Annotated in this window: 106 protein-coding genes and 1 tRNA gene (2 of these 107 running past the window's edge); 39 read left to right on the top strand and 68 right to left on the bottom strand. The window is 68.9% G+C overall.

Going from position 1 to position 114,175, the window contains the following annotated elements; genetic code table 11:
* Positions 1–997, top strand: the 3' portion of a protein-coding gene (locus tag LOK44_RS06325; RefSeq protein WP_237569171.1) for a pyridoxal phosphate-dependent aminotransferase. The gene continues 173 nt to the left of window position 1, outside the view; only the last 997 of its 1,170 coding nucleotides appear in the window; its start codon lies off the left edge, out of view; its stop codon occupies positions 995–997.
* Here the strand turns inward: LOK44_RS06325 and LOK44_RS06320 are convergent.
* The 3 genes from LOK44_RS06320 to LOK44_RS06310 all read right to left on the bottom strand — a co-directional run bounded on the left by LOK44_RS06320 (position 994) and on the right by LOK44_RS06310 (position 5,617).
* Positions 994–3,306: a putative bifunctional diguanylate cyclase/phosphodiesterase gene (locus tag LOK44_RS06320; RefSeq protein ID WP_237569170.1), complete on the bottom strand. Its 2,313-nt coding sequence runs from the start codon at positions 3,304–3,306 to the stop codon at positions 994–996. The genes LOK44_RS06325 and LOK44_RS06320 overlap by 4 nt on opposite strands.
* Positions 3,307–3,521: 215 nt before the next feature.
* Positions 3,522–4,268, bottom strand: coding sequence for a 3-hydroxybutyrate dehydrogenase (locus LOK44_RS06315; protein ID WP_237569169.1), 747 nt, complete (start codon positions 4,266–4,268; stop codon positions 3,522–3,524).
* On the bottom strand, positions 4,268–5,617 hold the full coding sequence (locus LOK44_RS06310) for an MFS transporter (protein ID WP_249783076.1): 1,350 nt from the start codon (positions 5,615–5,617) through the stop codon (positions 4,268–4,270). The genes LOK44_RS06315 and LOK44_RS06310 overlap by 1 nt, the downstream gene beginning before the upstream one ends.
* 108 nt (positions 5,618–5,725) lie before the next feature.
* Between LOK44_RS06310 and LOK44_RS06305 the strand changes: the two genes are divergently transcribed.
* Genes LOK44_RS06305 through LOK44_RS06295 form a run of 3 tightly spaced genes read left to right on the top strand, consistent with a single transcriptional unit; the run spans position 5,726 to position 8,251 of the window.
* Positions 5,726–6,631, top strand: coding sequence for a LysR family transcriptional regulator (locus LOK44_RS06305; protein WP_237569168.1), 906 nt, complete (start codon positions 5,726–5,728; stop codon positions 6,629–6,631).
* Between the two features lie 31 nt (positions 6,632–6,662).
* Positions 6,663–7,436 (top strand): alpha/beta fold hydrolase, encoded by a 774-nt coding sequence (locus LOK44_RS06300; RefSeq protein ID WP_237569167.1) that lies wholly within the window; start codon positions 6,663–6,665, stop codon positions 7,434–7,436.
* A gap of 41 nt (positions 7,437–7,477) precedes the next feature.
* Entirely contained in the window at positions 7,478–8,251 is a 774-nt protein-coding gene (locus LOK44_RS06295; RefSeq protein ID WP_237569166.1) for an alpha/beta hydrolase, read from the top strand.
* Positions 8,252–8,258: 7 nt separating this feature from the next.
* Here LOK44_RS06295 and hsaB read toward each other — a convergent pair whose 3' ends face one another.
* The 4 genes from hsaB to hsaA are packed head-to-tail and all read right to left on the bottom strand — an operon-like array spanning position 8,259 to position 11,902.
* A complete protein-coding gene (hsaB, locus tag LOK44_RS06290) occupies positions 8,259–8,825 on the bottom strand; it encodes a 3-hydroxy-9,10-secoandrosta-1,3,5(10)-triene-9,17-dione monooxygenase reductase subunit (protein WP_237569165.1) in 567 nt (188 codons plus the stop codon).
* 35 nt (positions 8,826–8,860) lie between these two features.
* Positions 8,861–9,763, bottom strand: a complete 903-nt coding sequence (hsaC, locus tag LOK44_RS06285) for an iron-dependent extradiol dioxygenase HsaC (RefSeq protein ID WP_237569164.1) — start codon at positions 9,761–9,763, stop codon at positions 8,861–8,863.
* Positions 9,760–10,701 carry a 4,5:9,10-diseco-3-hydroxy-5,9,17-trioxoandrosta-1(10),2-diene-4-oate hydrolase gene (gene hsaD, locus LOK44_RS06280; protein ID WP_237569163.1) on the bottom strand — a complete coding sequence of 314 codons (942 nt, stop codon included), beginning with the start codon at positions 10,699–10,701 and terminating at the stop codon, positions 9,760–9,762. The genes hsaC and hsaD overlap by 4 nt, the downstream gene beginning before the upstream one ends.
* A 16-nt stretch (positions 10,702–10,717) precedes the next feature.
* Entirely contained in the window at positions 10,718–11,902 is a 1,185-nt protein-coding gene (gene hsaA / locus LOK44_RS06275) for a 3-hydroxy-9,10-secoandrosta-1,3,5(10)-triene-9,17-dione monooxygenase oxygenase subunit (RefSeq protein WP_237569162.1), read from the bottom strand.
* Between the two features lie 179 nt (positions 11,903–12,081).
* Between hsaA and LOK44_RS06270 the strand changes: the two genes are divergently transcribed.
* Both LOK44_RS06270 and LOK44_RS06265 read left to right on the top strand, forming a co-directional pair.
* The gene (locus tag LOK44_RS06270) at positions 12,082–13,143 is read left to right on the top strand and encodes a 2Fe-2S iron-sulfur cluster-binding protein (RefSeq protein WP_308192717.1); all 1,062 of its coding nucleotides are present in this window, start codon (positions 12,082–12,084) and stop codon (positions 13,141–13,143) included.
* Between the two features lie 58 nt (positions 13,144–13,201).
* Positions 13,202–13,744, top strand: a complete 543-nt coding sequence (locus LOK44_RS06265; RefSeq protein WP_237569160.1) for a hypothetical protein — start codon at positions 13,202–13,204, stop codon at positions 13,742–13,744.
* 92 nt (positions 13,745–13,836) lie between these two features.
* Here the strand turns inward: LOK44_RS06265 and LOK44_RS06260 are convergent, their stop codons facing one another.
* Positions 13,837–15,963 carry an acyl-CoA dehydrogenase family protein gene (locus LOK44_RS06260; RefSeq protein ID WP_237569159.1) on the bottom strand — a complete coding sequence of 709 codons (2,127 nt, stop codon included), beginning with the start codon at positions 15,961–15,963 and terminating at the stop codon, positions 13,837–13,839.
* Between the two features lie 197 nt (positions 15,964–16,160).
* Here LOK44_RS06260 and kstR point away from each other — a divergent pair, with 197 nt between their 5' ends.
* The 3 genes from kstR to LOK44_RS06245 are packed head-to-tail and all read left to right on the top strand — an operon-like array spanning position 16,161 to position 18,576.
* On the top strand, positions 16,161–16,859 hold the full coding sequence (gene kstR / locus LOK44_RS06255; protein ID WP_163921636.1) for a cholesterol catabolism transcriptional regulator KstR: 699 nt from the start codon (positions 16,161–16,163) through the stop codon (positions 16,857–16,859).
* Between the two features lie 20 nt (positions 16,860–16,879).
* A complete protein-coding gene (otsB, locus tag LOK44_RS06250; protein WP_237569158.1) occupies positions 16,880–17,629 on the top strand; it encodes a trehalose-phosphatase in 750 nt (249 codons plus the stop codon).
* Positions 17,626–18,576: an aminoglycoside phosphotransferase/kinase family protein gene (locus LOK44_RS06245; protein ID WP_237569157.1), complete on the top strand. Its 951-nt coding sequence runs from the start codon at positions 17,626–17,628 to the stop codon at positions 18,574–18,576. The genes otsB and LOK44_RS06245 overlap by 4 nt, the downstream gene beginning before the upstream one ends.
* Here LOK44_RS06245 and LOK44_RS06240 read toward each other — a convergent pair.
* The 7 genes from LOK44_RS06240 to LOK44_RS06210 all read right to left on the bottom strand — a co-directional run bounded on the left by LOK44_RS06240 (position 18,573) and on the right by LOK44_RS06210 (position 25,195).
* Entirely contained in the window at positions 18,573–19,811 is a 1,239-nt protein-coding gene (locus LOK44_RS06240) for a globin domain-containing protein (RefSeq protein WP_237569156.1), read from the bottom strand. The two genes, LOK44_RS06245 and LOK44_RS06240, sit on opposite strands and share 4 nt — an antisense overlap.
* Positions 19,808–20,257 (bottom strand): Rrf2 family transcriptional regulator, encoded by a 450-nt coding sequence (locus LOK44_RS06235; RefSeq protein WP_237569155.1) that lies wholly within the window; start codon positions 20,255–20,257, stop codon positions 19,808–19,810. The genes LOK44_RS06240 and LOK44_RS06235 overlap by 4 nt, the downstream gene beginning before the upstream one ends.
* A 106-nt stretch (positions 20,258–20,363) precedes the next feature.
* Positions 20,364–21,461, bottom strand: coding sequence for an Rv3575c family transcriptional regulator (locus LOK44_RS06230; RefSeq protein ID WP_237569154.1), 1,098 nt, complete (start codon positions 21,459–21,461; stop codon positions 20,364–20,366).
* 233 nt (positions 21,462–21,694) lie between these two features.
* A complete protein-coding gene (locus LOK44_RS06225) occupies positions 21,695–22,570 on the bottom strand; it encodes a metal ABC transporter permease (RefSeq protein ID WP_237569153.1) in 876 nt (291 codons plus the stop codon).
* Entirely contained in the window at positions 22,570–23,349 is a 780-nt protein-coding gene (locus tag LOK44_RS06220) for a metal ABC transporter ATP-binding protein (RefSeq protein WP_237569152.1), read from the bottom strand. The genes LOK44_RS06225 and LOK44_RS06220 overlap by 1 nt, the downstream gene beginning before the upstream one ends.
* Entirely contained in the window at positions 23,336–24,319 is a 984-nt protein-coding gene (locus tag LOK44_RS06215; RefSeq protein WP_237569151.1) for a metal ABC transporter solute-binding protein, Zn/Mn family, read from the bottom strand. Before LOK44_RS06215 ends, LOK44_RS06220 begins: the two co-directional genes overlap by 14 nt.
* A 45-nt stretch (positions 24,320–24,364) precedes the next feature.
* Positions 24,365–25,195: a sulfurtransferase gene (locus tag LOK44_RS06210; protein WP_237569150.1), complete on the bottom strand. Its 831-nt coding sequence runs from the start codon at positions 25,193–25,195 to the stop codon at positions 24,365–24,367.
* A 41-nt stretch (positions 25,196–25,236) separates the two neighbouring features.
* Between LOK44_RS06210 and bluB the strand changes: the two genes are divergently transcribed.
* From bluB to LOK44_RS06190, 4 genes are read left to right on the top strand one after another with little or no spacing between them, the layout of a single operon-like run.
* Entirely contained in the window at positions 25,237–25,905 is a 669-nt protein-coding gene (bluB, locus tag LOK44_RS06205; RefSeq protein ID WP_237569149.1) for a 5,6-dimethylbenzimidazole synthase, read from the top strand.
* Positions 25,906–25,924: 19 nt separating this feature from the next.
* Positions 25,925–26,674 carry a LamB/YcsF family protein gene (locus tag LOK44_RS06200; protein ID WP_237569762.1) on the top strand — a complete coding sequence of 250 codons (750 nt, stop codon included), beginning with the start codon at positions 25,925–25,927 and terminating at the stop codon, positions 26,672–26,674.
* Positions 26,674–27,594, top strand: coding sequence for an MBL fold metallo-hydrolase (locus LOK44_RS06195; RefSeq protein WP_237569148.1), 921 nt, complete (start codon positions 26,674–26,676; stop codon positions 27,592–27,594). Before LOK44_RS06200 ends, LOK44_RS06195 begins: the two co-directional genes overlap by 1 nt.
* A complete protein-coding gene (locus LOK44_RS06190; protein ID WP_237569761.1) occupies positions 27,591–28,829 on the top strand; it encodes an SLC13 family permease in 1,239 nt (412 codons plus the stop codon). Before LOK44_RS06195 ends, LOK44_RS06190 begins: the two co-directional genes overlap by 4 nt.
* 9 nt (positions 28,830–28,838) lie before the next feature.
* Here LOK44_RS06190 and aztD read toward each other — a convergent pair whose 3' ends face one another.
* On the bottom strand, positions 28,839–29,882 hold the full coding sequence (gene aztD / locus LOK44_RS06185) for a zinc metallochaperone AztD (RefSeq protein WP_504928323.1): 1,044 nt from the start codon (positions 29,880–29,882) through the stop codon (positions 28,839–28,841).
* Here aztD and LOK44_RS30190 point away from each other — a divergent pair.
* Positions 29,875–30,036, top strand: coding sequence for a hypothetical protein (locus LOK44_RS30190; RefSeq protein WP_504928322.1), 162 nt, complete (start codon positions 29,875–29,877; stop codon positions 30,034–30,036). The genes aztD and LOK44_RS30190 overlap by 8 nt on opposite strands.
* 33 nt (positions 30,037–30,069) lie before the next feature.
* Here LOK44_RS30190 and aztC read toward each other — a convergent pair whose 3' ends face one another.
* The gene (aztC, locus tag LOK44_RS06180; RefSeq protein WP_237569146.1) at positions 30,070–30,981 is read right to left on the bottom strand and encodes a zinc ABC transporter substrate-binding protein AztC; all 912 of its coding nucleotides are present in this window, start codon (positions 30,979–30,981) and stop codon (positions 30,070–30,072) included.
* On the bottom strand, positions 30,978–32,969 hold the full coding sequence (gene aztB / locus LOK44_RS06175) for a zinc ABC transporter permease AztB (protein ID WP_237569145.1): 1,992 nt from the start codon (positions 32,967–32,969) through the stop codon (positions 30,978–30,980). The genes aztC and aztB overlap by 4 nt, the downstream gene beginning before the upstream one ends.
* A 20-nt stretch (positions 32,970–32,989) precedes the next feature.
* Between aztB and aztA the strand changes: the two genes are divergently transcribed.
* Positions 32,990–33,706 (top strand): zinc ABC transporter ATP-binding protein AztA, encoded by a 717-nt coding sequence (gene aztA / locus LOK44_RS06170; protein WP_237569144.1) that lies wholly within the window; start codon positions 32,990–32,992, stop codon positions 33,704–33,706.
* Positions 33,707–33,738: 32 nt separating this feature from the next.
* On the opposite strand, the gene rlmB is transcribed toward aztA, so the two are convergent.
* From rlmB to LOK44_RS06150, 4 genes are read right to left on the bottom strand one after another with little or no spacing between them, the layout of a single operon-like run.
* Positions 33,739–34,683 carry a 23S rRNA (guanosine(2251)-2'-O)-methyltransferase RlmB gene (rlmB, locus tag LOK44_RS06165; RefSeq protein WP_237569143.1) on the bottom strand — a complete coding sequence of 315 codons (945 nt, stop codon included), beginning with the start codon at positions 34,681–34,683 and terminating at the stop codon, positions 33,739–33,741.
* Between the two features lie 20 nt (positions 34,684–34,703).
* Entirely contained in the window at positions 34,704–36,110 is a 1,407-nt protein-coding gene (cysS, locus tag LOK44_RS06160; RefSeq protein WP_308192716.1) for a cysteine--tRNA ligase, read from the bottom strand.
* A 29-nt stretch (positions 36,111–36,139) separates the two neighbouring features.
* Positions 36,140–36,622, bottom strand: a complete 483-nt coding sequence (gene ispF / locus LOK44_RS06155) for a 2-C-methyl-D-erythritol 2,4-cyclodiphosphate synthase (RefSeq protein ID WP_237569142.1) — start codon at positions 36,620–36,622, stop codon at positions 36,140–36,142.
* Positions 36,623–36,629: 7 nt separating this feature from the next.
* On the bottom strand, positions 36,630–37,118 hold the full coding sequence (locus LOK44_RS06150) for a CarD family transcriptional regulator (protein ID WP_163921553.1): 489 nt from the start codon (positions 37,116–37,118) through the stop codon (positions 36,630–36,632).
* Between the two features lie 359 nt (positions 37,119–37,477).
* Here LOK44_RS06150 and LOK44_RS06145 point away from each other — a divergent pair, with 359 nt between their 5' ends.
* The 3 genes from LOK44_RS06145 to disA are packed head-to-tail and all read left to right on the top strand — an operon-like array spanning position 37,478 to position 40,707.
* Complete coding sequence (locus LOK44_RS06145) at positions 37,478–38,116, top strand: copper chaperone PCu(A)C domain-containing protein (protein ID WP_237569141.1); 639 nt, start codon at positions 37,478–37,480, stop codon at positions 38,114–38,116.
* 50 nt (positions 38,117–38,166) lie between these two features.
* Positions 38,167–39,555, top strand: coding sequence for a DNA repair protein RadA (radA, locus tag LOK44_RS06140; RefSeq protein WP_237569140.1), 1,389 nt, complete (start codon positions 38,167–38,169; stop codon positions 39,553–39,555).
* A 15-nt stretch (positions 39,556–39,570) separates the two neighbouring features.
* Positions 39,571–40,707: a DNA integrity scanning diadenylate cyclase DisA gene (gene disA, locus LOK44_RS06135; protein ID WP_237569139.1), complete on the top strand. Its 1,137-nt coding sequence runs from the start codon at positions 39,571–39,573 to the stop codon at positions 40,705–40,707.
* Between the two features lie 85 nt (positions 40,708–40,792).
* Here the strand turns inward: disA and LOK44_RS06130 are convergent, their stop codons facing one another.
* Both LOK44_RS06130 and LOK44_RS06125 read right to left on the bottom strand, forming a co-directional pair.
* Positions 40,793–41,578, bottom strand: a complete 786-nt coding sequence (locus LOK44_RS06130; protein WP_237569138.1) for a hypothetical protein — start codon at positions 41,576–41,578, stop codon at positions 40,793–40,795.
* Between the two features lie 82 nt (positions 41,579–41,660).
* Entirely contained in the window at positions 41,661–42,281 is a 621-nt protein-coding gene (locus LOK44_RS06125) for a carbonic anhydrase (RefSeq protein WP_237569137.1), read from the bottom strand.
* Here LOK44_RS06125 and LOK44_RS06120 point away from each other — a divergent pair.
* Both LOK44_RS06120 and lipJ read left to right on the top strand, forming a co-directional pair.
* A complete protein-coding gene (locus LOK44_RS06120; RefSeq protein WP_237569136.1) occupies positions 42,280–43,188 on the top strand; it encodes an iron-sulfur binding domain-containing protein in 909 nt (302 codons plus the stop codon). The genes LOK44_RS06125 and LOK44_RS06120 overlap by 2 nt on opposite strands.
* Positions 43,189–43,228: 40 nt before the next feature.
* Positions 43,229–44,581, top strand: coding sequence for a bifunctional lipase/adenylate cyclase LipJ (gene lipJ / locus LOK44_RS06115; protein ID WP_237569135.1), 1,353 nt, complete (start codon positions 43,229–43,231; stop codon positions 44,579–44,581).
* A gap of 13 nt (positions 44,582–44,594) precedes the next feature.
* Here the strand turns inward: lipJ and LOK44_RS06110 are convergent, their stop codons facing one another.
* Entirely contained in the window at positions 44,595–45,560 is a 966-nt protein-coding gene (locus tag LOK44_RS06110) for a helix-turn-helix domain-containing protein (protein ID WP_237569134.1), read from the bottom strand.
* 71 nt (positions 45,561–45,631) lie between these two features.
* On the opposite strand from LOK44_RS06110, the gene LOK44_RS06105 reads away from it, so the two are divergent.
* The gene (locus LOK44_RS06105; RefSeq protein WP_237569133.1) at positions 45,632–45,853 is read left to right on the top strand and encodes a hypothetical protein; all 222 of its coding nucleotides are present in this window, start codon (positions 45,632–45,634) and stop codon (positions 45,851–45,853) included.
* Here LOK44_RS06105 and LOK44_RS06100 read toward each other — a convergent pair.
* Positions 45,827–46,597, bottom strand: a complete 771-nt coding sequence (locus LOK44_RS06100; protein WP_237569132.1) for an alpha/beta fold hydrolase — start codon at positions 46,595–46,597, stop codon at positions 45,827–45,829. The genes LOK44_RS06105 and LOK44_RS06100 overlap by 27 nt on opposite strands.
* A gap of 43 nt (positions 46,598–46,640) precedes the next feature.
* On the opposite strand from LOK44_RS06100, the gene mhuD reads away from it, so the two are divergent.
* Together mhuD and LOK44_RS06090 are read left to right on the top strand one after the other, a co-directional pair.
* Entirely contained in the window at positions 46,641–46,952 is a 312-nt protein-coding gene (mhuD, locus tag LOK44_RS06095; protein ID WP_237569131.1) for a mycobilin-forming heme oxygenase MhuD, read from the top strand.
* Between the two features lie 53 nt (positions 46,953–47,005).
* A complete protein-coding gene (locus LOK44_RS06090; RefSeq protein ID WP_372481195.1) occupies positions 47,006–48,346 on the top strand; it encodes a serine hydrolase in 1,341 nt (446 codons plus the stop codon).
* On the opposite strand, the gene LOK44_RS06085 is transcribed toward LOK44_RS06090, so the two are convergent.
* The 6 genes from LOK44_RS06085 to lysS form a co-directional block, all read right to left on the bottom strand.
* Positions 48,336–48,887 carry a histidine phosphatase family protein gene (locus LOK44_RS06085; RefSeq protein WP_237569129.1) on the bottom strand — a complete coding sequence of 184 codons (552 nt, stop codon included), beginning with the start codon at positions 48,885–48,887 and terminating at the stop codon, positions 48,336–48,338. The genes LOK44_RS06090 and LOK44_RS06085 overlap by 11 nt on opposite strands.
* A gap of 8 nt (positions 48,888–48,895) precedes the next feature.
* Positions 48,896–49,699 carry a CbtA family protein gene (locus LOK44_RS06080; RefSeq protein ID WP_237569128.1) on the bottom strand — a complete coding sequence of 268 codons (804 nt, stop codon included), beginning with the start codon at positions 49,697–49,699 and terminating at the stop codon, positions 48,896–48,898.
* A 31-nt stretch (positions 49,700–49,730) separates the two neighbouring features.
* Complete coding sequence (locus tag LOK44_RS06075; RefSeq protein WP_163921516.1) at positions 49,731–49,946, bottom strand: CbtB domain-containing protein; 216 nt, start codon at positions 49,944–49,946, stop codon at positions 49,731–49,733.
* A gap of 236 nt (positions 49,947–50,182) precedes the next feature.
* On the bottom strand, positions 50,183–52,720 hold the full coding sequence (gene clpC1 / locus LOK44_RS06070) for an ATP-dependent protease ATP-binding subunit ClpC (RefSeq protein WP_237569127.1): 2,538 nt from the start codon (positions 52,718–52,720) through the stop codon (positions 50,183–50,185).
* Between the two features lie 251 nt (positions 52,721–52,971).
* Positions 52,972–53,313: a histone-like nucleoid-structuring protein Lsr2 gene (lsr2, locus tag LOK44_RS06065; RefSeq protein ID WP_163921495.1), complete on the bottom strand. Its 342-nt coding sequence runs from the start codon at positions 53,311–53,313 to the stop codon at positions 52,972–52,974.
* 103 nt (positions 53,314–53,416) lie between these two features.
* The gene (gene lysS / locus LOK44_RS06060; protein WP_237569126.1) at positions 53,417–54,946 is read right to left on the bottom strand and encodes a lysine--tRNA ligase; all 1,530 of its coding nucleotides are present in this window, start codon (positions 54,944–54,946) and stop codon (positions 53,417–53,419) included.
* 23 nt (positions 54,947–54,969) lie between these two features.
* On the opposite strand from lysS, the gene LOK44_RS06055 reads away from it, so the two are divergent.
* Entirely contained in the window at positions 54,970–56,223 is a 1,254-nt protein-coding gene (locus LOK44_RS06055) for an alanine racemase (protein ID WP_237569125.1), read from the top strand.
* Here the strand turns inward: LOK44_RS06055 and LOK44_RS06050 are convergent.
* The 11 genes from LOK44_RS06050 to ftsH all read right to left on the bottom strand — a co-directional run bounded on the left by LOK44_RS06050 (position 56,220) and on the right by ftsH (position 66,249).
* Positions 56,220–57,023, bottom strand: a complete 804-nt coding sequence (locus LOK44_RS06050; RefSeq protein ID WP_237569124.1) for a type III pantothenate kinase — start codon at positions 57,021–57,023, stop codon at positions 56,220–56,222. The two genes, LOK44_RS06055 and LOK44_RS06050, sit on opposite strands and share 4 nt — an antisense overlap.
* A 5-nt stretch (positions 57,024–57,028) precedes the next feature.
* Complete coding sequence (gene panD, locus LOK44_RS06045) at positions 57,029–57,436, bottom strand: aspartate 1-decarboxylase (protein ID WP_237569123.1); 408 nt, start codon at positions 57,434–57,436, stop codon at positions 57,029–57,031.
* Positions 57,436–58,380 carry a pantoate--beta-alanine ligase gene (gene panC, locus LOK44_RS06040; protein WP_237569122.1) on the bottom strand — a complete coding sequence of 315 codons (945 nt, stop codon included), beginning with the start codon at positions 58,378–58,380 and terminating at the stop codon, positions 57,436–57,438. Before panC ends, panD begins: the two co-directional genes overlap by 1 nt.
* A complete protein-coding gene (locus tag LOK44_RS06035) occupies positions 58,377–59,306 on the bottom strand; it encodes a Rossmann-like and DUF2520 domain-containing protein (RefSeq protein ID WP_237569121.1) in 930 nt (309 codons plus the stop codon). Before LOK44_RS06035 ends, panC begins: the two co-directional genes overlap by 4 nt.
* Before the next feature lie 106 nt (positions 59,307–59,412).
* Positions 59,413–60,921, bottom strand: a complete 1,509-nt coding sequence (locus tag LOK44_RS06030; protein WP_237569120.1) for a DUF6779 domain-containing protein — start codon at positions 60,919–60,921, stop codon at positions 59,413–59,415.
* Positions 60,922–60,997: 76 nt separating this feature from the next.
* Positions 60,998–61,474, bottom strand: coding sequence for a DUF3180 domain-containing protein (locus LOK44_RS06025; RefSeq protein ID WP_237569119.1), 477 nt, complete (start codon positions 61,472–61,474; stop codon positions 60,998–61,000).
* A complete protein-coding gene (gene folK, locus LOK44_RS06020; protein ID WP_237569118.1) occupies positions 61,474–61,989 on the bottom strand; it encodes a 2-amino-4-hydroxy-6-hydroxymethyldihydropteridine diphosphokinase in 516 nt (171 codons plus the stop codon). Before folK ends, LOK44_RS06025 begins: the two co-directional genes overlap by 1 nt.
* Positions 61,986–62,366: a dihydroneopterin aldolase gene (gene folB / locus LOK44_RS06015; protein ID WP_163921473.1), complete on the bottom strand. Its 381-nt coding sequence runs from the start codon at positions 62,364–62,366 to the stop codon at positions 61,986–61,988. The genes folK and folB overlap by 4 nt, the downstream gene beginning before the upstream one ends.
* Positions 62,359–63,180, bottom strand: a complete 822-nt coding sequence (folP, locus tag LOK44_RS06010) for a dihydropteroate synthase (RefSeq protein WP_237569759.1) — start codon at positions 63,178–63,180, stop codon at positions 62,359–62,361. Before folP ends, folB begins: the two co-directional genes overlap by 8 nt.
* A gap of 44 nt (positions 63,181–63,224) precedes the next feature.
* A complete protein-coding gene (folE, locus tag LOK44_RS06005) occupies positions 63,225–63,836 on the bottom strand; it encodes a GTP cyclohydrolase I FolE (RefSeq protein ID WP_237569117.1) in 612 nt (203 codons plus the stop codon).
* A 16-nt stretch (positions 63,837–63,852) separates the two neighbouring features.
* A complete protein-coding gene (gene ftsH, locus LOK44_RS06000) occupies positions 63,853–66,249 on the bottom strand; it encodes an ATP-dependent zinc metalloprotease FtsH (RefSeq protein ID WP_237569116.1) in 2,397 nt (798 codons plus the stop codon).
* 232 nt (positions 66,250–66,481) lie between these two features.
* Here ftsH and LOK44_RS05995 point away from each other — a divergent pair, with 232 nt between their 5' ends.
* Positions 66,482–67,225 carry an SIMPL domain-containing protein gene (locus LOK44_RS05995; RefSeq protein ID WP_237569115.1) on the top strand — a complete coding sequence of 248 codons (744 nt, stop codon included), beginning with the start codon at positions 66,482–66,484 and terminating at the stop codon, positions 67,223–67,225.
* 6 nt (positions 67,226–67,231) lie between these two features.
* Here LOK44_RS05995 and LOK44_RS05990 read toward each other — a convergent pair whose 3' ends face one another.
* The 5 genes from LOK44_RS05990 to dacB form a co-directional block, all read right to left on the bottom strand.
* The gene (locus LOK44_RS05990; RefSeq protein ID WP_237569114.1) at positions 67,232–69,475 is read right to left on the bottom strand and encodes a molybdopterin-dependent oxidoreductase; all 2,244 of its coding nucleotides are present in this window, start codon (positions 69,473–69,475) and stop codon (positions 67,232–67,234) included.
* A gap of 16 nt (positions 69,476–69,491) precedes the next feature.
* Positions 69,492–70,109: a hypoxanthine phosphoribosyltransferase gene (gene hpt / locus LOK44_RS05985; protein ID WP_237569113.1), complete on the bottom strand. Its 618-nt coding sequence runs from the start codon at positions 70,107–70,109 to the stop codon at positions 69,492–69,494.
* A 70-nt stretch (positions 70,110–70,179) separates the two neighbouring features.
* On the bottom strand, positions 70,180–71,142 hold the full coding sequence (gene tilS, locus LOK44_RS05980) for a tRNA lysidine(34) synthetase TilS (protein ID WP_237569112.1): 963 nt from the start codon (positions 71,140–71,142) through the stop codon (positions 70,180–70,182).
* Positions 71,121–72,224, bottom strand: coding sequence for an Rv3626c family coenzyme F420 biosynthesis-associated protein (locus tag LOK44_RS05975; RefSeq protein ID WP_237569111.1), 1,104 nt, complete (start codon positions 72,222–72,224; stop codon positions 71,121–71,123). Before LOK44_RS05975 ends, tilS begins: the two co-directional genes overlap by 22 nt.
* Positions 72,221–73,609 carry a D-alanyl-D-alanine carboxypeptidase/D-alanyl-D-alanine endopeptidase gene (gene dacB / locus LOK44_RS05970; protein ID WP_237569110.1) on the bottom strand — a complete coding sequence of 463 codons (1,389 nt, stop codon included), beginning with the start codon at positions 73,607–73,609 and terminating at the stop codon, positions 72,221–72,223. The genes LOK44_RS05975 and dacB overlap by 4 nt, the downstream gene beginning before the upstream one ends.
* A 145-nt stretch (positions 73,610–73,754) precedes the next feature.
* Here dacB and LOK44_RS05965 point away from each other — a divergent pair, with 145 nt between their 5' ends.
* Positions 73,755–74,243, top strand: a complete 489-nt coding sequence (locus tag LOK44_RS05965; protein ID WP_237569109.1) for an inorganic diphosphatase — start codon at positions 73,755–73,757, stop codon at positions 74,241–74,243.
* Between the two features lie 186 nt (positions 74,244–74,429).
* Positions 74,430–74,948 carry a 2-oxo-4-hydroxy-4-carboxy-5-ureidoimidazoline decarboxylase gene (locus tag LOK44_RS05960; RefSeq protein ID WP_237569758.1) on the top strand — a complete coding sequence of 173 codons (519 nt, stop codon included), beginning with the start codon at positions 74,430–74,432 and terminating at the stop codon, positions 74,946–74,948.
* A gap of 27 nt (positions 74,949–74,975) precedes the next feature.
* Here LOK44_RS05960 and LOK44_RS05955 read toward each other — a convergent pair whose 3' ends face one another.
* The 11 genes from LOK44_RS05955 to LOK44_RS05905 form a co-directional block, all read right to left on the bottom strand.
* Positions 74,976–75,698, bottom strand: a complete 723-nt coding sequence (locus LOK44_RS05955) for a hypothetical protein (protein ID WP_372481194.1) — start codon at positions 75,696–75,698, stop codon at positions 74,976–74,978.
* Between the two features lie 79 nt (positions 75,699–75,777).
* Positions 75,778–77,100, bottom strand: coding sequence for an acyltransferase family protein (locus LOK44_RS05950; protein ID WP_237569107.1), 1,323 nt, complete (start codon positions 77,098–77,100; stop codon positions 75,778–75,780).
* A gap of 410 nt (positions 77,101–77,510) precedes the next feature.
* Complete coding sequence (locus LOK44_RS05945; RefSeq protein ID WP_237569106.1) at positions 77,511–78,494, bottom strand: 2-hydroxyacid dehydrogenase; 984 nt, start codon at positions 78,492–78,494, stop codon at positions 77,511–77,513.
* Positions 78,495–78,498: 4 nt separating this feature from the next.
* On the bottom strand, positions 78,499–79,878 hold the full coding sequence (gene gudD, locus LOK44_RS05940) for a glucarate dehydratase (RefSeq protein WP_237569105.1): 1,380 nt from the start codon (positions 79,876–79,878) through the stop codon (positions 78,499–78,501).
* An 85-nt stretch (positions 79,879–79,963) separates the two neighbouring features.
* The gene (locus LOK44_RS05935) at positions 79,964–80,806 is read right to left on the bottom strand and encodes an IclR family transcriptional regulator (protein ID WP_237569104.1); all 843 of its coding nucleotides are present in this window, start codon (positions 80,804–80,806) and stop codon (positions 79,964–79,966) included.
* A 37-nt stretch (positions 80,807–80,843) separates the two neighbouring features.
* Positions 80,844–81,566 carry a sulfite exporter TauE/SafE family protein gene (locus LOK44_RS05930; protein WP_237569103.1) on the bottom strand — a complete coding sequence of 241 codons (723 nt, stop codon included), beginning with the start codon at positions 81,564–81,566 and terminating at the stop codon, positions 80,844–80,846.
* Between the two features lie 22 nt (positions 81,567–81,588).
* On the bottom strand, positions 81,589–82,596 hold the full coding sequence (locus tag LOK44_RS05925) for an ABC transporter ATP-binding protein (protein WP_237569102.1): 1,008 nt from the start codon (positions 82,594–82,596) through the stop codon (positions 81,589–81,591).
* A complete protein-coding gene (locus LOK44_RS05920; protein ID WP_237569101.1) occupies positions 82,589–83,623 on the bottom strand; it encodes an ABC transporter ATP-binding protein in 1,035 nt (344 codons plus the stop codon). Before LOK44_RS05920 ends, LOK44_RS05925 begins: the two co-directional genes overlap by 8 nt.
* 23 nt (positions 83,624–83,646) lie before the next feature.
* Positions 83,647–84,636 (bottom strand): ABC transporter permease, encoded by a 990-nt coding sequence (locus LOK44_RS05915; RefSeq protein ID WP_237569100.1) that lies wholly within the window; start codon positions 84,634–84,636, stop codon positions 83,647–83,649.
* A 13-nt stretch (positions 84,637–84,649) separates the two neighbouring features.
* A complete protein-coding gene (locus tag LOK44_RS05910; protein WP_163921402.1) occupies positions 84,650–85,579 on the bottom strand; it encodes an ABC transporter permease in 930 nt (309 codons plus the stop codon).
* 38 nt (positions 85,580–85,617) lie between these two features.
* Positions 85,618–87,222, bottom strand: a complete 1,605-nt coding sequence (locus LOK44_RS05905; RefSeq protein WP_237569099.1) for an ABC transporter substrate-binding protein — start codon at positions 87,220–87,222, stop codon at positions 85,618–85,620.
* A gap of 333 nt (positions 87,223–87,555) precedes the next feature.
* On the opposite strand from LOK44_RS05905, the gene LOK44_RS05900 reads away from it, so the two are divergent.
* Positions 87,556–88,548 carry a 2-hydroxyacid dehydrogenase gene (locus tag LOK44_RS05900; RefSeq protein WP_237569098.1) on the top strand — a complete coding sequence of 331 codons (993 nt, stop codon included), beginning with the start codon at positions 87,556–87,558 and terminating at the stop codon, positions 88,546–88,548.
* An 88-nt stretch (positions 88,549–88,636) separates the two neighbouring features.
* On the opposite strand, the gene LOK44_RS05895 is transcribed toward LOK44_RS05900, so the two are convergent.
* From LOK44_RS05895 to LOK44_RS05875, 5 genes are all read right to left on the bottom strand, one after another.
* Positions 88,637–89,557, bottom strand: a complete 921-nt coding sequence (locus tag LOK44_RS05895; protein ID WP_237569097.1) for a LysR family transcriptional regulator — start codon at positions 89,555–89,557, stop codon at positions 88,637–88,639.
* Between the two features lie 68 nt (positions 89,558–89,625).
* Complete coding sequence (locus LOK44_RS05890) at positions 89,626–90,909, bottom strand: glucarate dehydratase family protein (protein WP_237569757.1); 1,284 nt, start codon at positions 90,907–90,909, stop codon at positions 89,626–89,628.
* Entirely contained in the window at positions 90,906–91,847 is a 942-nt protein-coding gene (locus LOK44_RS05885) for a 5-dehydro-4-deoxyglucarate dehydratase (protein ID WP_237569096.1), read from the bottom strand. Before LOK44_RS05885 ends, LOK44_RS05890 begins: the two co-directional genes overlap by 4 nt.
* A gap of 74 nt (positions 91,848–91,921) precedes the next feature.
* Positions 91,922–93,478: an aldehyde dehydrogenase (NADP(+)) gene (locus tag LOK44_RS05880; RefSeq protein ID WP_249783144.1), complete on the bottom strand. Its 1,557-nt coding sequence runs from the start codon at positions 93,476–93,478 to the stop codon at positions 91,922–91,924.
* Between the two features lie 121 nt (positions 93,479–93,599).
* Complete coding sequence (locus LOK44_RS05875; protein ID WP_237569094.1) at positions 93,600–93,983, bottom strand: hypothetical protein; 384 nt, start codon at positions 93,981–93,983, stop codon at positions 93,600–93,602.
* A gap of 221 nt (positions 93,984–94,204) precedes the next feature.
* Here LOK44_RS05875 and LOK44_RS05870 point away from each other — a divergent pair, with 221 nt between their 5' ends.
* Genes LOK44_RS05870 through LOK44_RS05850 form a run of 5 tightly spaced genes read left to right on the top strand, consistent with a single transcriptional unit; the run spans position 94,205 to position 101,734 of the window.
* Complete coding sequence (locus tag LOK44_RS05870; RefSeq protein WP_237569756.1) at positions 94,205–98,098, top strand: Pls/PosA family non-ribosomal peptide synthetase; 3,894 nt, start codon at positions 94,205–94,207, stop codon at positions 98,096–98,098.
* On the top strand, positions 98,095–99,417 hold the full coding sequence (locus tag LOK44_RS05865; RefSeq protein WP_237569093.1) for a M1 family metallopeptidase: 1,323 nt from the start codon (positions 98,095–98,097) through the stop codon (positions 99,415–99,417). Before LOK44_RS05870 ends, LOK44_RS05865 begins: the two co-directional genes overlap by 4 nt.
* Positions 99,414–100,673, top strand: coding sequence for a polysaccharide biosynthesis protein (locus LOK44_RS05860; protein ID WP_237569092.1), 1,260 nt, complete (start codon positions 99,414–99,416; stop codon positions 100,671–100,673). The genes LOK44_RS05865 and LOK44_RS05860 overlap by 4 nt, the downstream gene beginning before the upstream one ends.
* A 9-nt stretch (positions 100,674–100,682) precedes the next feature.
* Entirely contained in the window at positions 100,683–101,396 is a 714-nt protein-coding gene (gene ppgS, locus LOK44_RS05855) for a polyprenyl-phospho-N-acetylgalactosaminyl synthase PpgS (RefSeq protein ID WP_249783072.1), read from the top strand.
* Entirely contained in the window at positions 101,393–101,734 is a 342-nt protein-coding gene (locus tag LOK44_RS05850) for a DUF2304 domain-containing protein (RefSeq protein WP_237569091.1), read from the top strand. Before ppgS ends, LOK44_RS05850 begins: the two co-directional genes overlap by 4 nt.
* Here the strand turns inward: LOK44_RS05850 and LOK44_RS05845 are convergent.
* Positions 101,731–102,669, bottom strand: a complete 939-nt coding sequence (locus tag LOK44_RS05845) for an NAD-dependent epimerase/dehydratase family protein (RefSeq protein ID WP_237569090.1) — start codon at positions 102,667–102,669, stop codon at positions 101,731–101,733. The two genes, LOK44_RS05850 and LOK44_RS05845, sit on opposite strands and share 4 nt — an antisense overlap.
* Before the next feature lie 90 nt (positions 102,670–102,759).
* Between LOK44_RS05845 and LOK44_RS05840 the strand changes: the two genes are divergently transcribed.
* From LOK44_RS05840 to LOK44_RS05820, 5 genes are all read left to right on the top strand, one after another.
* Positions 102,760–104,541: a hypothetical protein gene (locus LOK44_RS05840; protein WP_237569754.1), complete on the top strand. Its 1,782-nt coding sequence runs from the start codon at positions 102,760–102,762 to the stop codon at positions 104,539–104,541.
* Positions 104,542–104,691: 150 nt separating this feature from the next.
* On the top strand, positions 104,692–107,097 hold the full coding sequence (locus tag LOK44_RS05835; protein ID WP_237569089.1) for a TPR repeat domain-containing protein: 2,406 nt from the start codon (positions 104,692–104,694) through the stop codon (positions 107,095–107,097).
* A 1,081-nt stretch (positions 107,098–108,178) separates the two neighbouring features.
* Positions 108,179–108,865, top strand: a complete 687-nt coding sequence (locus tag LOK44_RS05830) for a hypothetical protein (RefSeq protein ID WP_237569088.1) — start codon at positions 108,179–108,181, stop codon at positions 108,863–108,865.
* A gap of 22 nt (positions 108,866–108,887) precedes the next feature.
* Entirely contained in the window at positions 108,888–109,265 is a 378-nt protein-coding gene (locus tag LOK44_RS05825; RefSeq protein WP_237569087.1) for a carboxymuconolactone decarboxylase family protein, read from the top strand.
* Between the two features lie 23 nt (positions 109,266–109,288).
* Positions 109,289–110,182, top strand: a complete 894-nt coding sequence (locus LOK44_RS05820) for an alpha/beta fold hydrolase (protein ID WP_237569086.1) — start codon at positions 109,289–109,291, stop codon at positions 110,180–110,182.
* Positions 110,183–110,200: 18 nt separating this feature from the next.
* On the opposite strand, the gene LOK44_RS05815 is transcribed toward LOK44_RS05820, so the two are convergent.
* Both LOK44_RS05815 and LOK44_RS05810 read right to left on the bottom strand, forming a co-directional pair.
* Positions 110,201–110,273: transfer RNA gene (locus LOK44_RS05815), tRNA-Thr, on the bottom strand.
* Between the two features lie 109 nt (positions 110,274–110,382).
* Positions 110,383–111,600: a DNA polymerase III subunit delta' gene (locus LOK44_RS05810; protein WP_237569085.1), complete on the bottom strand. Its 1,218-nt coding sequence runs from the start codon at positions 111,598–111,600 to the stop codon at positions 110,383–110,385.
* 83 nt (positions 111,601–111,683) lie between these two features.
* On the opposite strand from LOK44_RS05810, the gene LOK44_RS05805 reads away from it, so the two are divergent.
* A complete protein-coding gene (locus LOK44_RS05805) occupies positions 111,684–113,285 on the top strand; it encodes an adenylate/guanylate cyclase domain-containing protein (protein ID WP_237569084.1) in 1,602 nt (533 codons plus the stop codon).
* On the opposite strand, the gene topA is transcribed toward LOK44_RS05805, so the two are convergent.
* On the bottom strand, positions 113,282–114,175 hold the final stretch of the coding sequence (gene topA / locus LOK44_RS05800; RefSeq protein WP_237569083.1) for a type I DNA topoisomerase. The gene runs 1,926 nt beyond the window's last position; the window shows 894 of its 2,820 coding nt (coding positions 1,927–2,820); its start codon lies beyond the right edge, outside the window; the stop codon is at positions 113,282–113,284. The genes LOK44_RS05805 and topA overlap by 4 nt on opposite strands.

Here is a 114,175-nt window from a genome sequence, read left to right as displayed (position 1 = left end):
CGAGGACAACCTCGGCTACACGGTGGCGATGGGCATACCCGAACTGCGCGAAGGCATCGCCGCGTCGTACGCCACCCGCTACGGCGTCGACGTCGGGCCCGACGAGGTCGTCGTCACGACCGGTTCGACGGGCGGCTTCCTGCTGGCGTTCCTGGCCTGCTTCGACGTCGGCGACCGGGTGGCGGTGACCAGTCCGGGCTACCCGTGCTACCGCAACATCCTCTCCGCGCTGGGCTGCGAAGTCGTCGAGGTGCCGTGCGGCCCGGACACCCGCTTCCAGCCGACCGTCGAGATGCTCGACGCGATCACCCCGCCGATCAAGGGGGTGATCATCGCCAGCCCGGCGAATCCCACCGGCACCGTGCTCCCCCCGGAGGAATTGGCCGCGATCGCCTCGTGGTGCGAGCAGTCCGGAGTGCGGCTGGTCAGCGACGAGATCTACCACGGTCTGGTGTATCCCGGTGCGCCGCAGACGAGTTGCGCGTGGGAGACCTCCCGCGACGCGATCGTGGTGAACAGCTTCTCGAAGTACTTCGCGATGACCGGATGGCGGCTCGGCTGGCTCCTGGTGCCGCGGCCCCTGCTGCGGGCGGTCGACCGCCTCACCGGCAACTTCTCGATCTGTCCGCCGACGCTGCCGCAGCAGGCAGCCGTCGCCGCGTTCGACGCCGCGTCCATCACCGAGGCCGACGCGCTGGTCGACGACTACACCGTCAACCGCGACCTGCTGCTGCGCGGGCTGCCCGAGATCGGGCTGTCCCGCCTCGCGCCCGCCGACGGGGCGTTCTACGTCTACGCCGACGTCTCCGAGTACTCGACGGACTCGCTGGCCTTCTGCGCGAAGTTGTTGGCGGACACCGGCGTTGCCATCGCACCCGGCATCGACTTCGACACCGTCCACGGCGGCGCCTACGTCCGGTTGTCGTTCGCGGGCGCGGCCGACGAGATGTCCGAGGCGCTACGCCGGATGGGTCCGTGGCTCGCGAACGCGACCTAGCCGGGGTTCGACTCGAGCGCGGATTCGACTGACCGGGGGTCGCGATCGTCGAACGGCCTCTCGCCGTCGGCCACGCTGAGCCAGCGGTCGAACTCGTCTGCCGGCAGCGGCGGGCAGTGCACGTAGCCCTGCGTGACGTCACAGCCGTAGGCGCGCAACGCATTCAGCGTCTCGGAGTCCTCGACGCCCTCGGCGACCAGTGCCGCGCCGAGGCTGTGGGCGAGCGCCACCGTCGAGCGCACGATCGCGATGGATCGGAAGTCCTCGGTGACCTGGGCGACGAAGACGCCGTCGAGTTTGAGTTCGTCCACCGTCATCTCCTGCAGCCGCGCCAGTGACGACCACCCCGTGCCGAAGTCGTCGATCGACAACTTGATCCCGAGGTCCTGCAGAGCCCTGACCACGCTGCGCGAGCGCGTGCCGTCGGAGGTCAGAACGCCCTCGGTGATCTCGAGGATCAGCGAGGCGGCGGGCATGTCGTGGGTGCGCAGCAGGTCGCCGATGTGATCGACGAGGTCGACGTCGAGCAGATTGGTGACGGACAGGTTCACCGCGACGGTCATGTCGAGGCCGTGCTCGCGCCACGTACGCGCCTGCCGAAGCGCCACGTTGAGCACGGTGGTCGCCAGGGGCCGCATCAGACCGCCGCGTTCGGCGTGGTGCAGGAACTGATTGGGCATCAGCAGTCCGCGCACGGGGTGCTGCCAGCGCACCAACGCCTCGACGCTGTGCAGTCGGCCGTCGTCGGCGCGGATCTTGGGCTGGTAGTGACACACCAGCTGGCCGGTCGCCATCGCGGTCCGTAGCTCCTCGACGGCCTGCCGCTCGTCGACGAGGTGGGCGTCTCCGACGGTGTCGTACATGGCGATCCGGACCGGGGAGCCCTTGGCGAGGTACATGGCGATGTCGGCGCACTGGAGGAGGTCGTCGGGCTGGCGGCAGTGCTGCGGGCACAGCGCGATTCCCACGCTCGCCTCGACGTTGACGGTGATGCCCTTCAGATCGAACGGCTCACCGAGGGCCTCGACGATCCGCGCGGCGACCGCCTCGGCGGTGGCCGGATCGATGCCCGGCGCCAGCAGCACCGCGAACTCGTCGCCGCCGACTCGAGCCAGCAGGTGCTCGGGTGCAACCGACCGCGCGAGCCGCTCGGCGACCTGGCAGAGCAGCTCGTCCCCGACGTGATGCCCGAGGGAGTCGTTGATCCCCTTGAACCCATCGAGGTCGAGCAGCAGCAGCCCGGGCCCGGCAGGTGAGCCGTTCGTCCGCGCGTTGTCCGCGTACTCGAACGACGCCGCGGTGAGCGCCGTGGACATGGCCCGACGATTCGGCAGCCGCGTGAGGTCGTCGGTCGTGGCGTGCACGTGGCTCTCCGCGAGCCTGCTGACCTCCCGGAACGACAGCGCGAAGCGGGCGGTGACGGCGATGAGCCCGAGTACGGCCAGCGCCACCGCGAATCGGGGTAGATCCGCTCCGTTGCCGAGCACCAGCAACCCGACGAGAGTGGCGGTTCCAACGAGCTGAGGCACGCCGTTGGTGCGCAGCCCGGTCGACCGGTGCGGCAGGCTCCGACCGGATCCCGACCAGCTCGCCACGGCCAGGAGCAGCGCGGCCGCGGGACGCAGCGCGTCGAACCACGTGCCGCGCGAGTACGAGCCGTCGGCGACGGCGAACATGAACAGGACGTCGGCGCCGGCGTACAGGACGAAGCCGGCGAGCAACAGTGCCCATCGGCGGTCGGTGCGCCAGCCCAGTGCGGACAGCGCGCACGCGGCCACCGAGAGGAGCAGTACGTCACCCACCGGAAAGGCAAGCGCCAGCACCACGGTCAGCGGTGCCGCACTGGTGGCGGCGCCATAGGGGCCGAACGCGACCGCAGCGACAGCGCCCACGGCGGAACCCGCGATCAACGCGTCCAGCCAGAGCGCGACCGGCAGCCGTGTCAGGCGGGCCCGCAGCAGCAATAGCAGTCCCGCGAACAGCAGCGGATAGAAGCACAGCCACAGCGGGCGAAGTTCGTTCAGCGCCCCGAACGCCGGATACAGGAAGTTGCGGACCGCTGGTATGAGCATTCCGGCGGCGATCAGCGACCACGCCCATCGTTCCTCGCGCCGAGACCACGCGCGGGTGGCGACCATGGCCGCTGCGCCGAACATGAGCGACGGGTAGAGCCAGTGACCGAGGGCCGAGGAAGCGGAGGTGGCACTGCCCGGCAGGGTCGTCGCGCCGTAGCCGACGACGCCGAGCAGCAGCGCGGCCAGGACGAGGCGGGCTCTACGGGGCATCGACGCCGACGGGTATGACTGCATCCGCGCTCACCTCAGCTCGCTTCTGAACTGGTCGAATTCGGCACCCGGTCGGATCCGGGCCGCGACTGCGTCGAGTTTGCCAGCATCATGATCGCACGCAAAGTCCGTCGGCAGTCGCAGCCACCCACGATTGTCTGAACCGTCACAATCGCCCGGCGACGCCGATGACGAGCCGCCGATGCTCGGGCGGCCGCGATTCGCTGTGTTAACGAGCGCTAGCTGGCGCTCCACCCGCCGTCCATGGAGTAGGAGGCACCGGTCACCATGCCTGCGGTCGGCGAACTCAGCCACGCGACCAGCGACGCGACCTCCTCCGGCTCGACGAGGCGCTTGATCGCACTCTCGGTGAGCAGCACCTGATCGAGCACCTCGTCCTCGGTGATGCCGTGGGTGCGGGCCTGGTCGGCGATCTGCTTGGACACCAGCGGGGTGCGCACGTAACCCGGGTTGACGCAATTGCTGGTCACGCCGTGGGCCCCGCCCTCGAGCGCGGTCACCTTCGACAGCCCCTCGAGCGCGTGCTTGGCGGTGACGTAGGCGACCTTGAACTGCGACGCCCGCAACCCGTGCACCGAGGAAACGTTGACGATCCGGCCGAAGCCACGCTCGTACATGTGCGGAAGCGCCGCGCGGATCAGCAGGAACGGCGCCTCGACCATCAGCGCCTGCATGCTGCGGAAGCGCGCCGGGTCGAACTCGGTGATGGGTGCGACGGTCTGCACGCCTGCGTTGTTCACCAGCACGTCGACCTCGAGCCGCAGGGATTCGAGCGCTCCCACGTCGAGAAGGTCGACGCCCCAGGCGGTTCCACCGATCTCGGCGGCAACCGTGCCCGCTGCCTCCTCGTCGACGTCGGCCACCGTGACCGTTGCGCCGCGCTTCGCGAGTTCCCGCGCGCACGCCGCGCCGATGCCGCTTGCGCCTCCGGTCACCAGCGCAGAACGGCCGTTCAGGTCCGGCATCAGACGGCAGCCCTGCGGCGCTCCGCCGCCAGATCCTCGGCGTCGGCGACGTCGAGCGACTCGAGGTCGAGACCGTTGGTCTCACGGGTGAAGAACACCGCGATCAAGGTGATGCCACACGCCAGCGCCAGGTAGATCGCGATCGGCACCGACGAGTCGAAGACGTCCAGCAGCTTGACGGCGATCAGCGGCGCCAGCGAGCCCGCCACGATCGACGTCACCTGATAGCCAAGCGAGACACCGGAATAGCGCATCCGGGTGGGGAACATCTCCGCCATGATCGCGGGCTGAGGCGCGTACATGAACGCGTGGATCATCAGTCCGATGGTGACCGCGGCCGTGACGACGGCGTAGTTGCCACTGTTCATCATCGGGAAGGCGAAGAAGCCCCACGACGCGCCGAGAACCGCGCCGAACGTGTAGACGGGCTTGCGGCCGAACCGGTCGGCCAGGTGTCCGACCAGGGGCACGACGGCGAAGTGCACCGCGTGCGCGACGAGCAGGTACCAGAGGATGGAGCTGGTGTCGGCACCCACCTGCACCTTCAGATACGTGATCGAGAACGTGACCACCAGGTAGTACATGATGTTCTCGCCGAACCGCAGGCCCATCGCGGTGAAGACGCCACGCGGGTAGCGCTTGAGCACCTCGACGACGCTGAACGACGTGGCCTTGATCCGCTCCGCTTCCTCTTGCGCCGCAACGAAGATCGGGGCATCGGTGACCTTGGTGCGGATGTAGTAGCCGACCAGGACCACCACGGCGGATAACCAGAACGCGACGCGCCAGCCCCAGGACAGAAAGGCCTCGTCGGACAGCGTGCCGGTGAGGGCGAGGAGCACGATGGTCGCGAGCAGGTTGCCGACCGGGACGCCGGCCTGCGGCCAGCTGGCCCAGAATCCGCGTTGGCGGTCGGGGCTGTGCTCGGCGACCAGCAGGACCGCACCGCCCCACTCCCCGCCGACCGCAAAGCCCTGGATGAATCGCAGCAAGACCAGAAGCCCGGGCGCCCAATACCCGATCTGCCCGAACGTCGGCAGGCAGCCCATCAGGAACGTGGCGGCGCCTACCAGCAACAGGCTGAACTGCAGGAGCTTCTTGCGGCCGAACTTGTCGCCGTAGTGGCCGAACACCACACCGCCGACGGGACGCGCGACGAAGCCGACGGCGTAGGTCGCGAAGGCCAGGAAGATCGCGTTGAGTTCGCTGGTCGTCTCTGAGAAGAAGATCTTGTTGAACACCAGCGTCGCCGCAGTGCCGTAGAGGAAGAACTCGTACCACTCCACGACGGTGCCGGCCATCGAGGCCACGACCACCCGCTTCAGACCGGTCGTTATCGGGCTGCTCATGAGACCACCTTCCGTTGTGACGCGGCACACATCGCCCATGAGTATTCCTGCAGGAACTGATGCAGTGCAATGGGCAGAATCGCAGCATGTATCTGCGAAAATGCAGACATGACGACGCCGAGCGCGGACGACCTACTCGTTCTGCTGGCGGTCGCACGTTCCGGCCGGTACGTCACCGCAGCCGACGAACTCGGCATGAACCACACGACGATCTCGCGGCGCATCGCCACGCTGGAGCAGTCGCTCGGCGGTCGGCTGCTGGTGCGTGTGGCTGGCGGGTGGGAACTGACCGACATGGGGCGCAGCGCGTTGTCGGCGGCCGAGGCCGTCGAGACCGCGGTGCGCGGCCTGTCGACCGATCCCGACGGCGGACGACCGCTGAGCGGCGTGGTGCGGATGTCGGCCACCGACGGCTTCAGCGCCTACATCGCCGCGCCTGCGGCAGCCGACGTGCAGCGGGACCACCCGGACGTGGCGGTGGAACTCGTCGCCACCACGCGCCGTGCGACGCAGCAGCGCTCCGGCCTCGACGTCGAGGTGGTGGTCGGCGAACCGCAGGTGCACCGGGCGAAGGCCATCCGCCTCGGCGACTACTGCCTCGGTCTCTACGGTTCCCGGGACTACCTCGGCAGGCACGGCACGCCGGCGTCGCGCACCGACCTGACCGGCCACCCCCTGGTGTACTTCATCGACTCGATGCTGCAGGTCGACGACCTCGATCTTGCCCGCGCCGTGGCACCCGGGATGCGGGAGTCGGTCACGTCGACCAACGTCTTCGTCCACGTCGAGGCCACCCGAGCGGCAGCGGGCCTCGGCCTGCTGCCCTGCTTCATGGCCGACCGGCACGACGACCTGGTCCGGGTGCTGCCCGACGCCGTCGCGCTGCGACTCACCTACTGGCTCGTCACCCGATCCGAGACCCTGCGCAGGCCCGAGGTCGCCGCCGTCGTCGACGCGATCGAACACCGCATGCGGGAGCTACGAGACGTTCTCCTCGGCACGGGCACGCCCTGATTCGCGGCGGTTTCGCCGGGTAGTCACCCGCATGCACTTCGTGACCACCGGTACCGGCAAACCCTTGCTCCTGGTGCACGGCATCTCCAACCTGCACAACTGGGACCTCGTGGTGCCTCGACTGGCCCGTGAACGCACCGTTTACGCCGTCGACCTCCCGGGATTCGGAGACAGCCCGCCGCTCGATGGCGAGGTGAGTGTCGCGACGCTCACCGATGCCGTCGAGGAGTTCATCTCCGAGCAGGGCCTGGACGGGGTCGACGTCGTCGGCAGTTCGATGGGCGCACGCATGGTCCTCGAGATGGCGCGTCGGGGCCATCGAGGGAACGTCGTGGCCCTCGACCCCGGTGGGTTCTGGACCGACGCCCAGGTGCGGGTGTTCGGCGCGACGGTCACACCGTCGATCGCGCTGGTGAAGCGCATCCAGCCCCTGCTGCCCACGCTGACCCGCCGCAGTGCGGGCCGCACGGCGCTGCTCTTGCAGTTCTCGGCGAAGCCGTGGCGGTTGCCCGCTGAACTGGTCCTGCGGGAACTTCGTGGCTTCGCGAAGTCCGCCAGCATCGACGACGCGGTGCGAGAGCTGATCCACGGACCCAAACAGCAAGGCGCCGAGAACGGTTCGACCCGCGCGACGGTGACCATCGGATGGGGTCGCAACGACCGGGTCACGTTCCCCAGCCAGGCCGCACGCGCCCAGCAGCTCTACCCGAACGCCACGCTGCACTGGTTCGACGACTGCGGACACTTTCCACACTGGGACCAACCCGATCAGACGGTGCGTCTGATCCTCGATGCCACCAGCTGAACCCCGAGCGCCGGCGGGTCCCTGTGCCCTACCGTCGAACCATGCCGTTCCTGGAGACCGAAGGCGCCCGCGCGTACTACCGCCACTGGGCCGCCGAGGACCCGTCCGCCGCGGTGGTGTTCCTGCATGGCTTCGGCGAGCACACCGGGCTCTACCACCGGTATGCGTTCGCACTCAACGCCCGCGGCATCGACGTCTGGGCCGTCGATCAACTGGGCCACGGGCTCAGCCCGGGCGAGCGCGGCGACTTCGGCACCATCGAGGCCTCCTCGGCGCTCGCCGATCAACTCACCGAGATCGCCGAAGAGACCACGCCCGGACTGCCGCTCGTCGCGGCAGGCCATTCCTTCGGTGCGATCGTGACGCTGTTCCGCGTGCTCGGCACTCCGGATCGCTACCGCGCGGCCGTCGTCTCCGGTGCGCCGTTGATTCCCGTGGCCGGGCTACTGGACGTCGACACGTCGTTGGTGATCGAGCCTGCTTGGCTGTCGGCCGACGAGTTCTACCTCGACGCGATGGAGAACGATCCCTTGGCCTTCGTCGATGCCGACAGCGGCTCATTGACCCGCGAACTCGACCGGGCGTGGGACCGGTTCGGCAAGGACCTGCCGACCCTGTCGATGCCCACGCTCGCGGTGCACGGCGAGGACGACCCCATCGCCGACGTCGGCGCGGTGCGCGCCTACGCCGAGCAGATCGAACCGCTGTCGCTCTACGAGATCCCCGGCGGCAGACACGACATCCTCAACGACGTCGCGCACCGGCAGGTCGCCGCTGCGGTCGCGGACTTCGTGACCGAGCACGTCGGGCAGTGACTCGCGTCTAGAGCCAGGTGTCCGACGTCGTGGTGGTGAGGAAGGCCTCGAGATCGTCACGCCAGTGCGCGGGCGTGTTCTTGTCGGGCTCGATACCCGTGTACTCGCCCCGGTAGAACAGCAGCGGCCGCGGTTTCCGCTTGGGCACCTCCGACAGCGAGTGCACCGCACCGAACACCACGAAGTGATCGCCGCCGTCGTGCACGGAGTGCACCGTGCAGTCGATGTGCGCCAGGGTGTCGGCGATCACCGGCGACCCCAATTCCGATGGACTCCAATCGATACCGGCGAACTTGTCCGGCTCCCTCGACCCGAACCGCGCAGACACGTGCTGCTGCTTCTCGTGCAGCACGTTCACGCAGAACTTGCCGCTGGCCTCGATCGCCTGCCAGGACCGCGACTGCTTGGTCGGGCAGAACAGCACGAGCGGTGGGTCGAGCGACAGCGCCGCGAACGACTGACAGGCGAAGCCGACGGGCTCGTCCTCGTGGATAGTCGTGATGATCGTGATGCCGGTGCAGAACTGCCCCAACACGTGCCGAAAGGTGCGTGGGTCGATACCGGGGTCACTCATCTTCGACTGCTCTTCGCGCAAGCGCTCATCGGGGACTACTTGAAGCCCACGCTGAAGTCATGACCCCACAGGCTGACCGCGGTGCTCTCGCGGGCCACCCAGCTGGTGTCGTCCTCCACTTCGAGTCCCTCGCAACCGAATTCGACGTCGAAGCCACCTGGGGTCTTCATGTAGAACGACAGCATCTTGTCGTTGACGTGGCGGCCGAGCGTTGCCGACATCTTCACCTTGCGGCGCAGCGCACGGTCGAGGCAGAGACCCACGTCGTCGGCGTTCTCGACCTCGACCATGAGGTGCACGATGCCGCTGGGCGTCTCGCCCGGCATGAACGCGAGGCTGTGGTGCCGCGGGTTGACGCCGAGGAAGCGCAGCCACGCCGGCGCGCCGTCGGCAGGGCGGCCGACGAGTTGGGGTGGCAGACGCATGGAGTCGCGCAGGTGGAACCCGAGCACGTCGCGGTAGAAGTGCAGCGTCTCGGCGTCGTCGCGCGTGGTAAGCACGACGTGCCCGAGCCCCTGCTCCTCGGTGACGAACTTGTGGCCGTAAGGGCTCACGACGCGGCGGTGCTCGAGTGCGACGCCGTGGAACACCTCGAGGGTGTTGCCCGACGGGTCGTCGAAGATGATCATCTCGTCGACGCGGCGGTCGGCGAGTTCGGCGGCAGTGGCCTCCTTGTACGGCGTGCCGTGGATGTCGAGTGCGGAGCGAACCTCCTGCAGCGCAGCGGCATTGGAGGTCTCCCAGCCGGACTGCAGCAGGCGGTCGCGCTCACCGGGAACGATGACCAGGCGGGCGGGGAACTCGTCCATCCGCAGGTACAGCGCCTCTTCGGTGGGACCGGACCCCTCCACCATGCCGAGGACCTTCAGTCCGTACTCGCGCCAGGCCGCCATGTCGGTGGCCTCGAGTCGCAGATAACCGAGTGACCTGATGCTCATTTGCCTGCCCCCTTGCCTGCCGTGAGGAAATCAGCGGTCAGCTTGTTGAATTCGTCGAACTTCTCCAGCTGCGCCCAGTGGCCGCACTGGCCGAACACGTGCAGTTGCACGCGCGGAATCTGCTTGAGCGCCACCAGGGCACCGTCGAGCGGGTTCACCCTGTCTTCGCGGCCCCAGATCAGCAGGACCGGCTGGCGCAGCTTGTACACCTCGCGCCACATCATGCCGAGTTCGAAGTCCGCGCCCGCGAATGACTTGCCCATCGCCTTGGCGGCGGCGAGCGACTCGGGCTGACTGGCGATCTCGAAGCGCTCGTCGATCAATTCCTCGGTGATGAGGCTCTGATCGAAGACCATGATGCGCAGGAACTTCTCCATGTTCTCGCGCGTCGGGTCCATCGTGAACCGGCCGAGGAGCTTGACACCCTCGGTCGGATCGGGCGCGAACAGGTTCACGCTCAGCCCGCCGGGGCCCATCAGCACTAGCCGACCGGCACGCTTGGGGTTGTCCAGCGCGAAGCGCACGGCCGTGCCGCCACCGAGCGAATTGCCCACCAGCGCAGCACGTTCGATGCCGAGGTGGTCGAACAGGCCCAGCAGCGCATTCGCGCTGTAGCGGTTGTACTGCTCGTGCTCGGTGAGCTTGTCGGAATGCCCGTACCCGGGCTGATCGACTGCGATCACGTGGAACTGCCGCGCCAGTACCGCGACGTTCTTCGAGAAGTTCGACCAGCTCGACGCGCCGGGACCGCCGCCGTGGAGCAGGACGATCGTCTCCGAATGCCCGACGCCGGCTTCGTGATAGTGCAGGCGCATGTCCCGCTCACCGGTGCCATCCCCCGTCGCTTCGCTCGCCCCGACACGAACCTGCGCGTAGCGCGACGTCGACTCGAAGGTGACCTCGACCTGCTGCTCGGTCTCTTGGATGTAGGACGTCATGAAGTGTGAGACCCCGCTAGACCATCGTGTCCTGGGGCGGGAGGCCGAAGGCCTCGTTGCCGAAGATCATGTACGCGCGTTCCGGCTCGTTCGCGGCGTGCACGCGCCCGGCGTGGGCGTCACGCCAGAACCGCTGCACCGGCTTGTCGGTCTCCAGCGCCGTGGCACCCGAGGCTTCGAAGAGCAGGTCGATCGACGCGATCGCGCGGGCCGTGGCGCGCACCTGGTCGCGTCGGGCGCGGGCGCGGAGTTCGAACGGAATCTCCTTGCCCGCCTTGAGTAGTTCGTACTCGTCTCCGACGTTGCCGATCAGCTGGCGCCAGCCGGCGTCGATGTCGCTGGCCGCCTCGGCGATGCGCACCTTGGCGAACGGGTCGTCCTTGGACTTCTCGCCCGCGAACGCCGCACGCACCCGCTTGCCCTGATGCTCGACGTGCGCGTCGTAGGCGCCGTACGCCATGCCCATGATCGGGGCGGTGATCGTCGTGGGATGCATGGTGCCCCATGGCATCTTGTAGACCGGCGCGGTGTTGTTCTCCAGACCGCCTGCAGTGCGGTCGTTCATCGCCTTGTACGACAGGAAGCGGTGGCGCGGCACGAACACGTCCTTGACGATGACGGTGTTGCTACCCGTGGCCTTCAGTCCGACCACGTGCCACACGTCGTCGATGCGGTACTCGGTGCGCGGAATCAGGAAGCTGCCGAAGTCGACGGGCTTGCCGTCCTTGATGACTGGGCCGCCGAGGAACGCCCACGTGGCGTGGCCGGAGCCCGACGACCACTGCCAGGCACCGCTGACGAGGTAGCCGCCGTCGACCACGACGCCCGCGCCCATCGGGGCGTAGGACGACGAGACGCGGACCGTGGGGTCGTCGCCCCAGACCTCGTCCTGAGCCTTCTGGTCGAACAGCGCGAGGTGCCAGTTGTGCACGCCGATGATGGAGCTGACCCACCCGGTGGAGCCGCACGCGCTGCCGAGCCGGCGCACCGCCTCGTAGAACGACGTCGGGTCGCACTGCAGGCCGCCCCACTGCTCGGGCTGCAGGAGCTTGAAGAAACCGACCTCGTTGAGTTCGTCGATCGTCTCGTCGGGAATCTGACGCAGATCCTCGGCCGCCTGGGCACGCTTGGCGATACGCGGCAGCAGATCGTCGATTCCGTCTAGGACCGACTGCGCATCGCGTTGTTCAATGGACGTCACTGCATTGCCTCCAGCATCGCGGGCCCGTACTCGATCTAGTCGCAAGATTAGAACACGTTACGATTCGTGTCGAGTAAGGCTTTCCTTTGATGGCTGGACCTGCGAAAGCAGGTTTTTGTAACATGTTCTAGTTCTGGGCGCTCACCGCGGCGGACGACGAGAGAATGGGAGACGCCAGCGTGACCGACGAGCCACTCGGCAGCCACGTACTCGAACTCGAGTTGGCCGACGTGGTCATCGAGACCGCCGACGCACGTTCCCTGGTGTTCAAGGTGCCCGACGGACACGACGTGCCCGCCGACAAGCTGAAGTACGCGCCGGGGCAGTTCCTCACGCTGCGCGTGCCGAGTGACCGCACCGGCTCGGTGGCGCGGTGCTACTCCCTGAGCAGCTCTCCGTTCACCGACGGCGCTCTGACCGTCACGGTCAAGCGCACCGACGGCGGGTACGCCTCGCACTGGCTGTGCGACAACGCCGAGCCCGGGATGCGGGTGCACGCGCTGCCGCCGTCCGGCACGTTCGTGCCCAAGACGCTCGACACCGACTTCCTGCTACTGGCCGCGGGCAGCGGCGTGACGCCGATGATGGCGATCTGCAAGTCCGCGCTGTCAGAAGGCAACGGCAACGTCGTGCTCGTCTACGCCAACCGCGACGAGCAGTCGGTCATCTTCGCCGGCGCGCTGCGCGAACTCGCCGCCAAGTACCCGGACCGGCTCACGGTGGTGCACTGGCTCGAGAGCGTGCAGGGGCTGCCGTCGTCGACCGCGCTCGGCACGCTCGTAGCCCCGTATGCCGCTCACGACGCGTTCATCTGTGGGCCCGGCCCGTTCATGGCCGCCGCCGAGGAGGCACTCAAGTCCGCGGGCACCGCACCGGAGCGGATTCACATCGAGGTGTTCAAGTCGCTGGAATCCGATCCGTTCGCCGCGGTCGTGATCGCCGAGGACGACGACTCCGATCAAGGGCCCGCCACCGCTGTGGTCACGCTCGACGGCGAGACCCACGAGATCAGGTGGCCGCGTAGCGCGAAGTTGCTCGACGTGCTGCTCGACAAGGGGCTCGACGCCCCGTTCTCCTGCCGGGAGGGCCATTGCGGCGCGTGTGCGGTGCTGATGAAGAGCGGTGCCGTGGACATGGCGATCAACGACGTCCTGGAGCCATCGGACCTCGACGAAGGCTTGATCCTCGGTTGCCAGGCCACCCCGATGTCGGATTCGGTCGAAGTCACCTATGACGAGTGAGCCGGAGGCTACGGTGGGCCCGAGCAAGGGCCGGACCTGTCCGGCGGACAGGAGCATCATGAGACGGTTTGCTGCGGTCGCCGCCGTGTTCTCGGCGGTGTGGCTCGCGCTGACCCTGGTCACACCGATGTCGGCATCGCGGGCCGCGCTGGACGTCGACACGTCGACGATCCCGACGAACCCCTACGACACGCTGGAGATGAAGGTGACGGCGAACTGCGTGCTCGCCGACAACCAGTGCTACTTCACGACCGCCGCGAGCCTGCTCGGACCCGGCGGGCCCATCCCGTTCCCCGGCGACTTCTGGGGCAGGCAGACGACGACGGTGCGGTCGATGGACCGGATGGTCTACATGGACTCCGACTTCAACGCCCCCAACACGCGGATGTTCAAGTCGATCACCGACACCGAGTACACGACGGTGTACTTCGGCAGCGGTCCGCCGGAGAAGTTCATGCTGAACGGCAGCTCGCGCACCACCGACTGGGCCACGGGCCGCCCGAAGACCGACGCCGACTACATCGTGTGCTCGCACATCCAGGTGGTCTACGCCGGGGTGAACCTCACCTCGCCGGACGCCTGCGCCCAGACCAGGTACTGAGCGCTACCCACCTCTGCCGAACGTCGGTTACCGCCACGCCATATCGCGAATGGCGTGGCACTAGCCGACACTCGGCGACCGCGAGCCGCCCGCTACCGGGGCAGCCCGAGCAGCCGCTCCCCCGCCAGCGTCAGCAGGATCTGCTCGGTGCCGCCCGCGATCGACAGGCAGCGGGTGTTCAGGAAGTAGCGCACGTCGGGTGAATCGACGATGCCGGACCCCGCGTGCGACTCCATGATTGCCTCGGCCAAGGTCTGGCGGTACCGCACGCCGATCAGCTTCCGCACGCTCGACGGCGCACCCGGATCATGGCCGCCCACGGCCATCTTCGCGATCAACTGGTCGAGCAGCGCGCCCACCTGAGCCGCCACGATCAGTGCGCCAAGGCGGTCGGTCTCGGCCGCGTCGATCTCTGTATCGCCGAGCACCTCGAGCAGGTGCACCATGCCCTTGTCCAGGGCGCCGCCCGTCGCGATCGCCACGCGCTCGTTGGCGAGCGTGGTGCGGGCCAGCGGCCAGCCGCCGTCCACCGGGCCGACCACCATCTCGTCGGGCACGAACAGGTCGTCGAAGAACACCTCGTTGAACAGTGCCTCGCCGGTGATCTCGCGGAGTGGACGGATGTCGATGCCCGGTGACTTCATGTCGACCAGGAAGTACGTGATGCCCTTGTGCTTCGGCGCATCGGGGTTGGTGCGGGCCAGGCAGATGCCCCAGTCGGCACGGTGCGCGTTCGACGTCCACACCTTCTGGCCGGTGAGCTTCCAACCACCCTCGGCGCGAACGGCTTTGGTGCGCAACGCCGCCAGATCGGATCCGGCGCCGGGCTCGCTGAAGAGCTGGCACCAGTACACGTCGCCGTTGAGCGTGCCGGGGATGAACTTCTCGATCTGCTCCGGGGTGCCGCTGGCCAGGATCGTGGGCGCTGCCCACCAACCGATCGAGATGTCGGGCCGCACCACGCCCGCGGCGTCGAGTTCCTGGTCGATCACCAGCTGTTCGGCCGGCGACGCGGCGCGACCGTAGGGCTTGGGCCAGTGCGGCGCCATGAGCCCGGTCTCGGCCAGCGCCACCTGTCGCTTCTCGTCCGGCAGAGCGGCGATGTCGGCGACGGTGCTCGCGATCTCGGGCCGGATGTCCTCACCGTCGGTGACGTCGACGTGCAGTTGCCTGCGCACCCCGGCGCGGGTCAGGTCCGCGCAGCGACGCAGCCAGCGTGAGCGGCCACCGAGGAACTGGGCGTTGGCGTAGGCGCGGCGCATGTACAGGTGCGCGTCGTGCTCCCAGGTGATGCCGATGCCGCCGAGGACCTGAATGCAGTCCCGCGCGTTGACCTTCGACGCGTCGATGCCCACGGCGCCTGCGACGGCCACGGCGATCGACAGCTGCTCGAGATTCGGGTCGGACACCGCGGCCGCGGCGTCAGCGGCGGCGACGGAGATCTGCTGGGACCGCAGCAGCATCTCGGCGCACATGTGCTTGACGGCCTGGAAGCTGCCGATGGGCTTGCCGAACTGCTCGCGCACCTTCGCGTACTCGGTGGCGGTCTGCAGCATCCACCGTGCGAGACCCGCGGCTTCGGCCGCGAGCACCGTCGCGGCGATCTCCCGCAGCCGTTCACCGCCCACCTCGAGCCGGGTGGCCGGTGCGGACGCCAGCTCCACGCGTGCCAGCGGACGGGAGAAGTCGGTGGCGCCGAGCGGCTCGACGGTCACACCGTCGGCGGAGCCGTCGACCAGCAGCCAGTGGTTGCCGGACGGGACGAGGAACACCCCACCGGCTTCGGCGCCGAGCACGAACGGTGCCGTTCCGGTGGCCGCCGATCCGTCGAAGGCGACGTCGGCGTCCAACGCCAGACCCGCGGTGCGCGCACCGGACATCAGCGCCTCGAGCAGACCCTCGTCGGTGATCACGAGCGTGGCCACCGCGGTGGTCGCGACCGGTCCGGGGACCAATGCGGCAGCCGCCTCGTCGACCATCGCGCAGAGGTCCTCGACGCTGCTGCCCGCGCCGCCGAGTTCCTCGGGTACCGCGACGCCGAAGAAGCCGAGTTCGGCCAGCGCTCGGTACGGCGCGCGCCATGCATCGGGGTCGCCCTGCTCGACGGCGCGCACCGCGGCGATGGAGCCCGATGACGGCGCCCAACTCCGGACCAGGTCCCGCGCAGCAAACTGCTCGTCGGTGATGGTGGCGGGTGCCAGCGCTGTGGACTGAGCCATTCAAGGCCTCCTAGCCTCGGGCGAGAACGCGATGCTTCTCACTAGAACGTGTTCTAATGGTGACAGCGTTCGAACGTCAAGTCGACCGCCATCACAGCAGGACACGTGTGTGTCTCGGGGGCACGGAGGTGAGAAATCTACGACCGTCGTGCGTATCGTTTTCTCCCAGTGTTCGAGGAGAAGGAGCTGACCGCCGCATGTCCGGGTCTACTGGGTCGGCTGGCATGCCAGCAGCGACCAATTCCGGTTCCGGGTCCGACGGGGCCTCGGCCCCACGCCAGGTGATGAACGTGGCCGTCCTCGCCGAATCCGAACTCGGGTCCGAAGCTCAGCGCGAGCGCCGCAAGCGCATCCTCGACGCCACCCTCGCGATCGCATCCAAGGGCGGTTACGAGGCCGTTCAGATGCGTGCGGTCGCCGAACGTGCCGACGTCGCCGTCGGAACGCTCTACCGTTACTTCCCGTCGAAGGTCCACCTGCTGGTGTCGGCGCTGGGCCGCGAGTTCGAGCGCATCGACGCCAAGACCGATCGCGCCTCGCTCACCGGCGGCACGCCGTACCAGCGGCTCAACATCATGGTCGGCAAGCTGAACCGCTCCATGCAGCGCAACCCGCTGCTGACCGAGGCCATGACGCGCGCCTTCGTGTTCGCCGACGCCTCCGCGGCCGGTGAGGTTGATCACGTCGGCAAGCTAATGGACTCGATGTTCGCCAGGGCGATGAGCGATGGCGAGCCCACCGAGGACCAGTACCACATCGCCCGCGTCATCTCCGACGTGTGGCTGTCGAACCTGCTGGCGTGGCTGACCCGCCGGGCCTCCGCCACAGACGTCAGCAAGCGTCTTGATCTTGCAGTGCGTCTGCTGATCGGCGACGGGGAACACCCGAAGATCTGAGGACCGGGGAGAATGGCACCGTGCTCCCCGCCGATCTGACCCGCGCGCTCGACGTCCTCGCCACCACCCCGAAGCTGCTCGTCGTCTCCGACTTCGACGGCACGCTGGCCCCGATCGTCAACGACCCCCTGGCGGCCCGTGCGCTGCCCGCAGCGGCGCAGGTGCTGACCGGACTGGCCGACCTGCCCGACACCTCCGCCGCACTGGTGTCCGGCCGTGCCCTCGGCGTGCTGCGGGAGCTGTCCGCGATGCCCCCGACGGTGCACCTGGTCGGCAGCCACGGCGCGGAGTTCGATGCCGGCTTTGATCAGGACGTCGACGAGGCGCTGCTGCAGCGGGTCATCGGCGAGCTGAACGACATCGCGGTCGGCCGTCCCGGCGTCACCGTCGAGACCAAGCCGGCCAGCGCGGCCCTGCACGTGCGCAATGCCAGCCCCGCCGACGCCGAGGCCGCACTGGAGGCTGCGCGTCGGGCGGCCACCGCGTGGGACGTCCACGCCACCGCGGGCAAGGCCGTGCTGGAGTTCGCCGTCGTATCGACCGACAAGGGTCACGCGGTCGACGTCCTTCGCGACCAGATCGGCGCCACGGCCGTGCTCTTCCTCGGCGACGACGTGACCGACGAGAAGGCCTTCCGCCGAATGCGCGACGGCGACGTCGGTGTCAAGGTCGGGCCCGGCGACACGGCGGCGGCGTTCCGCGTCGATGCTCCCGACGACGTGGCCGAGGCACTGGCACACGTGCTGGCCGTGCGCAGCGTCCGGGGATGATGACGCCGGACGAGATCGCCGTCCGCACTTCGCGAGCGGTGGCCGCCGCGACCGCTGCGGGCCGCGACCTCGGTCTCGTGGCGGCGGAACCGCGGGTGCTCTACGACGTGTTCTCGGTCGTAGTGCACCTGGCGCCGGAGCCCGTCGTGGTGCGAGTGCCCACGGTGCTGCCGCCGTCGTACGCCCGTGCCCCGGAAGCCCAGACGAGTCAACAGCGTTCGGAACTCGCGGTGGCCGGCTGGCTGGCCGACCGCGGCCATCCGGTGGTGCCACCGAGCCCCCTGGTTCCCCGCGAACCCGTACGCCGCGACGGGTTCTCGATGACGTTCTGGCAATTCGTCGAGCAGCTGCCCGACGCCGAGCCGGACATGACGCGCCGCATCCGCCAGACCGCGCGGTTGCATGCCGCGCTGCGCGACTACGACTCCGAAGGACTCGAGCGGCTCGGCTTCTGGGCACCGTTCGGCAGCTACGTGCCCGAGGGGTTGTCGGCACTGGAGCGGCTGCCGCGCCTGATCGACGCCGCCGATCTCCGCCGCGCGCAACGAGAGTGGGATGCGATCGCGCCGGTGCTCACCTCGCGGGTGGCGTTCGCGGAGGCCTTCCCCGGCGTCGACCTACAGACCATTCACGGGGATGCGCCTTACCACAACATGATCAGCACGCCGGCCGGTGATCTGTGGTCGGACTTCGAACTCGTCACCACCGGCGCCGTTGAGTCCGACCTCGCGATGGTCGGCCCCGAGGCACTCGCCGTCTATGACGAAGCGGCCGTCGCCCTGGGCTTGCGCACCGTCGACGAGCGGGTGCTGCGCCTGACGGAAGCGGCGGGGCGCCTTGCCATGATCGCGGCGCTGGCGATGGCGCCCGAACTACCGATGCTCGTCGAGGCCATCGCGCCGATGGTCGACCGGTGGCGCGCCACCGAGCCGGTGACCGCGCCCTAGTTCAGCAACCAGTCGTTGGGACTGAACAGCTCACAGTGCACTTGTGCAGCGGGGACGCCGAGTTCCGATAACTGCGTCCGGAGCGCCCGGACGAAACCGTCGTTGCCGCAGAGGTACACCTCGGCCCAGGCGGGCACCAAGTCTGCGTCGAGTGTCATCCTGCCGACGTGGTGGCCGGCGACTGTCCCCGCGGGGGCGTCCTCGTACCAGACGTCGAGAGTTGCTCGTGGCAACCGATCGACGAGTTCGCGTTGACGCTCCCGCAGCGGGTGGTCGCGCTCGCTGCGATCGGCGTGCAGCACGCGGATCTCGCGTTCGGGGTCCTCGGCGGCGAAGTGTTCGAGCAGGCTGATCATCGGTGTGACGCCGATGCCCGCCGACAAGAGCACCGTAGGCAGGGCGCTCCCGGGTGCCGGCAGGTCGCCGAACGGCAACGTCACGTCGACGAGATCACCCAGGGCCACGTTGTCTCTGATGAAGTTCGAAACCTCACCGGCGGGCGCATCACCCGCGGCGTCGACCGGCTTCACCGCGAAGGTGAGGACACCGGCGCCCGGCCCGTCGACGAGGCTGTACTGCCGCAGTTGGCGGGCGCCGTCGGGCAGGGTGACGCCCACCGAGACGTACTGTCCGGGAGGGGCTTCCGGCGTACCTCCGCCGGTCGGACGCACGGTCAACAGCACTGCGCCGGAGGGATCGTCGACGCGCGACACCACGATGGCCCGGCGGTAGACATCGCCGTCGGCGACGCCTGCGGCGGCATAGAGGTCGCGTTCGAGTGCGATCAGGGTATCGGCCATGATCCAGAACACGCGGTCCCACGCCGCAGCGACGTCGGTTGTCACGGTGTCGGATCCGAGCACCGCCACGATGGCGGCGAACAGATTGTCGTGCACGATCGGGTACTGGTCGGCGGTGATGCCCAGAGATGCGTGCTTGTGACCGATCCGCGACAGCAGTTCCGCCGGATGCGGCAGCGCGGGATCGACCAGATGGCTGGCGAAGGTCGCGATCGACGCGGCCAGCGCCCGCTGCTGGGCGCCTTGGGCCTGGTTGCCCCGGTTGAACAGATTGCGAAGCAGCTGAGGGTGATTGCCGAAGAGGCGCGAGTAGAACTCGACGGTGATCTCGTCGATGTGGGTGCCGATGAGGGGGAGCGTCGCCCTGATCACCTCGGCATGGTGCGGCTCGAGTTCGTCGCGTGCGGCGGACGCTTCCGGCAGGGTGACGGTCATGGGGTAGCCCTCTTTTCAGTGAGTCGGAGAACGACGGGAAGACTTTGGCTTCCCGCGAGGTCGGTGATGGTGTGACGATCCAGTTCGCGGTAGAACGCCTCTTTGGCCTCGGCGAGGGCCCGGCGCAGCCTGCACGCCGCGATCAGTGGGCAAGGGCTCTCCCCGCCGCAGGTGACGACGTCTCGGTCGCCCTCCAGTTGGCGTACCAGCCAGCCGACCGACGCGGTACGGCCCGCAGCGGTGAGTTCCAGCCCGCCGACGCGTCCGCGGCGGGCGTTGACCATGCCGAGTTCGACGAGCCGTGACACCGCCTTCGCGATGTGATGCTCCGAGGCGCCCGCGCCGGTTGCGATCGTGCGGGTGGTGATGCGGTGTCCCTCGGACTCGCCCGCGGCCATCAGCATCATGGCTCGCAGCCCCAGATCGGTGAACCGCGTCAGCTGCATGGCATAGACGCTATTTAATGCGCACTCCTGATGCGACTTTTCGCGCTATGGCCTCTAACACCACGTAACGTGCGGTTTTTAGACCTGCGCTTACTGGTTCGAATGCCTAGGCCGGCGGTCCCGACGTCCGGCCGCGGATCAATTCGGTGTCGAGCACCTCGATCTCCGGCAGGCCCGAGCGCGACGGCTGGTGCAGCAGGCGGCCCGCACGGCGGCCCTTCTCGATGCTCGGCTGGCGCACCGTCGTCAACCCCCTGCTGATGGCATCGGGGATCCCGTCGAAGCCAGTGACCGTCAGCTGGCCCGGTACGTAGATGCCGCGCGCCCGCAGGTAGTCCATCGCCGACAACGCCAGCACGTCAGCCGTGCACATCAGCGCGGTGATGCGTGGGTTCGCCTCCAGTGCCACCTCGGCGGCCAGACCTCCGGACGTGGGCTGGTGCTCGAAGCTCTCCACGATCACCAGCTTCTGCGGGTCGACCCCGTGGGCGGCCATCGCGTCGCGCACGCCGTGGATCCGGTCGCCCTGCACGTCGAAGTGCGGCGTCCCGGCCCGGTCGGGGTCGGCGACGGCCACCACACCGGCGTCCGGCCGATCGCGGCCGAGACGCATGGTGAGCAGCCCGATCTGGCGATGCCCGAGTTCGAGGACGTGCTCGGCCATCGCTCGCATCGCAGCCCGGTCGTCGATGCCGACGTGCGACGCCCCGGCGACGTGCTTGGGCTGATCGACGACGACCAACGGCAGGGCCCGCTGTTGCACGACCGGAAGGTACGGGTCGTCGTCGGAGGCCGAGTAGACCACGAACCCGTCGACCCCGGCCGCCAGCACCGCGGCGGTACCGTCGCTCACGCTGCGGTTCGGTCCGACGGCGACCAGCAGCAGCCCCTGTCCGACCTCCTCGCACGATTCGGCAAGGCCCGCAACGAAGTCGAGGGCCGCCGGGTCACTGAACGAATAGTTGAGCGGTTCGGTGATCATCAGGCCCACGGCACCCGCGCGGCGGGTGCGCAGTGACCGGGCGACGGGGTCGGGCCCGGGGTAACCCAGCTGCTTTGCGGTGGCGAGCACGCGCTCCCGCAGATCGGCGGACAACTGATCCGGACGGTTGTAGGCATTGGAGATCGTGGTGCGCGAAACCTTGAGTTCGGCGGCCAAGGATGCCAGGGTCGCGCGGCGCCGCGGCGCTGGACCTCGGGACATGCTCCATGACGCTAGCGGGTTCGCTCAGGGCTCGTCGCCGTCAGGTCCCATTGACACGCTGACCACCGTCCATCGACCACGCCGACCCCTCATACGCCGTCGTCGCCGAACGTGCGGGCAAGGCGCGTCGTCCCCCGATCGACGAGCCCGGCCCGCTCCCTACGATGACGGCCCTGAACGTCCGCCGACGTAGATGCTTCCAGCCACGCACCCGCGAGGAATCGGGGAAAACCCTATGACTCGGCGCCGTGCGACGGCACGGTCGGGCGTTCGGTCGCGCGGCGAGCCGAGAGCCACACCGCAAGCCAGATCAAGCTGACGATCGTCGTGATGACGAAACTCGGCGGCACGTTGAACATCGCCGATACCGCGAGCCCGCACCACACCGACACGACGGCCAGTGCGGTCGCGACGGCCATCGCGGCGCCGGGCCGAGCCGTCAGCATGATGGCGGTCGCCGCGGGCGTGACCACGAGCGCGAACAGCAGCAGCGTGCCCACGGCTTGCACGGCCATCGTGATGGACAGCCCCAGCAGCGCCATGAAGATCACCGACAGTGCGCGCACCGGCACGCCTCTGGCCTCGGCGACCTCCGCGTTGACCGACGCGAAGAGCAGGGGGCGGTAGACGAAGGCGATCACTGCGGCGATCACGACGAGGACGACGGCGAAGGCGATGAGCTGCTGATGACTGACGGCCAGCAGATTGCCGAACAACACGTTGGTCACCGTGCTGCTGCTCTTGGTCGCCAGCGAGCTGAAGAACAGCCCGAGACCCGTGGCCGCAGCCAGTACGGTTCCCGTCGCCACCTCGCGCTCGTCGGCCCGCTTGCCCAGCGCACCGATGACGAGTGCGCCGCCCACGCAGAACACCGCGAGCCCGACTGTGACCGGCAGACCGATCAGGACCGCACCGGTGGCCCCTGGAAATCCGATGTGCGCCAACGCGTGTGCGGCAAATGCGCTGTTGCGCACGATGATGAAGTACCCGATCAGACCGGCCGCGAGCGCGACCAAGGTCCCGCCGATCAGCGCGTTGCGCATGAAGGCCGACGTCAGGATGTGGACCCAGTTCTCGTGGTAGCCCAGGGCGACGAGCGACGCGGTCATCACACGCTCCGCATGTAGAGCTCGCCCTGCGGGGTGTGCACGACCTGAATCGACGTCCCGTAGAGGTGCGTCAGCAGCGTCTCGTCCACCACCTCGTCCATGGTGTCGAAGTGGGCGTGCCCGTCGAGCAGGTAGATGGCTCCGTCGAGGATGCCGAGCAGGGGGTTGAGGTCGTGTGCGACCACGACGATCGTCACGCCGAACTCGTCCCGGATTCGCGCCAGCAGGCTTACGATGCTGCGCTGGTTGCGCACGTCGAGCGAGGTGAGCGGTTCATCGAGGATCAGCAGCCGGGGCCTGCTGACGAGCGCTTCGGCAATCGCAATGCGTTGGCGCTGCCCACCGGACAGCTGCGAAAGCCTACGGCCCGCGAACTCGGTGGCGTCCACCGCTGCGATGATCTCCTCGACCCGGCTGCGCTGTTCAGCACTCGCGCGCCCGAAACCCCAACGGTTGCCGGTCAACCCGAGCAGCACCGCGTCGCAGGCGCGAATCGCCGTGCCCGCGGCAGCCGCGTAGTTCTGCGGCACGTAACCGATCAGGCCGGTGGCGGCGCCGGGGCGTTCACCGAGCACCCGGATCTCGCCCGACGCGGTCGGGATGATGCCGAGCACCGCGTGCAACAACGTCGTCTTGCCGGAGCCGCTGGTTCCGATGACGGCGACGATCCCGCCCGCCGGCACCGCGAACGTGCCCTCGGACCAGACCAGCCGGCCGCCGCGAACGACGCTGACGTCGTCGAAGGCGAGTGCCGGTTCGGTGACGTCAGACGGAGACACCGAGCGCCTCGGCAAGGGAGGTGAGTTGAGCCACCTGCCAAGCCTCGAACGAATCCGTGCCCGGCGCCACCGTTTCGGTGACTTCGACGACCGGGACGCTCGCCGACTCGGCGGCGGCGCGGATCTGCTCGGGCACTGATCCCTCGGTCTGGGTGTTGTAGATCAGCACGTCGACGCCCTTGTCCTGGAGCAGGGTAATGAAGGCGTCGAGGTCCGCCGGTGAGGGGTCACTCTCGTTGTTCGACGCGGTCTGGTAGCCGGCCGGGGTCTTGTTCTGCAGGCCGACGGCAGCGGCCATCTCGTCGAACACGGCTTCGGTCGCGGCGTAGGTCTTGCCCGACGCAGATTGTTTGATCGCGGCGATGGCGTCGTCGTAGGGCTGTAGCGACGTCGCGAACGCGCTGCGCCGCTCGGCGAAGTAGTCCGCGGCGTCCGGGGCGATCTCCGACAGCTCGGCGGTCACGGCGTCGGCGACTCCCGTGACGGCAGTGGGGCTGTACCAGACGTGTGGGTTGGCCGCATCGTCGTCATGACCTTTTTGGCCGGCCTCGTCGGCACCATCGCCGTGGCCTGCCTCCCCCTCGCTGATCCGAACGGCATCGACGACGGGCGCATCCGGTGCCGAACCGGCCGCGAGCTTGCCAGCCCACTCGTCGTAGTGACCGCCATTGATCACGACGAGGCGAGCGCCTTCGAACTTCGCCGCGTCGGCGGGCGACGGCTCGTAGTCGTGTGGGTCGACCGACGAGCTGGCCAGCAGCGTCGTGACGTTCGTGCATGCGCCGCCGAGTTCGGTGACGACGTCGCCCCACTGATCGACGCTCACGACCACGTCGACGGGGGCGACGGGACACGGTGCCGCGTCGGTCGGAGTAGCCGACGACGCCGAGTCGTCGCCACCATCGGAGCAGGACACCAGGACGAACGGCACCACGAGCATGGCGGCGGCAAGGCGGCGCGAGACGGTCATAATGTAACGATAACCGTTTTCATTAGAAAGGCCGAATCGGGGCGATCAGGCCCCCGTCGCCACCGGACGCCCAGGCTCCGAACTCCATTGCGACCACGACCCGGGGAACAGCGCGAGGGGCCTTCCGGCGGCGACCGAGGCCGCCACCACCACCGATGCCGTCACCCCCGATCCGCAGTACGCGCCAGTCGCGCCGCCGAGCGCCTCGCCGAGTTCGGCGTCCGACAGGAAGGCGCCGTCGGCGCTCAGCAGCGACGTGCTCGGCACGTTGACCGCACCGGGCACGTGGCCGGCGACCGGGTCGACCGGTTCGTTCTCGCCGCGGAACCGTTCCGGCGCGCGGGCATCGACCAGCCGGTCGGCATTCGCAGCCTCGTCGGCGGTCAGCGTCGGCAGAGCCCCGGCGTACAGGTCGTCGTGGGACACCACCACGTCACCGGGTTCCGTTGCGGCCGAGCCGGTCTCGAGTTCACCACCCGCGTCCCGCCAGGCGGCGAGGCCACCGTCGAGGATGCGCACTCCCGGAATGCCCGCGGCGGTGAGCACCCACCACGCCCTGGCCGATCCGGCGCGGTTCCAGTCGTCGTAGACGACCACCGGGACGGCCGACCGGACTCCCCATCGCCGGGCCGCCTCCTGCACGTCGCGCCCCGACGGCAACGGATGCCGCCCACGGCCGACGACGGCGTGGTCGGTGAGGTCGTCGTCGAGCGACACGTACACCGCCCCCGGCACGTGGCCGGCCTCGTAGTCGGCGCGTCCGTCGGGCGCCGCGAGCTGCCATCGGACGTCGAGGACCGAGACGTCCTCGCCCGCGTCGAGGCGGGCGCGTAGTTCGGGCGCGGCGATCAGCACGTCGGCACGGGATGTGGTCACACGTCGATGCTGCCACTCGGCGCCCGCCTAAGCTTCCCGGCGTGACCGCCCACGCCTTCAGCGACGACGAGCGTCGCGCGGTGTACCGGGCAATCCTGGAACGGCGCGACATGCGGGAGTTCGTCGCAGGAGCGACCGTCCCCGCGCCGGTGCTCGCCCGGCTGCTGCAGGCCGCGCATGCCGCGCCCAGCGTCGGGTTGATGCAGCCCTGGCGCTTCATCCGGATCACCGACGACGCCCTCCGCCGCCGGGTCCACCGCATCGTCGACGACGAACGCGCGCTCACCGCCGACGCACTCGGAGCCCGCGGCGAGGAGTTCCTCGCGCTGAAGGTCGAGGGGATCCTCGACTGCGCGGAGCTGCTCGTCGTGGCGTTGGGCGACGACCGCGAGCGCCACGTGTTCGGCCGTCGCACGATGCCGCAGATGGACCTCGCCTCGGTGTCGTGCGCGATCCAGAACATGTGGCTCGCCGCGCGCGCCGAGGGGCTGGGGCTGGGCTGGGTGTCGATCTTCGAGCCGGCGCGGCTGGCACGGCTGCTCGGCATGCCCACCGACTCCGAACCCGTTGCAGTGCTGTGTCTGGGGCCGGTGCCGGAGTTCCCGCAGCGACCGGTATTGGAGATCGAGGAGTGGACTCACGCTCGCCCGCTGCCGGAGTTCGTCACCGAGAATGGCTGGGCGAGTTCTCGGCCACGCGCCGTAGGCTAGCCCCGTGTCGGCCGTGACCATGGACCTCAACGCCGATCTCGGTGAGGGTTTCGGCCCGTGGCGCCTCGGCGACGACGAGGCGATGCTCGAGGTGGTCACCAGCGCCAACGTGGCGTGCGGCTTTCACGCCGGCGACCCCGCAGGGCTGCTCCGCACGTGCCGCGCCGCAGCCGCCCGCGGCGTGCGCATCGGCGCACAGGTCGGCTACCGCGACCTCGCCGGTTTCGGTCGCCGGTTCATCGATGCCAGCCACGAGGAGCTGGTGGCCGACGTCGTCTACCAGATCGGTGCGTTGCAGGCGCTGGCCCATGCCGCGGGGTCCACGGTCGCTTACGTCAAACCCCATGGCGCGCTGTACAACACAATCGTCCGGCACGCCGAGCAGGCCGACGCGGTGGCCACCGCCGTGCACTTCGTCGATCCGGCGCTGCCGGTGCTCGGCCTCGCCGGTTCGGAGTTCTTCGACGCGGCGAGGGCTCTCGGACTGCGCACCGTGCCCGAGGCCTTCGCCGACCGCGCCTACCAGCCCGACGGCACACTGGTGTCGCGCCGGGAGCAGGGTGCGGTGCTGCACGACGTCGACGAGATCGCCGAGCGCGTCGCCGCCATGACGGGGCGCGGCCGGGTCACCGCGAGCGACGGTTCGACCATTCCCATCACCGTGGAATCGGTATGCGTGCACGGTGATTCGCCCGGCGCGGTCCGGATCGCAGCTGCCGTCCGCGACCGCCTGGTAGCCGACGGTCTGCGCCTGAGGGCGTTCGTCTGATGCGCCTCAAGCTCGGCAGACCCGACCTTCGCGATTACGCCGGATACTTCGACGCGCCCGCCGGCGACGCAGAATCGCCGGTCACCGTCACGTGGGCGGGCGTGACGACGCTGCTGATCGCCGGCGGCGACTCGGCGATCATGACCGACGGATTCTTCTCCCGGCCCGGTCTGCTCGCGGTGGGCACCAGGCGGCTCACTCCGTCATTGCCGCGGATCGACGGCTGCCTGGCCCGCCTCGGCGTCGACCGGCTCGCCGGCGTGCTGCCGGTGCACACCCACTTCGACCACGCGATGGACAGCGCGGTGGTCGCCGACCGCACCGGGGCGGCCCTGGTCGGCGGGACGTCGACCGCCAACGTCGGTCGCGGTGGCGGACTGCCCGAGGACCGGCTGCTCGTCGTCACCCCGGGCAGTGCCGTCGACCTCGGCGCGTTCGAGGTCACGCTCGTCGCCGGCGACCACTGCCCGCCCGACCGCTTCCCCGGCGACATCGAGGAGCCCGTGGTGCCGCCGGTCAAGGCCGCCGCCTACCGATGCGGCGAGTCCTGGTCGACGATGATCCGGCACCGGCCCTCGGGCCGGGCCATGCTCGTCGTGGGCAGCGCCGGCTTCGTGCCGGGCGCACTTAGGGGGCACCGGGCCGACGTGGCGTACCTCGGCGTTGGGCAGCTCGGCCTGCAGCCGGAGCGGTACCTGCGCGACTACTGGAACGAGGCGGTCCGCATGGTCGGCGCGCGCCGGGTGGTGCTGATCCACTGGGACGACTTCTTCCGCCCGCTGCACCAACCGCTGCGCGCACTGCCATATGCCGGCGACGACCTCGACGTCTCGATGCGGGTGCTCACCCGGCTGGCGCGCGAAGACGGAGTGGCGCTGCACCTTCCGACCCTCTGGGAGCGCTGCGACCCGTGGAGCTGACGCTGGCGCTGCTGGCGCTGGCGACGGTCCTGGCGTTCGCGCTCGTCCGGCCGCGCCGCCTGCCCGAGGCCGTGGCCGCGATACCGGCCGCCGGTCTGCTGATCGCGACAGGCGTGGTGTCGGTCGACGATGCGCTCGCCGAGGTCACCCGCCTGCTGCCGGTCGTGGGCTTCCTCGCCGCCGTGCTGGTCCTGGCGAAGCTGTGCGACGACGAGGGGCTGTTTCACGCCGCAGGCGTGGCGATGGCGAGGCGGAGCAGGGGCAGACCGGTACGACTGCTGACCACGGTGTTCGTCATCGCCGCGATCACCACCGCCGTGCTCAGCCTCGACGCGACCGTGGTGCTGCTGACGCCCGTGGTGCTGGCGACGGCACGGACATTGGGTCTGCCGTCCCGTCCGCACGCCTACGCCACGGCGCACCTGGCCAACAGCGCCTCGCTGCTGATGCCCGTGTCGAACCTGACCAACCTGCTCGCGTTCAGCGCCGCGGGGCTCACGTTCGCCCACTTCACCGCCCTGATGACGCTGCCGTGGCTGCTCGTCATCGCCGCCGAGTTCGTGATCCTGCGCATGTACTTCCGACGCGAGCTGGCGGCGGTCCCCGACGGGGACGTCGCGCCACCGCCCGCCGAGACCCCGGTGTTCGTGCTCGTCGTACTCGGTCTGACGCTGGCCGGGTTCGCCGTCACCTCGCTGCTCGACGCGTCACCGGCCTGGGCGGCGCTGGCAGGGGCGATGGTCCTCGGCGTGCGCGCGCTGGTGCGCGGGCACAGCACCGTGCGAGACATCGCCGCGTCGGCCAACGTGCCGTTCCTGGCGTTCGTGCTGTGCCTGGGCGTCGTGGTGGCAGGGGTGATGCACCACGGCCTCGACACCGCGATGCGCGACGTGCTGCCGGTCGGCACCTCTCTGCCCGCGCTGCTCGGCATCGCCGCCGTGGCCGCTCTGCTGTCGAACGTGGTGAACAACCTGCCCGCCGTGCTGGTGTTGCTACCGCTGGTCGCCGGCGCGGGACCCGCCGCGGTGCTGGCCGTGCTGATCGGCGTCAACGTCGGGCCGAACTTGACCTACCCGGGTTCGCTGTCGAACCTGCTGTGGCGCAACGTAGTTCAGCGCGAACGCATCCCGGCGCCGTTCCTGGAGTTCAGCAGGGTGGGGCTGGCCACGGTGCCCGTCACGCTGGTGCTCGGCGTGGTGGGGCTGTGGGCCTCGGTCGAGGTGTTCGGCGCTTGAGCGGGCTGGTCAGTGCTCGTGGCCGACGGCACCGCTCAGTTCGTTGGGCGTCTGCTCGAGCGTCGCGGACTTGGTGATCTGCCCGGACTGCAGGTCGACCACGTGGACCTGCTTGGCCGCGGGATCGCTGACGTACACGGATTGCTCGCGCGTGAAGACGGCAGGTCCCGGTTGCTGCCAGTCGTCGGGCTCGGTCCACGGCTGCGTCACCGGGATGGACTTGACCAGGTCGCCACTGACCGGGTCGAAGACGTGCAGCTGGCCGTCCGTGCCGAGCATCAGCGCCTCGCCCTGGGGACCGCGGCCGAGCGATCGGAACCAGTAGCTCACCGACGGTGGCATCCGAACTAGCTTGAGCTGGTTCGTGGTGGTGTCGATCAGGGAGAACTGTTGCGGACGCTCCATTTCCGCGTCGGCGTCGACCTTCATGTCACCGAGCACGACGGGCGAGTCCTCGTGTCCCCTGGTGTTGCCGATCCGCCCGTATGGCGTCGGGCTGGGGATCTTCGTGAACTTGCCGTTGGCGTACTCCAGCACGCCGTTCTCGCAGCCGAGGATCACGACCTCGTCGGCAGCGACCGACTCGCCATGGATGCCAGGGCATTCCTCGCTACGCGCGATCTCGCGGTCGCCCTGCATCGCGACGGCCCCGGTCCGGTTCTCGGGATCGCCGATGCTGTGCACCAGCGTTCCGTCGGCAAGGATCACGGCCACACCGTGGTGGGCCTGCGGCGTCGTGAACTTCTGCGCCTCCGGCATGCCATCGGCCAAGGCGTGCGGATCGAACGCGGTGATCTCACCCGATCCATCGGCGAACAGCACCGTGTTCTCACCGTGCACCACGACGTGTCCCGCTTCGGCTGCGGGGAACGTGTCGTCGGTCAACTCGCCACCGGCCGCGTCGAGGATGCGGAATCCCTCGGTGGTGGTCACCAGGACGTGGGACTCGTCGCCGGCCGGGTTGATGCGCAGGAAGCCATCGAGCGGGATGTCCTGGCGCACCTCGAGAGTCTCGCCGTCGAGCACGTAGAGGCCACCGTCGTAGGTGGCCACCAGCGGCTCGGGGATCGGCGCGCTCGGCGCCTGGGTCTCCGCCGACGTCGTCGTGCTCTCGGCGTTCTCGCTGCTGCTCGAGCAGGCCGTCAAGGCCATGATCGCGCAGGACAGTGCTCCAGCGCGATACAGCCACCGCGATCTCGTCATGTAGTGCTCTCTCTCGTTGGTGGGTGAAGGCCTGCGGTTATCGCAGGCCGGTGACGATGGCGTCGGCATTGGCGCGCATCATGTCGAGGTACGTGGCCCCTGGGGTACCGGGCGGGCTCAGCGACTCGCTGTACAACCGAACGATCCGAACGTCCACGTCGGCGTCCTCGGCGAGCACTCGGGCCAGGCGTTCGGGTTGCGACGAATCGACGAATATAGCGGGCACCCGGGCTGTTTCGATGGCGCCCACGAGTGAATCGAGGTCCGAGGCACTCGGCGCCGCCAGTGTCGTGCCGCTCGGGACCACGGCGCCGGTGACGGTGAAGCCGAACCGCTGCGCGAAGTACCCGAGCACGTGGTGATTCGTCACCAGCTTGCGGCGCTCGGCGGGAATGCTGCTGAACTCCTTGGCCATCATGGCGTCGAGGTCCCGCAACTTCGCCCGGTAGCCCTCGGCGTTGCGCGACACCGCCGCAGCGTCGATGCCCTCGACGTCCCGCACGACGGCCTTCTCGATCACGTCGACGGCAGCGATCATCCGCTCGGGGTCATGCCAGAAGTGCGGATCGGGCGCGCCGGAACTCTCGCCCTCGGCGTACCGGATGGGGTCGACGTGGTCACCGACTGCCAACGTGGGCACGCCCTCCTCGGCGACGCCGTCGACGTTGCGGATCACGTTCTCCTCGAGCCCCAAGCCGTTGTAGACGATCAGGCCGGCACTGGACATGGCGACGGCGTCCTGCGCCGACACGCCGAATGAATGCGGATCTGCGTTGGGCTGCATGAGTACTCGCACTTCGGCCGCATCACCCACGACGTTGCGGACGGCGTCTCCGAGGATGTTCGTCGTCACGACGATCTCGCCGCTCTGCTGCCCGGCGGCACCGCTGCAGGCGGTGACGAGTGCAGCGATGAGCGCGGTCACCCAGACGAGGGTCCATTGCCTCATCGGCCGGCCTCGACCATGAGGCCCGGGGACACCTCGGTGCGCAGCGTCCGCGCGAGACGCAGCCCGTCTGCGTAATCGATCTCGTAGACCTGGCGGGCCGCCGCGTCGTTGACGTACGCCCTGTCGGAGTCGATTTCGATGACGGGATGCGGGCCGTCGGCCGGAACGCCGCCTGGGAACAGCGGTACGCGCGCAATCTGGGTCCGCGTGTTCACGTCGATGCCGCTGAGCGTGCCGTCGCGGTGCAGGACGAGGATCGTGCCGTCACCGGACGTATTGGCGCTCAGAGCATCTTCGACCGGGATCACCGTCCACTTGCGCTGCCGGCTGTCGAGCACCCAGACGGTCCCCTCGGACACACCGGCGAAGACGTCGGCGCGGTCGCGGTGATCCATCCGCGGTGGCCGCTGCGAGGGCGCATCGGCAGGAAAGGGCATGGCGGTCACAGTCAGGTCGCCGTCGCCACCGGTGACCCGAATGGCCCCGTTGGCACAACCGAATACGACCGCCCGCCGGGTCGGCATGGACCACGATGGAGTGGGGCACGTGCCTACGAGTTCGGTCGACCCGGCGTCGTCGACCACTCGAAAGAGGCCCGCGTCGGTCACCGTCACGAGCCGTTTGCCGTACGGCACCACCGCGGCGACGTCATCGCCCACCTCGAGTCCGGGTGGTGGCTCGACCTCCTTGACGCCGAGCCGTTCGCGGTCGAGCAGCTGGACGTCTTTCTTGCCCACTACCGCAGTAATCGAATTGCTTGCGCTGACCGATGCCACGGGCAGGTCCAGCGTGCCGACGACGGCGGGCTCGGTGGCGAAGTAGTGGTAGTGGTCGCCGTGATCGAAGGTCCACGCGCCGGCGTCGACGATCGAGGTCCGATCATCGGTACCGAGGTAGGCGAAGCGGCCGTCGCTCGCGATCGACGTCACGGGTCCTGCTGACTCGATTCGCGTCTCGGTCTCGTCCACCGCGTCGTACACGGCCGTGTCACCCGTACGCGGATCGACCAGAACGAGTTTGGTGAGCGCCCCGTCGAGTTCGCGGGCGCCCTCGACGACCACCTGGTCGCCCGCACCGATCGAGGTCGCCGGCGGCGGCGCAGCGGGTTCGGCGCCGTTCGAACAGCCCACCGCCAGGCACGCGACCGCGGCCGTGGCGGAGATCTGCTTCCACCGGCTGCGCAACAGGTGGGCGGCGCTGGAGATGAAGAAGATCAGCACGGCGACACCCGCAATGGTCGCTCCACCGGCGGTTCCGGCGTGCCAGGAGATCAGTAGGCCCAAATACGTAGCGACGGAACCGAACAGCGCCGCGAGCGCCATCACACGGGGAATCGACCGCGCCCACGTCAGTGCCGTGGCCGGTGGGGCGATCAAGAGGCCGAGGACCAACAACGTTCCCACCACGTGGAAGGTGGCGACCATGGCGACCGCCATCAGGACCGTGAGCGCGACCGCAGCGAACTGGGGCCGCAGGCCGAGGGTGGCGGCCTTGCGCGGGTCGAACGTCACCGCGACGAAGGCACGGTGCCCAACGACCGTTGCCGCGAGGGTGAACACGAGCGCGGCGGCGAGGATGGCGAGGTCGACACTGCGAACCCCAAGCACGTCGCCGAAGAGGAACCCGGTCAGGTCCACCGCGAAGCTCTGCGACCGGGACACGATGATCACCCCGAGCGCAAGCATGCCGACCAGCAGGAGCCCAATACTGGTGTCCGAGGCGAGTTTCGACGATCGCCCGATCGCGGCGATGCCGAGCGCCATCGCGAGCGCCGCAATCATTCCGCCGGCCATCAGGCTGCCACCCAACAGCGCCGCAATCGCTACCCCCGGAAGCATGCCGTGCGACATGGCCTCACCGAGAAACACGCTGCCCCGCAATACGACCCAACATCCGACGAGCGCGCACAGGCACGCGGCCAGCACACCCGCCGCCAGGGCACGCGTCACGATGTCGGTTTCGAAGGGTGTCAGGAGCCAGAGTGTCACGATGTACACTCTTAGCAGTAATGAAACCCATTTTCAATAAGCCGACAGTCGGCTCGACGTCGATCGAGCTGACCAACGTCCGCTTCGGCTATCCCGGGGCGGACGTCTTTCGTGGGCTCAATCTGTCGGTGACGCCAGGCGCCGCGACCGCGGTCGTCGGCTCGAACGGATCGGGAAAGTCCACGCTGCTGGGACTTCTCGCCGGTGTACTGCGCCCGCACGGGGGCGATGTCCGGGCCCCTCGGGGCGACGTCGCCCTGGCAGTTCAGCGCAGTGCAGTCACCGACACGTTCCCGATGACGGCCGCCGAGGCGGTGATGATGGGCCGTTGGCGTCGCCTCGGCCTGCTGCGGCGTCCCAGCAGCACCGACCACGGCGTCGTCGACCATTGGATGGCCGAACTCGGACTCGACGACCTACGTAGGCGCACCATGGGCGAACTCTCCGGCGGTCAGCGCCAACGCGTCCTGCTCGCACAAGCATTCGTCCAAGAGGCCGGGCTGCTGCTCCTCGACGAGCCCACGACGGGGCTCGATGCGGAGTCGGCAGCCCGCGTTGTCGCGCACCTGCTACGCATGGCCGCCGAGGGCACCACCGTGATTGCCGCCACCCATGACCGCGAATTGATCCGAGCCGCGGAGCATCGCATCGACCTCGACGCGACGGTGAGCGTGCGTGAACTCGGGTTTCAGCGCGGCGTGTCGCCCGCAGACACGCACGCTCGCGGAAAGGGGTGAGCCGCGGAAAGGGGTGAGGTGAGGGCAGTGCGTCAGTTGGCCCGGCGCTGCCGCGCGACCTCGGCCAGCACCACGCCCGCGGCAACCGAGGCGTTCAGCGACTCGGTGGGCCCGGCCATCGGGATCGACACGATCGCGTCGCAGTTCTCCCGCACCAGGCGCGACAGACCCTTGCCCTCCGAACCGACGACCACGACCATCGGGCCGGTCGCGTCGATCTCGTCGAGTTCGGTGTCGCCACCGGCGTCCAGGCCGACGACCAGCAGGCCGGCATCGGCCCAACTCTTCAGCGTGCGAGTCAGATTCGTGGCTCGCGCGACACGCAACCGGGCGGCCGCACCTGCGCTGGTGCGCCACGCCACGGCCGTCACCGACGCCGATCGGCGCTGCGGGATCACGACGCCATGCCCGCCGAACGCCGACACCGAACGCACGATGGCGCCGAGGTTGCGCGGGTCGGAGATGTTGTCCAGCGCGACGAGCAGTGCGGGCGTCACGTCCGAGGTGGCCGCCGCCAGCATGTCGTCGGGATGGGCGTAGTCGTACGGCGGCACCTGCAGGGCGATCCCCTGGTGCATGCCGTTGGAACTCATCCGGTCGAGGTCGTGGCGCTGCACCTCGAGGATCGCGATACCGGCGTCGGCCGCCCGCTGCACCGACTCGGTGAGCCGCTCGTCGGACTCGGTGCCCAGCACGACGTAGAGCGCCGTCGCAGGCACTCCCGCCCGCAAGCACTCCACCACGGGGTTGCGGCCGAGCACCACCTCGGTGTCGTCGGTCTTCTTGTGCCTGCCCTGATCCTTGCGGGCCGCCGTCGCTGCCCGCTTGCCCGCGGGATGGTGCGGACGCGCGGATGCGGGTGGTGTGGCGCCCTTGGCTTCGAGGCCGCGCCGCCGGACACCGCCGGAGCCGACCGTCGGCCCCTTCTTGGTCCCCGTCTTGCGCACCGCGCCGCGGCGCTGTGAATTGCCTGCCATCTAGATCGTTTCCCGTCGCGTCACTTGTCGGAGCCGTCCAGGAGCGACCACTGCGGACCGTCGGCGGTGTCGGTGACGTCGACGCCCGCCGCCTTCAGTCGGTCGCGGATCTCGTCGGCCTGCGCCCAGTTCCGGTTGGCGCGGGCGTCCTGGCGCTGCACGAGCGCCCACTGGACCAGTTCGTCGACGGCTGCCAGCGCAGCCGACGTCTCGTCGCGCGACACCCAACGCTCGTCGAGGGGGTCACAGCCCAGGATGCCCATCATCGCCCGGATCGAGCGTGCCTGTGTCATCGCCGCGTCATGGTCGCCCGCGTCGAGCGCCCGATTGCCCTCGGCACGCGCCGCGTGGACCTCGGCGAGCGCGGCGGGCACCGCGAGGTCGTCGTCCAGCGCAGCCGCGTATCGCGGCGTCGGCTCGCCGGGGACGACGGCGCCGACGCGGGTGCGCACCCGGTGCAGCAGGTCCTCGATGCCCGCGTAGGCCTTGACGGCGTCCTGCAGTGCGTTCTCGGAGAACTCGAGCATCGAGCGGTAGTGGGCGCTGCCGAGGTAGTAGCGCAGTTCCGCCGGGCGCACCCGTTGCAGCACCGCGGGGATCGACAGGACGTTGCCCAGCGACTTGCTCATCTTCTCGCCGCCGAGCGTCACCCAACCGTTGTGCAACCAGAACTGGGCGAAGCCGTCACCGGCCGCCTTGGCTTGCGCGATCTCGTTCTCGTGGTGCGGGAACACCAGGTCCATGCCACCGGCGTGGATGTCGAAGGCCGAACCCAGGTACGCCTCGCACATAGCGACGCACTCGGTGTGCCACCCGGGCCTGCCCCGGCCCCACGGCGTCGGCCAGGACGGCTCGCCGGGCTTGGCGCCCTTCCAGAGGGTGAAGTCGCGGGGGTCGCGCTTGCAGGTGGCGACGCCCTCGCCCTGATGCACGTCGTCGATGCGGTGCCCGGACAGTGCGCCGTACTCCGGCAGGCTCAGCACGTCGAAGTACACGTCGCCGCCACTCGCGTAGGCGTGGCCGCGCTCGATCAGACGCTCGATCAACTCGACCATCTGGGTGATGTGGCCGGTGGCGCGCGGCTCGACCGACGGCGGCAGCACGCCAAGCGCGTCATACGCGGCGGTGAAGGCACGCTCGAAGGTCGCCGCCCACTCCCACCACGGGCGCCCCGCATCGGCGGCCTTGTTGAGGATCTTGTCGTCGATGTCGGTGACGTTGCGGATGAAGGCGACGTCGTAGCCCTTCGCCGTCAGCCAGCGCCGCAGTACGTCGAAGGCGACGCCGCTGCGCACGTGGCCGATGTGCGGAAGTCCCTGCACCGTCGCCCCGCACAGGTAGATCGAGGCATGGCCCTCGCGCAGCGGGACGAAGTCGCGCACGGCACCGGTCATGGTGTCGTGGAGTCGCAATCCGCCGTCAGTCACGACGTCGCAGCTTACCGGCCTGATCGGCTCTAATTGACATTGCGCACCAACAGGGCCGTCGCGACCGCGGCCAACCCCTCGCCCCGGCCCGTGAGACCGAGACCGTCGGTGGTGGTGGCGGACACCGACACCGGAGCGTCCAGCAGTTCGGACAACACCGTCTGCGCCTCCGCCCGCCGTGGCCCCACCTTGGGCCGGTTCCCGATCACCTGCACCGCCGCATTGCCCACGCGGAAGCCCTCGGCCAGCAGCAGACCGTGAACGTGACGCAGCATCTCGGCACCCGTGACACCGCGCCACTCATCGCGGTCGGTGCCGAACACCGAACCCAGATCACCGAGCCCGGCCGCGCTGAGCAGCGCATCGCACAGGGCGTGCGCAGCGACGTCTCCGTCGGAATGCCCGGCGCAGCCATCGGCGTCGACGAATTCGAGACACAGGAGCCAGCACGGCCTGCCGGCCTCGATGGGATGTACGTCGGTGCCGAGACCGATCCGTGGCACCCCGGTCATGATCGGGTCAGGACGCGGCGGCCAACGCCTCGTCGAGAATGATCGTGGCCTTCTCGTCCTCGACGTTCTCCGCGAGAGCCAGCTCGCCGACGAGGATCTGCCGCGCCTTGGCCAGCATGCGCTTCTCGCCTGCCGACAGTCCGCGCTCCTGATCGCGACGCCACAGGTCGCGAACGACCTCGGCGACCTTGTTCACGTCACCGGAGGCGAGCTTCTCGAGGTTGGCCTTGTACCGACGCGACCAGTTGGTCGGCTCCTCGGTATGGGGCGCCCGGAGCACCTGGAAGACCTTGTCCAAACCTTCTTGACCCACCACGTCCCGCACGCCGACGTACTCTGCGTTGTCGGCGGGGACCCGAACGGTCAGATCACCCTGGGCGACCTTGAGGACGAGGTATTCCTTCGCCTCGCCCTTGATGGTCCGGGTTTCAATCGCCTCGATCAGCGCAGCACCGTGGTGTGGATAGACGACGGTGTCTCCGACCTTGAAAATCATCAGAATGAAGCCCCTTTCACGTGTCCATCCTAACACGGGGCCGGAGGGGGCGTATGTCAACGATGCAGGTCAGGGGCACCGCCGGTGAAGAGAAGGGGTTGACACGGTAACGAATCCGTGCAACCAAGCGAATGCTCGGCAAACCGGCGGGAGCCCGTTTTCGGGCCGCGGGCGGGCCGCCGCGAGACCCGCCTTCCGAAGCGGCTCGCGCCTTTTCGCGCATGCGCGGGGCCTCGGCGCGGCCGCACTCGGGGCCGGTGAGACACCTCGGCTACCGCGGTCGAACGCCACCTACTACTCTGCATAGTCGAAGCACCGGACGCCCGTCCGTCGCGCTGCGTTTCGAGCAGGAGGCTTGAGTGAACCGCTCCCGATCGCGCTCGTCCGCCGTCACGTCGGGCGTCGCCGCCCTCGGCGTCGCCGCAACGGTTCTGCTCTCCGGATGTAGCGCCGGGCAGATCTCGCAGACCGCCATGCAGCAGCCGGCCATCAACGGCACCAACGTGTGGGTCGGCCAGCCGACGTACGGCATCGCCCTCCGAAATCTGCACCTGCGCGCCCCCCAGACGACGGACTACGTGGAGCCGGGCACCGACGCCGAGTTGATCTTCGTCGCGATCAACGGCTCCGCCGAGGAGCCAGACAAGCTCGTCTCGATCACCTCCGAGTTCGGCACCGTCAGCGTCACCGGCAAGACCGAGGTGCCCGCCAACGGAAGCCTCGTCGTCGGCACGCCCGACGGCCAGGTCAGTGCACTTGAGGCGGTCGACGTGGTCGATACGGCCGAGGCGAAGGTCGCGCTGACCAAGCCGATCACCAACGGCATCAACTACGACTTCACCTTCACCTTCGAGAAGGCAGGCTCCTCGACCATCGCCGTGCCGATCTCAGCCGGCGAGACCCAGCGCCGCGACAAGGAGCCGGAGATCCACAACGGTGGCTCCGGTTCGGCCATCGGCGAGGACGCCGGCGGCGGCCACAGCGAGGGCGGGCACTAGCCCAAGCGCGCCTGAGCGCTTCTGTCGGTGGTGACGGATACCGTCACGGCGTGACACGAACCGGCTCGAAGGCACGTTCGCAGTTCCGGTGTTCCGAATGCAGTCACGTCGCGGCCAAGTGGGTCGGCCGCTGTCCTGACTGCGGCACCTGGGGCACCATGAACGAGGTGGCCGTGCTGTCGACGGTCGCCGGCTCGGCGGTACGACGGGCCGTGGCGCCCACTTCACCCGCGGTGCCCATCAGCTCGATCGATCCCGGGGCCACCCGGCACTTCCACACCGGCATCAGCGAGCTGGACCGCGTCCTGGGCGGCGGGCTCGTACCCGGTTCGGTCACGCTGCTCGCCGGGGATCCCGGCGTCGGCAAGTCCACACTGCTGCTCGAGGTCGCCCACCGCTGGGCCGAGACCGGTCGCCGCGCGCTCTACCTCTCCGGCGAGGAGTCCGCGGGCCAGATCCGGCTGCGCGCCGAACGCACCGGCTGCAGCCACGACGAGGTGTACCTCGCCGCCGAGTCCGATCTGCAGACCGCGCTGGGCCACATCGAGGCGGTCCAGCCGTCGCTGGTGGTGGTCGACTCGGTGCAGACCATGTCCACCGCCGAGGTCGACGGCGTCACCGGCGGCGTCACCCAGGTGCGGGCCGTCACCACGGCGCTGACCATGGCCGCCAAGACCACCGGCGTCGCGATGCTGCTCGTCGGCCACGTCACGAAGGACGGCGCCATCGCGGGACCGCGCTCGCTCGAGCACCTCGTCGACGTCGTGCTGCACTTCGAGGGCGACCGCGCGTCGGCTCTGCGCATGGTGCGCGGCGTCAAGAACCGCTTCGGCGCCGCAGACGAGGTCGGCTGTTTCCTGTTGCACGACAACGGGATCGAGTGCGTCGCCGATCCGTCCGGACTGTTCCTCGACCAGCGTCCGGCACCCGTGTCCGGTACCGCGGTGACCGTGACGCTCGACGGCAAGCGGCCCCTGATCGGCGAGGTACAGGCGCTCATCGGGTCGGCGTCGACGGGCAGCCCGCGGCGGGCGGTCAGCGGCATCGACTCGTCTCGCGCGGCGATGATCACCGCGGTGCTGGAGAAGCGCGCGCACCTGTCGGTCGGGTCCTACGACATCTACCTGTCCACCGTCGGCGGCATGCGCCTGACCGACCCGTCGTCGGACCTCGCGGTCGCCCTGGCGATCGCATCGGCATACGCCGACATCCCGATGCCCGCGACGGCCGTCGCCATCGGCGAGGTGGGCCTGGCCGGCGATCTGCGCCGGGTCACCGGCATGGACCGCAGGCTGTCGGAGGCGGCCCGGCTGGGCTTCACGTCGGCGATCGTGCCGCCAGGGGTGAAGGATGGTCCAGCGGGTCTGCGACTGCTCAATGCCGACAACATCGGCGGGGCGTTGCGTGTGCTGCGGGAGATCGCGGACAATAAGGGCTGATCCGAGGAGGGGCCGATGGCCGTTGTGAAGTCCGGCGGCAGGGCAACAGTCCGCGGCGCCCCCAACAACGTGGTGCAGCTCGCGCGGCCGACGCTGCGCGAGACCCTCGGCAGGCTCGCTCCCGGGACCCCGCTGCGCGACGGCCTGGAGCGCATCCTGCGCGGCCGCACCGGCGCGCTGATCGTGCTCGGGTACGACGAGAGCGTCGAGGCCATCTGCGACGGTGGCTTCGAACTCGACGTCCGCTACGCCCCTACCCGGCTGCGCGAGCTGTCGAAGATGGATGGCGCGGTGGTGCTGTCGAGCGACGGCACGCACATCCTGCGGGCCAACGTGCAGCTGGTCCCCGACCCGTCGATACCCACCGACGAGTCAGGCACCCGGCACCGCTCCGCCGAGCGTACGGCCGTCCAGACCGGCTATCCGGTGATCTCGGTCAGCCATTCGATGAGCATCGTGACCGTGTACGTCGCAGGCGAGCGACACGTCGTTCCCGACTCGGCGACCATCCTGTCGCGCACGAACCAGACCATCGCGACGCTCGAGCGGTACAAGACCCGGCTCGACGAGGTGAACCGGCAGCTGTCCACGGCCGAGATCGAGGACTTCGTCACGCTGCGCGACGTGATGACGGTGGTGCAGCGGCTCGAGATGGTGCGGCGCATCAGCCTCGAGATCGACGCGGACGTCGTCGAACTCGGCACCGACGGCAGGCAGCTCAAGTTGCAGCTCGAAGAACTGGTCGGCGACAACGACACCGCACGCGAGCTGATCGTGCGCGACTATCACGCCAACCCCGACCCGCCGACGGGCGCCCAGGTGAGTGCGACGCTCGAGGAACTCGACGGCCTGTCGGACACCGAGCTGCTCGACTTCACCGCGCTGGCAAGGGTCTTCGGCTACCCGTCGACGGCGGAGGCGCAGGACTCCGCGATGAGTTCACGGGGCTACCGCGCGATGGCAGGCATTCCGAGGCTGCAGTTCGCCCACGTCGATCTGCTGGTCCGGTCATTCGGTTCGCTGCAGGGCGTGCTGGCCGCAAGCGCGAGCGATCTGCAGTCGGTCGACGGCATCGGATCCATGTGGGCGCGTCACATCCGGGAGGGCCTGTCGGCGCTCGCGGAGTCGACGATCGCCGATCAACTCGCCTGAGTTCTTCGCCGAACTGGAGAGTCACGTCGTTGCGGCGCACGCAGAACGACGTGACTCTCCAGTTCGGCGGAAAATATGGGGGCGGTCAGCCGACCGGCGCTGGGACTTCGCCCTCGGGTGCCACGGGCGCCGGCTCCGGCGGGGCTTCGCCCGGCGCGGGCGGCGCCGCCTCGGCGAGGACGAACGGCACTGCCGCGGACCTCAGGTTCCCGAGTTGCACCACCAGGTTGTAGGTGCCGGGTCCGATCGGTTCGCGGGGCAGCGGGCAGTTGGCGGCCGAGCCCATGCCGGTCCACGTGACCTCGGTGGTGACCTGCTCGCCGGGGTTGAACGTCTTCACCAGCGTCTCGTTGGACGGCGCGCAGTCCAGGTTCGACCACAGGCGGTCGTTGTTCAGCGAGTAGACGTACGCGGCGAGCACTGCGGCGCCGACGTCGCGCTGGCAGGCCACCAGGCCGATGTTCGTGACGACCATGGTGAACTTCGGCTGGTCGCCGATCACGTAGTTGGGCTGGCTGGTGATGCCCTTGACCGCGAGCGTCGAATCCGGGCAGTCGTCGCCCTCCTGCAGCACCGGCGGCGGCACGACGGCGGCCGTCGGGGTGGGCGTCGGCGGCGGGAGCTGCTGGGCTGGCGGCTGAACCGGGGTCTTGACCTCGGGGTTCTCGCCGGGCAGCGGTGTGGGGGCGGCAGCAGTGGAGCTGTTCGAGGCACCATCACCGGCCGACGAATCACCCGAGGAGTTCGCCACGACGACGAAGACGATCGCCACGACTAGGGCGATGACGAACGCGGCAACGCCGATCGCGAGCATCCGGCGCCGCTTGTAGATCTCCGGCGGCAGCGGCCGATGCGGTTCTGTATCCAGCACATTTCAACGGTAAGGGCAGGTCACGCCCTATCGTCCGACCGTGCTCGGCGTGTCGCCGTCCAGTCTCGTGACGAAACTCGCGTCAGGCTTCGCCGATGTCGCCGATGTGGGCACGCCGCTCGGTGCGTCCATCGGCGAGGTGATAGGTCGCGCCGACCACCGCGACGGTGCCCGCCTCCAGCGCATCGCGGATCGCAGTGGAGCGGTCCCGGAGCTGCTGCACGGTCTCGTTGACGTGCTTGGCCTCGAACTCGTCGAGGTTCGTCATCCCCTCGCGCCTGCCCATCAGGATCGACGGCGTCACGCGTTCCACGACGTCGCGCACGTACCCGCCGGGCACCGCGCCCTCGTCGATCGCCGTCAGAGTCGCCTTGACCGCGCCACAGCTGTCGTGGCCGAGCACGACGATCAGCGGTACGCCCAGCACGTTGATCGCGAACTCGATCGAGCCCAGCACCGCCGAGTCGATGACGTGGCCTGCGGTGCGCACGACGAACATGTCGCCAAGGCCCTGATCGAAGATGATCTCGGCCGCGACGCGGCTGTCCGAACACCCGAACAGCACCGCCGTCGGCTTCTGGCCGTCGACGAGGCGCTCCCGGTCGGCGATGCCCTGGCTTGGATGCAGGGGCTTACCGCTGACGAAGCGGTCGTTACCCTCGCGTAGTGCCTTCCATGCGCTCACGGGATTCGAATTCGGCATGGGTGTCATCTTGCCTGAGCCGTTCGGCGAGAGCACTGTGAGCCTCGACGCGACGGTTTTGCTGGACTGGTACGACCGTGAGCAGCGGGACCTACCGTGGCGTCGGCCGGGGGTCAGCGCGTGGCAGATCCTCGTCAGCGAGTTCATGTTGCAGCAGACCCCCGTGGTCCGGGTCGAGCCGATCTGGCGCGACTGGATCGCGCGGTGGCCGACCCCGTCGGCGACCGCGGCGGCGTCGCAGGCCGACGTCCTGCGGGCCTGGGGCAAGCTCGGCTACCCGCGGCGGGCGAAGCGACTGCACGAATGCGCGACCACCATCGCCACCGACCACGGCGACGAGGTGCCCGCCGACGTCGACACGCTGCTGACGCTGCCCGGCGTCGGGGTGTACACCGCACGCGCCGTGGCCTGCTTCGCCTACGGCATGCGGGTGCCCGTCGTCGACACCAACGTGCGCCGCGTGGTGGCACGTGCCGTCCACGGACGGGCCGACTCCCCTGCCAGCGTGCGCGACCTCGCCGACGTCGAAGCCCTGCTGCCGAACGATGAACGGGCACCGCGCTTCTCGGTCGCGGTGATGGAACTGGGCGCGACGGTGTGCACGGCACGATCGCCGAAGTGCGGCATCTGTCCGCTCGGCTCGTGCGCCTGGCGGTCCGCGGGCTACCCACCTGCGACCACACCCGCACGGCGGCCGCAACGCTTCACCGGCACCGATCGCCAGGTGCGCGGCCGGTTGCTGGACGTGTTGCGCGCGAACGCCTCTCCCGTCCCGCGCGCCGAACTCGACGTGGTGTGGCTGACCGACACCGTCCAACGCGACCGGGCCCTGCTGTCCCTGCTGAGCGACGGCCTGGTCGAACAGACCGCCGACGGGTTGTTCGCACTGGCCGGCGAGGGCGGCTAGTTCTACACGCCGGAGCAGGTCGGTGGATTAGCCTCGACGGGTGGCCGGACGTCGATTCCAAGCGGCGCGAATCCAGTTCGCGTCGCGCTTCGACCTCGACATCGCCTACCAGGTCCTCGGCGATGGGCCGATCGACCTGATCGTCATGCCCGGGCCGTTCGTGCCGATCGACGTGATGGACGCCGAACCGGCGATGTACCGCTTCTACCGGCGACTGTCGAGCTTTTGCCGCGTCATCCGCTTCGATCAGCGCGGAATGGGGATGTCCTCGCGGATCGGATCGGATGCCACCGTCACGCCGTCGTGCTGGGCCGAGGACGCGATCACGGTGCTCGATGCCATGGGCTCCGAGCGCGCTGCGGTGCTCGCGTCCGGGTTCACCGCGGTCAGTGCACTGCTGCTGGCCGCCGACCATCCGGACCGCGTCAGCCACCTGGTGCTGGTCAATGCGAGCGCACGAGCGCTCTGGGCGGCCGACTACGAGTTCGGCACCAAGTCCGACGGGGCGTCCCCGTTCACCACCATCGCGCACGAACCAGACGCAGTCGAACGGGGTTTCGACGTGTTGCGCATCGTCGCGCCGTCGGTGGCGTCCGACCGCGCATTCCGCAGCTGGTGGGACCACGCGGGCAACCGGGCCGCCTCCCCGAGCATGGCCCGCAAGTCCAGCGAGGTGATCGCGGGAGCCGATGTGCGACACAAACTCTCGTTGATCACCACCCCGACGCTGGTGATGCACCGCAGGGACTCGGCGTTCGTCGGCGTCGAGCACGGGCGCTACCTCGGCGACCACATCTCCTGTGCGCGCTACGTCGAGTTGCCCGGTGACGACTCCCTGTACTGGATCGGTGACGCCGGGCCGGTGCTCGACGAGGTCGAGGAATTCGTCACCGGGTCCCGCGGGGAGGCCGACGCCGAACGGGTGCTGAGCACCGTCGTCATCACCGACATCGTGGGGTCGACGGCGCGCGCAGCCACCCTCGGCGACGACCGGTGGCGGGACCTGCTCGACCACCACGACGCCACGGTCCGCAACACGCTCGACAGATTTCGCGGGCACGAGATCAACACCGCCGGAGACGGTTTCATCGCAACGTTCACGAGCCCGAGCGGTGCACTGGACTGCGCCGAGGCCATCGTCGACGCCGTGGCATCGATCGACCTCGAGGTCCGCGTGGGCGTGCACGCCGGCGAGGTGGAGATGCGCGGCGACGACATCGCGGGCATGGCCGTGCACATCGGCGCGCGGATCGCGGCGCTGGCGGCTCCCGGTGAGGTACTCGTGTCCTCGACGGTCCGCGAGATCGTCGCGGGTTCGCTGCGCACGTTCACCTCACGCGGCGTGCACGACCTCAAGGGCGTGCCGGGGCCGTGGCACCTCTACTCGCTGTAGCTCCGAGTATGCGTCAGGCCGTGGCCGCACAGTCGGTGCACGAGAACCGGCGCCGGTAGTCCGACGGCGTCACGCCGATGATGCGCCGGAAGTGATGGCGTAGCAGCGTGGCGGTGCCGAACCCTGAGCGGTCTGCGACCTGGTCGATGTCCAGGTCGGTCTCCTCGAGGAGTCGGCGCGCGTAGAGCACGCGCTGGTCGGTGACCCACTGCATCGGCGTGCGACCGGTCTCCTCGACGAAGCGCCGCGCGAACGTCCGCGCCGACATGCTCGCTCGCTTGGCGAGCGTGTTCACGGTGTGCGGCTTATCGAGGTTGGACAGGATCCAATCGAGATGGGGCGCAAAGCCTTCCGAGCACCGCACCGGGATCGGCTGGTCGATGTACTGGCGTTGACCGCCGTCGCGGTGCGGCGGGACGACCATCCGGCGCGCGATCACGTTGGTGACCTCACTGCCCAGTTCGCGGCGTACCAGGTGCAGGCATGCGTCGATGCCGGCAGCCGTGCCCGCGCTGGTGATCAGGTTGCCGTCGTCGACGTAGAGGACGTTGCGGTCGACCTTCGCCGTCGGGTACATGGCCGCCAGTTCGTCGGCGTGCATCCAGTGCGTGGTGCAGGCTCGCCCGTCGAGCAGACCGGCCGCACCCGCCACGAAGGCGCCCGAGCAGACGGTGAGGATGATCGAGCCGGACTCGGCGGCCTGCCGGATGGCGGCGAGTGCCTCCTCCGGGTAGGTCCCGCCCGAGATGGCGGGGATCGCGACCAGGTCGGCGCCGACGAGGTCGTCGTAGCCGTGGTCGGGGGTGAGCCAGGCGCCGACCGACGTCCGCAGCGGCTTGCCCGGTTCGGGCCCGCAGATCTTGAAGTCGAAGTTGGGCACGCCGTCAGCGGAGCGGTCGATTCCGAACACCTCGCACAGGACGCCGAACTCGAAGACGGCCAACCCGTCGAGCACCAGAGCCGAGACGGTCTTGATCATGGCAGTATCTTATCCTCCTCAGTCAGTTCTGCCACTGTTGGCGGGATCTAAAAGGTCGAACAATTGCTGCCATGGACATCTTGCTCACCTTCCTCATCCTCTCCGCACCGTTCGCCGTGGCGGCCCTACTGAGCTGGTCGTCGCACCGCGGTCAGCCGGTCCGGACCTACTACGACGGCGTCGCCGACGACCCCGACTTCTACCGCATCCAGCACGACGCCGATGCGGCCCGCACCCGCTTCGAGCAGAGCCCGGCCTGGCCGGCGTCAGGCGCCTCCGGCGAACGTCGATGAGAACGCGAGCACCGCGTGGCGGTATTCCTCCGGCGCATCGTCGTGCACCAGGTGGCCGGCGCCCGGCACCTCCAAATAGGTTGTCCGGGAACCGGTCTCGTGCATGTGGCGCATCTGACCGGGTGGTGTCACCGAGTTGCCCGCCTCGATGAGCAGCGTCGGCGCCCGCACCGCGTGCCACTGCGTCCAGTAGTCGCGGGAGCCCCACTCCGCCGCGATCTCGACCCACCGCTCGGTGCGGCCGTGCAGCCGCCACCCCGTCGGCGTGCGGTCGAACGCCTCGGCGAAGTAGCGCCCCGCGACGTCACCGAACGCGTCGAGGATCTGCCGGTGCGACGTGAACTCCTCCGGCAGTGCGTACACCCACGGCTCCCACGGTCCCGTCGTACGCCCGCGGAAGTCCGGCGCCATGTCCTCCACGACGAGAGCGCGCACCAGGTCGGGCCGCTCAGCGGCCAGGCACCACGAGTGCAGGCCCCCCATGGAGTGACCGACCAGCGTCACCGGGCGACCGAGCGAGACCACCGCGTCGCCGAGATCGGCGACGAACCGCTCGGTGCTGATCGGCTCCGAGTCCTCGACGTCACGGCCGCGATGCCATGGCGCGTCGTAGGTGTAGACCCGAGCGACGTCGGTCAGCCACGGGATCTGACGCGACCAGGTGCTCCCCCGCCCCATCAGACCGTGCACCAGCACCACCGGCTCTCCCCGACCGCCCCTGTCGGTCAGCAGTTCGGTCCGCATGGGCTAATACTGCCCCGGGACCGGGGGCGGTAGCCTGATGCCCATGCCCGTGGTGAAGATCAACGCGATCGAAGTTCCGCCGGACGCCGGCCCCGAGTTGGAGAAGCGCTTCGCGAACCGCGCCCACGCCGTCGACGGCCAGCCCGGTTTCCTCGGCTTTCAGCTGCTCCGCCCGGTCAAGGGCGAGGACCGCTACTTCGTCGTCACACAATGGGAGTCCGAAGAGGCATTCCAGGCCTGGGCCAGCGGCCCAGCCGTAGAAGCCCACGCCGGCCAGCGCGCGAATCCCGTCGCCACCGGTGCGTCACTGCTCGAGTTCGAGGTCGTGCTCGACGTCCAACGGTCGGAATCGTAGCGACGTGGGAATCGATGTCACGAGGACCGGCGCCAAGGCGTAACGCAGGCCGGATGCGACACCGGGCGGTCGGAGCGACGATCGCCGCGATGCTGGTCGCAGTCCTGGCCTGCGGTTGCGCTCCTACCGGTCCGGCTCCCGCCGAGGCCGCGTACGGGACTCGGATCGACACGAACACCCCGCAGGGCCTGCGGGCCAAGCAGCTCGTCGACATGGTCAACTCGGACTGGCCCATCGGTACCGTCACCGTCGGTACCCTCGCCAGCCCGGAGCTGATCGAACCCGTCGCCGGTGCCATGGACCGCCTGTGGGCGGACCGGCCGATCACCGTCACCGGGATCGAGGTCGGCGCCGGGTCGGCCACCCTGCACCTGGTGACGTCGTATCAGGTGGCCCAGGACGTCAAGCTGCGCACCAACGACGGCGGCCTGGTCGACCGCTTCGAGATGACGTTGGTCAAGCCGCAGATCAAGCAGTGGTCGGACGTCGACGCCGAGATCACCAAGTCGGGCGCCCGCTATTCGTACGCCGCGTCGAAGGTGTCCAGCGGCAAGTGCACCAAGGTCATGGGCACCAACGTCGACGAGTCGCTGCCGCTGGCCTCGATCTTCAAGCTGTACGTGCTGCTGGCGGTCAGCGAGGCCGTCAACGCGGGCACCCTCACCTGGGACGAGCAACTGGTGATCACCAAGGAAGCCAAGGTCGTCGGCTCCGCCGGTTTCGACGACCTGCCGCCGGGTGCCAGCGTGTCGGTGCGGGACGCCGCGCAGGAGATGATCTCGGCCAGCGACAACATGGCCACCGACATGCTCATCGCACGCCTCGGGCCCGGCGCGGTGGAACGCGCGCTGGCGACCGCAGGCCACCACGACCCGGCGGCGATGACACCGTTCCCCACCGCCCACGAGATGTTCTCCGTCGGCTGGGGCAAGCCGGACGTGCGCGAGGAGTGGAAGCAGGCATCACCGCAGCGCCGCGCGGAACTGCTGCACCAGACCAACGTGCTGCCGTACGAGCCCGATCCGGAACGCACCCGCACGCCGGCGTCGCCCTACGGGGCGGAGTGGTACGGCACCGCGATGGACGTCTGCCGCGTACATGCAGCGCTGCAGGCCTCCGCCGTCGGGCCCGCCGCACCGGTCCGAGCCATCCTGTCGGCCACCCCCGGCATCGAACTCGACCAGAAGACCTGGACGTACATCGCCTCCAAGGGCGGCAACCTGCCGGGCGACCTGACGTTCAGTTGGTACGCCACCGACCGCACCGGCCAAGGCTGGGTGGTCAGCTTCCAGCTCAACTGGCCCGCCTACCGCAGTCAGATCGCCGCCGGGTGGCTGCTGTCGATCGCGACCCAGGCCTTCGGCCTGATCCCGGTGGGACCGCCTAACCGGTAGAGCGCAGCGTCCACGCCTGACCGCGCAGATGCATGACGGTCCTGCTGGCAGGTGCCACGTCCACGCGCCAGAACGACCTCGGCGGCGCGTCGAGGGCGACCAGGACCGCAGCCCGGATCACGGCAGGATGCGTCACCGCGGCCAGCCGTCCCCGCCGAGCAGCCAGCGAGTCGAGCCACTTTCGCACCCGGATCATCACGTCGACCACCGACTCCCCGCCGTGCGGGGCTTGCGTCGGATCGGTCAACCAGACGGCGAGTTCCGCGGGCGGCACCCCGCCGAGGACCTGTCCGCGCCACGTCGCACAGTCGAGGTCGGCCAGCGCGTCGTCGGTCTCGGCGCGCAGACCCAGCAGTTCGGCGGTCTGACGGGTCCGCTTCTCCGGCCCGCACACCGCCGCGTCGATCGGACCGAGTTCGACGGTGGCGTCCAGTTGGCGTTGTCCGAGCCCGTTGAGGGGCTCGTCGATCGGAAATCGTCCGGCTGCCATGGCATCGGTCATACCGTGCGACACCAGGGTCAGCCGGACGACTTCACTCACCGAGTTGCTCAGGCCGCCAGCGCATCGTGGCGTCGACCGTCGAGCACCTTCGACACCAGCGCCGCGAACGCGAGGCCGATCGTCGCGTACATGACGACCTGCACACCGAGGGAGTACAGCCGGAAGTCGTACAGCACGTCGGCCGGGAAGCCCTCGTAGACGATCGCGCCCGCGTCGTCGCGCAGCGGGCCCGGCGTCTCGTCGATCGTCGGCAGGATCAGCATCACCACGGCGACGGCGACGACGTAGGCCCCCGCTGCCGCCAAAGACGCGTTCCAGGCGCCGAGCCTCGCCGACCACCTCCGGCCGAGCGCGACCGCGCCGACGAGCAACGCCGCCGACAGCACCACCATCGCCAGGTAGAGCAGCGTCCGCTGACGGATCGTCTCGTCCAGGCTGAGCGCAGGTGGGCTCGCCGGGTACTTCAGCGACGGAATCACGTACAGGCTCAACAACATTCCGCCCGCGACGTACAGCGACAGCAGCTTGGCCGAGACGTTCCCCACCCGTCCGAAGGCCACCGCGAACACTACCGCGAACAACGCACCGATGGCGACGCTGAACGCGAGCACGCCGAGACCCATGCCGATGTTCATCTGAATGGCGCGCGAGAACCCGCCGCCGTCCCCACCGTGACTGTGCCCCGCACCCGACGCCGCGTGCTCCATGGCCTCGTGCGCGGCGCCTATGCCGTCCTCGTAGCCGATCGCCCGGTCGATGACGGGTTCGACGAAGATCCGTGCGAACACGAACGCGAACAGTCCTGCGAGGGCGCCTGCCAGAAGGCCGCGCCCGATGATCTGCTTCTCCATATTGCTTTGTCGTCCCTCCTCGTCCTGCGAATCAGTGGCAGGGGAATCCGAGGAGGTGCCGGGCGTCGTGGACGAACTCGTGCACGACGGTGCTGTTGCCGAACACCGACGTCGCGCCCTGGTCCATGCCGACGAAGTAGAGGACGAGCAGTGCGAGGAAGGCGGTGGCAGACAGCCACACCGCCGCGCGGGTGGCGGAGAGGTCGAGGGCGGGCGCTGCGCTCGTGCGTGCGTCGGCTGAGTTCATGTCGGTCGTCCTTTCGGGAGTTCGCGTCCCGTTTCACAGGTGGTGACGGCGTCGGGTCTGACTATGACAGTGGCGCGACCGTTCTGGATTCTCACCAGATTCCTTCGCCGTCGAGTACAGCAGCATTCAACCACGCCGGACCGGCGCGGGAGGCGCGAAGGGCGCGCGCCTCTGAACAACGCCCCGAACGCACGAACGCCCCCGACTCGCGTCGGGGGCGTTCGCGTACTGCGTCGTTACTCGGTCACTGCGGCTCCGCCAGCGCCTGCGCCTGCCAGGTCCGGCTCGATGACCGGCCTGCGGGCACCGCTGAACGTGAACACCGCGTCCTCGGTCTTGCCGCTCTCGCCATCCCAGTTCTCGACGTCCACGGTCACGACCTGGCCGGGACCGATCTCCTCGAAGAGGATCTTCTCGGAGAGCTGGTCCTCGATCTCGCGCTGGATGGTGCGACGCAGCGGTCGCGCTCCCAGCACCGGATCGAACCCGCGCTTGGCCAACAGGGACTTGGCCTTGTCGGTCAGCTCCATCGTCATGTCCTTGGCGGCAAGCTGCTTGCCGACCCGGCCGATCATGAGGTCGACCATCGTGATGATCTCCTCCTGCGTCAGCTGGTGAAACACGATGATGTCGTCGATGCGGTTGAGGAACTCGGGGCGGAAGTGCTTCTTCAGCTCGTCGTTGACCTTCTGCTTCATCCGGTCGTAGTTGTTCTCGCCGCCACCCTGGGTGAAGCCGAGGCCAACCGCCTTGCTGATGTCAGACGTGCCGAGGTTCGAGGTGAAGATCAGCACGGTGTTCTTGAAGTCGACCGTGCGACCCTGACCGTCGGTGAGACGGCCGTCCTCTAGGACCTGCAACAGGCTGTTGTAGATCTCCTGGTGTGCCTTCTCGATCTCGTCGAAGAGCACCACGCTGAACGGCTTGCGCCGCACCTTCTCGGTGAGCTGGCCGCCCTCCTCGTAGCCGACGTACCCGGGAGGGGCACCGAACAGCCGCGAGGCGGTGAAGCGGTCGTGGAACTCGCCCATGTCGATCTGGATCAGCGCATCGTCGTCGCCGAAGAGGAACTCGGCGAGCGCCTTGGACAGCTCGGTCTTACCGACACCGGACGGGCCGGCGAAGATGAACGAGCCCGACGGCCGCTTCGGATCCTTCAGGCCGGCGCGGGTACGCCGGATCGCCTTGGAGACCGCCCGCACGGCGTCCTCCTGGCCGATGATCCGCTTGTGCAGCTCGTCCTCCATGCGGAGCAGACGCGTGGTCTCGGCCTCGGTCAGCTTGAACACGGGGATACCGGTCCAGTTGCCCAACACCTCGGCGATCTGCTCGTCGTCGACCTCTGCGACGACGTCGAGATCACCCGAACGCCACTGCTTCTCCCGCTCGGCGCGCTGCCCGACGAGCTGCTTCTCCTTGTCGCGGAGGTTGGCGGCCTTCTCGAAGTCCTGCGCGTCGATCGCGGACTCCTTCTCCCGGCGCGCATCGGCGATCTTCTCGTCGAATTCGCGCAGGTCCGGCGGAGCAGTCATCCGGCGGATGCGCATCCTGGCGCCGGCCTCGTCGATCAGGTCGATCGCCTTGTCGGGCAGGAAGCGGTCGTTGATGTAGCGGTCGGCCAGGGTGGCCGCGGCCGCGATGGCACCGTCGGTGATCGAGACCCGATGGTGCGCCTCGTACCGGTCGCGCAGCCCCTTGAGGATCAGGATGGTGTGCTCGACCGTGGGCTCGCCGACCTGAACCGGCTGGAACCGGCGCTCGAGCGCGGCGTCCTTCTCGATGTACTTGCGGTACTCGTCGAGGGTGGTGGCGCCGATGGTCTGCAGTTCGCCGCGGGCCAGCTTCGGCTTGAGGATGCTGGCCGCGTCGATCGCGCCCTCGGCCGCACCTGCGCCGACGAGCGTGTGCAGCTCGTCGATGAACAGGATGATGTCGCCGCGGGTGTTGATCTCCTTGAGCACCTTCTTCAGGCGCTCCTCGAAGTCACCGCGGTAGCGGCTGCCCGCGACCAGCGATCCGAGGTCCAGCGTGTAGAGCTGCTTGTCCTTCAGCGTCTCGGGCACGTCACCGTGCACGATCGCCTGGGCCAGGCCCTCGACGACGGCGGTCTTGCCGACGCCGGGCTCGCCGATCAGCACCGGGTTGTTCTTGGTGCGGCGGGACAGCACCTGCATGACCCGCTCGATCTCCTTCTCGCGGCCGATGACGGGGTCGAGCTTCCCCTCCATCGCGGCGGCGGTCAGGTTGCGACCGAACTGGTCGAGGACCAGCGACGTCGAGGGGTTGCCCGACTCGCCACCACGGCCGCCGGTACCCGCCTCGGCGGTCTCCTTGCCCTGGTATCCGCTGAGCAGCTGGATGACCTGCTGGCGCACGCGCGTCAGCTCGGCGCCCAGCTTGACCAGCACCTGGGCGGCCACGCCCTCGCCTTCGCGGATCAGGCCGAGCAGGATGTGCTCGGTGCCGATGTAGTTGTGGCCGAGCTGCAGCGCTTCGCGCAGCGACAGCTCCAGCACCTTCTTGGCTCGCGGGGTGAAGGGGATGTGGCCGGACGGGGCCTGCTGGCCCTGACCGATGATCTCCTCGACCTGGCTGCGCACGCCTTCGAGCGAGATGCCCAACGACTCGAGCGACTTCGCGGCGACGCCTTCGCCCTCGTGGATCAGTCCAAGGAGGATGTGCTCGGTGCCGATGTAGTTGTGATTGAGCATCCTGGCTTCTTCTTGGGCCAGAACGACGACGCGCCGTGCGCGGTCAGTAAAGCGTTCGAACATCGGTGGTTACCTGCTCTCCATCAAATAGCGCAGCTCGTGAAACTTCTCGGCGTGTTCACCACGCCCTGCACCCACGGTCCACTGTAGTGGGCGAAGGCCGGGCATGCCCCGCCTGTCTCCGGCTACCCGGTGATGCACTAGAGCAACGCAAGGGAAATGCGAATCGTTTCCGCATTTCGGCGCATCCGCTTCGCCGCTAGCGAACGGATCCCGCGCCAGGGCGGTGCGGCGCCGCGAACGGCAACGTCGGCCTACGTTGCGGCGTGGAATGCGTCGATGACGTCGGCAGGGATCCGGCCGCGGGTGGAGACGTTGTGACCGTTGCGGCGCGCCCACTCCCTGATGGCTGCGCTCTGCTCGCGGTCGATCGAGGCGCGACCGCGACCGGTGCCTGCCGAGCGGCCACGACGGCGGCCACCGACCCGGCGGCCCGCCTCGACCCATGACTTCAGGTCGTTGCGCAACTTTGCGGCATTCTTCGCGGAAAGGTCGATCTCGTAGTTCACCCCGTCGAGCGCGAATTCAACGGTCTCGTCGGCGGCTGCCTCACCATCGAAATCATCGACCAAGGTGACGGTAACTTTCTTCGCCATTAGCCCACAGACCCTTCTGCCCCCATTGGGTTCACGCGAACCCATACGCAATATTGACACGAAAAAACGAATCATTCAAGAAGTATGATAACTGAGGGTTCGGTCAGCCTTGACGTCGCACTATCGGGAACAAAACCGTTTCGCGAATAGACAAGCCCGTCAATGCCATCAGCAGCCGATCGACGCCCATTCCGGTGCCCGTGGTGGGTGGCATCCCGTACTCGAGTGCGTCGAGGAAATCCTCGTCCAGGACCATTGCCTCGTCATCGCCGGCCGCCGCCGCGCGCGCCTGGGCCTCGAATCGCTCGCGCTGGATCACGGGGTCGATGAGTTCGGAATAGCCGGTCGCCAGCTCGAACTTCCGGACGTACAGGTCCCATTTCTCGGTGACGCCGGGAATGCTGCGGTGGGCGCGCGTCAACGGCGCGGTCTCGACGGGGAAGTCACGCACGAAGGTTGGCGCCCACAAAGTCTCTCCGACTGTGTGCTCCCACAGTTCCTCGACCAGCTTTCCGTGCCCATAGCCACGGTCACGGGCGATCTCGAGACCCAAGCGGTCGGCCATCGCCCAGAGGTATGGCGCCTCGGTGTCGGGGGTGATCTCCTCGCCCAATGCCTCAGACAGCGACGGATACATTTCGACGGTGGCCCATTCTCCGTCGAGATCGTAGGTAGTGCCGTCGGCCAGGGTTACGTTCCTGGTGCCAATCGCCTCGTCGGCGACCTCTTGAATCATCTCCCGCATCATGACTGCGGAATCGTCATACGTTCCGAAGGCCTGATATGTCTCCAACATCGCGAATTCCGGCGAATGCGTCGAATCGGCGCCTTCGTTTCTGAAGTTGCGATTCAACTCGAAGACCCGCTCGAAACCACCGACGAGGCATCGCTTCAGGAACAGTTCCGGCGCGATGCGGAGGTAGAGGTCTGCGTCGAGCGCATTGGAGTGCGTGATGAATGGCCTCGCGGCGGCCCCGCCTGCCAGTGTCTGCAGCATCGGCGTCTCGACTTCGAGGAACCCGCGCCGCTCCAACGCGGAACGCACGGCCCGCACCACCGCGATGCGCTGCCGCGCAATCGTGCGGGCTTCGGGACGGACGATCAGATCGACGTAGCGCTGGCGGACGCGCGACTCCTCGCTCATTTCCCTGTGCGCCACGGGAAGCGGCCGCAGTGCCTTGGAAATGATTTGCCAGGAATCGGCGAGCACAGACAATTCACCGCGCCGCGAGCTGATCACCTCACCGTGCACGAACACGATGTCGCCCAGATCGACGTCGGCCTTCCACGAATCGAGCGACTCCTGGCCCACCTTCGCCAGGTTGATCATCACCTGGAGTTGCGTTCCGTCGCCCTCCTGCAGCGTCGCGAAGCACAGCTTGCCCGAATTGCGCGCGAACACGACGCGGCCTGCGACACCGACGAACTCGCCGGTCTCGGCGCCCGGCTCGAGGTCGGCGTGGGTCGCGCGTACCTCGGCGAGCGCATGGGTCCTGGCCACTTCGACCGGGTAGGGGTCGCGGCCCTCTGCGATCAGCCGTTCCCGCTTGGCCTGACGAATCCGGAACTGTTCGGGGACGTCGGGGCCGGGGTCGGAGACCTCGCGGCTCTCGGGACGATCAGCAGTGCTCACGACGTGCCAGCTTAAATGAACGAGTGACCGCTCCCCTCGACGCGACGGCAGCCGCCCGGTTCCTCGCCGCGCTGGACCGCGATCCCCTCGACTGGCGGTTCAAGGGCATCCCCTCGTCCTGGTGGGGTCGCACGCCGGCGAGCCTGCGCGACGAGCGGGCCGAGCCGTTCGGCGACGGCGCGGTCGGCCCGTTGTGCGTGCTGTCCGACAGCGCGCTGGCGCACAACGCGGAGGTGATGGCGAACTGGTGCCGTGACCGCGGCGTCGACCTGGCTCCGCACGGCAAGACGCACATGTCACCGCAGCTGTTGGCCCGGCAGTTCGATGCCGGTGCATGGGCCGTGACCGCTGCGACGGTCGGGCAGACGCGCGTCTTCCGGCAGTTCGGGGTGCAGCGCATCGTGCTGGCGAACGAGGTGGTCGATGCCGCAGCGCTGCGGTGGCTGGCCGCCGACCTCGACGAGCATCCCGACCTCGAGGTCGTCTGCTGGGTCGATTCGGTGGCGGGCGTGGAGCTTATGACCGGGGCCCTGACGGCGGCGGGCGCCAGGCGGCCCCTCGAGGTCTGCGTCGAGGTCGGAATGGCAGGCGGTCGCACCGGCTGTCGCAGCGCCGCGGACGTCGACGCGGTGGCCCGGGCTGTCGCGGCGTCCGCGCGCCTGCGACTCGTCGGCGTCTCGGGGTACGAGGCCGCGCGTGGGCACGACGTGTCCGATGACAGCCGTGGCCTGGTGCGCGCCTACCTGCGCGAGATCCGTGCGGCCGTCGAGCGGCTGTCGGGGCTCTTCGAGGCCGACACGGTCGTCGTCACCGCGGGCGGCTCCACGTTCTTCGACGCGGTCGTCGACGAGTTGGCAGGCGGCTGGCCGTCCGGGCTCGACGTGCGCACGGTGCTGCGCAGTGGCTGCTACCTGACGCACGACGACGGCCTGTACGCCCGCACGTCCCCCTTGGCGCTGCGGGCCGCGCTGACGGTGTGGGCGCAGGTGGTGTCGCGGCCGGAGCCCAATCTGGCGCTACTGACGATGGGCCGCCGCGACGTGTCCCACGACAGTGACCTGCCGGTGCCCTACGGGATGCCAGACAGCCGGGTGAGCGCGCTCAACGACCAGCACGCCTTCCTGCGCATCGGCGACTCGGACGCGCCGCGTGCCCGCGTCGGCGACTGGGTCCAATTCGGTGTCTCGCACCCGTGCACGACGTTCGACAAGTGGCAGCTGATACCGGTGCTCGACGACGAGGGCCGCGTAACGGACCTCGCCCGCACGTTCTTCTAGCGCTTGCCCCGCGCGCCGTCGCGGTTGCGCTCGAACACCAGCCGCAGACCGTCGAGGGTCAGGTGGGGGTCGTAGTGCCCGACGGTGTGCAGGTCCGGAAGCACCAGCGGCGCAGTGTGACCGGTGGCCACCACGGCCACGTCGTCGCCGCCGAACCCGTCGACGTCCTCCCGGATCCGGTTGACCAGACCGTCGACGAGGCTCGCGAATCCGAACACCGCACCGGCCTGCATGCACTCGACGGTGTTCTTGCCGATCACCGACCGGGGCCTGGTCAACTCGACCCGCCGCAGGGCGGCCGACCGCGCTGCGGCGGCATCAGAGGAGACCTGAACGCCCGGCGCGATCGCACCGCCGAGGAATTCACCCTTGTGCGACACGACGTCCACGCAGATCGACGAGCCGAAGTCGACGACGATTGCGGCGGAGTGGAACCGTTGGTAGGCGGCTAGGCAGTTCACGATGCGGTCCGCCCCAACCTCCTTGGGGTTGTCGACCAGCAGCGGGATGCCGGTTCGCACACCGGGTTCGATGAGCACGTGCGGAATCGTCGGCCAGTACTGTTCGAGCATCACCCGGATCTCGTGCAGTACCGACGGCACCGTCGACAGGCCCGTGGCACCGGTGAGGTGTTCGGCGTCGTCGCCGATCAGTCCGTCGATGGTGAGGGCGAGTTCGTCGGCGGTCACCTCGGATTCGGTGCGAATGCGCCAGTGGTGCGCCACTTTCGCGTGATCACCCGATCCGGACACCAGGCCGACGACGGTGTGGGTGTTGCGTACGTCGATCGCGAGGAGCACGGCCGCTACCGGGCGGAGAGCAGGTCGGTGGCGCCGTTCGGCACGTGGGCCGGGTCGGTGCCCAGGTCGATCTGCCGGTTCTGCCCGTCGACGAAGACGATGCGAGGTTGGTGCGTCCGCGCCTGCTCGTCGGTCATGGTGCCGTAGGCGATGAGGATGACGAGATCGCCGGGATGGACCAGATGCGCTGCCGCACCGTTGATCCCGATCACTCCGCTACCCCGCGCGCCGGTGATGGCGTAGGTGACCAGGCGGGCACCGTTGTCGACGTCCACGATGGTCACCTGCTCGCCCTCGAGCAGATCGGCCGCATCCATCAGATCGGCGTCAATGGTCACCGATCCGACGTAGTGCAGGTCGGCCTGGGTCACCGTTGCGCGGTGGATCTTCGACTTGAGCATGGTCCGGAACATCAGATCCTCCAGGGGAATTCGCGGTCAGCGTCCGACTCCACCCGGGAGTGGCCGTCGATGCCTGCGGACGCGCCGACGTCGACCGCGATGTTGTCGAGCAGCCTCGTCGCGCCGAGGCGCGCCGCCACCAGCATCCGGGCCGGGCCCTCGGCGGGCGCCGGGCCGAGCCACGGGTCGCGCACCTCCAGGTAGTCGACCTCGAGTGCGGGCACCTCGACAAGCACGGCACGCGCAGCCTCCAACGCCTCCTGCGCGCCGCTCGCCGCCCCGTACAAGCCTGCCAGCAGCGCTGCCGACAGCGCGCCCGCCTGCTCGCGCTGCACCTCGTCGAGGTAGACGTTGCGCGACGACATCGCCAGCCCGTCGGCCTCGCGCACGATCGGCACGGACACGATCCGGACGCCGAGATCGAGGTCTGCGACCATCTGCCGCACCAGGACCAACTGCTGGTAGTCCTTCTCTCCGAAGAACGCCTGATCGGGTGCCACCATGTTCAGCAGCTTGAGCACGACGGTCAGCATCCCGGCGAAATGCCCTGGCCGAGAGGCGCCCTCGAGTTCCGCGCCGAGCGGCCCGGGATGCACCGTGGTGCGCCGACCGGCCGGGTACACGTCGGCCTCGCTCGGGGTGAATGCGATCTCCACGCCCTCGTCCCGCAACACGGCGAGGTCGTCCTCGAGTGGGCGTGGGTAGGCCGACAGGTCCTCGTTGGCGCCGAACTGCAGCGGGTTGACGAAGATCGACACCACGACCACCGCACCGGGAACGGCCTTGGCCTTGCGCACCAGCGAGAGGTGCCCCTCGTGCAGCGCGCCCATCGTCGGCACCAGCACCACGCGGCGCCCGGTGGTGCGCAACGCACGCGACACGTCGGACACGTCAGTCGGCTTGGAGTAGACGTTCAGCTCACCCGGGTTGAACTTGGGCGGTCTACGAGTGCTCACGACGATCCTTCCGACTCTGCGGACAACACGGCGAACACGTCGGCGGGCGCGTGGGCACGCTGGGCCGTTCGCAACGAAACCGCTCGATATGACTGCGCCAGTTCCGGATCCACTTCCCGCAGCGCGGCGAGGTGACCGGCGACGGCGGCGGCGTCACCGCGGGCCACCGGGCCGGTGAGCGCACTCTGTCCACGCTGCAGCGCATTCTCCAGCGAGGCCCGCGCCAGCGGCGCGAGAACCCGTTCGGCGATGCCACCGGGCCCGTCGCCGACCAGCTCCTGGCCGAGCAGTTCCTGGCCCTTGATGGCGGCGCGAAGCGCTTCGACGGCGTCCAGCACCACGGTGATGACGTGGTTCCCGCCGTGGGCGAGAGCCGCGTGATAGAGCGTGCGGGCATCCTCGCGCACGCGGAACGGTTCCCCACCGATCTCGAGCACCAGCGACTGCGCGATCGCGTAGCCGATCTCGTCGGCCGCAGTGATGCCGAAGCAGGCCTCCGACAACCGCGCGATGTCCTCGTCCGCCCCGGTGAACGTCATCGCCGGGTGGATGGCCAGCGGGATGCAGCCGAGTTCGGTCAGCGGCGCCAGGACGCCGATCCCGTTGGCGCCTGCAGTGTGGACCACGATGGTGCCCGGTCGGACCGCGCCGGTGCTCGCGAGCCCCGCGACCAGGCCCGGCAGTTCGACGTCGGGCACGGCCAGCAGCAGCAGTTCGGCTCGCGCGGCGACGTCGTGCACTGGCAGCACGGGAGTCTCGGGCAAGCGGAGTTCAGCGCGACGGCGCGACGCCTTGGAGATGGCACTGCAGGCCGCGACGACGTGCTCGGCCCGTTCGAGTGCGACTCCGAGCGCGGTCCCGACCCGACCGGCCGAGATGATGCCGACCGACAGCCGTGCTGGACGGAATCCGTTGGGCGTCCCCACCTAGACGACCTCGCTGACGTCGTTCTTCGTTCGTTCCAGGCCCGCTCAGCGGGTACCGGACGGCCGCCAAGAGATTAACTCATCGCAGGCGACGGCCTGTTCGGCCCTAGTCTTCTCGCCGTCTCCGCCGGCCGCTGCCCCCGGCTCCTGCCTGCAACCTCGCCAGCAGTTCCGACGCAGGCATCCCGTCCGCGTGCTGGCCCTGCGGTTCCTCGGCGTCCTCGGGCTCCTCCGGCGGGCGGTGCCTGGCCGCCCGGTCCGGGGTGGGCGATGCCAGGGTGGGCGGCGTCGGGGCCTTGCCGGGGTCGACTCCAGGAGCCCAATGCCGCGCCCGGCGGGGCCCGTCGTCGGCGGCGGCGTCGCTGCCCGAGTGGCGACCGCGGGACTCGGTCGGCGGCGGCGCCATCACCGGCGGCACGGCCGGCTCGCTGGGAGGCGCCGCAGGTGGCTCGGTGGCTTCCGGCGCCCGCGGCCCGGTGGGCTCCGGCGTCGGCGGCTCGGCGGGTTCCGGCGCCTGCGGCTCGGTGGGATCCGGCGTCGGCTCCACCACGGGTGACACCCAATTGCTGCCGGGTGCACCGGCCGGGATGAACTCACCCTCGGCGGGAGCCGGGCGCCAACCCGCGGCGTCGCTCGCCGAGGTGTGCCTGCCCGGCCGTTCGGGCTCCTGCCACGGTGAGCGCGCGGCGGGCGGCGGCACGTCCGGTGCGGGCGTGGGCGCCACGGGTGGCGGCGGGGGCGTCGGTGGCTGTGGTGGCGGCGAGGTGGGCAGCCATGACACCCGCACCTCGGGTTCGGGTGCGCCTGCAGGCTCCGGCGCACGCATGGGAGGCGGCGGTGGCGGCGCTGCGAAGGCGGGACTCGCTGCGGCGGTGGGCGGGGGCGGCCACGTCGCGGCGGGGGGACCCATGGGCGTGCCCGACTCCGACCCCAGCCGATGGGCACCGCCGAACTCCGGTGCCGGGCGCTCGGGTTCCGGTGGCGGTTCGACCGGGACGTCGATGATCGGGCTTTCCTCGGTGTTCGGTTCCGGTTCGTCGGCGTCCTCGGCGTCGATGCGGCTGCTGACCACGCGACCGGGGCTCGCAACGCGCTCGCGCTCGCCCGGATGGTCGCCCACGCGGTCCCAGTCGGGGAAGCGGTGCACCGTCGTCCGCTCGGTCTCGATCGCAGGCCGATGCGAGAGATCGGCGTCGAAGATGATCTCGAGGTTGGCGCGCAGTGCCGCCAGCTCGGCACGCAAACTGGCCACCTCGTCCGCCGACTGTGCGCGCAGCTCCGAACTCAGCTCGCGGCGCAACTGCGACTCGAGGCCGAGTTCGTACTCGCGGCGCGCCGAGATCTCTCGATCGAGCTGCAAGTCGTACACCAGCTTGAGGTCGCGGGCGCGCGCCGAATCCACGTCGGCCTGTCGGCGATAGATGAACGAGACGAACGCCGCGACCACCGCCGCCCACAGCGCGACGATGACCGCAAGCTTCAGCAGCTCAACGCTATTCGTGAACACCAGCGCCGAACTGGCGATGATGGCGAGCACCAGCAACGTCGTGAGCAGCGCCCCACCCGGCCTGCGGCTGGCACGCCTGGGGCGCACACCACGGGTCGGATCGGCCATGGGAGGACTGTACCGGTCACAGGTCGCGTCGCGTGTCGACCGCGGCGGCGATTCGGCGTCCCGACCTGGCGTTCCCCTAGTCCCTCACGCCATCCGGATCGTCTTGCGAATCCTGCGGCGACTTGCAGCAATGCTGGAGCCACAGCGCCGCGACGACCAACGCCAGCGCACTGACACCAGCCACCACCGCGCCCGCCGTGTCCTCGGCCGCCACGCGCATGACGTCGCGGCGCGGGACCAGGTAGACGACCACGGCCAGCCACCAGCCGAGGACCAGGGCGCCCACCCAAGCCGACGCCTGGGCCACCATGACCGAACGGGCAGCCGCCAGCGGATGCAGACGGCCGGTGCCGAATCCGACCTCACCCGCACTGATCTTCGAGCGCAAGTAGAACGCCCAACCGGCCTCGGCGGCCGCGACGGCCAGCAGCGACATCCCCGTCCAGATGGTCAGCGGGGGGAAGAAGCGATACAGGCCTGCGACCATGACGTAGCCGACGACGGCGACCAGCGCCGTCCCGGCGAGCAGGTCCCGTTTGCGGGTGGGGCCCATCAGATCGTCAGAACCAGATCGGTGGTTCGCACCCCGGCGCGCTCCGAGTCGTCGATGCCGTCGAGGAGTACGGCAATGGGCCGACGTGCGCCGGCGACGGTCAGAGTGGCGGTCGGGTCGGCGGCCAGCCAGGGGATGAGCACGAACGCCCGCTGGTGTGCGAGCGGGTGAGGAAGGGTCAGCGCCTCGTCCGGCGATAGAACCTCGTCGGCGCCGTCGTGGCAGGTCACGATGTCGACGTCCAGGGTGCGCGGTCCCCAGTGCACCTCGCGGACGCGTTCGGCGGCCCGCTCCAGTTCCTGACCGCGGTCGAGCCAGCCGCGGCAGTCAAGCGCCGGATCGTCGGCCAGTACCACGGCGTTGAGGAACGGACCCTGCTCGACGCCGCCCCACGCATCGGTCTCGTACACGGGCGAGACGGCGCGGACGGCACCGCCGAGACCGTCGACGACCGACTGCAAGTGCGCGAGCCGGTCGCCGAGATTGGAGCCGACGGAGAGCACCACCGTCGTCACTCAGCACCCCTGCCGTTGCGCCGCGACCGCCTGGCCACCACTGCGACGTCGCGGAACGCCAGCGGGATCGGCGCCTGCGGCTTGTGCACCACCACCTCGACGGCGTGCACCCTGTCATCGCCCATCACATCGTCGGCGATCTCGGCGGCGACCGTCTCGATGAGGTTGCGCGGCGGGCCTGCCACGATGTCGTACGCCCGCTGCGCCAGCGCGCCGTAGTCGAGGGTGTCGGCGAGGTCGTCGCTGGCGGCGGCCGCGGCCAGGTCCACCCACACCGTCAGGTCGACGACGAAGTCCTGCCCGTCGGCGCGCTCGTAGTCGAAGACGCCGTGGTTGCCGCGAACGGCCAAGCCGCGCAATTCGATTCGATCAGCCACCGGTTGTACCTCCAACATGATTCCACGCCCGTACGACCTTCAACGCGTCCACCGAAGCCCGTACGTCGTGCACCCGCACACCCCACGCGCCGTGCAGCGCGGCGAGCGCGGAGACCACCGCAGTCGCGGTCTCCCTGCCGTCCGGCGGCCGGGGTCGTCCGTCGGCGTCTTCGAGGAGCGTGCCGAGGAAGCGCTTGCGGGACGCTCCGACGAGCACCGGCATCCCCGTGCCGACGAACTCCGGCAGCGCCCGCAGCAGCGCCCAGTTGTGGGCAGCGGACTTTGCGAAGCCGAGGCCCGGGTCGATGATCAGCTTGTCCGGGTCGACGCCCGCGGCGACGGCCGCGTCGACGCTCTCCATCAACTCGGTGCGGACGTCGACGACCACGTCACCGTAGGGCGGCACGTCGTGCGGACGGTCCGCGCCGACCGATCGCCAGTGCATCAGCACCCACGGGACTCCCGCATCGGCGAGCAACGGGGCCATCGCGGGGTCGGCGCGGCCTCCCGAGACGTCGTTGACGATGCTCGCGCCGCATTCCAGTGCGGCCCGAGCCACCTCGGCGTGCATGGTGTCGATGCTGACTCGGACCCCTTCGCCTGCAAGGGCTTCCACGACCGGCAGCACCCGCCCGGTCTCGACACCCGCGTCGACGCGAACCGCGCCGGGCCGGGTCGACTCGCCGCCGACGTCGATGATCGCCGCGCCATCTGCGACCAGAGCCAGTGCATGCTCGACCGCCCTGTCGCGGTCGAGGAACTGGCCTCCGTCGGAGAACGAGTCGTCCGTGACGTTGACGACCCCCATCACCATCGGGGCGAGCGAAGCGACGGGAGGATCGGTCGCAGGCGGACGGCTCACTTGCGCAAGATCAGTTCCAGCGCCTCGGACCGGGAGGCCTTGTCTGTCTTGAACTGCCCGCGCACCGCGGACGTGGTGGTGCTCGCACCGGGCTTTCGGATGCCGCGCATCGCCATGCAGAGGTGCTCGGCCTCGATGACGACGATGGCGCCGCGCGGATTCAGTCGGCGCATCAGTCCGTCGGCGATCTGCGCGGTCAGGCGCTCCTGCACCTGCGGGCGCTTCGCGTACAGATCGACGAGCCGGGCCAACTTCGACAGGCCGGTCACCCTGCCGTCGATGCCGGGGATGTATCCGACGTGCGCGACGCCGTGGAACGACACCAGGTGGTGCTCGCACGTGGAGTACATCGGGATGTCCTTCACCAGGACCAGCTCGTCGTGCTGCTCGTCGAACGTCGTGTTGAGGACGTCATCGGGGTCGACGTAGAGCCCGGCGAACATCTCCTTGTAAGCCCGGGCAACCCGGGCCGGGGTGTCCAGGAGTCCATGCCGCTCCGGATCCTCGCCCACGGCAATCAACAGCTCGCGCACCGCCGCCTCGGCTCGCGCCTGATCGAATTCGGCGATCGGGCTGCGCAGGATGGGATCGATCTCCGACTGCGTCATCGGGCCTCCGTTCGTCTCAGCCAGGCGGGGTGGGCCGGTCATCGGACCGGTCACCGTGTTCCTGATCGTCCTGTGGGGCTGGCGTGGGAGTGCCACCCTGGGGGACGTTCGACCCCGGCTGAGGGTACGACTGCTGCGGCGGATATGGGAGTGGCGCCCCGGGATGGGACGGCCAACCCGACTGCTGCTGCGGGGGCGGCGGCGGGTACCAGTAGCCCTGCTGGGGCGGCGGGTAGCCACCTTGGGGCGGGTACTGCTGGCCCGGCCGGGGCGGCCAACCCGGCGCGTGCCATCCGGCAGGCGCACCGTAGTCGGGCTGCGTGGAACCGTTCCCAGGTGCACCGTTGGCGCCGTTGACCGGCGCCCCGTTGGAACCGTTGCCGTGATAGCCGTTGCCGTTGGCGCCGTTCTGGGGCGCCGCAGCGTCCGCTGCGCGCGACGCCGCCGCGATGGCCGCCTTGAACGCGGGCTCGGGCACCGGCTTGGGCCATTCCTCGCCGCGTTCGATGGCGAGTTCGCCAGGCGTCTTGATCGGCGGCTTGTCCGAAGGCACGCGGCCACCGAAGTCGTCGAACATGGTCAGGCGCGGACGCTTCTCGACGTCGCTGAAGATCGCGTTGAGTTCGGCGCGGTGCAGCGTCTCCTTCTCCAGCAGTTCGCCGGCCAGGATGTCGAGCACGTCGCGGTACTCGGTCAGGATCTCCCACGCCTCGGTGTGCGCAGCCTCGATCAGCTTGCGCACCTCGTCGTCGATGATCTGCGCGACCTCGTGGCTGTAGTCCGCCTGCGTTCCCATCGAACGGCCGAGGAACGGATCGCCGTGTTCGGTGCCGTACCGGACGGCACCGAGCTTCGAACTCATGCCGTACTCGGTCACCATCGCGCGTGCGATCTTGGTGGCCTGCTCGATGTCGGACACCGCGCCCGTCGTCGGCTCGCGGAACACCAGTTCCTCCGCCGCGCGACCACCCATCGCGAACACCAGCCGGGCGATCATCTCCGAACGGGTCATCAGCGACTTGTCGTCCTCGGGAACCGCGACGGCGTGCCCGCCGGTGCGGCCGCGGGCCAGGATCGTCACCTTGTAAATCGGCTCGATGTCCGGCATCGCCCAGGCCGCGAGCGTGTGCCCGCCTTCGTGGTAGGCGGTGATCTTCTTCTCGAGTTCGCTGATGATGCGGCCCTTGCGGCGCGGCCCGCCGACGACGCGGTCGACGGCCTCCTCGAGCGCGGCACCGGTGATGACCGTGCCGTTCTCGCGCGCGGTCAGCAGCGCGGCCTCGTTGATGACGTTGGCCAGATCGGCGCCGGACATGCCGACGGTGCGCTTGGCCAGCCCGTCCAGGTCGGCGTCGGGCGCGATCGGCTTGCCCGCCGAGTGCACGCGCAGCACTGCACGCCTGCCTGCGATGTCGGGGCTCGACACCGGGATCTGGCGGTCGAAGCGGCCGGGACGCAGCAGCGCGGGATCGAGGATGTCGGGCCGGTTGGTGGCGGCGATCAGGATGACGCCCTGGCGGTCGCCGAAGCCGTCCATCTCGACCAGCAGCTGGTTGAGCGTCTGCTCGCGCTCGTCGTGCCCGCCGCCCATGCCGGCGCCGCGCTGGCGGCCGACGGCGTCGATCTCGTCGACGAAGATGATGCAGGGGCTGTTCTGCTTCGCCTGCTCGAACATGTCGCGCACGCGGGAGGCGCCGACGCCGACGAACATCTCGACGAAGTCGGAGCCCGAGATGGTGAAGAACGGCACCTCGGCCTCGCCTGCGACGGCGCGCGCCAGCAGCGTCTTGCCGGTGCCGGGGGGACCGTAGAGCAGCACGCCCTTCGGGATCTTGGCGCCGAGCGCCTGATACCGCGTCGGGTTCTGCAGGAAGTCCTTGATCTCGTAGAGCTCCTCGACCGCCTCGTCGACGCCTGCGACGTCGGCGAAGGTGGTCTTGGGCATGTCCTTGCTCAGCTGCTTGGCCTTGGACTTGCCGAAGCCGAAGCCCATCCGGCCGCCGGACTGCATCCGGGAGAACATCACGAACAGGCCGACGAGCAGCAGCAGCGGCAGCAGGTAGATCAGTAGCGAACCGAGCACGCTGCCCTGGTTCACGACGGTGTTCACCTTGGCGTTCTTCGCGTTCAACGCCTCGAACAGCTGCACCCCGTACCCGGTCGGGTACTTGGTGATGATCTTGTTGCTGTCCTCGGTGTCGCCGTTGCCGTTCTTCAGGTCCAGCCGGACCTGCTGCTCGCGGTCGTCGATCTGGGCGCTGTTGACGTTGTCGCCGTTGATCTGGGCGATGGCGACCGACGTGTCGACCGGCTTGTAGCCGCGCGTGTCGTCGCTGAAGTAGAAGAAGGACCAACCCAGCAGCAGTATCACCGCTATTGCACTGAGGGTGCGAATGACGTTCTTACGATTCATCGTTCTCTTCGGCCAGCAGGGTTATGTCGGCCAGGTCCTTCCGATACGCGCAGATGGGATGTTCAAGGCTACCGCTAGAACAACGTCCGGTAGTTCCCGACGCCTGCACCGCGCCGAACGTGGGCCTCGTGCACGCCGCAGCCAGGTTTCGCGTACACGAGGCCCACGCTCGAGCCGATCTTGGCCTTATTACCAGGTGGTGACGGTCCTCGCCGTCTGTATGGTGCGTCGTATGTCGATCAGTGCGTGGGCGAAGAAGCCGTCCAGAGTCCTCGTCATCACCGTCGCAGGCCTGCTGGTCGCGGCGGTGTCGGGCTGCGATTCGGCGCCCGCCGGTCCGGTCGCGGGACCCGACGGACCTGCGCCGCGCCAGGTCACCGTGGTCGGCGAGGGCAAGGTCGAGGGCACGCCCGACACCGTCACCGTCAACGCCGCGATCGAGTCGCTGGCCCCCGACGCGACCGCCGCGATGAACCAGACCAACGAGCGCATGGCCGCGGTCATCGACGCCGTCGCCGGCCAGGGCATCGACCGCAAGGACATCAGCACCACGCAGGTCAACCTGCAACCGCAGTACGGCGACAACAGCGTCATCAACGGCTACCAGGCGAGCAATTCGATCGCGGTGAAGATCCGGGACATCAACGCCGCATCGCCGACGATCAGCGCGATTCAGACCACCGGCGGCAACGCGACCCGGATCAACTCAGTCAGCTTCGCCATCGAGGACGACTCGCAGATGGTCAAGGACGCCCGCGCCCGCGCGTTCAACGACGCCAAGGACCGCGCTCAGCAGTACGCCGAACTGTCCGGCCTCGACCTCGGCACTGTCATCTCGATCTCCGAGGTCGGCGCGGCCACTCCTCCCCCGACCCCGATGCCCCGCTACGACGCGGCCGAGGCGATGTCGGTGCCGCTGTCGCCGGGTCAGCAGACCGTCGGGTTCTCCGTGACCGTCGTGTGGGAACTCGGCTAGGCGAAGCTAGGCGGGGGCGAGCTGGACGGGGATCCCGTTCAGCACGGCGGTGCCCGAGAGCGGGTCGAGCGTCAGGCCGTCGTTGAGCTGATTGACGTTCACGCCGGGCTGTGTGGCTGCGACGCGCTGACCGGCGCTCTGATCGTGCCCCCAGCCGTGCGGCAGTGACACCACGCCGCGACGCATGGCGTCGGTCAGTTCGACGGGCGCCTCGAGTTCGCCGCCGGGGCCCTTGATCCGGGCGCGGTCGGTGATGCCGAGACCCTCGGCGTCGAGCGGGTGGATCTGGAGCGTGCAGCGGTTCGTCCCGCCGGCAAGCGCGGGCAGGTTGTGCATCCAACTGTTGTTGGACCGCAGGTGCCGCCTGCCGATGAGCACGAAGTCGTCGGCGGTGCGCTCCAGCGAGGCGGCCAGCCGCGCCACGTCGTCGACCAGCGGCGCCGGCGCCAGCTCGACCTTGCCCGACGGCGTGCGCAACACCTCGGTAAGCCGCGGACGCAGCGCACCGAAGTCGATGCCGTGCGGCGCGTCCTTCAACCGCTCCAGCGTCAGACCGTCCTCGCGGGCGCCGAACCAGTCGCCGTAGGGCCCGAGGCGCAGCATCATGTCGAGTCGGCGCTCGTACCCGCGCCCAGCGGTCAGCATCGCCGCCAGCTCCTCGGGATCCCGTCCGGCGACCGGTGATTCGGGATCGGCGGTCTCCTTGGCCAGCGTCATCGCGATCACCTGCTCGTCGACGAGCGCGGGATCGGCGAACGGGCCGAGGCCGTACAGGATCAGCGCGATGCGCGACAGGATCTCAGGCTCGTCGGGCCTGCCGGGCGCGAGTTCGACGGCCGGCGGCGAGTACCGCGCGTTGTTGCGCACGGGCGTGCTGCTCAGTGCGACGTCGAAGTGCGCGCTCTGCGACGGCGGGGGCGGCGGCAGGATGACGTCGGCGTGCCGCGTGGTCTCGTTGAGGTAGGGGTCGACGCTCAGCATGAAGTCCACGCCGTCGAGCGCCCGGCTCAGAGCGTCGCCGTCGGGTGCCGACAGCACCGGGTTGCCCGCGATGGAGATCACCGCGCGGGGCTGATCGTCGCCCGGCGTCGCGAGTTCTTCGGCCAGCGCTGCGGCCGGCAGTTCGGACAGCACCTCGGGGTGACCGGACACCCGGCTGTGCCACCGTCCGGTGCGAAAACCGCGGCCCGGCTTGGGCGGTCGCGGCGCCGAGGAGACCGGCGACTGCGGGAACATCACGCCGCCGGGCCGGTCGAGGTTTCCGGTCAGCACGTTGACGACGTCGACGAGCCAGCTGCCGAGCGATCCGAACTCGACCGTGGAGGTGCCCATCCGGCCGTATACCGCGGCCGACGACGCGGCAGCCAGGTCTCGGGTGAGGCCGCGGATCTCGCTGGCGGTCACCCCGCAGTGGTCGGCGACGACCTCCGGTGCGAACCCGTCGGCCAGCGCGCGGACGTCCTCCAGTCCCGTCACGTGCGGGGCGAGGGAACCCAGGTCCACCAGATCCTCGTCGAACAGGGTGTGGACCACCGCGAGCAGCAGCGCGGCGTCGGTTCCCGGCCGCGGGGCGATGTGCTGGTCGGCCAACTCGGCGGTCCTGGTCCTGGCAGGGTCGACGACGATCAGCCGTCCGCCGCGCTTGCGCAGCGCCTTGAGCTTGCCGGGGAAGTCCGCCACGGTCGCGAGGCTGCCGTTGGACACCATGGGGTTCGCGCCGATGACGACGAGGTGATCGGTGCGGTCGACGTCGGGCACGGTGAACGCGACGGGGTTGCCGAACATCAGGCCCAACGAGACGTGCTTGGGCATCTGGTCGAGCGTGCTGGCCGAGAACGTCAGCCGGGTGCCGAGGCCCTTGATGATCAACGGGACGTAGAGGCCGCCCGCGATGGTGTGGGCGTTCGGGTTGCCTGCGTAGACGGCCACCGATCGCCCGCCGTGCTCGCGCACCACCGCGCCGAGCCCGTCTGCGACCGCTTGAAACGCCTCGTCCCAGGTCGCCTCGACCAGTTCGCCGCCGCGCCGGACCAGCGGTGCGGTGAGGCGGTCGGGATCGCCGTCGAGTTGACCGAAGCTCGCGCCCTTGGGGCAGATGAAGCCGGAGCTGAACACGTCCTCGCGGTCACCACGCGCAGACGTCACCGCGCCCGAGGAGATGGTGAGCACCAGACCGCAGGTGGCCTCGCAGAACGGACAGATCCGCAGTGCCGTGTGGCTGTGGGTGTCGACGGCGTCGGGCTGGATCACGTCACGCTCCTGACGATCAGGGGTTCTCGTAGACCTTCGGTTCGAGGGTCCCGATGAAGGGGAGGTCGCGGTAGCGCTCGGCGTAGTCGAGGCCGTAGCCGACGACGAACTCGTTGGGGATGTCGAAACCTATGTAGCTGACGTCGAGTTCGGTGCGGACGGCGTCGGGCTTGCGCAGCAGCGTGCACACGTTCAGCGAGCGGGGATGCCTGCTGGCGAGGTTGCGGAGCAGCCAGGACAGGGTCAGCCCCGAGTCGATGATGTCCTCGACGATCAGGACGTCGCGGTCGTTGATGTCGCGATCGAGGTCCTTGAGAATACGCACCACACCCGACGACGACGTCGACGAACCGTAGGAGCTGACGGCCATGAACTCGAGCTGCGTCGGGAGCGGGATCGCCCGGGACAGGTCGGTGACGAACATGACCGCACCCTTGAGCACCGTGACGAGCAGCAGGTCCTCACCGTGTTCGGCGACCGCGTCCCGGTAAGCGTGGCCGATCTCCTCGGCGAGTTCGTTGGTCCGCGTTCGGATCTGCTCCTCGGAGAGCAGTACCGACTTGATGTCGCCCGGGTACAGCTCCGCGGCACGATGCGTCGGATCAACCCCCGTCGCTTCGCTCGACCGATCCACGGCAACAGCGTGCCACGTCCGCCGCGCTGCGACCAACAGAAGCCGCGATGCGCGTCCGAACCGCGGCCGTTCACACGGGCTCGCGACGCAGCACGAGCCGGTCGCCGCGGCGCTCGGCGAACACGCGCTCGCCCCGGTGCGGCGACTCGACCGCAACGCCACCCCTGCCCCGCCAGTCGGTGATCAGCAGGTCGACCCCGCGAATCTGCTTGTCGGTGAGGCCCGTCGCGCCGTGGGCCAGCAGCCAGCCCCTGATGACGCGGCGCCGGATCGCGGCGGAGAACTCGGCCAGGCCCTCCACGGGCAGTTCGCCGTCGACGGCAAGCGCCTTCAGCCGGGCCGACGCCTGGGCGTCGAGTTCGTCGGTGTCCTCGCGCAGTGCCGCCGCGGTGCGCACCAGCGCCTCGGCGACACCGCCGCCGAGGACCTCCTCGAGCAGCGGCAGCACCTCGGCGCGCAACCGCACGCGGGTGAAGCGAGGGTCGGCGTTGTGCGGGTCGTCCCACGGCGTCAGGTCGAGTTCGGCGCAGGCCGCGCGCGTGACGTCGCGGCGCACCCCGAGCAGCGGCCTCCCCCACGGCGGGTCGTGGGCGCGCATCCCTGCGATGGACCGTGGACCGGAGCCGCGGCCCAGACCCAGCAGCACGGTCTCCGCCTGATCGTCGAGTGTGTGCGCCAGCAGCACTGGCCGGCCGGCGCGCTCGTCGGCGAGGGCGGCGTAGCGCGCGCGGCGTGCTGCCGCTTCCGGCCCGCCGGATGAGCCGACCGTGACCGTCAGCACCCTGGCGTCGATGCAGCCGAGGTGCCTGGCCTGTGCGCATGCGGCCGCGGCGACGGCAGCCGACGCGGGCTGCAGACCATGGTCGACGACGAGCGCGGTGGTTGGCCGCAGGCGTGCCGCGACCGCGGTGAGCGACAGGGAGTCAGCGCCTCCCGACAGCGCCACGCACCAGGCGTCGTCGCTCATCGGGTGCGCCTGCGCGAAGGCCTCGACGGCGCGGCGCAGAGTGGCTACAGGACCCTGTCGATCCATCGCTGCGGCTCATCGACTTCGGCTGGCAGCGGCAGAGTTTCGGGCCCGGTCCACACCACGTTGAACCGTTCCATGCCGACCTTGGACACCACGTCGTCGACGAACGCCTTGCCACGCGTGTACTGGCTCATCTTGGCGTCGAAGCCAAGCAGTGCCCGCACGACCCGCTGCAGCGGTGGCTGCTTGCGCTGCCTGCGATCGTTGAACCGGCGCCGGATGGTGGCCACCGTCGGCACCACGGCGGGACCGACCGCGTCCATCACGTGGTCGGCGTGCCCCTCCAAAAGCGTTCCGAGGACCAGTAGTTGGTCGAGCGCCGCGCGCTGCGGTTCGGACTGGATGGCACGCATCAGCCCGAGGATGCCCTCGGCATTGGGTTCGGCGTCGACGCCGTTGCGGCGGTCGCGGACGAACTCGCTGAGCCTGCCCACCACCGCGCCGGCGTCCTGGGTGGCGTCGTCGGTGAGGACGGCCAGCGCCTGCGACATGTGGTCGGCGAGCCACGGGTTGGCGCGGAACTGCACCCGGTGGGTCACTTCGTGCAGGCAGACCCACAGCCGGAAGTCCGCGGGCTGCACGCGCAGCGTCCGCTCGACGGCGATCACGTTCGGGTACACCAGCAGCAGTTCGCCGGGGCCGCTTCCGTTTCCGGACCCATTCCCCGGGTCGCTGCGCTCCTGCCCTCCGGACCCCGCGGCGAACGGGTCGTACTGCCCCAGAATCCCCGAGGACACGAAGGCGAGCACCGCACCCGTCTGCGCCCCGGTGATCCGGCGGGTCAGGAAGCCGCTGGGCTCGCCACCGTCACCGCCGGTCATCACGCGCATGGATTGCGATGCGGCAGTGACCCATTCGCGACGGTCAACGATCCGCGCCTCTGTGATGGTCGCGCCCTCGACCAGACCCGTGACCTCGCGCACGGGGCCCTCGGAACGCCGCGCCGCCTCCGACAGCTGCTCGATGGCCTGGCGTCGCGTGTACTCGGTGACGGGCGGGGTGGGACGGACGAGCTTGCGCGCGACCGTCGCTGCGAAGTCCCAGTCGACGGTGCGCCCGACGGTGGGAGCCGACGCGGCGCTCACGCGCTGCACCCGCACGACCGGAGTGCGGCGGCCAGGGCGTCGAGCGAGGTGCGGCCGGTGGGCCCGGCCTCGTTGGACAGGAACGTGAACGTGAGCACCCGCCCGGATTCGTCGGTGACGATGCCCGCGAGCGCGTTGGTTCCCGTCAACGATCCGGTCTTGGCCCGCAGGTAGCCCGCGGCCTCGCGGCCGGCGTCGGTGTCGAGGTAGCGGTTCGACAGGGTCCCGCTGCCACCGGCGATGGGCAGCAGGTCCACCAGGGGGCGCAGCTTGGGCTCGTCGTCGCCGACCGCGGCGGTGACGACCTCGTCGAGCGTCTCGGCGCTCAGCCGGTCGTCGATGGACAGGCCACTGGAGTCACGCAGCACGGCGCCCGCGGTGTCGACGCCCGAGCGGCGGATCTGCTCGAGCACCGCCCCGGCCGCGCCGTCGAAGCTGGCGGGGCGGTCGAGCTTGGCAGCCACCTCCCTGCCGATGCTCTCGGCCATCACGTTGTCCGACGCATTCATCATCTCCCGGAGTCGTTCCATCAGCGGCGGTGACTCCACCGAGGCAATCTCACGGCCGTCGCGCAGCGGTGACGGCAGGACGCCGACGTTGCGCGGGTTGACGCCGAGCGCCACGGCCAGTGCACGCCCGGCATCGAGTGCCGGCGTGGTCGAACGTCGGGACTCGACGCTCACGGGCTGGGTGCGTCCGCCGTCGAGCATCACCGACTCGATCGGTGCGATGTCGCCGTTCTGGATGTCGAGCGGATCCCAGCCGGGCGCCATCGTCGGCCCGCTGTACGCGCTCAGATCCACTCGAACGGTCCTCGGCGTGACTCCCGAGCGGCGCACCTGAGCGGCCAGGTCGGTGATCCGGGCGGCGTTCCGATACCAGGTGGTGGCCTTCGGGGCCGCGGCGGACAGCGTGGGGTCGCCGCCACCCTTGAGGACCATCACGCCCGGCTCGTCGGGGTCAGCAAGCACGGTCGTGGTCAGCGTCGCGTCGCGGTCCAGTGCGAGCAGTGCGGCGGCCGCGGTCAGCAGCTTGTTGGTCGACGCGGGCTGCATCGGCACCGACGCACCGCGCTCCCACAGCTCCTCGCCAGTGGCGGCGTCGGTGATGCGGCCGGTGAGGCGGCCCAGATTGGGGTCGGCCGCGAACGGGCCGATGACGGCCGACAGCCGCGGGGGCGCCGGTTTCGGCGCGCTGTCGTCCAGGCCGTACACCGCGGGTTCGGCGGCGGCGGGCTCCGGTTGCGGATCCACGGCCTGGGCCTCGCTGGTGCGGGGACCTCCTCCGACGAACACCGCGGCGACCGTGACGAGGACGGCGACCGCCAGCAGCACCCCGACGCCGACGAGGACGTGGGTGGACCTGCGCCACCGGGTGGGCCGCATGACTCTCCTGGCTTGAGGTGCTGACGAGCGCTTGCCCGAGGCAATGCCCTGAATTGACAGGGTATCGCTCGTCTATGGTTGACCCGCGTCATCGCCTGGCGAGGCGCTGACCGCACTCACCACATCACACGAAGGAGCCGCGACCGTGGAGTTCGAGGTCGTCGTCGAGATCCCCAAGGGCTCGCGCAACAAGTACGAGGTCGATCACGAGACCGGCAAGGTCAAGCTCGACCGGTACCTCTACACCGCGTTCGGCTACCCCGCCGACTATGGCTTCATCCAGGACACCCTCGGCGAGGACGGCGACCCGCTCGACGCGCTGGTGCTGCTGCCCGAATCGCTGTTCCCGGGCGCGGCGATCGACGTCCGGCCCGTCGCGATGTTCCAGATGACCGACGATGCGGGCGGCGACGACAAGGTGCTGTGCGTGCCTGCCGGCGACCCTCGTTGGGATCACATTCAGGACCTCGGGGACGTCCCGTCCTTCGAACTCGAGGCGATCAAGCACTTCTTCGTGCACTACAAGGACCTGGAGCCGGGCAAGTTCGTCGAGGCCGCCGACTGGGTCGGCCGCAGCGAGGCCGAGGCGGAGATCACCCGGTCGATCGAGCGCTTCAAGACCAGCGGGCACTGAGCTTCCTCCGCCGAACTGGAGAGTCACGTCGTGAATTCGCCACCGATCGCGACGTGACGCTCCAGTTCGGCGCAACAGGGACCGCCCGCCCGCCCGCCCGCCTACCTGCCGGAGGGCGAATTTTCCTCGGCGTAACACGGGGTAACGCAGGCGCACCATCGGCCTCGGATCATGGGCTGCGTGTTGATGCATCAGGGAGTGGGCCTGGCGGCATTCAACGCCTGGCCCGAACGCAAGGCGGTGCACGCCGTCTACGAGTGCTGCAACAGCCTGGCGCTGGCGCGCGACATCGTCGCCGGCCGCAGTTACGACGGTCACGACGCACTGTTCCGCCGGGCCGACGCGCTGCTGTTCTCGATGCCGGAGCCGGCCATCGACCAGATCCTCGAGGCGTGTCCCACCATCGGCCGACGGCCGCGTAGCGCGTGGTCGCAGGCAGAGCAGTGCTCGGTGTGGGACGACGACGAGACCGTGATGACCGCACTGAACGACACGGCCGCCCGGTACGCCGAGCGGTTCCGCTTCACCTTCGTGATGTTCGTCGACGGAGCGTGTGCCACCGACGTGCTGAAGACCGTCATCGAGCGCATGCATCACGACGTGGAGACCGAGCGCAAGGTCGTCCGCAACGAGCTGGCGCGCATCAACCGCACGCGGCTGGAGCGGATGCTGGGACCCGAGGGCGGCTACCAGAACTGGTGCTGAGCCGGTTCGCCGGGCCGACGCGACGCGCTACCCGTGGTCGTGGTCGTGTCCGTCGGACTCAACTGGGGCGGGTGCCGGCGGTTCCACGACGACGACCCGCGGCGCCGGGCGCTTGCCGGTGTCGGCCAACTGCGCCGGTGCCCCGGGAGCCGGCTGCGGAGGTACGGCAGGCGTCGAATGATCGTGCTGCGCATGGTCTTCCGCGGGAACCGCTGCATGGTCGTCGTGCGCCGCCTCGGTGCCCGAGTGATGCTGGTGCTGCAGTCCCGACGCCACGCCCACCGCGGCCGCCATGGCGATGACACTGGTTGCGCCGAGCAGGACGAGCCCGTAGCCGAAAACCGGTATGGCGCCGGACCGACGGCCCCGGCTCCACAGCCAGGCCGCGCCCATGACGACGTAGCCCTGCAGCATGAGCGAGCAGATTCCCGCGGCCTGCACCAACTCCGGCTCGCCGGCGTGCGGCCCGAACGGCGCACCCGCGGTCCGGGACAGCGCCCACAGCGCAACCGACCCCAGGTTGGTCAGGATCCCGATCACCAGAAGCAACGCGCCAGGGCGACGCGTCAGGACGGCGAGCCCCCACACCAGTTGGAACACCGCGATCCCGGCGAAGAAGACCCCAGAGGGCACCCAGTCGCGCCAGTGGTCGGGCATGACGGCGAAGTGGATCACCGCGGCCCCGATCGAAGCGATGGCCGCGACGCGAGCGGCCAGCCCACTGTCCGTCGTCGCCACTGAAGGTGTCACTCGAAGATGGTCGCAGGGCACCATCACAGGACGGCCACAGCGCTGCAACCTATTCGAATCAGCCTGAGTAGCAGGGCACTTAAGGGGTCTTCGGGATGCCGGCAGGCGCCAGTTCGGGATCAGCGGGCACCGCGACCTTCTTCTTGCGAAGTGTCTTGGCCCACTTCATCACCGGCTTCTCGACGCCGTAGTACGTGATCGATGCGACGGCGATCGTGGCGGCCAGCAGCACCACGACGTTGCGCCACATCCCCCACGCGTCGTCGCCCGCCATCACACCCAGCCTGCCGAGGACCAGGATCATCGGGAAGTGCCACAGGTAGGCAGACAGCGAGATCTCGCCGACGTAGCGGATGGGTCGGGCGTCGAGCCAGACGGCGAGCTTGGTCTTTTGCCCGCGGGCCAGCGGGGCGACGATGACCAGGATCATCAGGGCGGCCACGACGGCGACACCTGCGGTGGTGAACTGGTTGGCCACCGCCAGCGTCACCGCGGAGACGGCCAGCATCGGCAGGATCGCGGCGGCCGAGATCACCCGCACCCGCTTGCTGATCCGCTCGCGCAGGACGCCGCGTTCCATGGCCACGAACACCACTGCGGCGAACATGCCGAGTGCGAAGTTGTCGGCGTTGGTCAGGAAGCTCTTGGTGAAGACCGCAGCCCAGTTCGGGCCCCAGTTGAGCAACATGAAGTCGGTCGAGCCGGAGTGCGCGAAGACGAGCGGGATCAGACTCCGGCCGATCAAGCCGATGACCAGCAGCAGCGCCGGGGCCAGCGCGGCCAGCACCAGTGGGTTCATCGAGATGCGCTTGCGCAGCGCAAACAACGCCATGCCCAGGAGCGGCAGCGACGCGTAGAAGGCGTACTCCAGCGTCAGCGACCACGCGGGGTTGATACCCGTTTGGATGTACTGCGGGAAGTAGGACTGCGTGAGCGTGAGGTTGGCGAGCAGCTGCCACGGGTCGGTGATCATCCCGGTTCCCTCGTCGGTGCCGACCTTCTGCAGGACGGGGTTCTCGACGTAGGAGACCCGCAGCAGGTAGTTCACGATCAGGAAGATGACGATGTAGACCGGCATGATCCGCGCGACGCGGTGCAGCGTGTAGTCACCGATGCTCGGCATGCGTGCGACGTCGCGGTCGTCGGACAGGTTCCGCACGTAGGGCAGGAACAGCAGGAAGCCGCTCAGGACGAAGAAGTAGACCAGCGAGAAGCCGAGCAGGCTCGTCATCCAGGTCTGCGCGGTGTTCGGTGAGAAGTGGGTGGTGACGTGGGTGATGGCGATCGACAGGCACAGGATGCCGCGGACGCCGTCCAGGCCGATGATCCTGGCCCGCACCCGCCCCGGCACCTTCGTCGCGGGCGGGGGGGCCGCGCCCGGCGTCTCAGTCCTTCGGGTCATGCCCACGCCTCCTGAGGTCGCACCCACGCCGAGCGATAGTCCGGATGCGCAGGATTCGATGCCAACGGTTCAGTTACTCCCGGAGACCGAAACGACGGTATCGAATATGACGCCATTGTGACCACGTGTCGGATCCATTTCGTCATTGCCGTGACATCGGGGCCGTGATGTCGAATCAGCACGTCGTGACCGGTTTCCGCGAGCGTCACAACGATAGCTGATCGTGACGAATCATGCCGAATCCGAATGTCCGAAGCGCTATTCGCATCCCCGGCGAGAATTTGCCAGGGCCGTCTTTTCACCATTGTCGGCTATCACCATTGCGTAGCCCAGTTGCTTGTCAAAGAAAGGAATCGCGCCTGCAGCTAACTAGGTAGGCGGTAGCGGTACTGCGCCGGGCGGCCGTGGCCTCAGCCGGGGCTCACGACGTTGCGCAGTTGCTCGCCGCGGCCCAGCCTGCCGATGTTGGCGGCGATGTCGTCGGCGCGGCCACGGAAGGTATCGGTGGTGACCCCGGACGAATGCGGCGTCATCACGAGGTTCGACAGCTCGCCGAACGGCAGGTCGCCGACGGCGGTGGGCGTACCCGGCGCCGACGGGTAGCGATACCAGACGTCGATGGCGGCGGCCCGGATCTGGCCCTCGACGAGAGCGTCGTAGAGCGCTCGCTCGTCGATCAGCGGTCCGCGCCCGACGTTGACCAGCACTCCCTCGGCACCCAGCGCCCGCAGTTCGGCCGTGCCGATCATCCCGGTGGTCGCCGGCGTCAGCGGCGCCGACACCACCATGACGTCGACCTCCCGTGCGAGCGCACCGAGCCGGGAGGTGTCGCCCACCCAGTCGAGTCCGTACGCCGCACCGTCCTGGCGTCCCGATCCGGTCACCGCCACGCCGCTGCAACCGACCGCCCGGAACAGGTCCCACGCGCACTGGCCGATGTGGCCAAAGCCGACGAACCCGATCCGGCTGTCGCGGAGCGTGCCCAGCTGCGGGATGGTGTCGTCGTAGACCGAGGTCGCCCACGTTCCGCGCCGCAGCGCGCGATCCTGGGCAAGGAAGTCCCGTCGTAGCACGATCGCGGTCGCCAGTACGTACTCGGCGATGGACCTTTCGTGGTGGAAGGTGTTGGCCACCAGGACGTCGGGACCGAGTACCGAGAAGTCGACGCGGTCGGTTCCCGCTCCCGCGACGTGGATCAGCCGCAATTTCTCTGCCGCGCCTGCCATCTCCGCGGTGAATCGGGCGCCGACGTATACCTCCGCGTCGCGGAGGTCGTCGAGCAGATCGGCCGCGGCGGCGCCGGGGCGCCACACCGTGGTGGCATCGGCGGGCAGTGCCGCCTCGAGGCGCTCGCGGTGCGGGGCGAGGTTGGCATCGGCGATCAGGATCTTCACGGCGTCAGTCCCGGTGCAGTGCAGGTCGTTTGGAGTCGAACGTCCAGCCGGGAACCAGGTACTGCATCGCGATGGCGTCGTCGCGTGCGCCCAGGCCCTCGCTCAGGTACAGCTCGTGGGCGGCTGCCACGGCGTCGTCATCGAGTTCGACGCCGAGTCCGGGTGCGTCCGGGACGTCGAGGTACCCGTCGAAGATCTCGAAGGGTGCCTTGGTGATCCGCTGCCCGTCCTGCCAGATCCAGTGCGTGTCGATGGCCGTGATGTCGCCCGGTGCGGCGGCGGCGACGTGGGTGAACATCGCCAGCGACACGTCGAAGTGGTTGTTGGAGTGCGAGCCCCAGGTGAGCCCCCACGCGTCGCACAGCTGGGCGACGCGTACCGACCCGGCCATGGTCCAGAAGTGCGGATCGGCCAGCGGGATGTCGACCGCCCCGGAACGGATCGCGTGACCCATCTCGCGCCAGTCGGTCGCGATCATGTTGGTGGCTGTCGGCAGGCCGGTGGCGCGCTTGAACTCGGCCATCACCTCACGGCCGGAGAATCCGCCCTCCGGTCCCACCGGATCCTCGGCGTAGGCGAGCACGCCGGCCAACTCGCGGCAGGTGGTGATGGCATCGGCCAGCAGCCAGCCACCGTTGGGGTCCAGAGTGATCCGGGCGTCGGGGAACCGGTCCGCCAGCGCGATGACCGCCTTCGCCTCGTCGGGTGCGGGCAGCACGCCGCCCTTGAGCTTGAAGTCGCGGAAGCCGTACCGGTCGCGGGCGGCCTCGGCGAGCCGGACGACGGCTTCCGGGGTCAGGGCCTCGTCGTGGCGGATCCGCATCCAGTCGTCGGCGTCGGCGCCTTCGTCGGCCGCCGAACGGTAGGGCAGGTCGGTCCTGGTCCGGTCGCCCACGAAGAAGAGGTAGCCCAGCGCCTGGACCCTGGACCGCTGCTGACCGTCGCCGAGCAGTGCGGCCACGGGAACCTCCAGGTGGCGGCCGAGGAGGTCGAGCAGTGCGGACTCGACGGCGGTCACCGCATGCACGGTGACGCGCAGGTCGAAGGTCTGCGCACCGCGGCCGCCGGCGTCACGATCGCCGAAGGTGCGGCGGATGTCGTTGAGCACGGCGTGGTAGTCGCCGATGCTGCGTCCCTCGACCAGCCCCCTGGCGTCGTCGAGCGTCCGCGCGATGGCGGCTCCCCCCGGCACCTCGCCGACACCGGTGTTGCCGCTGGAGTCGGTGACGATCACCAGGTTTCGCGTGAAGAAAGGCCCGTGTGCGCCGCTGAGGTTCAGCAGCATGCTGTCGTGGCCAGCGATGGGAACGACGCGCATCTCGGTGACGACCGGCGTACGGCTGGTGCCGGGCGCGCGCAGCGACGGGGAAGGGTGCAGCGTCATGTGCTCAGCCTACGAACCACCGTCGATGCACGTCCAACACCGTTAAGGCATTGATTGATGCCGCAGACGCATCGACTACACCCCGTCACGCGAACCACTTGTCACCGTTGGCCACCGGGCGGAGGACGCGAGTCACCTTGTCGCCCATGGCGCACAGCGCTTCGACGATCTCGCGTTCACGGGCGGGCGTCAGGCGCGCGATCGGCACCGATGCGCTGATCGCGTCCTGCGCGGGCCGGGTGTACCGCAGTGCGACGGCGAAGCACCGCACCGCCGGGGTGTTCTCCTCGTCGTCGGTGGCGTAGCCACGGACCAGCGCCGTCTCGAGTGCGGCGTCCAGCCCGGCGCGATCGGTGATGGTGTTGGGCGTCAGTGCCTGGAGGACCTCGGGAACGTGCCGGTCGCGATCGTCGGCGATCCGGTCGGCCAGCAGAGCCTTGCCGAGCGCGGTGGCGTAGGCGGGGAGACGCCTGCCCACCCGGCTCGCAGCGCGCTGGTACTGCCGGGATTCGCGGGTGGCGAGGTACACGACGTCGGTCAGATCGAGCCGCCCGACGTGGAAGGTCTCGTCGAGGTCCTGGCGCAGTTCGTCGAGGAACGGGGTGATCATCGGCAGGTACGGGTCGCTGTCGAGGTAGCTGGTGCCGACGAGCAGCGCGCGAATGCCGATGCCGTACTGCGTCCCGGCGTCGTCGGCCCGCACCCAGCCCTGCGCCATCAGCGTGCGGAGCAGTGCATGGGCGCTGCTGCGCGGCATGTCGAGCGCCTCGCTGATCTCGCGGATCCGCGCAGGCCGGTCCTGCCGCGCCGCCAGGTACTCGAGGACTTCCACGGTCCGTGCGGCCGACTTCACGCCCGACCGCGACGAATTCATCTTCCGCACAACGCCGTCGACGGATTCCGATGTGCCCGACGTCACCGATGCCACCCCCGTACGGTAACCCGGTGACCGGGCTCGGTGGGCGTCACAGCGCCCCCACCTGCTGGACGACGAGCACCCCCGCACCGACGGCGGACACCACGATCGCTGTCCAGCGCTGCCGCTGGGCGTTGAGTAACCGGTTCGCCCACCGCGACAGCGCGCAGCCGACCACGGTGGCCGGGACCAGGAACGCGAACCAGCGCCACGTGTCCCCGTCGATCGAGCCGGTGAGGCTGAGCATCCCGATGGACAGCACCGAGCCGATGAGGAAGAAGCCGCTCATCGTGCCGCGCAGTTCCGCACCGGTGCTGCGCTGCCACACCAGCGCCATCGGCGGTCCACCGATCGACGTCGCCGTTCCGAGGACGCCGGACGTCGCGCCCGCGAGCACCAGGTTGCGTCGGCGCGGGGTCGGCGCCCAGCCCATGCTGGTCACCAGCACGCCCGCCAGCACGACGCCTGCAATCGCCAGCGCCAGGGCGCGTTCGGGCATCGCAGCCAGCAGCAGCGCTCCGGCGACGGTCCCCGGAACCCGGCCGACCAGCGCCCAGCCGGTGCCCCGCACGTCGATCGCCGTGCGTTCGCGGATCACCACCATCAGCGTGACCAGCGAGGCCAGCATGATCAGCGTGCCGGGGATCAGGCTGGGATCGACCAACGCCACCACAGGCGCCGCCAACATCCCCATGCCGAAGCCGATCGACGCCTGCAGGCACGACGCGAACAGGATCGCGACCGCGATGACGGAGTACGCCGTGACGCTCACCGGTCGTCAGCACCGAACCGGCTCACGCGCTCTGCGACAGGGCCGCACGGTCCTCGGTCAGCGGGTGGTGGCATTCCGCGGCGTGGCCCGGCACCGCGGAATCGATTGCCAGCGGCGGCAGTTCCTCGGCGCACACGTCGGTCGCCTTCCAGCAGCGGGTGCGGAACCGGCATCCCGACGGCGGGTTGAGCGGTGAGGGCACCTCACCCTTGAGCAGGATACGGTCGGCGCGGTCCACGGCGTCGAGCTTGGGCGCCGCCGACATCAGGGCCCCGGTGTACGGGTGGCTGGGCTGGTCGAAGACGGCGTCGGTGGGTCCGGACTCGACGATACGGCCGAGGTACATGACCGCTACCCGGTCGGCGACGTGCCGCACGACCGACAGATCGTGGGAGATGAACACGTACGAGATCCCGAGCTGCTGCTGCAGATCGTTGAGGAGGTTGAGCACCTGCGCCTGCACCGACAGGTCGAGCGCCGATACGGGCTCGTCGCAGATGATCACGTCCGGGTCGAGCGCGAGCGCCCTGGCGATGCCGATCCGCTGACGCTGCCCGCCCGAGAACTCCTGCGGGAACTTGTCGATCGCCTTGGCGCCGAGCCCGACCAGGTCGAGCAGTTCGCGCACCCTGGCGTCGCGGTCCTTGCGGGACGGGTGCAGCCCGCGGTGGGTCCGCCACGGCTCGGCGATGATGTCGCCCGCCGACATCCGCGCGTTGAGTGACGCGTAGGGATCCTGGAACACCATCTGCACGCGGCGACGGAACTCGAGCAGCTCCTTGCCCTTGAGTGCGAAGGGGTCGATGCCGTCGAAGGTGACCGTGCCCGAGTCGGGACGTTCGAGCATCATCAGCGTGCGAGCCAGAGTCGACTTGCCGCAACCGGATTCGCCGACCAACCCGAGCGTCTGGCCGCGGGCCAGGTCGAGGTCGATGCCGTCGAGGGCGCACAGCCTGTCGTTGCCCTTGCGGCCGCCGGGCACCCGGAACGACTTGGTCAGGTCGCGGACGGTGAGCAGCTGATCAGACATTGGTGACCTCCTCGGGGAAGTGGCACGCCGACCGGCGTCCTGCGCCGACGGGCGCGAGTGCGGGCCGCGCGGTGCGGCAGATCTCGGCGGCGAGCGGGCACCGCTCCTGGTACACACAACCCTTCGGGATGGAGTTCAGGTCAGGTGGCGACCCGCCGATCGACTTGAGGTGCGCACCCCGCTCGGCGTTGATGGGCACGGAGTTCAGCAGGCCCTTGGTGTACGGGTGCTTTGGCCCGGCGAACACCTCGGCGACGAGCCCGGTCTCGATGACGTTGCCCGCGTACATCACCGCGACGCGATCGGCTTCCTCGGCCACCAGCGCGAGGTCGTGGGTGATGAGCACGACGGCCATGTCGTACTCCGCGCGCAGGCTCTTCAGCAGCGCCATGATCTGTGCCTGCACGGTGACGTCGAGCGCGGTGGTCGGTTCGTCGGCGATCAGGACGCGCGGGTTCAGCGCGACCGCCATGGCGATCAACAGGCGCTGGCGCATGCCGCCGGAGAACTGGTGCGGGTAGCTCTTGAGGCGTTCCTCCGGCTGCGGGATGCCCACGCGTGTCATGAGTTCCACGGCCTTGCGCTTGGCGTCCTTCGCGCTCATCCCATGGTGGATGCGGAACGGCTCGGCCAGCTGGGTGCCGACGGTGTAGAGCGGGTTGAGTGCGGTGAGCGCGTCCTGGAAGACGATGGCCAGCTCGGTGCCGGCCATCTGCCGCCGCGTCTTGCGGTCGACCGCCAGCAGATCGGCGGTGCCGTTGCGGCCCGCGATTTCGGCGGAGCCGCCCGTCACCTCGGCGACGGGTTCGAGCAGCCCGACGAGTGCGGTTGCGGTCATCGACTTGCCGCAGCCGGATTCCCCGAGCAGCGCCAGTGTTTCGCCGCGGTGCGCCGAGAACGACACGTGGTCGACGGCGCGCACGCTGCCTGCGATGGTGCGGATGTCGACCGTGAGCCCGTCGACCCGCAGCGCGGGGTCTGCTTCGGTGCGGTCGGCGGACGGGTGCTCGGCTACCTGGGCGGTCATGACATTCCCTTCGAGAGGCGCTTTCACGACAGGCGCTTTCCGGTCTTGGCGAAGCGGGACAGGCGTTTCTGCGGGACGGTCAGGCGCCACCGCTGACCCGGGTCGGTCGCGATCCTGGCCCAGGCGGCGAGGATGGTCGCCGACACCGTGGTGATGACGATGGCCAGACCCGGGAAGAACGACAGCCACCAGGCCGTATGCAGGTAGGTGCGGCCCTGGGCGACCATCAGGCCCCAGCTGACGTCGGGCGGCTGGATGCCGATGCCGAGGAAGCTGAGCGAGGACTCGGCGAGCATGACGTAGCAGAAGTCCAGCGTCGCCACGGTGAGCAGCGTCGGCAGCACGATCGGCACGACGTGGCGCGTGATGATCGAGCGTCCGCTGGCTCCAAACGTGCGGGCGGCGTCGACGAACACGCGGCTCGACAGCTCTGCCGACTCGGCGCGGGCGGTGCGCAGGTACACCGGGATGCGGGTGATCGCCAGCACCAGCACGATGTTGGCAGCGCTCGGCGAGAAGACGTAGAGGACGACCACGGCCAGCAGCAGCGACGGGAAGCTCATGATGACGTCGGCGATGCGCATCGCGACGGTCTCCCGCCAGCCGCGGTAGAAGCCGGCCCACATCCCGACGATCGAACCCACGATCGCGGAGATCACCACGGCGGGGATCGCCACCGACAGCGTGGTCCGGCAGGCGACGACCAGCCGGGCGAGCATGCTGCGCCCCAGTGGGTCGGTGCCGAGGATGTTCGCCCAGCCGTTGGCGAGCGTGAACGGCGCCTGGTTCGAGTTGTCGAGGTCGATGTCGGTGGCGAGCCCGCCCATCAGCATCGGGCCGAAGATCGCGGTCAGGAACACCAGGCCGAGGACGACGGCGGCGGCCGCGGCGACCCGGTCGTTGACCAGCAGGCGATACCAGCTCGAGCTGCCCGACTTGCGTCGCTTGCCTCCGGACTCGCCGACGATCGCGGTGGTGGGCTTGACTGGTACGAGATCGAGCTGAGTGCTCATGGCGGCTGCTCCCTTAGACCTTGGCCGGTTCCCGCACGCGTGCGTCGAGCAGCGCGTAGCAGGCGTCGATGGCGATGTTGAGGACGAAGATGCTCACCGCGGTCAGCAGGACCGCGGCCTGCAGCACCGCGAAGTCGCGCTGCAGGATCGCGTCGATCATGAGCTTGCCGATGCCGGGCCAGCCGAAGATCGCCTCGACCACCACCGCGCCGTTGATGAGGCCGACGGCGAGATCGCCTGCGACGGTGAGCGCGGGGGCTGCGGCGTTGCGCAGCGCGTGGTGGGTGACGACGCGAAAGTCGCTGGCGCCCTTGCTGCGCGCGAGCCGTACGTACGGCGCCGACAGTGCCGAGACCATCGCGCCCCTGACCACCTGCGTGAGCACGCCGAGCGGTCGGATCATCAGCGTGGCGATCGGCAGGATCCACGACAGCACGCCCGCGTCGGTGCCGGAGGTGGGCAGCCAGCCCATGAGCACTGCGAAGAGCCAGACGCCGGTGATGGCGAACCAGAAGTCCGGGATGCTCGCCGCGGTCATCGACAGCAGGCTCGAGAAGCGGTCGGCCAGCGAGTTGGGCCGGTAGGCGGCCCAGCAGCCGATGATGACAGCACCGACGATCGCGAGCAGCATCGTCGCGAACGCGAGCTGCAGGGTCGCCGGGAAGGCGCGAAATGCCATCGACGACGCCGACTCACCTGTGCGCAGCGACGTGCCGAAGTCGAGGTGCAGGACACCCTTGAAGTAGTCGACCAGCTGGGTCAGCATCGGCTGGTCGAAGCCGTTCTTGGCCGCGAACTCCGCACGCTGGTCGGCGGTGGCCGACTCGGGCAGGTAGAGGTTGGTCGGGTCACCGGTGAGGCGGGCGAGCAGGAACACGCCGAGCAGCACGATGATGAGGGGCAGTGCGCTGGTGTACATCCGGCGCCGGACGAACGAGAACATGGGCTGATCTCCTGGTCGTGGAGTTGGTCGGCAGTGGCTCAGGAGACGGCGGGATCGACCGGGTCGCCGGTGCCATCGGCGGACACGGTCATCTCGGATAGCCGCATCTCGTCACCGGTGGCGGAGTTCGGGGTGTAGTCGACGCGCGGGGACTTGCCGAGGATGCCCTTCATGTGGGCGATGTAGGCCATCTGCATGATCTCCTGGGGTTCCTCGGCGAACAGCTTCGCGAAGGCGTCTTGGCGGGCCTGGCCGGTGAGGGCTTCCGCGGCGCGAATCTTGGCGTCGAACTCCGTTGTGCCGTAGGCACTCTGCGGCCCATCGCTGAGCATGTACTGGTCCATCGTGAAGGCGGCGTCGCCGGCCTGGTTGCCGTGCATGATCATCAGGAGGTACGGACCGGTGTTCGCCGGGAACGGCCGCAGCTGGTACTGCAGCTGGCTGGCGGTGTCCATCATCTCGATCTTGACGTTGAGTCCGATGTCGGTGAACTCGCTCTGCAGCACCTCGACCGTCTCGGCAATCTTCGGGAACTGCGCGGTGCGGGCGATGAGGCGGATCTGACGGTCGACGGGCACGCCGTCGGCCTTCGCATCGGCGACGAGTTCCCTGGCCTTGTCCGCGTCGTGCGGCCACAGTTGCAGTTGGTCGTTGTAACCGACGACGCCGGACGGAATCAGTTGTGAGGCAGGATCGCCGAGTCCGCGGAACAGTGCCTTGACGATGCCGGTGCGGTTCACCGCGTAGTTGATGGCCTGGCGCACCCGCATGTCGTCGAGCGGCGCCTCGGTGGCCTGCATGCGAAGTGCGGTGGTCTCGTTGTTTTGGAACGGCACGCCACGGTCGCCGGCGCCATCCTCGGGGCCCAGCGAGGTGGCGATGTCGGCCTCGTCGTTGGTGATCATGGCGGCGCGCACGCTGCCCTCGCTGCGCCATTGGTATTCGGCGCGGGGGAACGCGGGCTCAGGACCCCAGTAGGCGTCGTTGCGGGCCAGGATCAGCTTCTGCCCGTACTCCCAATCCGCGATCGCGTACGGGCCGGTACCGATCGGCTCGCGCACCTTCTCGGTCATGCTGGTGCCCACGGGCACCATTTCGACGAACGAGATGCGCAGCGGGAGAATCGGATCGGGCTGCTCGGTCGCGACCGTCAGTGTGGCGTCGTCGGGGGTGGCGAGCTTCAGCTTCTCGTCGCCGAAGACGTATCCGTCGACGTTGCAACCCAAGTCGGAGTTGACGGCGCGGTCGATCGAATAGGCCGCGTCCTTGGCGCTGAACGGCTTGCCGTCGGAGAAGGTGACGCCGCTGCGGACGTCGAACGTCCACTCCGTCGGCGAGGTCTGACGCCAGCCGGTCGAGAGCAGGGGCGCCAAGTCGCCGCTGGTGGGGTCGCGCTCGATGAGAGGCTCGGTGATGTTCGACCGGACCACGATGCCGGTGGAGGTGAGCGAACTCTCGCAGGGTTCCAGGGTCGGCGGTTCCTGGGACAGGACGATGCGCAGCGTGTTGGTGTCGAAGCCGCCGGATCCGGAGTTCGCGACCGTGCAGCCGCTGGCGACGAGGCAGGCGCCGGCCACCGCGAGTGCGGTGATTCCTGCGCGGCGGGTCCGCCGGTGTGGCACAGGCACCGGAGATGCGGCCATGTTTTCCTCCATGTCGGGGCTGTGACGTCCACGTATGTGGATGAGGTCTGTGACGGTAGACACACCGTAGGAGCGGCCGCGGAACAGCGTCAACCCACCATCAGGGGTCCCGAACCGCCTTTTTGGGGCAGGATCGGCCAACCTGATCATGGCCATAAACAGGCATTGAGCTGGGGCGATGCGATCTACGGCAGGTCGTCGATACCCGGCAGCGGCCCCGATTCCCGCAGTTATGCCCCTTGGGTATCAAGCCATGCTAATTCCGAGTTGGACAGGTATTCGCGCGCGTCCTTACGGTACGTACAGGCATTCCAGCCACCCGAGGAGACAGCCGTGCCCACGACCCCCGTTCCAGGCGACCGCTCGCCACGCCGCGTGCTGCAGGTGGGGCCGCTCAAGCCCTCCCTGTCGGAGACGCTGCGCATCACCTACGACGCCCTGGAACTGCCTGGCGATCAGCAGGCGCGGACGGAGTTCCTCGACCGGTTCGGCGCGGACGTCGGCGCAGTCGTCACCTCGGGCCGCACGGGTGTCGACGTGGAGCTGATGGCCGCGCTCCCCAACCTCGGCGCGGTGGTGAACTTCGGCGTCGGGTACGACACCACCGACGTCGACGCGGCACGCGAGCGCGGCGTCGGAGTATCCAACACCCCCGACGTCCTGACCGACTGCGTGGCGGACACCGCGGTGGGCCTGCTGATCGACACGATGCGTCAGTTCAGCGCCGCCGACCGCTATCTGCGCGCAGGGCACTGGCCGGTCGACGGCAACTACCCGCTGAGCCACCAGGTGTCCAACAGGAAGGTCGGGATCATCGGCCTCGGCCGCATCGGCAGCGCAATCGCCAAGCGGCTCAACGCCTTCGGGTGCACGATCTCCTACCACAACCGGCACGTCGTCGACGGCTCCCCGTACGAGTACGTCGACTCCCCCGTCGAGCTGGCCCTCCGGGTGGACGTGATGGTGATCGCTGCGGCAGGCGGCAGCGGAACGGCGAAGCTCGTCGACGCCGACGTGCTCGATGCCCTCGGCCCCGACGGCTACCTCATCAACATCGCGCGCGGCAGCGTCGTCGACGAGCCCGCCCTGGTGCGGGCGCTGACCGAGGGACGCGTCGCAGGCGCCGGGCTCGACGTGTTCGCCGAGGAGCCCGAGGTGCCCGTCGAACTGCTGCGGTTGGACAACGTCGTACTGCTGCCCCACGTCGGCAGCGGCACGGTCGAGACGCGCGCGGCGATGGAGGACCTGACGCTGCGCAACCTCGACGAGTTCCTCACCAACGGTCGGCTCGTCACGCCGGTGGTGCAGCCCGCCGTCCGCGTCTAGCGCTCGTTTTTCCCGCGACGTCTACACCACGGTCGCGATCGCGTGTATTCAACGACGCTGGTGTAGATCTCGCGAGGAATCCAGCCGGTCAGAAGTGCTCGACGAGGTCGTCGGTGGTCCACTCGCGCTGGGGCAGCACGTCGCGCAGCAGCCGGTGCAGCGCGGGGTTGGTGCTGTCGCTGCGCCACACGGCGTCGAGTTCGACGGGCCGCTCGCGAAATGCGCCGATCGACCGGAACTCGACCCCCTCCGGATGCAGCGTGGCCGCCGACGCCGGCACCAGCGCGATGCCGATACCCGATCGGACCAGCACCAGCATGGTGTGGACCTGCGTGACGGTCTGCACGTACCGCGGCGTCGCACCCGCGATGGTGAACGTGCTGATCAGGAGCTCGTTGAAGTAGCGAGCCTGTACGGGCGAGTACATGACGACGTCCTGACCGTCGAGGTCGTTGAGCGTCAGCTGCCTGCCCAGTTCCGTGAGCGGGTGGCCCTTCGGCAGCGCGGCGATCAGCTGCTCGTGCAGCAGCGGACGCGACACCAGCCCGGGCCTCTTGAGAGGTGGCCGCGCCATGCCGAGGTCGAGCTCGCCTGTCACCAGACCTTCGATCTGTGCCGCGGTGACCATCTCGCGCAGGTCGAGCTTGACGTCGGGCAGCTTCGCGCGGGCCGCCTCCAGCAGCCGCGGCAGCACGGCGTGCGCGGACGCTGCGGTGAACCCCACGACCACGGTGCCCAGATCGCCTGCGGGAACGCGCTTCACGGTCTGCGCAGCCCCCTCGGCGAGCTGCAGGATGCGTCGCGCGTCGGGCAGGAACGCGACGCCGGCGGGCGTCAGCGTGACCGTCCTGGTGGTGCGGTCGATGAGCTGGACGCCGAGTTCGGCCTCGAGCTGCTGGATCTGCCTGCTCAGCGGCGGCTGCGTCATGTGCAGGCGCTCGGCCGCACGGCCGAAGTGCAGTTCCTCCGCGACGGCGATGAAGCACGACAATCGAGCCAGCGAGAACATCGATGCACTCCCAGTATCAACCAGGCCGCCTTGGTTGACGGTCGTGCATCAGTGTAGGGCGGCGGTTCTCACCAGCGGGGGCTGATCGCCTCGTACGTCGGGTCGATTCTGCGCATGTAGCCGGTGTCGTCGCGGTCTCGAATCCCGCACCGCAGGTACTGCTCGTGCAACGCGTTCAGCGCCTCGTCGTCGATCTCGACGCCAAGACCCGGCGTCGTCGGCACGGCAACCGCGCCGTCGCGGATCGCCAGCACGCCGGGCTTCACGACATCATTCACGGCGGCCTCTTCTTTCCACGGCCAGTGCGTGTCGCACGCATACGACAGGTTCGGGGTGGCGCCGGCCAGATGCACCATCGCGGCCAGGCTGATGCCCAGGTGCGAATTCGAGTGCATCGACAGGCCCAGGCCGAACGTGTCGCAGATGCCCGCCAGCAACCGCGACCGCTGCAGTCCACCCCAGTAGTGATGGTCGGACAGCACGACTTTCACCGCCTGCTGGGCGATCGCGGGCGCCAGGTGGTCGAACGCCACGACGCACATGTTGGTGGCCAGTGGCATCGGCGCCTGCGCGGCCACCTCGGCCATGCCCGCGATGTCCGGCGTCGGGTCCTCGAGGTACTCCAGGATTCCCGCCAGTCCGGCGGCCACCTTCACCGAGGTTTGCGGCGTCCAGGCGGCGTTGGGATCCAGGCGCAGCGGATGTCCGGGGAAGGCGTCGTGCAGCGCCTCGATCGCCTTCATCTCCTCGTCGGGCGGGAAGAGGCCACCCTTGAGTTTGATTGCGGTGAAGCCGTATTCGTCGATCATGCGGGTGGCCTGAGCGACGATGCCCGCCGGGTCCAACGCCTCGCCCCAGGAGTCGGGCTCACCGCCGGGGTGGGCCGCCCACTTGTAGAACAGGTACGCGCTGAACGGCACCGCGTCGCGAACCCTGCCGCCGAGGAGGTCGGAGACCGGTCTGCCGGTGGCATGCCCCTGCACGTCGAGGCAGGCCACCTCGAACGGGGAGAACACCCGATCCACCACGCTGGCGGACGTGATCATTCCGGCCAGTCCCGAGCCGTCGCCCGTGCTGTCGCCGCCGAGCCGGTCGGAGATCGCCGCGCGAATGTGGTTGAGCGCGAACACGTCCAAGCCGATCATCGCGTCGGCGGCCGCCTCCAGCCGCTGCAGGTGCACGACGTCGGCGTAGGTCTCCCCCAGCCCGACCAGGCCGGCATCGGTGTCGAGCTGAATGATCGCGCGCAGTGCGTACGGCTGGTGCACGCCGACGGTGTTGAGCAGCGGCGGGTCGACGAACGCGACGGGCGTGATCCGTGCGCCGGTGACCCGAATGGGTCCGCTCATCAGCGCGACGCGACGAGATCGTCCGCCAGCACCGCCCGACCCGCGGCGACGATGCGGGTCAGCTCGTCGAGGTCCTCGGGGGCGGGCATGATGAGCGGCGCGCGCACCGGACCGGCCTCGATGCCCTCCATCGTCACGCCGGCCTTGATGAGCGAGACGGCGTAGCCGGGCACGGTGTCGCGCAGTCGAACCAGCGGGTGGAAGAACTCGCGCAGCAGCGCCGCGGTCCGCGGCTCGTCGCCGCGCTCGAGTGCGTCGTAGAACGCCAGTGCCAGTTCGGGGGCGAACGCAAAGGTCGCCGACGAGTACAGCGTCACGCCGATCGCGCGGTACGCCTGCTGGGACACCTCGGCGGTGGGCAGGCCGTTGAAGAACTGGAACGGCTTGCCGATCGGTGCGAGCGCATCGGTCACGGCGCGCACGATCCTGGCCACCCGGTCGATGTCGCCGGTGCCGTCCTTGAAGCCGACCACGTTCGGGATGTGTGCGACCTCGATGGCCGAGGCCTCGGTGTAGCGGGCGTTGGACCGGTTGTAGACGATCACCGGCAGATCGGTCGCGCCTGCGACCTCGCGGGTGTAGGCGATCAGGCCCTGCTGCGGCATGGTCACCAGGTACGGCGGCAGCAGCAGCAGGCCGTCGGCACCGGCTTCGGCCGCCAGCCGGGCGAAGATCTTCGCCTGCGCGACGGATCCGCCCGCACCGGCGTAGACGGGCACCCGTCCGCCTGCCACCTCGACGGCGGTTCGCACGATCTCCGCGAACTCGTTCGACTCGAGCGCATGGAATTCCCCTGTACCGCAGGCGATGAACACACCACCGGGGCCGGCGTCCACACCCCTGCCGACGTGCTCGGCGAGCGCGGCCAGGTCCACCTCACCGGTCTCGGTGAACGGTGTGACGGGGAAGAACAGGACTCCATCGAGGGACGAAACGGGCATGGCGGAACTCCTTTTCAAGAAAGGTGAGTGGCTCTGGCGGGTGGATGGGTGAGCCGGAGTCGTCCGGCGGGTGATCAGTCTCGGGTGAGTTCGCCGTCGATCCGGCGCCATGCCCCGTCGGGGTTGCCGTCGGCGATGGCGCTGGGCAGCAACGCCTTCGGCACGTCCTGGTAGGCGACCGGCCGCAGGAAGCGCTCGATGGCGCGCCCGCCCACCGAGGTGGTCCGTGAGTCCGACGTCGCGGGGAACGGACCGCCGTGCACCATGGCGTAGCCGACCTCGACACCGGTGGGCCAACCGTTGAACAGGATGCGGCCCGCCTTCGTCTCCAGCGTCGGGAGCAAGGCGCGCGCCGCGTCGAGATCGGTGTCGTCGGCATGCACCGTGGCCGTCAGCTGTCCTTCGAGACCTGCTGCGACTGTGGCCATCTCGTCGACGCCGGCGCACCGGACGATCAGGCTCGACGAGCCGAAGACCTCGCCCTGGAGCACCTCGGAGCCGGCGAACGTGGGTGCGTCGGTGCTGAACAGCGCCGGGCGACACGCCACCGGGTTGTCGCTGTCGGCGCCGCGCTCGATCAGATCGGCCTCGGTGGACAGCGCGTCGACGCCGGATGCGTAGCTCTTCGCGATCGTCGGAGTGAGCATCGGGGTGGCCGACGACTGGCTCATTGCGTCGCGTGCTGCGGCGACGAAGGCGTCGAGGCCGGGCCCGTCGACGGCGATCACCAGGCCGGGGTTGGTGCAGAACTGTCCCGACCCCATGGTCAGTGAGCCGACGAATGCACGGCCGAGGTCGCCACCGCGGGTTGCGAGCGCGCCGTCGAGCAGGAAGACGGGGTTGACCGAACTCATCTCGGCGTACACCGGGATCGGTTCGGGCCTGCCTGCGGCCGCGGCGACGAGCGCCAGTCCGCCGCCACGCGATCCGGTGAAGCCGACGGCCTTGATCCGCGGGTCGGTCACCAGTGCGGTACCGAGGCCGGGACCGGAGCCGAACAGCAGCGAGAAGGTGCCCGGGGGCAGGCCCTCGGCGGCGACGGCGTCGGCGATGGCGCGGGCCACCAGCTCGGAGGTGCCGGGGTGGGCGTCGTGCGCCTTGACGACGACGGGGCAGCCCGCGGCCAGGGCCGACGCGGTATCGCCGCCGGCGACCGAGAAGGCCAGGGGGAAGTTGCTGGCGCCGAACACCGCGACGGGTCCGAGCGGGATGGCCCGCTGGCGGATGTCGGGACGCGGCAGCGGCTTGCGGTCGGGCAGCGCCGGGTCGATGCGGGCGCCGGTCCAGCTGCCCTCGCGCAGGATGGCGGCGAACAGCCTCAGCTGGCCGGTGGTGCGGCCGACCTCGCCGGTGATCCGAGCCTCCGGCAGGCCGCTCTCGGCGACGGCACGGGCGATCAGGGGTGCGGCGATGGTCTCCAGGTTGGCGGCGATCGACTCGAGGAAGCGGGCGCGCTGCTCCGACGTCGTCGACCGGTAGGGGCCGAACGCCTCGGCGGCCGCTGCGCAGGCGGCGTCGACGTTCGACTCGTCGCCGTAGCGGTAGCCGGGGTCGAGCAGGGTCCCGTTCGCGGGGTCGAAGCCGCGGATCTCCTGTCCGGTGCCGGTGACGAGCTGGCCGGCGATGAGCATCTGTCCGGTGAGTCGCGAGGACTCGGCGATGGTTGCTGTCACGCGCCCAACGCTATTGCCCCCACCGATACATGTCCAAGACCAATTTGGCAGCGACTAATGCAGAGCTTGCATCAGTTGGTCACGCGGATTTCTGGTCCCGATCGGTCAGCAGGCGCAGGACGTCGTGGCCCAGACGACGCAGCTGATCGGGTTCCAGAGCGGCGGAGGGGACGAGCGTCACCCCGTCGGCGACGCCTGCGGAGTCGATGTCGGCGATCAGGCCCGTCAGGCCGGCGACGGTGCCCGCGTAGTGCACCGTCCCGGTGTCGCCGATCGACCGGAAGTCACCGGGGACCGCCACGGCGACGTCCAGGATGACTGCGACGTCGGCGCCGTCGGCGTGGATCCGGTCGGTGCGCCGCTTGGCGCGCTGCAGGTCCGGCGCGGTCAATCGGACCACCGGCCCGCCGCCCGCCGTCAACTCACTGAGGTCGCCGGGGTCACTGCCTGTCTGATCTGCCACGAAGAGCCGCACCTCCGCGAGGTTAGCGACGGAGTTCGGCAGCGACGAGGGTTCCGATCAGGGCGAGTTCATCGGGATGGACCGGTGGTACGCCACGGTGCGGCGCGCGACGGCGGGCATGGCGCGGTTAGTAGTTTGTAGCCGTGACAGCAGAGAGTGGCGACGTCGGACTCCAGGGACAAGACCTACTCGGGATTCCGGCTCAGTATCTGCTCTCGGAGATGGCGCCACCACCGCGGACGCTCATCGACATCCTCTACGCCACCGCCGAGCGGCACCCCGACGCGCCTGCCCTCGACGACGGGGACGTGCAGCTCACCTACGCCGAGTTGATCGCCGACGTCGAGGAGAGCGTGGCCTGGCTGGCGCAGCGGGGCATCGGACGCGGTGACCGCATCGGCATCCGGATGCCGTCGGGCAGCTACGCCCTCTACGTCGCGATTCTCTCGACCCTCGCGGCGGGCGCCGCCTACGTGCCCGTCGACGCCGACGATCCCGACGAGCGCGCCGCACTGGTGTTCGGCGAGGCCGGCGTGGTCGGCGTCATCACCGAGCAGGGCCTGGTCCGCGGCCATGGCTCGTCGCGCGGGTGGCGCGCGGGAAAGCCGATGGTCCGCGACGACGCCTGGATCATCTTCACCTCCGGCTCGACCGGAACGCCGAAGGGCGTCGCGGTCACCCACCGCAATGCCGCGGCGTTCGTCGACGCGGAGGCGCAGATCTTCCTTCGCGACAACCCGCTCGGCCCGGGTGACCGGGTGCTGGCCGGGCTGTCGGTCGCCTTCGACGCGTCGTGCGAGGAGATGTGGCTGGCGTGGCGGCACGGCGCCTGCTTGGTGCCCGCGCCCCGGTCGCTGGTGCGCAGCGGCATGGACCTGGGGCCGTGGCTGGTGTCGCGGGACATCACCGTGGTGTCCACCGTGCCGACGCTCGCCGCGCTGTGGCCCGCCGAGGCGCTCGAGGCCGTGCGGCTGCTGATCTTCGGCGGCGAGGCGTGCCCGCCCGAACTCGGCGAACGGCTCGCGGTCGACGGGCGCGAGGTGTGGAACACCTATGGCCCCACCGAGGCCACGGTCGTCGCTTGCCTGGCACTGCTCGAGGGTTCCGGCGGGCAGGAGCGAAGCGACCCGGGATGGAAGCCACGTCCCGTCAGCATCGGCCTGCCGCTGCCTGGCTGGGACCTCGCGGTGGTCGACGCCTCCGGCGTCCCCGTCGCGCTGGGCGAGGTCGGCGAACTGGTGATCGGCGGGGTGGGGCTGGCGCGCTACCTCGATCCGGAGAAGGACGCCGAGAAGTACGCACCGATGCCGACCCTGCAGTGGCCGCGCGCCTACCGCAGCGGCGACCTGGTCAGGCTGGAGTCCGACGGGCTGTACTTCCAGGGTCGCGCCGACGACCAGGTCAAGGTCGGCGGCCGCCGCATCGAACTCGGCGAGGTCGACGCCGCTCTGGTCAACCTGCCCGGGGTGAGCGGCGGCGCCGCAGCCGTGCGCAAGACCGCCAGCGGCACCCCGCTGCTGGTCGGCTACGTCGCCAGTGCGGACCCGGCGTTCGACGTGGCTGCGGCCCGCGTGGCGCTCGCCGAATCGCTGCCCGCCGCACTCGTCCCGCGCCTCGTCCTGGTCGACGAACTGCCCACCCGCACCTCCGGCAAGGTCGACCGCAACGCGCTGCCATGGCCGATCGCGGGCGACACCGCTGCTGACGACCCCGACCTCGCCGGCACGACGGGCTGGCTCGCTGGGCTCTGGCGCGACATCCTGGCCGCCCCCATCGACGGTCCTGAGGCCGACTTCTTCGCCGTGGGCGGCGGCTCGCTGTCGGCTGCCCAGTTGGTGGCCGCGTTGCGCAGGCGCTACCCGCAGGTGACGGTCGCGGACCTCTACGACCATCCGCGCCTCGGTTCGCTGGCCGGTTACCTCGACGAACTCGCACCGCCCCCGAAGGTGGAGATCCGCACCGTCGCGCCGGTGTCTACGGCGACCCAGGTGGCGCAGGTCGCGCTGTCGCTGCCGCTAGCGACGCTGACCGGCATGCAGTGGGTGGTGTGGCTGGCCCTGCTCAACAACGTCGGCGCGTCGGTCGGCGTGCCGTGGACGCAGCCGATCGGCTGGTGGTGGATCCTCGCCGGCTTCCTCCTGTTCGTCACCCCGCCCGGACGGATGGGCATCGCGGTGCTCGGCGCGCGCATGCTGCTCGGCGGACTCCAACCCGGCACGTACCGCCGCGGCGGCTCGGTCCACCTGCGGGTGTGGCTGGCCGAGCGTCTCGGCGAGGCCAGCGGAGCCGAGAACCAGGCCGGCGCACCGTGGCTGGTGTACTACGCCAGGGCGCTGGGCAATCGGGTCGGCAAGGGCGTCGACCTGCACTCCGCACCGCCCGTCACGGGCATGCTCACGCTCGGCCACCGGTGTTCGATCGAGCCGGAGGTGGATCTGACCGGACACTGGATCGACGGCGACCTCTTCCACGTCGGCCCCATCGACGTCGGCAACGACGCCACGATCGGCGCGCGCACCACGCTGCTGCCGGGCGCGAGCGTCGGCAAGAACGCCGATGTCGCACCGGGTTCGGGTGTGGTCGGCAAGGTCAAGGCCGGCCAGTACTGGAAGGGTTCGCCCGCGATGAAGTCGGGCAAGGCCCGCCATCCGTGGCCCGACGAGCGGCCGCCCCGCGCCCCGATCTGGGTGGCCGTGTACGGCGTGACGTCGGTGTTGCTCGGCGGCGTCCCGCTCCTTTCGCTCGCCGCGGGTCTGGCCGTGCTCGGCTGGGCCGTGCACGACACCGCGTCGGTGAGCGACGCCATCGGACCGGCGCTGCTGTGGACGCCCGTGGCGACGCTGCTCGCGGTCGTGGTCTACGCGGGACTGACCGTGCTGGGCGTCCGCGGACTGGCGGTCGGCCTGCGCGAGGGGTATCACCCGGTGCGCAGCCGCGTTGGCTGGCAGCTCTGGGCGACCGAACGGCTGATGGACATGGCCCGCAACTACCTGTTCCCCCTGTATGCCAGCCTGCTGACACCGTGGTGGCTGCGTCTGCTCGGTGCGACGGTGGGCAAGGGCACCGAGATATCGACCGCGCTGATGACGCCGAAGTTCACGGTCGTCGAGGACGGCGCCTTCCTGGCCGACGACACCATGGTCGCGTCCTACGAACTCGGCGGCGGGTGGATTCACGTCGCCAAGGCAACCGTCGGCAAGCGCGCGTTCCTCGGCAACTCCGGGATCACACAACCGGGCCGCCGGGTGCCCGACGACGGACTCGTCGCCGTGCTGAGCGCGACGCCGCACAAGGCGAAGGCCGGCTCGTCGTGGCTGGGCAGTCCGCCGATCCGGTTGCGGCGCAAGCCGACCGCCGCCGACGCACTGCGGACGTTCGAGCCCTCGACGCGGCTGAAGGTGATGCGCTCCCTGGTCGAGACGTGCCGCATCATCCCGATGATGGTGACGTTCGGCATCGGCGTGGCCATGCTGCTGGCGTTCCAGTGGCTGGTGACCGACGTCGGCTACCCGTGGGCCGCGCTGGCGGGCGGGGCGATCCTGCTGATCGCCGGCGCGGTGGCCGGCGCCATCGCCGTCGTCGCGAAGTGGGCGGTGATAGGGCGGATCGACGCCATCGAACACCCGCTGTGGTCGTCGTTCGTGTGGCGCAACGAGGTGTCCGACACGTTCGTGGAAGTCGTCGCGGCGCCGTGGTTCGCCCGTGCGGCCAGCGGCACCGTCGTGATGAACTGGTGGCTGCGGGGGCTCGGCGCCTCCATCGGCAAGGGCGTCTGGTGCGAAACGTACTGGCTGCCCGAGGCCGACCTGGTGACCCTGGGTCCGGCCGCCACCGTCAACCGGGGCTGCGTCGTGCAGACCCACCTGTTCCACGACCGCATCATGAGGATGGACACCGTGGTACTCGACGACGGAGCGACGCTGGGGCCGCACTGCGTGGCGCTGCCCGCGGCCAGGATCGGCGCCGGTGCCACGGTGGGCCCGGCCTCGCTGGTGATGCGCGGCGACGAGGTGCCGCCGTCGTCGCGCTGGCAGGGCAACCCGATCGCACCGTGGAACCCGTTGCGCAAGAAGCGCGCCGAGCGGGCGCAGAAGTCCAAGAAGAACGCCGCGTGAAGAAGCACCAGCGGAGGCACGCGCCGGTCATCGATCCGTACCTGCCCGGCAACGGCAACTTCGGCTACCGGGTCTCGCGCTACGACCTGGACCTCGCCTACAAGGTCAGCGCCAACCGGCTCTCGGGGGCGGTGACCATCACCGCGACCACCCTGGCGTCACTCAAGACGTTCACCCTCGACCTCTCGCACGCGCTGTCGGTGTCGAAGGTGACCGTCAACGGCCGTCGCCCCGACTCGTTCCGCACGTCGCACGACAAGCTGCACGTCGCGCTGGGGTCGGCCCTGCCCGCCGGCGCGGCGATGTCGATCGAGGTGCGCTATGCAGGCAATCCCCGTCCCATCCGCTCGATGTGGGGTGAGGTCGGCTTCGAGGAGCTGACCAACGGCGCGCTGGTGGCAGGCCAACCCAACGGTGCCGCATCGTGGTTCCCGTGCGACGACCACCCGAGCAGCAAGGCCAGCTACCGCATCGCCATCAGCACCGACAATCCCTACCGCGCGGTGGCCAACGGCGAACTCACGTCGAAGCGCACGCGCGCGGCGATGACGACGTGGACCTACGAGCAGGCCGAGCCCACGTCGACCTACCTGATCACCCTGCAGATCGGCATGTACGACGAGCACCGGCTGACGAAGAGTCCGGTTCCGATGAAAGCCGTCGTGCCGCAACGGCTTCGGCACGACTTCGAGCATGCCTTCGCTCATCAGCCGCAGATGATGAAGCTGTTCGTCAAGCTGTTCGGCCCCTATCCCCTGGCGACCGGCTACACGGTCGTGGTCACCGACGACGAGCTGGAGATCCCGCTGGAGGCGCAGGGCATCTCGATCTTCGGCGCCAACCACTGTGACCGGCAAGGGAAGTCGGAGCGGCTGATCGCCCACGAACTGGCTCACCAGTGGTTCGGCAACTCGGTGACCGCACGCCGGTGGCGTGACATCTGGCTGCACGAGGGCTTCGCCTGCTACGCGGAGTGGCTGTGGTCCGAGGAGTCCGGCGGGCGCAGCGCCGACGAGTGGGCCAAGCACTACTACCAGCGCCTGGCGTCGTCGCGGGAGGACCTGCTGCTGGCCGACCCTGGACCGCGCGACATGTTCGACGATCGGGTGTACAAGCGCGGTGCGATCACCCTGCACGTGTTGCGGCGCGCGATCGGCGACGACGCGTTCTTCGACCTGTTGCGGGACTGGACGACTCGCTACCGGCACGCGACGGCGGTCACCGACGACTTCACGGGTCTGGCGGCCAAGTATTCCGAGAAGCCGCTGCGGCCGCTGTGGCAGGCCTGGCTGTACTCCACCGCCCTGCCGGATCTGTGAGCGACGGCGCGGCGGCCGCACTGGGGCCGGTGACCCGGGGCAGTGTCGTCCGCGTCGGCATCGCGACCGCCGTCAGCGCACTGTGCGGGTACATCGTGCTCTACCTGGCCGCCCGCGATCTGGAGCCCGCGGGGTTCTCCGTGTTCGCGGTGTTCTGGGGCGCCTTCGGGCTGCTGGCCGGCGCGGCCAACGGTCTGCTGCAGGAGTCGACCCGCGAAGTGCGCGAGACGCTGCAGGCCGGCGTCGACCCCGAAGACATACAGGGACCACGGATTCATCCGATGCGGGTCGCGCTGCTGGTGGGGCTGGGTTCCGCAGCGGCAGTGGGGATCACGGCGCCGGTGTGGTCGAGCCACGTGTTCGTCGAAGCCCGATGGCTGAGCGTGGCGCTGCTGGCGATCGGCATCGCCGGGTTCTGCGTGCACGCGACGCTGCTGGGCGTGCTGGCCGGGGTGAACCGGTGGAGTCAGTACGGCACGCTCATCGTGGGCGACGCCATCGGGCGGGTGGCGGTGGCGATCGCGACGTTCCTGATCGGGTGGCAGCTGGTCGGCTACCTGTGGGCGACGGTCGCCGGGTCGATGGCATGGCTGCTCCTGCTGCTGGCCTCCCCCGCCGCACGCGCCGCGGCACGGATCCTGACCCCCGGGACGGTCTGGACGTTCCTGCGGGGTGCCACGCACTCGATCGCCGCGGCAGGTGCCAGCGCGATCCTCGTCATGGGGTTCCCCGTGCTTCTGAAGGCGACCTCGTCGGATCTCGGCGCGGCAGGTGGGGTGGTCATCCTCGCGGTCACGCTCACCCGGGCACCCCTGCTGGTGCCGCTGACGGCGATGCAGGGCAACCTGATCGCGCACTTCGTCGATCAGCGGGACTCCCGCCTGCGCGCGCTGCTGACACCCGCGCTGGTGGTGTGCGGGCTCGGCGCGCTGGCGGTCCTGGTCGCGGGTCTGGCCGGACCGTGGCTGCTGCAGACCGCGTTCGGCTCGCAGTACCAGGCCGCCGGCGGGTTGCTCGCGTGGTTCACCGCGGCGGCGATCGCCATTGCGCTGCTGACCCTCACCGGCGCTGCCACGGTCGCGGCGGCGCTGCACCGCGCGTACGCCGTCGGCTGGGTGGGGGCCACCCTCGCGTCGACGCTGCTGCTGTTGTTGCCCCTTGATCTGGAGACCCGGACGGTGGTCGCGCTGATGTGCGGGCCGCTGGTGGGGATCGTGGTTCACCTGGTCGCGCTACGCAGGGTTTCGGCAGCTTGAGCGTGTAGCTTGTTCCGCATCGACACTCAGGACAGTGCGTACCACGACGTGTGGATCGTCATCCCAGCCTTCAACGAGGCGAGCGTCATCGCCGACGTCGTCTCCGACGTGCGCGCGGTCTTCCACAACGTGGTGTGCGTCGACGACGGCAGCCCCGATGACACCGGTGAGCGGGCACTGCGGGCGGGCGCGCACGTGGTGCGCCATCCGGTGAACCTCGGTCAGGGCGCGGCGATTCAGACCGGCGTCGAGTACGCCCGCAGCCGTCCGGGTGCAGCGGTGTTCGCGACGTTCGACGCCGATGGTCAGCACCGGGTCAAGGACGTGATCCGGATGATCGACCGGCTGTCTGGCGGCGACCTGGACGTCGTCGTCGGAACCCGCTTCGGCGGGCAGGTCCCGACCAGGATGCCGCCGCTGCGGCGGGTCCTGTTCCCGCTGATCGCCAAGCTCAGCCCGGCCAGCCGCAAGCTCGGTCTGACCGATGCGCACAACGGGTTGCGGGTGTTCGGCAGGACGGTGGCCGACGGCCTGAACCTCACCATGAGCGGGATGAGCCACGCCAGCGAGTTCATCTCGCTCATCGTCGAGAACGGTTGGCGGGTGGCCGAAGAACCCGTCGAGATCATCTACACCGACTACTCGATGTCGAAGGGACAGCCGTTGGTCAACGGCGTCAACATCGTCTTCGACGGGCTGATGCGCAGGAGGATGCGCCGATGAATTGGATTCAGGCGCTGCTGATTGCCGCGGTGATCACGCTGCTGGTGTACCTGCTGAGGTCACGGCGCAGCGCGCAGGCCAGAGCGTGGGTCAAGGTCGGTTACGTGGTGTTCGTCATCGCCGCGGTGTACGCCATCCTGCGGCCCGACGACACGACGGTGCTGGCCAATTGGCTTGGCGTAGACCGTGGTTCGGATCTGCTGGGGTACGCGTTGATCATCGTGTTCCTGTTCACGACGCTCAGCACGTACATGCGGTTCAAGGACCTCGAGCTGAAGTACGCGCAGTTGACGCGTGCCGTCGCGCTCGGAGGTGCGCGGACGCCGGAGGACCGCTAGTCCTCGCGGAAGAAGTCGACCGTCCTGGCCACACCGTCGGTGAGCGCCACCTGGGGCGTCCACCCCAGCACGCCACGCGCGCGGGAGATGTCGAGCCGCGACCGCTTGAGGTCGCCGAGGCGAGGCGGGTGCAGTTCCGGCTCGTCGGGCTTGCCTGCGGCTGCTGCGATCGCCGTATGCAGTTCGCGCGTCGAGGTTTCGACGCCGGTGCCCACGTTGAAGCGCAGGCCGCTGCCTGCCTCCCCGCCCGCGCGGACGAAGGCGTCCACGACGTCGTCGACGTACACGTAGTCGCGGGTGTCGCCGCCGTCGCCGAAGATCCTCGTCGGTCGCCCGGCGAGCAGGGCCTGGGCGAAGATCGCGACGACGCCTGCCTCGCCGTGGGGGTCCTGTCGCGGGCCGTAGACGTTGGCAGGCGCGATGTGGCTGCAGTCGAGGCCGTACAGGTTGCGGAACATGTCGAGGTACACCTCGCCGCAGACCTTGCTCGCCGCATACGGCGAGGAGGGATCGACGGGCATCTCCTCGGTGGTGGGATAGCCGGGAGGGTTCTTGCCGTAGATGGAGCCGCCGGACGACGTGTGCACGATCTTGCGGACGCCGGCCCTGCGCGCGGCCTCGGCCAGGCGGACGGTGCCGACCACGTTGACGCTCGAGTCGCGCTGCGGGTCGTCGACGGAGAGCTTCACCGAGATCTGCGCGGCGAGGTGGTACACGACCTCGGGCTTCACGTCGGCGAGCAACCCGTTGAGGTCGGCCTCGACGATGTCGGCCTTGGCGAATTCGAACGCGTCACTCTGCTCGGCCTGGGTGATGTTGGTGCTTCTGCCGGAGCTGAGGTCGTCGACGCCGACGACGCTGTGACCGTCCGCCAGCAGGCGGTCTACCAGCGTCGATCCGATGAAACCGGCCGCGCCGGTGACGAGAGTCCGCATCGGGTCACCATACCGAGGCACGTACAGTCGGCGAACGTGGACGTCCGGCGGGCAGGAGCGCAGCGACCGGGGATGATCCGGCGGGCAGGAATGCGGAGGCCCGGGGTCGGTTGGGTTCCCTGCGCCGCCGCTGCGCTGATCGCGCTGCAGTTGGCGGTGCGGGCGGTGGTCGCATTCCACGGCTACTTCTACTGGGACGACCTGATCCTCACCGGGCGGGCCAGCACCCAGGGGCTGCTGTCGCCGTCGTACCTGTTCGACGACCACGACGGTCACGTGATGCCAGGGGCGTTCCTCGTCGCCGGCGGCATCACGCGGTTGGCGCCGTTGGAGTGGATCGGGCCGGCGCTGAGCCTGCTGGTCCTACAGCTGGTCGCGTCGTTGGCGTTGCTGCGCGCGCTGCACGTGATGCTCGGCTGGCGGCCGGTGCTGCTGGTGCCCCTGATCTTCGCCTTGTTCACGCCGCTCACCCTGCCGTCGTTCGCGTGGTGGGCCGCGGCGCTGAACGCACTGCCGATGGTGGCGGCGCTGGCGTGGGTGTGCGCGGACGCCGTGCTGCTGGTGCGCACCGGCAACCGGCGCTACGCCGTCACGGGGACCGTGGCGTTCCTGGTCGGTTTGACGTTCTTCGAGAAGGCCGCGGTGATCCCGTTCGTGGCGTTCGCGGTGACCGCACTACTCGTCCACGTGACGGGTGACGGCTCGGCGGTGCGGACGGCGTGGCGTCGCGGCGTGCGGCTGTGGTCGGCGTGCCTGGCGGTGACGGCAGCGTGGGTCGGCGTGTACCTGCTGGTGGTCGATCAGCAGCGGTGGAGCTTCGACCTCGGCATGACGTGGGACCTGTTGTTGCGCTCGGTGACTCACGGAATCGTGCCGGGTCTGGTAGGCGGGCCGTGGGAGTGGCAGCGGTGGGCGCCTGCCTCGCCGTGGGCGACGCCGTCGGTGGTCGTGATGGCGCTCGGATGGCTGGCTTTGGCCGCCGTCGTCGCGGTGACCGTAGCCCGCAAGCAGCGCATCGGAGCCGTGTGGGCAGTGGCCGGAGCGTATGCCGTCGCCTGCCAGGTGCCGATCTACCTGATGCGGTCCTCGGAGTTCACGGCGTTGGAGCTGGCGCAGGCGCTGCGCTACCTGCCGGATCTGGTGGTGGTGTTGGCGCTGCTGGCGGCGGTGGGGTTGTGCGCACCGAACCGGGAGACGTCCAGTCGGCTGGACCGGTCACGGGTGCGGGACGTCGTCATCGCTTGTCTGGCAGCGCTATTCGTGGGGAGCAGCCTGTACTCGACGGCGACGTTCGACGCGATCTGGCAGGACAACCCCACGAAGGCCTACATGGAGACGGGCTCGGCCGCGCTCGCGCAGGCGGGGCGGGAGTCGGACGCACCGATGCTCGATCAGGAAGTCGATCCGCTGATCCTGCAGCGCATCCAGTGGCCGGAGAACCTGGCCAGTCACGTGTTCGCGCTGTCGCCCGGGCGACCCGAGTTCGCCGACACGACGACGAACCTGCGCATGCTCGACATGTCGGGCCGGTTGCTCGACGCGAAGGTGACGTGGGTGCGGTTCATGGAGCCGGGGCCGCTGCCGCAGTGTGGGTACCTGGTGCAGCCGGACGCGCCCGCGCGGATTCCGCTCGACGGGCCGCTGTTGCCGTCGGAGTGGACGGCCGAGGTCAACTACCTGGCCAATAGCGACGGCTCGATGACGCTGTCGCTGTCGGAGGGCAGCGAGGTGAAGGTGCCGGTGCGGCCGGGTCTGAACAGGGTGTTCGTCCGGCTCTCCGGCGCGGGCGACGCGCTCAACGTGCGGGCGAACACGTCGGCGCTGTCGGTGTGCGTCGCGTCCGGACCCGTGGGGTACATCGCGCCGAAGTAGCGGTTTCCGGGTCGTCGGCGCTCGGTTGGCGTCGTCCTCCCGGGCCCGTCGACATTCGATGACGGCGCCGGAACACAACAAGTGCTCTTGCCCTGCCCGGCCGTCGGCGATAATCGAGGCTCGGGTGTAGGACGGCCGGGGGTGCTGCGAGTGGGCGTGATCGACGGGTTCGATGCGACGTGGTCGCAGGCGCGCCAGACCTACGGCGAGGGCACCCCGACCACCGGCGAGAAGTTCGATCAGAGCAGCACGTTGAACAACCTGAAGTCGACCATGGACGGCGCCGCGCCCGGCTCGCGGTGGTCGGGCGGGGCGTCGGAGGCCTACGGCGCGGCCAACACCGAGCATCAGCGGGTGATCGGCGCGATCGGCGACCTCGACAAGCAACTGGGCACCCAGGTGACCAACGCCGCCAACCTGGTGAACTCCGGCCGCAACGACCTCGACTCGGTGAAGAAGTGGGTGCACGATGCCGCGGCCACCACGCAGAACAACCAGGCCGGTGAGCGCATGAAGATGACGATCGTGAGCAAGGGCCTGGGCCAGCTCACCGAGGTCATCAACAACACCGACGGCCAGATGCAGAAGGTCAAGGGCGAGATCGACAAGATCAAGGGCGAGTACCAGGCGCTCGGGACCGGGCAGAAGTTCGCCCAAGAGGGCAAGGGCGACGAGGACCCGTTGGGCGAGGAGAAGAGCGACGAAGAGAAGAAGGACGAGGAGGAAGAGAAGTCGCCGGCCGAGCAAGGCAAGGCCGATTCCGAGGCCCTTCAGAACGGAACGCTGACCGACGAGCAGCGCGAGCGAATCGAGACCAACACCCAGATCTCGGACGATCAGAAGGCCGCCCTGAACAACGGGACGGCGACGATGCCGCCAGAGCAGATGTCGTATCTGCAGAACTTCTCGCGTGAATTCGGCGACAAGACTCCGGCCGAGATCAAAGCGGTCATGGACAAGAATGGCGCCACGGGAAACCGAGTAGCCGACGCCATGCAACTCGCGTCGAATCCGAACATCAAGACGGGCCTTCCCGAGACCGTGCCACCGTCGCTGGACAACCCTGCGAGTGGCGGCAAGCACGCGCTACCCGACGGGGTTCAGCAGGTGCTCGATGGGCCCGTGCTCACGCCCCTTGAGTACGGTCCGCCGGTGAAGAACCCAGACGGTTCGATGGGTCCGCCAGAACTGATCGGCGCTTCGACTCCCGTCAGCGGGCTCAACGACCTCGCCGACGTCGTTCAGAGGGGAGATTCGTCTCTGCAGAAGGGCACCGACCTGGATGCTGGCCTCTTCAGACAAAGCGAGCGTCTCCTCGAGCAATCCAACGGTTGGGCGGTGCCCGGCAATGATCTCGAGAGCGATCGTCCACGCTGGCACCACACCCTGGTCGATCCGACGCTGCAGAACATGTTCAACGCGGTCAACAAAGACGACATGGTCATTCACGAAGCGCTCGTGGGCACTCCGCAGACTGGGCCATTCGGCGAGCAGACGGTACTGAGCCCGCAAGGCGAGCGTTTCCTCGACAATCTCACTCAACATCAATGGCAGGACGATGGGCTCGCGGCCGGAGGCCTATTCGACTGGGTGAGCGACACAGCGGCGAACGACTCGACAGGACGAGCAGCGCAAACCGCACACGCACTCGCCGAGTTTACGAGCGGGCACTCCCCTCAATTGCTCAGCCTCGCAGGCGCGGACGGCCAATCCCTCGGAGAGGTGAACCCTGAGCTCACTCGCGACATGGCACGCGCGTTTGCACCGTATTACGACGACATGGTGGGCAAGAACTTCGGTGGGAACGACGGTTTGTTCTCGCCCCTTGATCCCGACGGAAGCGCTGCGCAGCCGTCCAACACCCGGCAACTGATGAGCGTGCTGTTCTCAGACCAACCGCCTCACGACCAAGCGCTGGGCGCCACTGGACCAAAGACTGCGAGTGAGATTCTCTTCGACTCTTCAAAGGGATACATTGATCAGGCATTCGAGCAGACAGCTGTGTCAGTTGCAGACCCCAGAATCTCTGACGACGACACAGCCATGAGGTCAGCCGCGAAGTTGCAGGCGGCGCTCGACCTGGGGTCGTACGACGAGGCGAGCGACCGAATGGGTGAGACGTTCGACGCGAAGCACCAGTCGTGGGAACTCCGTTCTCGGTTGCTTGACATGTCACTCTATGGTGCCGGACTGTTACCCGGCGGGGAGCCGGTCAGCGATGCAATCGGCCTCGGGAAAGACGTCCTCATCGGTCCAGAACCCGTACGCGACACACCCCCAAATCTCAGCCTGCCCGACACCTTTCCAATTCAGCGGCAGATGGCGGAGGCCTTGGCCAACGCGCAGTACGGCGATCCATCCGGTTTGCAACCCTATCTCCGCGACGGCGACCTGATCGCGCCGCCGCAAACCGGTGATAGGGCTTATGACGACTACCAGCTCGCAGTCAAGGCGTACATGGGTTCTCTTGATCCACAAGGCAAGACCAATGACCTGATCAACGATTACTGGACGATGTACTCCGCCGCCGTTGTCGGAAGCTACCCCCAAAAATGAGGGCGCTCCGAACCGCAGTCGCCATCGCGCTGATATCGCTCACGGTTGGTTGCGGAGGCGACGCCTCACCTCCGGGAGAGTCATCGACCCCAGTTCAGCCAGGACAAGAACCCAACTGGCCGAATGCGCTGAGCCAGTTCCGATTTCATTGGACGTCGCCCCCAGATATAGATCTGACCGCCGGGCCAGCGGTCGCGGTGCGCGCCTATCTCGAGTCATACGCCACCGCTTCATTGACGTTCGACAAGAACAACGTCTATCCAGGTTTCACGGAGGCCACACCGGAGAACAGTCCGCAGGAAGGCAACTACTCGTACGAGCACGTCGCAGTCCGTCCACTCTTCTGGCTTAGGGGCAATGCTCCCAAAACCGTGCCCCACTATGGTTACAACACAAATCACTTACTGGACTTGACGATCGCTGATGGCGGGTATCAGGCGACCGTCTGCGTGGGCGAATACACTCAATTCGTTCCAAGCAAGCTAAGGCCCGGAAAGTACATATCGGTCGGCTCCAGTGAGACAAAAGACGGCGTGGCACCATTTCCAGGTGGCCCCTTCGCTGGCATCTCAACTTGGCGAATAACCCTCAATCAATCCGGGCCAACGCCGAACGGACTACCGCCGCAACAGAAGTCTCAGCGGGGACCTCTGCCTGCACCAGCCACTAACGTATTCGGGCCCTGGTTCATTGCCGGCTCAAGCACGATGGGCTGGGGCCCCTCCCTGGATCCGGCGAGTAAGGCTTTTCCCTCCGCCGACTTACAGCGGCGATGCGCGGACAGCATGCCGGACAACGAGGCTGAGCGTCTCGACATCATGACGGGCTTCAAGGATCAACCGTCGCCTCCGGGCGATGCCGAACCTGGATGGCCGCAGGCAGCATCTTGACTCGTCTATCCCACTCCACGGGTGCCGCATCTGGAGGACGCATCGTGAGGACATCTGGTGCCCGGCCATTGATTAGTTCTGTCGGGCGCAGCTGGGCTCTGCTCTTCGTCATCGCTGTCTCCGTAGGAGCTTGCGACTCACGCCCGGACGCTCAACCAGACCGCTGGGGCGGACCTCGTTCGGAACTACGCGTGCAATGGACCGGCACTTCCGACCTCGATCTGACGACAGGCGTAGCAGTTCCGGTCCGCGCGTATATCGAGTCGCGCTGGCTCGCGCAGCGCCAAGGCAGCCTGGACTACGGGTATCCAGGATTCCTCGAAGCCACCCCTCCCAACGCGGAGGGCCCGCCGTTCGGTGCCAACTTCCGCAGGCCCGAAGCCAGCAACCAGGTGCAGTCACCATTCTTCGGCAATGAGACGTTCCGGCTCATGTCAATTCGAGAAGAGGGTCGAAACATCACCGCGACCGTCTGCAGATACAACTACACCGTGGCCTTGAAGAACGATGACGGCTCGTACTCGAGTGTCGCCAGTTTGCGGTCGGCCGAACCTCGGGGGATCGAGGTCAACCGTGTGTTGCTGGTGGCTCCGGCTGACCAGGGACAGCCACAGTCAGCCCAGAAAGGGCCAGAAGCAGCACCTAGCGAAAATGTCTTCGGCGGATGGTCGATCGAGGGCTACCAGGACTCGCTGTTCATGCCAGGGCCAGGATTGACATCGGTGTGGCCGACCTACGACGCTGATCTCAACGCCTGCGTGCGCGCCGCGCCGGATTCGCCCGAACGGCGCGCCTTCCTTTCTCAAGGCGATCACCCGCGCGAGGACTTTCCCACCTCTGCACCATCTCCCGGTTGGCCAGCGCCGCCATCGCAATAGCCCTCGTGCCAAGCTCAACCCCATGACAAACCCACGCGCCGACGGTCTTCGGGTCTTTCGCGAACTGCTGCCCGGTGTCATCCCCGACGACGATGCCGACGTCGACTTCGGCGGGGGCTTCGCGCCGGAGTTGATGGACATCGGCGTCGAGGGCATCTTCGGCAAGCTCTGGACTCGCGACGGCATCAGCCGTCGCGACCGCAGCCTCGTCACGCTCGGCATCCTCATCGCCCTGCGCGCCACCGACGAACTGCACGCGCACTTCCAGATCGCCCGCAACAACGGTCTTTCCGACGAGGAATTGGCCGAGGTCGTTTACCACGCGAGCGGCTACGCCGGCTTCCCCGCTGCCAGCACCGCCAGGAACGTCGCAGAGAAGGCACTCGCGGAAGACGTTTAGCCGCTGCGACGTTGGAAAGACCCATGATCGTGGAGTCCGCGTCCGCACCCATCGTCCACCGCCGGATCACCGTCGACGGCATCGACGTCTTCTACCGCGAGGCCGGGCCGCCGAACGCACCGGTCGTCCTATTGCCCCACGGCTATCCGGCCTCGTCGTTCGTCTACCGCAATCTCATGGCCGGGCTCGGCGACCGGTGGCGGCTCATCGCGCCGGACCTGCCCGGGTTCGGCTACAGCGCAACGCCTTCGGCGGACGACTTCGAGTACACCTTCGCGGCGTACGCGCACTTCCTCCGGCGGTTCGTCGACACGCTGAATCTCAGCCGCTACGTCATCTGGCTGCACGACTACGGCTCGCAGTTCGGGTTCCAGCTCGCCCTGAGCGCAGCCGAGCGGGTAGCCGGGCTGATCATCCAGAACGGCGACATCTACGAAGACGCCTTCGGACCGAAGTACGACTTCCTCGAGAAGTCCTGGAATGACCCCGGACCCCAGGCACGCCGACGCATCGCCGACCACGTCACCCTCGAAGGATTCGTCAGGGAGTTTCAGGGCGAGCTGCCCGACGACGTCGCAGCCCGCATCAGCCCAGACCTCGCCCAACTGCACTGGTCCCTGATGAACACCCCGCAGCGAATCGCCAACCTGATCCGCCTGCTCGAGGACCAGCCCAACACCGTGGGGTGGTTCCCCGACGAACAGGCGTACCTGCGGGAGCACCAGCCGAAGACGCTGATCGTCTGGGGGCCGCACGACGGCTACATGCCCGAAAAGTCCGCGATGGCTTACCGCCGCGACCTGCCCGACGCCCCCATCCACCTTCTCGGCGGCGGGCACTGGCTGTTGGAAACCCATCTCGGCGAGGTGCTGCCGCTCGTCGCGGACTTCCTCGACGGGGTCTACCCGTCGACGTGACGGCGGGATCAGACGGTGAGCCGCCTGGGGGAATCGAACCCCCGACCTTCTCATTACGAGTGAGACGCTCTACCGACTGAGCTAAGGCGGCGTGCCCGCCTTCGAGCACTTGCGCGAACGCAGGAGCCGGAGCAGCGGGCGCAGCAGAGTCTACGGCAGGCCCCGCCGCCGACCCAATTCGCCGGCCCCGTCCGCAGCAGTCAGCCGCGCAGCGCCTGCCCCACGGTCGCGACCATCGCATCGACCGCGAACTTGGGCTTGACGTTGATCGCCAGCGCCTCGCGACACTCCAACACCGCCTCGATGCAGCGCAGCAACCGGTCGGGCGGTACGTGCGACGCCATCGCGGCCACCTTGTCGGCCATGTCGGGGTGATTCGGCTGCACCGACCCTGCCCCGCAGGACACGACGAGCGCGTCGCGGAAGTAGGTCGCCAGATCGATCAGCGCACGATCGAGCGCATCTCGCGACGCGCGCGTCTGCCGGGACTTCTGCCGCTTCTCCAGGTCGTTGAGCGCGCCGACGGAGCCGCGCATCGCTCCCCCGGCGCCCTTGCCCGTGCCACCCGCTCCCAGAGCGGTGCGCAACTCTTCGGTCTCGACCTCGTTGCGGTCCACGGTCAGGGCCTTGGCCTCGGCTTCGGCGGTCGCCACCAGTTCCTCCGCAGCTGCGTACGCCCGCGATGGCGTGGCCGCGTCCCGAGCCAGCCCCAGCGCCCGCTCACGACGCTGCCGGGCCTCGCCGTCGGTGGCCAGCCTGCGTGCACGGCCCACGTGCCCACCGCTGACCGAAGCCGCCCACCGGGCATCCGACTCGGGCAGCCCATCGGTGTCCCGCAGCACCTGGGCGATCGCGTCGAGCCGCGGGGTCACCAGCGCCACGTGCCTGCACCTCGACCGCAGCGTGATCGCGATGTCCTCGGGATCCACCGAGGGCGCGCACAGCAGGAACACCGTGGACGGCGGCGGCTCCTCCACGACCTTGAGCAGCGCGTTCGCTGCGCCCTCGGTGAGTCGGTCGGCATCCTCGACGACCACGATCTGCCAACGCCCCGTGGCGGGCCGGCGCGACGCGATCTGCACGATCGCGCGCATCTCCTTGACGCTGATCGAGAGCCCCTCGGGGATGATCCGCCGCACGTCGCCGTGCGTCCCCGCCATCGTCGTCGTGCACGCCCGGCACTCGCCGCACCCAGGGACGCCCTCGGACGTGCACTGCAGGGCCGCGGCAAAGCACAGGGCAGCGATCGACCGACCCGACCCCGGCGGGCCGGTGATCAGCCACGCATGGGTCATCCGGCCGCCGACCGCATCGGCCGCCCCGCTGTGAGTGGAATCACCACGGGCGGCGACGGCCGCGCTCACCAGTTCCGCCTCGACGACGTCCTGGCCCACCAAACGCGAGAAAACACCGCTCATCGGGTCCAACCCTACTGCCGACTACGACACGTACCTGAGCGACAGCGGCGGTATCGGTCAGCCCGGAACGTTACGGTTGTCGGGTGACGACGGCGGCGACACCGATTGGGCGAATCAACGCATTCGTCCGGTGGGTGGCGCGTACGCCCTGGCCGGTGTTCACGCTGGGGATGCTTCAGGCCGACATCATCGGCGCGTTGCTGGTGTTGGGCTTCCTGCGCTTCGGCCTGCCGCCGGACGATCGCATCCAGTTGCAGGACCTGCCCACGTTCAACCTCGCGGTCTTCCTCGGCTACCTGTTCGTCTCGTTCACCGTCGGCGCCTACCTGACGCTGCGGATGCTGCTGCCGGTGATCCGCTGGCAGCGCCGCGACACCCTGCTCGCCAGCACCGACCCCACGATCACCGAGATTGCCCGCGTACGCGCCCTGCGGATGCCCTACTACCGCTCGGTGATCAGCGTCTCGAACTGGTTCCTCGGCTCGATCGTCTTCATCGTCGCGAGCTGGCCGGTGGCCAGCCAATCCGCCCCGGTCGTTGCCGTCGCCTCACTGCTGGGCGCCACTGCGACCGCGATCATCGGCTACCTGCAGGCCGAACGCGTGCTGCGGCCCGTCGCCGTGGCTGCGCTGCGCGGCGGCGCGCCCATGAACTTCCGCGCCCCCGGCGTCATCCTGCGTCAGGTGCTCACCTGGGTGCTCTCCACGGCGGTGCCGATCCTCGCCATCGTGCTGGCCCTGGTCGCCAGCAGGTTCGAGATCCTCACCGCTCCCGCCGAGCGGCTGAACACGCCGATCCTGCTGCTGGCCATCTCCGCGCTGGTGATCGGCCTGACCGGCACCGTGCTGGTCGCGATGTCGATCGCCGACCCGCTGCGTCAGCTGCGCTGGGCGCTGAGCGAGGTGCAGCGCGGCAATTACAACGCGCACATGCAGATCTACGACGCCAGCGAGCTGGGCCTGCTGCAGGCGGGCTTCAACGACATGGTGCGCGATCTCGCCGAGCGACAACGCCTGCGCGACCTGTTCGGCCGCTACGTCGGTGAGGACGTCGCCCGGCGCGCCTTGGAGCGCGGCACCGAACTCGGCGGCCAGGAACGCGACGTCGCCGTGCTGTTCGTCGACCTCGTCGGTTCCACGCATCTGGCGTCGACGATTCCGGCCGCCGAGGTGGTCAGCCTGCTCAACGAGTTCTTCCGCGTCGTGGTCGACTCGGTCAACCGGCACGGCGGGTTCGTCAACAAGTTCCAGGGCGACGCGGCGCTGGCCATCTTCGGTGCGCCGATCGAGCACCCAGACGCCTGCGGCGCGGCGCTGGCGGCGTCGCGCGAACTGCACGACGACCTCATCGAGGTGCTGGGCCAGACCGAGTTCGGCATCGGCGTGTCCTCCGGCCGTGCCATCGCCGGTCACATCGGCGCTCAGGCCCGCTTCGAGTACACGGTGATCGGCGACCCGGTCAACGAGGCCGCCCGCCTCACCGAGCTGGCCAAACTGGAGGAAGGCCACGTGCTCGCGTCGGCCATTGCCGTCAGCGGCGCCCTCGACGCAGAGGCGCTGTGCTGGGACGTCGCCGAGATCGTTGAACTACGCGGTCGGGTGGCGCCCACGCAGCTGGCCCGCCCCGTGCGGCTGGTCTCACCGGATCAGGCACGCACCCGCGTGCCGTCCGACGCCCAGAACTAAGCCTTCTTGACGGCCTTCTTTGCCGGGGCCTTCTTCGCAGCGGTCTTCTTGACGGCCTTCTTGGCCGGTGCCTTCTTCGCGGCGGCTTTCTTCTTCACCGGACCGCGGGCACGACGATCGGCCAGCAGCTCCGAGGCTCGCGCATCGGTGATCGACATGACGTCGTCGCCCTTGCGCAGGCTCGCATTCGTCTCGCCGTCGGTGACGTACGGACCGAACCGGCCGTCCTTGATCACCATCGGCTGCTCGGACACCGGGTCCTTGCCCAGCTCACGCAGCGGCGGCGTCGCCGCCCCCTGCCTGCCGCGCCGCTTGGGCTCGGCGTAGATCTTGAGCGCCTCGTCGAGCGTGATGGTGAACATCTGCTCTTCGTTCACGAGTGAGCGAGAGTCGGTGCCGCGCTTCAAGTACGGGCCGTAGCGGCCGTTCTGCGCGGTGATCTCCTCGTTGGTCGCCGGGTCGACGCCGACCACGCGCGGCAGGGAGAGCAGCTTGAGCGCGTCCTCCAGCGTGACGGTCTCGATGTCCATCGAGCGCAGCAGCGAACCGGTGCGAGGCTTGGGACCGACGGGCTTCTTGCCCTTCTTCGCCGGCGCACCGTCGTCTGGCTCCTCCGGCGGAGGCGGCAGGATCTCGGTCACGTACGGCCCGAATCTGCCGTCCTTGGCGACGATTTCGTGCCCGGACTCCGGATCTACGCCGAGCGAACGGCCCTCCTGCGGCGTCGAGAACAGCTTCTCGGCCAGCTCGAGGGTCAGCTCGTCGGGGGTCAATTCGTCCTTGAGGTTGGCGCGCTGCGGTGTCGGTTCGCCGTCCTCGCCGACGATCATGCGCTCGAGGTACGGCCCATTGCGGCCCACGCGAACGTTGACCGCGCGCCCCTCGTCGTC

This window comes from Mycolicibacterium lacusdiani, assembly GCF_021916785.1.
GTDB lineage: Bacteria > Actinomycetota > Actinomycetes > Mycobacteriales > Mycobacteriaceae > Mycobacterium > Mycobacterium lacusdiani.
Note: the sequence above shows the minus strand (reverse complement) of the source record. Positions and strands in the feature narration are given on the sequence as shown.

Bases quoted from the DNA above. Each gene is read 5' to 3' on its own strand.
- LOK44_RS05915 (WP_237569100.1), bottom strand. From the start codon at position 84,636: ATGAGCACTCAGCTCGATCTCGTACCAGTCAAGCCCACCACCGCGATC.
- LOK44_RS05905 (WP_237569099.1), bottom strand. From the start codon at position 87,222: ATGGCCGCATCTCCGGTGCCTGTGCCACACCGGCGGACCCGCCGCGCA.
- LOK44_RS06030 (WP_237569120.1), bottom strand. From the start codon at position 60,921: ATGGCCGATCCGACCCGTGGTGTGCGCCCCAGGCGTGCCAGCCGCAGG.
- LOK44_RS06150 (WP_163921553.1), bottom strand. From the start codon at position 37,118: ATGATTTTCAAGGTCGGAGACACCGTCGTCTATCCACACCACGGTGCT.
- LOK44_RS06125 (WP_237569137.1), bottom strand. From the start codon at position 42,281: ATGCCGAATTCGAATCCCGTGAGCGCATGGAAGGCACTACGCGAGGGT.
- ispF (WP_237569142.1), bottom strand. From the start codon at position 36,622: ATGACCGGGGTGCCACGGATCGGTCTCGGCACCGACGTACATCCCATC.
- disA (WP_237569139.1), top strand. From the start codon at position 39,571: ATGGCCGTTGTGAAGTCCGGCGGCAGGGCAACAGTCCGCGGCGCCCCC.
- LOK44_RS05840 (WP_237569754.1), top strand. From the start codon at position 102,760: ATGCGGAGGCCCGGGGTCGGTTGGGTTCCCTGCGCCGCCGCTGCGCTG.
- LOK44_RS06080 (WP_237569128.1), bottom strand. From the start codon at position 49,699: ATGGAGAAGCAGATCATCGGGCGCGGCCTTCTGGCAGGCGCCCTCGCA.
- LOK44_RS06315 (WP_237569169.1), bottom strand. From the start codon at position 4,268: ATGCCGGACCTGAACGGCCGTTCTGCGCTGGTGACCGGAGGCGCAAGC.
- LOK44_RS06225 (WP_237569153.1), bottom strand. From the start codon at position 22,570: ATGACCGCGTCGCTCGTCGCCCTGGGCTACCACGAGAACTGGGTCCAC.
- LOK44_RS05820 (WP_237569086.1), top strand. From the start codon at position 109,289: ATGATCGTGGAGTCCGCGTCCGCACCCATCGTCCACCGCCGGATCACC.
- LOK44_RS05885 (WP_237569096.1), bottom strand. From the start codon at position 91,847: ATGCCCGTTTCGTCCCTCGATGGAGTCCTGTTCTTCCCCGTCACACCG.
- LOK44_RS06310 (WP_249783076.1), bottom strand. From the start codon at position 5,617: ATGAGCAGCCCGATAACGACCGGTCTGAAGCGGGTGGTCGTGGCCTCG.
- LOK44_RS06265 (WP_237569160.1), top strand. From the start codon at position 13,202: ATGAGACGGTTTGCTGCGGTCGCCGCCGTGTTCTCGGCGGTGTGGCTC.
- LOK44_RS06240 (WP_237569156.1), bottom strand. From the start codon at position 19,811: ATGACCGTCACCCTGCCGGAAGCGTCCGCCGCACGCGACGAACTCGAG.
- LOK44_RS05895 (WP_237569097.1), bottom strand. From the start codon at position 89,557: ATGTTCTCGCTGGCTCGATTGTCGTGCTTCATCGCCGTCGCGGAGGAA.
- LOK44_RS06090 (WP_372481195.1), top strand. From the start codon at position 47,006: ATGCGACACCGGGCGGTCGGAGCGACGATCGCCGCGATGCTGGTCGCA.
- aztC (WP_237569146.1), bottom strand. From the start codon at position 30,981: ATGAGGCAATGGACCCTCGTCTGGGTGACCGCGCTCATCGCTGCACTC.
- LOK44_RS06075 (WP_163921516.1), bottom strand. From the start codon at position 49,946: ATGAACTCAGCCGACGCACGCACGAGCGCAGCGCCCGCCCTCGACCTC.
- LOK44_RS05845 (WP_237569090.1), bottom strand. From the start codon at position 102,669: ATGCGGACTCTCGTCACCGGCGCGGCCGGTTTCATCGGATCGACGCTG.
- panD (WP_237569123.1), bottom strand. From the start codon at position 57,436: ATGTTCCGGACCATGCTCAAGTCGAAGATCCACCGCGCAACGGTGACC.
- LOK44_RS06235 (WP_237569155.1), bottom strand. From the start codon at position 20,257: ATGCAGCTGACGCGGTTCACCGATCTGGGGCTGCGAGCCATGATGCTG.
- LOK44_RS06100 (WP_237569132.1), bottom strand. From the start codon at position 46,597: ATGCGGACCGAACTGCTGACCGACAGGGGCGGTCGGGGAGAGCCGGTG.
- LOK44_RS06295 (WP_237569166.1), top strand. From the start codon at position 7,478: ATGCCGTTCCTGGAGACCGAAGGCGCCCGCGCGTACTACCGCCACTGG.
- LOK44_RS06245 (WP_237569157.1), top strand. From the start codon at position 17,626: ATGATGACGCCGGACGAGATCGCCGTCCGCACTTCGCGAGCGGTGGCC.
- folP (WP_237569759.1), bottom strand. From the start codon at position 63,180: ATGGTGATGGGGGTCGTCAACGTCACGGACGACTCGTTCTCCGACGGA.
- aztA (WP_237569144.1), top strand. From the start codon at position 32,990: ATGAAACCCATTTTCAATAAGCCGACAGTCGGCTCGACGTCGATCGAG.
- rlmB (WP_237569143.1), bottom strand. From the start codon at position 34,683: ATGGCAGGCAATTCACAGCGCCGCGGCGCGGTGCGCAAGACGGGGACC.
- LOK44_RS06300 (WP_237569167.1), top strand. From the start codon at position 6,663: ATGCACTTCGTGACCACCGGTACCGGCAAACCCTTGCTCCTGGTGCAC.
- LOK44_RS06215 (WP_237569151.1), bottom strand. From the start codon at position 24,319: ATGACCGTCTCGCGCCGCCTTGCCGCCGCCATGCTCGTGGTGCCGTTC.
- LOK44_RS06120 (WP_237569136.1), top strand. From the start codon at position 42,280: ATGGGTGTCATCTTGCCTGAGCCGTTCGGCGAGAGCACTGTGAGCCTC.
- hsaD (WP_237569163.1), bottom strand. From the start codon at position 10,701: ATGACGTCCTACATCCAAGAGACCGAGCAGCAGGTCGAGGTCACCTTC.
- lsr2 (WP_163921495.1), bottom strand. From the start codon at position 53,313: ATGGCGAAGAAAGTTACCGTCACCTTGGTCGATGATTTCGATGGTGAG.
- LOK44_RS05950 (WP_237569107.1), bottom strand. From the start codon at position 77,100: ATGACCCGAAGGACTGAGACGCCGGGCGCGGCCCCCCCGCCCGCGACG.
- LOK44_RS05995 (WP_237569115.1), top strand. From the start codon at position 66,482: ATGTCGATCAGTGCGTGGGCGAAGAAGCCGTCCAGAGTCCTCGTCATC.
- LOK44_RS06200 (WP_237569762.1), top strand. From the start codon at position 25,925: ATGGACCTCAACGCCGATCTCGGTGAGGGTTTCGGCCCGTGGCGCCTC.
- LOK44_RS06320 (WP_237569170.1), bottom strand. From the start codon at position 3,306: ATGCAGTCATACCCGTCGGCGTCGATGCCCCGTAGAGCCCGCCTCGTC.
- LOK44_RS05960 (WP_237569758.1), top strand. From the start codon at position 74,430: ATGCATCAGGGAGTGGGCCTGGCGGCATTCAACGCCTGGCCCGAACGC.
- LOK44_RS05825 (WP_237569087.1), top strand. From the start codon at position 108,888: ATGACAAACCCACGCGCCGACGGTCTTCGGGTCTTTCGCGAACTGCTG.
- hsaB (WP_237569165.1), bottom strand. From the start codon at position 8,825: ATGAGTGACCCCGGTATCGACCCACGCACCTTTCGGCACGTGTTGGGG.
- folE (WP_237569117.1), bottom strand. From the start codon at position 63,836: ATGACGCAGTCGGAGATCGATCCCATCCTGCGCAGCCCGATCGCCGAA.
- LOK44_RS06230 (WP_237569154.1), bottom strand. From the start codon at position 21,461: ATGTCCCGAGGTCCAGCGCCGCGGCGCCGCGCGACCCTGGCATCCTTG.
- hsaC (WP_237569164.1), bottom strand. From the start codon at position 9,763: ATGAGCATCAGGTCACTCGGTTATCTGCGACTCGAGGCCACCGACATG.
- LOK44_RS05925 (WP_237569102.1), bottom strand. From the start codon at position 82,596: ATGTCTGATCAGCTGCTCACCGTCCGCGACCTGACCAAGTCGTTCCGG.
- mhuD (WP_237569131.1), top strand. From the start codon at position 46,641: ATGCCCGTGGTGAAGATCAACGCGATCGAAGTTCCGCCGGACGCCGGC.
- LOK44_RS06110 (WP_237569134.1), bottom strand. From the start codon at position 45,560: ATGATCAAGACCGTCTCGGCTCTGGTGCTCGACGGGTTGGCCGTCTTC.
- LOK44_RS05880 (WP_249783144.1), bottom strand. From the start codon at position 93,478: ATGCTCATCGCCGGCCAGCTCGTCACCGGCACCGGACAGGAGATCCGC.
- clpC1 (WP_237569127.1), bottom strand. From the start codon at position 52,720: ATGTTCGAACGCTTTACTGACCGCGCACGGCGCGTCGTCGTTCTGGCC.
- LOK44_RS05870 (WP_237569756.1), top strand. From the start codon at position 94,205: ATGGCGCCACCACCGCGGACGCTCATCGACATCCTCTACGCCACCGCC.
- dacB (WP_237569110.1), bottom strand. From the start codon at position 73,609: ATGCGGCCCACCCGGTGGCGCAGGTCCACCCACGTCCTCGTCGGCGTC.
- gudD (WP_237569105.1), bottom strand. From the start codon at position 79,878: ATGACGCTGCACCCTTCCCCGTCGCTGCGCGCGCCCGGCACCAGCCGT.
- LOK44_RS05920 (WP_237569101.1), bottom strand. From the start codon at position 83,623: ATGACCGCCCAGGTAGCCGAGCACCCGTCCGCCGACCGCACCGAAGCA.
- kstR (WP_163921636.1), top strand. From the start codon at position 16,161: ATGTCCGGGTCTACTGGGTCGGCTGGCATGCCAGCAGCGACCAATTCC.
- LOK44_RS06195 (WP_237569148.1), top strand. From the start codon at position 26,674: ATGCGCCTCAAGCTCGGCAGACCCGACCTTCGCGATTACGCCGGATAC.
- LOK44_RS05810 (WP_237569085.1), bottom strand. From the start codon at position 111,600: ATGAGCGGTGTTTTCTCGCGTTTGGTGGGCCAGGACGTCGTCGAGGCG.
- LOK44_RS05910 (WP_163921402.1), bottom strand. From the start codon at position 85,579: ATGTTCTCGTTCGTCCGGCGCCGGATGTACACCAGCGCACTGCCCCTC.
- LOK44_RS06105 (WP_237569133.1), top strand. From the start codon at position 45,632: ATGGACATCTTGCTCACCTTCCTCATCCTCTCCGCACCGTTCGCCGTG.
- tilS (WP_237569112.1), bottom strand. From the start codon at position 71,142: ATGGATCGACAGGGTCCTGTAGCCACTCTGCGCCGCGCCGTCGAGGCC.
- LOK44_RS06305 (WP_237569168.1), top strand. From the start codon at position 5,726: ATGACGACGCCGAGCGCGGACGACCTACTCGTTCTGCTGGCGGTCGCA.
- LOK44_RS06025 (WP_237569119.1), bottom strand. From the start codon at position 61,474: ATGGGCCCCACCCGCAAACGGGACCTGCTCGCCGGGACGGCGCTGGTC.
- ftsH (WP_237569116.1), bottom strand. From the start codon at position 66,249: ATGAATCGTAAGAACGTCATTCGCACCCTCAGTGCAATAGCGGTGATA.
- LOK44_RS05850 (WP_237569091.1), top strand. From the start codon at position 101,393: ATGAATTGGATTCAGGCGCTGCTGATTGCCGCGGTGATCACGCTGCTG.
- LOK44_RS06260 (WP_237569159.1), bottom strand. From the start codon at position 15,963: ATGGCTCAGTCCACAGCGCTGGCACCCGCCACCATCACCGACGAGCAG.